The sequence below is a fragment of the Xaviernesmea oryzae genome, assembly GCF_900109605.1.
GTDB classification, from domain to species: Bacteria; Pseudomonadota; Alphaproteobacteria; order Rhizobiales; family Rhizobiaceae; genus Xaviernesmea; species Xaviernesmea oryzae.
Map to the genome: position 1 here is coordinate 112,452 of NZ_FOAM01000011.1, position 94,056 is coordinate 206,507.

79 protein-coding genes and 1 pseudogene (1 of these 80 cut by a window edge) are annotated in these 94,056 nt (G+C 63.5%); 39 read left to right on the forward strand and 41 right to left on the reverse strand.

The features are described from left to right. On the forward strand, nt 1–834 hold the 3' portion of the coding sequence (locus BMX61_RS14975) for an OmpA family protein (protein ID WP_075626469.1). Its footprint begins 1,638 nt before the window's first position; 834 of the gene's 2,472 nt are visible here — the last part of the coding sequence; its start codon lies off the left edge, out of view; it ends in the stop codon at nt 832–834. Between the two features lie 243 nt (nt 835–1,077). On the opposite strand, the gene BMX61_RS14980 is transcribed toward BMX61_RS14975, so the two are convergent. Then, a complete protein-coding gene (locus tag BMX61_RS14980) occupies nt 1,078–2,157 on the reverse strand; it encodes an alpha/beta hydrolase family protein (protein ID WP_092742799.1) in 1,080 nt (359 codons plus the stop codon). A gap of 180 nt (nt 2,158–2,337) precedes the next feature. Next, nucleotides 2,338–2,850, reverse strand: coding sequence for a GNAT family N-acetyltransferase (locus BMX61_RS14985; protein ID WP_075626468.1), 513 nt, complete (start codon nt 2,848–2,850; stop codon nt 2,338–2,340). A 268-nt stretch (nt 2,851–3,118) separates the two neighbouring features. Here BMX61_RS14985 and BMX61_RS14990 point away from each other — a divergent pair, with 268 nt between their 5' ends. Further along, complete coding sequence (locus BMX61_RS14990) at nt 3,119–3,880, forward strand: polysaccharide deacetylase family protein (protein ID WP_083639329.1); 762 nt, start codon at nt 3,119–3,121, stop codon at nt 3,878–3,880. 315 nt (nt 3,881–4,195) lie between these two features. Next, nucleotides 4,196–5,128: an alpha/beta hydrolase family protein gene (locus BMX61_RS14995; RefSeq protein ID WP_075626467.1), complete on the forward strand. Its 933-nt coding sequence runs from the start codon at nt 4,196–4,198 to the stop codon at nt 5,126–5,128. A gap of 102 nt (nt 5,129–5,230) precedes the next feature. Here the strand turns inward: BMX61_RS14995 and mobB are convergent, their stop codons facing one another. The 3 genes and pseudogenes from mobB to moaA form a co-directional block, all read right to left on the reverse strand. Beyond that, entirely contained in the window at nt 5,231–5,758 is a 528-nt protein-coding gene (gene mobB, locus BMX61_RS25080) for a molybdopterin-guanine dinucleotide biosynthesis protein B (protein WP_075626572.1), read from the reverse strand. Between the two features lie 432 nt (nt 5,759–6,190). After that, a pseudogene (gene mobA, locus BMX61_RS25085) lies at nt 6,191–6,874 on the reverse strand (molybdenum cofactor guanylyltransferase MobA); the annotation flags it as partial. Between the two features lie 3 nt (nt 6,875–6,877). After that, nucleotides 6,878–7,927, reverse strand: a complete 1,050-nt coding sequence (gene moaA / locus BMX61_RS15005; RefSeq protein ID WP_075626466.1) for a GTP 3',8-cyclase MoaA — start codon at nt 7,925–7,927, stop codon at nt 6,878–6,880. Nucleotides 7,928–8,176: 249 nt separating this feature from the next. Here moaA and BMX61_RS15010 point away from each other — a divergent pair, with 249 nt between their 5' ends. Together BMX61_RS15010 and BMX61_RS15015 are read left to right on the forward strand one after the other, a co-directional pair. After that, complete coding sequence (locus BMX61_RS15010) at nt 8,177–8,584, forward strand: gamma-butyrobetaine hydroxylase family protein (RefSeq protein ID WP_075626465.1); 408 nt, start codon at nt 8,177–8,179, stop codon at nt 8,582–8,584. Next, nucleotides 8,581–9,777, forward strand: coding sequence for a low temperature requirement protein A (locus BMX61_RS15015; protein ID WP_075626464.1), 1,197 nt, complete (start codon nt 8,581–8,583; stop codon nt 9,775–9,777). The genes BMX61_RS15010 and BMX61_RS15015 overlap by 4 nt, the downstream gene beginning before the upstream one ends. 75 nt (nt 9,778–9,852) lie before the next feature. Here the strand turns inward: BMX61_RS15015 and BMX61_RS15020 are convergent, their stop codons facing one another. Together BMX61_RS15020 and fumC are read right to left on the reverse strand one after the other, a co-directional pair. Next, a complete protein-coding gene (locus BMX61_RS15020) occupies nt 9,853–10,923 on the reverse strand; it encodes a GGDEF domain-containing protein (RefSeq protein WP_075626463.1) in 1,071 nt (356 codons plus the stop codon). A gap of 165 nt (nt 10,924–11,088) precedes the next feature. After that, nucleotides 11,089–12,480, reverse strand: a complete 1,392-nt coding sequence (gene fumC / locus BMX61_RS15025; RefSeq protein ID WP_075626462.1) for a class II fumarate hydratase — start codon at nt 12,478–12,480, stop codon at nt 11,089–11,091. A 466-nt stretch (nt 12,481–12,946) separates the two neighbouring features. On the opposite strand from fumC, the gene BMX61_RS15030 reads away from it, so the two are divergent. Continuing rightward, complete coding sequence (locus BMX61_RS15030) at nt 12,947–14,839, forward strand: L,D-transpeptidase family protein (protein WP_075626461.1); 1,893 nt, start codon at nt 12,947–12,949, stop codon at nt 14,837–14,839. A gap of 93 nt (nt 14,840–14,932) precedes the next feature. Here the strand turns inward: BMX61_RS15030 and BMX61_RS15035 are convergent, their stop codons facing one another. Beyond that, the gene (locus BMX61_RS15035; protein ID WP_075626460.1) at nt 14,933–15,457 is read right to left on the reverse strand and encodes a DinB family protein; all 525 of its coding nucleotides are present in this window, start codon (nt 15,455–15,457) and stop codon (nt 14,933–14,935) included. Between the two features lie 62 nt (nt 15,458–15,519). On the opposite strand from BMX61_RS15035, the gene BMX61_RS15040 reads away from it, so the two are divergent. After that, nucleotides 15,520–16,242, forward strand: a complete 723-nt coding sequence (locus tag BMX61_RS15040; RefSeq protein ID WP_075626459.1) for a TetR/AcrR family transcriptional regulator — start codon at nt 15,520–15,522, stop codon at nt 16,240–16,242. A gap of 85 nt (nt 16,243–16,327) precedes the next feature. Next, nucleotides 16,328–17,650, forward strand: a complete 1,323-nt coding sequence (locus BMX61_RS15045; RefSeq protein ID WP_075626458.1) for a S41 family peptidase — start codon at nt 16,328–16,330, stop codon at nt 17,648–17,650. A 258-nt stretch (nt 17,651–17,908) separates the two neighbouring features. Here BMX61_RS15045 and BMX61_RS15050 read toward each other — a convergent pair whose 3' ends face one another. Beyond that, entirely contained in the window at nt 17,909–19,624 is a 1,716-nt protein-coding gene (locus BMX61_RS15050) for an ABC transporter ATP-binding protein (protein WP_075626571.1), read from the reverse strand. Nucleotides 19,625–19,893: 269 nt separating this feature from the next. Beyond that, a complete protein-coding gene (locus BMX61_RS15055; protein ID WP_075626457.1) occupies nt 19,894–20,625 on the reverse strand; it encodes an HAD family hydrolase in 732 nt (243 codons plus the stop codon). 357 nt (nt 20,626–20,982) lie between these two features. Here BMX61_RS15055 and rpiA point away from each other — a divergent pair, with 357 nt between their 5' ends. The 3 genes from rpiA (at nt 20,983) to gor (ending at nt 23,996) form a co-directional block, all read left to right on the forward strand. Beyond that, nucleotides 20,983–21,675 (forward strand): ribose-5-phosphate isomerase RpiA, encoded by a 693-nt coding sequence (gene rpiA / locus BMX61_RS15060; protein WP_075626456.1) that lies wholly within the window; start codon nt 20,983–20,985, stop codon nt 21,673–21,675. Nucleotides 21,676–21,835: 160 nt separating this feature from the next. Then, on the forward strand, nt 21,836–22,360 hold the full coding sequence (locus tag BMX61_RS15065) for a DUF2059 domain-containing protein (RefSeq protein ID WP_075626455.1): 525 nt from the start codon (nt 21,836–21,838) through the stop codon (nt 22,358–22,360). Nucleotides 22,361–22,607: 247 nt separating this feature from the next. Continuing rightward, nucleotides 22,608–23,996, forward strand: coding sequence for a glutathione-disulfide reductase (gene gor / locus BMX61_RS15070; RefSeq protein ID WP_075626454.1), 1,389 nt, complete (start codon nt 22,608–22,610; stop codon nt 23,994–23,996). Here gor and BMX61_RS15075 read toward each other — a convergent pair. Beyond that, on the reverse strand, nt 23,966–24,208 hold the full coding sequence (locus BMX61_RS15075; protein ID WP_139198940.1) for a hypothetical protein: 243 nt from the start codon (nt 24,206–24,208) through the stop codon (nt 23,966–23,968). The genes gor and BMX61_RS15075 overlap by 31 nt on opposite strands. 161 nt (nt 24,209–24,369) lie before the next feature. On the opposite strand from BMX61_RS15075, the gene BMX61_RS15080 reads away from it, so the two are divergent. From BMX61_RS15080 to BMX61_RS15090, 3 genes are all read left to right on the forward strand, one after another. After that, the gene (locus BMX61_RS15080) at nt 24,370–25,401 is read left to right on the forward strand and encodes a LysR family transcriptional regulator (RefSeq protein WP_075626452.1); all 1,032 of its coding nucleotides are present in this window, start codon (nt 24,370–24,372) and stop codon (nt 25,399–25,401) included. Nucleotides 25,402–25,671: 270 nt separating this feature from the next. Then, complete coding sequence (locus tag BMX61_RS15085) at nt 25,672–27,045, forward strand: class II 3-deoxy-7-phosphoheptulonate synthase (protein ID WP_075626451.1); 1,374 nt, start codon at nt 25,672–25,674, stop codon at nt 27,043–27,045. A 312-nt stretch (nt 27,046–27,357) separates the two neighbouring features. Next, nucleotides 27,358–27,822: a tRNA (cytidine(34)-2'-O)-methyltransferase gene (locus BMX61_RS15090; RefSeq protein ID WP_075626450.1), complete on the forward strand. Its 465-nt coding sequence runs from the start codon at nt 27,358–27,360 to the stop codon at nt 27,820–27,822. A gap of 57 nt (nt 27,823–27,879) precedes the next feature. Here the strand turns inward: BMX61_RS15090 and BMX61_RS15095 are convergent, their stop codons facing one another. Continuing rightward, on the reverse strand, nt 27,880–28,461 hold the full coding sequence (locus BMX61_RS15095; protein ID WP_170854951.1) for a DUF930 domain-containing protein: 582 nt from the start codon (nt 28,459–28,461) through the stop codon (nt 27,880–27,882). Nucleotides 28,462–28,844: 383 nt separating this feature from the next. Continuing rightward, a complete protein-coding gene (locus BMX61_RS15100; RefSeq protein WP_075626448.1) occupies nt 28,845–29,135 on the reverse strand; it encodes a hypothetical protein in 291 nt (96 codons plus the stop codon). A 275-nt stretch (nt 29,136–29,410) separates the two neighbouring features. Between BMX61_RS15100 and hemF the strand changes: the two genes are divergently transcribed. Beyond that, complete coding sequence (gene hemF, locus BMX61_RS15105; RefSeq protein ID WP_075626569.1) at nt 29,411–30,316, forward strand: oxygen-dependent coproporphyrinogen oxidase; 906 nt, start codon at nt 29,411–29,413, stop codon at nt 30,314–30,316. A gap of 274 nt (nt 30,317–30,590) precedes the next feature. On the opposite strand, the gene BMX61_RS15110 is transcribed toward hemF, so the two are convergent. After that, nucleotides 30,591–32,927 carry an NADP-dependent malic enzyme gene (locus tag BMX61_RS15110; protein ID WP_075626447.1) on the reverse strand — a complete coding sequence of 779 codons (2,337 nt, stop codon included), beginning with the start codon at nt 32,925–32,927 and terminating at the stop codon, nt 30,591–30,593. A 171-nt stretch (nt 32,928–33,098) separates the two neighbouring features. Here BMX61_RS15110 and BMX61_RS15115 point away from each other — a divergent pair, with 171 nt between their 5' ends. Next, a complete protein-coding gene (locus tag BMX61_RS15115) occupies nt 33,099–33,977 on the forward strand; it encodes a UDP-2,3-diacylglucosamine diphosphatase (protein WP_075626446.1) in 879 nt (292 codons plus the stop codon). A gap of 95 nt (nt 33,978–34,072) precedes the next feature. On the opposite strand, the gene BMX61_RS15120 is transcribed toward BMX61_RS15115, so the two are convergent. Continuing rightward, nucleotides 34,073–34,531, reverse strand: coding sequence for a MarR family winged helix-turn-helix transcriptional regulator (locus BMX61_RS15120; protein ID WP_092742804.1), 459 nt, complete (start codon nt 34,529–34,531; stop codon nt 34,073–34,075). 83 nt (nt 34,532–34,614) lie between these two features. Between BMX61_RS15120 and BMX61_RS15125 the strand changes: the two genes are divergently transcribed. Beyond that, complete coding sequence (locus tag BMX61_RS15125; protein ID WP_075626444.1) at nt 34,615–35,298, forward strand: glutathione S-transferase family protein; 684 nt, start codon at nt 34,615–34,617, stop codon at nt 35,296–35,298. Nucleotides 35,299–35,391: 93 nt separating this feature from the next. On the opposite strand, the gene BMX61_RS15130 is transcribed toward BMX61_RS15125, so the two are convergent. Then, complete coding sequence (locus tag BMX61_RS15130) at nt 35,392–37,248, reverse strand: ABC transporter ATP-binding protein (protein ID WP_075626568.1); 1,857 nt, start codon at nt 37,246–37,248, stop codon at nt 35,392–35,394. 384 nt (nt 37,249–37,632) lie between these two features. Then, on the reverse strand, nt 37,633–38,457 hold the full coding sequence (locus BMX61_RS15135) for a TolB family protein (protein WP_075626443.1): 825 nt from the start codon (nt 38,455–38,457) through the stop codon (nt 37,633–37,635). Between the two features lie 458 nt (nt 38,458–38,915). Here BMX61_RS15135 and BMX61_RS15140 point away from each other — a divergent pair, with 458 nt between their 5' ends. The 3 genes from BMX61_RS15140 (at nt 38,916) to BMX61_RS15150 (ending at nt 42,363) form a co-directional block, all read left to right on the forward strand. After that, nucleotides 38,916–40,874, forward strand: a complete 1,959-nt coding sequence (locus tag BMX61_RS15140; RefSeq protein WP_083639313.1) for an LTA synthase family protein — start codon at nt 38,916–38,918, stop codon at nt 40,872–40,874. 80 nt (nt 40,875–40,954) lie between these two features. Beyond that, nucleotides 40,955–41,518 carry a DUF1003 domain-containing protein gene (locus BMX61_RS15145; RefSeq protein WP_075626442.1) on the forward strand — a complete coding sequence of 188 codons (564 nt, stop codon included), beginning with the start codon at nt 40,955–40,957 and terminating at the stop codon, nt 41,516–41,518. Nucleotides 41,519–41,769: 251 nt separating this feature from the next. Next, a complete protein-coding gene (locus BMX61_RS15150; protein ID WP_234794702.1) occupies nt 41,770–42,363 on the forward strand; it encodes an ABC-type transport auxiliary lipoprotein family protein in 594 nt (197 codons plus the stop codon). Between the two features lie 231 nt (nt 42,364–42,594). On the opposite strand, the gene BMX61_RS15155 is transcribed toward BMX61_RS15150, so the two are convergent. Both BMX61_RS15155 and BMX61_RS15160 read right to left on the reverse strand, forming a co-directional pair. After that, nucleotides 42,595–42,873 carry a BON domain-containing protein gene (locus BMX61_RS15155; protein ID WP_075626566.1) on the reverse strand — a complete coding sequence of 93 codons (279 nt, stop codon included), beginning with the start codon at nt 42,871–42,873 and terminating at the stop codon, nt 42,595–42,597. A 391-nt stretch (nt 42,874–43,264) separates the two neighbouring features. Next, a complete protein-coding gene (locus BMX61_RS15160; RefSeq protein WP_075626440.1) occupies nt 43,265–51,898 on the reverse strand; it encodes an apolipoprotein A-IV repeat region-like domain-containing protein in 8,634 nt (2,877 codons plus the stop codon). A gap of 537 nt (nt 51,899–52,435) precedes the next feature. Here BMX61_RS15160 and BMX61_RS15165 point away from each other — a divergent pair. Together BMX61_RS15165 and BMX61_RS15170 are read left to right on the forward strand one after the other, a co-directional pair. Then, entirely contained in the window at nt 52,436–52,810 is a 375-nt protein-coding gene (locus BMX61_RS15165; RefSeq protein ID WP_075626439.1) for an Hpt domain-containing protein, read from the forward strand. Nucleotides 52,811–53,079: 269 nt separating this feature from the next. Then, complete coding sequence (locus BMX61_RS15170; protein ID WP_075626565.1) at nt 53,080–53,400, forward strand: 2Fe-2S iron-sulfur cluster-binding protein; 321 nt, start codon at nt 53,080–53,082, stop codon at nt 53,398–53,400. Nucleotides 53,401–53,427: 27 nt separating this feature from the next. Here BMX61_RS15170 and BMX61_RS24330 read toward each other — a convergent pair whose 3' ends face one another. Next, a complete protein-coding gene (locus BMX61_RS24330) occupies nt 53,428–53,763 on the reverse strand; it encodes an outer membrane protein assembly factor BamD (RefSeq protein WP_139198941.1) in 336 nt (111 codons plus the stop codon). A 263-nt stretch (nt 53,764–54,026) separates the two neighbouring features. Between BMX61_RS24330 and BMX61_RS15175 the strand changes: the two genes are divergently transcribed. After that, nucleotides 54,027–55,739 carry a M10 family metallopeptidase C-terminal domain-containing protein gene (locus tag BMX61_RS15175; protein ID WP_083639326.1) on the forward strand — a complete coding sequence of 571 codons (1,713 nt, stop codon included), beginning with the start codon at nt 54,027–54,029 and terminating at the stop codon, nt 55,737–55,739. A 33-nt stretch (nt 55,740–55,772) separates the two neighbouring features. Here the strand turns inward: BMX61_RS15175 and mazG are convergent, their stop codons facing one another. After that, a complete protein-coding gene (gene mazG / locus BMX61_RS15180) occupies nt 55,773–56,594 on the reverse strand; it encodes a nucleoside triphosphate pyrophosphohydrolase (RefSeq protein WP_075626564.1) in 822 nt (273 codons plus the stop codon). 53 nt (nt 56,595–56,647) lie between these two features. Further along, nucleotides 56,648–57,235, reverse strand: coding sequence for a nucleoside deaminase (locus BMX61_RS15185; RefSeq protein ID WP_075626437.1), 588 nt, complete (start codon nt 57,233–57,235; stop codon nt 56,648–56,650). Between the two features lie 194 nt (nt 57,236–57,429). Here BMX61_RS15185 and cysG point away from each other — a divergent pair, with 194 nt between their 5' ends. The 5 genes from cysG to BMX61_RS15210 all read left to right on the forward strand — a co-directional run bounded on the left by cysG (nt 57,430) and on the right by BMX61_RS15210 (nt 62,509). After that, the gene (gene cysG, locus BMX61_RS15190; protein ID WP_075626436.1) at nt 57,430–58,890 is read left to right on the forward strand and encodes a siroheme synthase CysG; all 1,461 of its coding nucleotides are present in this window, start codon (nt 57,430–57,432) and stop codon (nt 58,888–58,890) included. 1 nt (nt 58,891) lies between these two features. Further along, nucleotides 58,892–59,206: a DUF2849 domain-containing protein gene (locus BMX61_RS15195; protein ID WP_075626435.1), complete on the forward strand. Its 315-nt coding sequence runs from the start codon at nt 58,892–58,894 to the stop codon at nt 59,204–59,206. Nucleotides 59,207–59,224: 18 nt separating this feature from the next. Continuing rightward, nucleotides 59,225–60,895, forward strand: coding sequence for a nitrite/sulfite reductase (locus tag BMX61_RS15200; RefSeq protein ID WP_075626434.1), 1,671 nt, complete (start codon nt 59,225–59,227; stop codon nt 60,893–60,895). An 11-nt stretch (nt 60,896–60,906) separates the two neighbouring features. Further along, on the forward strand, nt 60,907–61,413 hold the full coding sequence (locus tag BMX61_RS15205) for a DUF934 domain-containing protein (protein ID WP_075626563.1): 507 nt from the start codon (nt 60,907–60,909) through the stop codon (nt 61,411–61,413). A gap of 283 nt (nt 61,414–61,696) precedes the next feature. Next, nucleotides 61,697–62,509, forward strand: a complete 813-nt coding sequence (locus tag BMX61_RS15210; RefSeq protein WP_075626433.1) for a ferredoxin--NADP reductase — start codon at nt 61,697–61,699, stop codon at nt 62,507–62,509. 763 nt (nt 62,510–63,272) lie between these two features. On the opposite strand, the gene dksA is transcribed toward BMX61_RS15210, so the two are convergent. Continuing rightward, nucleotides 63,273–63,692: an RNA polymerase-binding protein DksA gene (gene dksA, locus BMX61_RS15220; protein WP_075626562.1), complete on the reverse strand. Its 420-nt coding sequence runs from the start codon at nt 63,690–63,692 to the stop codon at nt 63,273–63,275. 380 nt (nt 63,693–64,072) lie between these two features. On the opposite strand from dksA, the gene BMX61_RS15225 reads away from it, so the two are divergent. The 4 genes from BMX61_RS15225 (at nt 64,073) to BMX61_RS15240 (ending at nt 68,042) form a co-directional block, all read left to right on the forward strand. After that, entirely contained in the window at nt 64,073–64,603 is a 531-nt protein-coding gene (locus BMX61_RS15225) for a SixA phosphatase family protein (RefSeq protein ID WP_170854952.1), read from the forward strand. Between the two features lie 132 nt (nt 64,604–64,735). Further along, complete coding sequence (locus BMX61_RS15230) at nt 64,736–66,205, forward strand: YcjX family GTP-binding protein (protein ID WP_075626431.1); 1,470 nt, start codon at nt 64,736–64,738, stop codon at nt 66,203–66,205. Beyond that, nucleotides 66,202–67,260, forward strand: a complete 1,059-nt coding sequence (locus BMX61_RS15235; RefSeq protein ID WP_075626430.1) for a YcjF family protein — start codon at nt 66,202–66,204, stop codon at nt 67,258–67,260. The genes BMX61_RS15230 and BMX61_RS15235 overlap by 4 nt, the downstream gene beginning before the upstream one ends. Before the next feature lie 227 nt (nt 67,261–67,487). Then, nucleotides 67,488–68,042, forward strand: coding sequence for a hypothetical protein (locus BMX61_RS15240; RefSeq protein ID WP_075626429.1), 555 nt, complete (start codon nt 67,488–67,490; stop codon nt 68,040–68,042). A 132-nt stretch (nt 68,043–68,174) separates the two neighbouring features. Here the strand turns inward: BMX61_RS15240 and folK are convergent, their stop codons facing one another. The 3 genes from folK to folP form a co-directional block, all read right to left on the reverse strand. Continuing rightward, a complete protein-coding gene (gene folK / locus BMX61_RS15245; RefSeq protein WP_075626428.1) occupies nt 68,175–68,675 on the reverse strand; it encodes a 2-amino-4-hydroxy-6-hydroxymethyldihydropteridine diphosphokinase in 501 nt (166 codons plus the stop codon). Continuing rightward, nucleotides 68,672–69,064 (reverse strand): dihydroneopterin aldolase, encoded by a 393-nt coding sequence (gene folB, locus BMX61_RS15250; protein WP_075626427.1) that lies wholly within the window; start codon nt 69,062–69,064, stop codon nt 68,672–68,674. The genes folK and folB overlap by 4 nt, the downstream gene beginning before the upstream one ends. Before the next feature lie 165 nt (nt 69,065–69,229). Beyond that, a complete protein-coding gene (gene folP / locus BMX61_RS15255) occupies nt 69,230–70,096 on the reverse strand; it encodes a dihydropteroate synthase (RefSeq protein ID WP_075626426.1) in 867 nt (288 codons plus the stop codon). Between the two features lie 165 nt (nt 70,097–70,261). Here folP and BMX61_RS15260 point away from each other — a divergent pair, with 165 nt between their 5' ends. Both BMX61_RS15260 and BMX61_RS15265 read left to right on the forward strand, forming a co-directional pair. Continuing rightward, nucleotides 70,262–70,927, forward strand: a complete 666-nt coding sequence (locus tag BMX61_RS15260) for a DUF922 domain-containing Zn-dependent protease (protein WP_075626425.1) — start codon at nt 70,262–70,264, stop codon at nt 70,925–70,927. 937 nt (nt 70,928–71,864) lie between these two features. Continuing rightward, complete coding sequence (locus BMX61_RS15265; protein ID WP_083639309.1) at nt 71,865–73,772, forward strand: DUF3857 domain-containing protein; 1,908 nt, start codon at nt 71,865–71,867, stop codon at nt 73,770–73,772. Nucleotides 73,773–74,006: 234 nt separating this feature from the next. Here the strand turns inward: BMX61_RS15265 and BMX61_RS15270 are convergent, their stop codons facing one another. Then, a complete protein-coding gene (locus BMX61_RS15270) occupies nt 74,007–74,633 on the reverse strand; it encodes a PadR family transcriptional regulator (protein WP_083639308.1) in 627 nt (208 codons plus the stop codon). Nucleotides 74,634–75,231: 598 nt separating this feature from the next. Further along, a complete protein-coding gene (locus BMX61_RS15275; protein ID WP_075626423.1) occupies nt 75,232–78,021 on the reverse strand; it encodes a flagellar biosynthetic protein FliO in 2,790 nt (929 codons plus the stop codon). Between the two features lie 790 nt (nt 78,022–78,811). Here BMX61_RS15275 and cckA point away from each other — a divergent pair. Both cckA and BMX61_RS15285 read left to right on the forward strand, forming a co-directional pair. Further along, the gene (gene cckA / locus BMX61_RS15280; RefSeq protein WP_075626422.1) at nt 78,812–81,442 is read left to right on the forward strand and encodes a cell cycle histidine kinase CckA; all 2,631 of its coding nucleotides are present in this window, start codon (nt 78,812–78,814) and stop codon (nt 81,440–81,442) included. 38 nt (nt 81,443–81,480) lie between these two features. Further along, nucleotides 81,481–82,032 carry a DUF924 family protein gene (locus tag BMX61_RS15285; RefSeq protein WP_075626421.1) on the forward strand — a complete coding sequence of 184 codons (552 nt, stop codon included), beginning with the start codon at nt 81,481–81,483 and terminating at the stop codon, nt 82,030–82,032. 42 nt (nt 82,033–82,074) lie between these two features. Here the strand turns inward: BMX61_RS15285 and BMX61_RS15290 are convergent, their stop codons facing one another. Continuing rightward, a complete protein-coding gene (locus BMX61_RS15290; RefSeq protein WP_075626420.1) occupies nt 82,075–83,493 on the reverse strand; it encodes an aminotransferase-like domain-containing protein in 1,419 nt (472 codons plus the stop codon). Between the two features lie 129 nt (nt 83,494–83,622). Here BMX61_RS15290 and BMX61_RS15295 point away from each other — a divergent pair, with 129 nt between their 5' ends. Further along, the gene (locus tag BMX61_RS15295; RefSeq protein ID WP_234794699.1) at nt 83,623–83,895 is read left to right on the forward strand and encodes a DUF1127 domain-containing protein; all 273 of its coding nucleotides are present in this window, start codon (nt 83,623–83,625) and stop codon (nt 83,893–83,895) included. A gap of 369 nt (nt 83,896–84,264) precedes the next feature. On the opposite strand, the gene BMX61_RS15300 is transcribed toward BMX61_RS15295, so the two are convergent. The 5 genes from BMX61_RS15300 to purC form a co-directional block, all read right to left on the reverse strand. Continuing rightward, complete coding sequence (locus BMX61_RS15300; RefSeq protein WP_075626418.1) at nt 84,265–84,663, reverse strand: hypothetical protein; 399 nt, start codon at nt 84,661–84,663, stop codon at nt 84,265–84,267. Nucleotides 84,664–84,665: 2 nt separating this feature from the next. Beyond that, on the reverse strand, nt 84,666–85,343 hold the full coding sequence (gene purQ, locus BMX61_RS15305; protein ID WP_075626417.1) for a phosphoribosylformylglycinamidine synthase subunit PurQ: 678 nt from the start codon (nt 85,341–85,343) through the stop codon (nt 84,666–84,668). After that, nucleotides 85,340–85,597 (reverse strand): hypothetical protein, encoded by a 258-nt coding sequence (locus tag BMX61_RS15310; RefSeq protein WP_075626416.1) that lies wholly within the window; start codon nt 85,595–85,597, stop codon nt 85,340–85,342. Before BMX61_RS15310 ends, purQ begins: the two co-directional genes overlap by 4 nt. 144 nt (nt 85,598–85,741) lie before the next feature. Then, entirely contained in the window at nt 85,742–85,984 is a 243-nt protein-coding gene (purS, locus tag BMX61_RS15315) for a phosphoribosylformylglycinamidine synthase subunit PurS (RefSeq protein ID WP_075626415.1), read from the reverse strand. A gap of 11 nt (nt 85,985–85,995) precedes the next feature. Continuing rightward, nucleotides 85,996–86,760: a phosphoribosylaminoimidazolesuccinocarboxamide synthase gene (gene purC, locus BMX61_RS15320; RefSeq protein ID WP_075626559.1), complete on the reverse strand. Its 765-nt coding sequence runs from the start codon at nt 86,758–86,760 to the stop codon at nt 85,996–85,998. A 269-nt stretch (nt 86,761–87,029) separates the two neighbouring features. Here purC and BMX61_RS15325 point away from each other — a divergent pair, with 269 nt between their 5' ends. Next, nucleotides 87,030–87,344 carry a DUF1476 domain-containing protein gene (locus BMX61_RS15325; protein ID WP_075626414.1) on the forward strand — a complete coding sequence of 105 codons (315 nt, stop codon included), beginning with the start codon at nt 87,030–87,032 and terminating at the stop codon, nt 87,342–87,344. 41 nt (nt 87,345–87,385) lie between these two features. Here BMX61_RS15325 and BMX61_RS15330 read toward each other — a convergent pair whose 3' ends face one another. The 7 genes from BMX61_RS15330 to BMX61_RS15360 form a co-directional block, all read right to left on the reverse strand. After that, nucleotides 87,386–87,961, reverse strand: a complete 576-nt coding sequence (locus tag BMX61_RS15330; RefSeq protein WP_075626413.1) for an RBBP9/YdeN family alpha/beta hydrolase — start codon at nt 87,959–87,961, stop codon at nt 87,386–87,388. 89 nt (nt 87,962–88,050) lie between these two features. Continuing rightward, the gene (locus BMX61_RS15335) at nt 88,051–88,356 is read right to left on the reverse strand and encodes a PilZ domain-containing protein (RefSeq protein WP_075626412.1); all 306 of its coding nucleotides are present in this window, start codon (nt 88,354–88,356) and stop codon (nt 88,051–88,053) included. Between the two features lie 204 nt (nt 88,357–88,560). Beyond that, nucleotides 88,561–88,866, reverse strand: a complete 306-nt coding sequence (locus BMX61_RS15340) for a PilZ domain-containing protein (RefSeq protein WP_170854953.1) — start codon at nt 88,864–88,866, stop codon at nt 88,561–88,563. A gap of 116 nt (nt 88,867–88,982) precedes the next feature. Beyond that, a complete protein-coding gene (purB, locus tag BMX61_RS15345) occupies nt 88,983–90,284 on the reverse strand; it encodes an adenylosuccinate lyase (protein WP_075626410.1) in 1,302 nt (433 codons plus the stop codon). Between the two features lie 175 nt (nt 90,285–90,459). Continuing rightward, nucleotides 90,460–91,143: a ribulose-phosphate 3-epimerase gene (gene rpe / locus BMX61_RS15350; protein ID WP_075626409.1), complete on the reverse strand. Its 684-nt coding sequence runs from the start codon at nt 91,141–91,143 to the stop codon at nt 90,460–90,462. A gap of 319 nt (nt 91,144–91,462) precedes the next feature. Continuing rightward, nucleotides 91,463–92,458: a P1 family peptidase gene (locus BMX61_RS15355; RefSeq protein WP_092742807.1), complete on the reverse strand. Its 996-nt coding sequence runs from the start codon at nt 92,456–92,458 to the stop codon at nt 91,463–91,465. 24 nt (nt 92,459–92,482) lie between these two features. Then, nucleotides 92,483–93,577, reverse strand: a complete 1,095-nt coding sequence (locus BMX61_RS15360; RefSeq protein ID WP_075626407.1) for a branched-chain amino acid ABC transporter substrate-binding protein — start codon at nt 93,575–93,577, stop codon at nt 92,483–92,485. 203 nt (nt 93,578–93,780) lie between these two features. Here BMX61_RS15360 and BMX61_RS15365 point away from each other — a divergent pair. Further along, the coding region (locus BMX61_RS15365; RefSeq protein WP_139198942.1) for a transposase at nt 93,781–94,056 on the forward strand (276 nt) is incomplete at its 3' end.

Below are 94,056 nucleotides of genomic sequence, written 5' to 3' on the forward strand. Positions count from 1 at the left end.
AACAATCGCACGGTCATCGATTTCGGCGACGAAATCATCGTGCGTGGCGACGACCGGGCCCGCCTTCGCCGTGACTCGCAGGACACCTATTACGAAGAGCTGCCGCGCGGTCGCTCACGCGAGGTTATCGAACGGCCGAACGGCACGCGCATCATCACCATCTATAATTCTTATGGCGATGTGGTCCAGCGCACCCGCGTGGACCGCGACGGGCGGGAATATCTGATGGTTTATGCCGATGATGCGGATGACGACCGTCCGCGTCCGCCGATCTACGACGCGGGCGAAGACCTGCCGCCGATGCGCCTGCGCGTTCCGCTCGACGACTATATCGTCGACACCTCCTCGCAGCCTGACCGGGATTACTACAGCTTCCTGGCCGAGCCGCCGGTCGAGCGCGTCGAGCGCACCTATTCGATCGACGAGGTGCGCAACTCCGCCCGCATTCGCGACAAGGTGCGCCGCATCGACCTGGATACGATCACCTTTGCCACCGGCAGCTCTGAGGTGCCGATGTCGCAGGCCAAGACGCTGCGCAGCGTTGCTGACGCGATGCTGGAGGTGATCAAGAAGGATCCGGGCGAGACCTTCCTGATCGAAGGCCATACCGATGCGGTGGGTTCGGATGAATCCAACCTCGTTCTGTCCGACGAGCGCGCCGAATCCGTCGCCTCGCTGCTGACCGAGGTCTACAACATCCCGCCGGAAAACCTGGTGACTCAGGGCTATGGCGAACGCTACCTGAAGGTGCTCACCAACGGCCCCTCCCAGGAAAACCGTCGCGTCACCATCCGCCGCGTCACCCCGCTGGTGCGCCCAGTGGCTCAGCGCTAAGCAACCTCGACGCCTATTTTTCAAGGGCCCGGCTTCGGCCGGGCCCAAGATCATGCAGGTGTGGATCTATGGCGAACCGTGATGCTCAAGTCTGTCCGACGATCCGCATCGGTTTTCGTCGCAGACAGCGAATCTAGATGACAAGTACGAGGTTGATGCCGGACTTTGCATGGTATCCCTTTGATGCGTCCGGCATATCTGGATACCAGGGTGACGTTGGTCCTCCTGGCTGGTTGTCTTCCTTTACTGGGAGTTGCTCCCCAGTCCCTGCTTGAAGGCCTTGGCTACCATCTCCACCAGCTCCGCATGAATCGCCGTGCGCGCCCTTCCGCCGCCATCCGCGCAGATCGGTTCGTCGATCTCCTGGGCCTTTGCCTGTTCGGCGGCGCCAGCCTTGCAGGTGGGAAACAGGCTGAAATGGCTGGCATCGTCGATGGTCGCATAGCTTGAGCCGGCGATGGCGGCGGCGATTCCGTCCGCGCGGACGGTCTCCTGCAGAGCGTCAGGCCGGCCGAGATTGACAAGGACCACAGGCACATCGATTGCCTTGAAGCTTGCGGGGTCGAAGACATCGACGGGTGCCGGATCGATTGCCATGACGAAACCGATGCGTCGGTTGCGATTGTCCCGTGCCGCCTGGCTCAGATCCATGCGATGGAGATCGACACCACTCATCCTCATCCACTGGCAGAGCGAAGCATTGCGCGTGTCGTCGTCGCAATAGCCCGCGAGCCTTTCGGAATCGAGCCGCGCGCCGGCGATGGCCAGCGCCGTATTGCCGCCCATCGACAGGCCGAGCAGGCCGATTGTGCCGGGTGCAAGATGACCGGCGAAGGCCGGCGTCGCCTGGACGGCCTCAAGGGCCGCGCCGACATCGCCAGGCCGCAGCCAGAGCTTGATCGTCTGTTCTGCCGAGCGATGGGCGCCGCCATTGCCGGGATGGGTTGGCGCGGCGACGATGAAGCCCTGATCGGCAAGCGCAGCCGCCATCCAGCTCATTGCATCAGGCGTGCCGCCGAGGCCTGCCCCATGCGACAGCAGGATCAGCGGATATGGCCCGGCGGCGACCGGCGCGTCCTTCCAAGCCGGCGTCCCATCGAAGAAGGCGTTGTCACCAGAGAGCACAGGCGTGCCGCCCGGTTCGGCCGGATACCAGACCGTGACAGACAAGGGCTGGCCGCGTTCGCGGGACGGCGCCTCGATCTTGCTGACGCCGACTTGATGTCGCTCGGCGGACGGTCCGGCGGCAGCTGACGCGGGCAGGGCGAAGCCCGCGAGGAGGGCCAGAAACGTCGCGGTCAATATGGTCTTGTCGATGGTCATGGGGCGGCCTCGCGTTGATTGCGGATCCGGCGAAGGGCATCGACCTGTGTCTTGCCTGCCGGAGGCTCAACGCTTGGATCAGCACTGCCGTGCCGTCGTCCTCGAACAGGATGCTGCGCGTCCTCGATCCTGCTTGAGGACGTCTGAGGCGCTGGCAGGCAGGAGCCGTCGCGCGGCCGATCAGACCTGTGTGTCCGGACCAACCGCAAAGGCCTCGTGGAAATCGACCTGGCCCGCTGGCATCTGTCCGTCGAAGGCCAAAGCGAGGAAGTATTCCGCAGGGGCGTCCTCGTAGAACAGCCCGTCGACCGCTCGAAATCCGAAGCGTCCGTAATAGGCGGGATCGCCCAGCAAAACGCAGCCTTGGGCGCCCAACTGTTGCAGCTGCTTCAACCCCGTACGGATCAGGGCGCCGCCCAAGCCCTGCCCCTGCCGGTCCGGCCGCACGGAAATCGGGCCGAGTCCGACCCAGCCTTCGTCGCGGCCATCAAGCCGGACCGGCGAGAACGCGACATGGCCAAGGATAGTGCCTGCATCCTCGGCAACCAGCGAGAGCGAGAGGGCGTCGGCGGCACGTAGCGTGGCGATGATCTCCGCCTCCGTACCGCTGCTGTAAGCCACCTTCGCAAAGGCCATCTTGGTCAGGGCGCGAATGGCGGACACATCCTCTGCCGTCTCAGGGCGGATTAGCATGACGGTCTCCTTGCGCCGCGCGCTGGAAGGTCTGTTGCCCGTGCCGCACATGGCCTCGCCGGCGCGACGCGGGCGGGCGCATGCTCCCGCCGGCACACAGCGGCTGTGCACATTGGCAACACGCGCCGGTCTCTTCGAAAGCACGTGCGATTTTCATCGTCTCTTGCCCTGATTTTGCGCTAATCCAGCGACACTGCATAGGGGCCGCATCGAGATCGGCCTGATCGATATAGACCCATTCGACATGGGTCGCCTGGAGACATTGTTCATGCGCCGCCGTCCTCTGCCTCTGATCTGCCTGGTCGGCGTCCTGTCTGCTGCCGGTGCGCTGGTTTCCGCACCCGCCTTTGCCGGCAAAGACGGGCTTTTGGAACCGAGCCTGAAGCTGGCCGGACGTGGCACAGGCGCGCCGAGGGTGGCGCTGACCTTCGATGCTTGCATGGGCGCGGCAGACCAACGCATTCTTTCGACGCTGATCGACAACCGCATTCCCGCGACGATCTTCGTCACCGCGCGCTGGTTGAAGCGCAATGGGGACGTGCTGGCCGTGCTGCGCGCGCATCCGGATCTGTTCGAACTCGAAAATCACGGGGCGATGCATGTGCCGGCGGTGGACAAGCCCGTGGCGATCTATGGCATTCCCGCTGCCGGCTCGCCCGAGGCCGTGGCGGCCGAGGTCAATGGCGGCGGCGGGGCGATCCTTGCCGCCGGCGCGCCGGCGCCGCATTGGTTTCGTGGGGCGACAGCCAAATACACCGCCTCCTCGATCGCCCAGATCCGCAGCCTCGGCTATGAGGTCGCAGGCTATTCTCTGAACGGGGATGACGGCTCCCTGCTCGGTGCACGCGCCGCCGCCCACCGTATTTCCGCCGCGCGGGACGGCGATGTGATCATCGCCCATATCAATCAGCCGAGCCATGCAGCCGGCGAGGGCGTGGCCGAGGGAATCCTGGCCTTGAAGGCACGTGGGTTCACCTTCCTGCGGCTGGATGAAGCCCGCGAACAAGGCAGCCATGCCACGGTGAACTGAGGGCGGACTGTGGCTGGTGCATGGATGTGATTCATCCAACGCGTCTAAACCCATGTAAAGACTGATTTGTTGGACAGCCTTTAGCCGGGGCGGGAGCCCTGGCGCTAAGCATTTGCTGCCTGCCCGTCATTTTGGGCCATCCGAGCCCGATGGCAGGATCAGGGCAAAGGCCTGCGCCATGTTCACGCGGTTTTCCTCTGCCTCCAGCCTTGTATCAAAATCCTGTACCGCCTTGTCCGCAGTCTGCTCCAAGTCTCTGTTTCGACACAAAGACGAGGAGAAATCGCCTGGCTAGACGATGAGGATAGAGCGGTCATGAGCGAGACAAACGAGACGGACGGGCGGGATAAAATCAGGCTGGCCGGGCTCTCACGTCGACAGATGCTGGCAGGTGCAGGTGCCATTGGCATGATGCCGCTTGCGCTTTCGGCAGAGGCTGCCGAAGAACCGCCTCTCATCCACGAGGATTATGGCACGGCCCGGCGCGGCTTCCGCACGCGGCTTCTCAAGAAAGGGCCGGCGCCGGATCAGGGCGATCCCCTGACGCCACCTCCGGAAGCGGATGCCATCGGCTATGGCTCAGACGGGCTGTCGCTCACCGCCTGGGTGTCGAAGGGCCATGCCGATCCCGGCAGGAAAAAGCCCGGTGTGCTCGTCCTCCATGGCGGCAATGCCATCTGGCACGGCCATTGGGATCTCACATCCGCCTATCGCAAGGCCGGCTATGTCGCGCTGATGCCGGTGCTGCGCGCGGAAAATGGCCAGGACGGTTTCTTTTCCGGCTTTTACGACGAGGTGGATGATGTCCTTGCGGCCGCCCAACGCCTGCGGGGTCTGCCCTCAGTCGATCCGGACAGGCTCTACCTTGCCGGCCACAGCGTCGGCGGCACGTTGACCCTGCTTACCGCGCAGGCGACACCGCTCTTTCGCGCGGCCTCCGCCTTCTCGCCCAATCCCGACGCCCGCGCCTTCTTCCGGCATTTCGCCGAGGATATTCGCTTCGATACGACGAACCCACGCGAATTCGACCTGCGCTCGCCGGTCTGCTTCGCGGAAAGCTTCAAGTGCCCGGTGCAGATGCTGCATGGCAGCGCCGAGACGCGCACCGACGCCGTCATCCGCTTAACCGCGGCGCGCGCCAAGGCCAAGGGTCTGGACCTGCGCCATGGTATCGTCGAGGGCACACATATGTCGGCGCTCGACGGGGAGATCGCCGAAAGCCTGGCGTTCCTCAAGGGGTTTGCCTGAGAGCGGCACGCTCGGCATGAATGCGGCTGGTGCGCACCCTTCGCTCTGGCTTGTCGGCGGATCTTCATGGCCACCCAACGGCGCTGAAGGGCGCGCCGGCATCTACCCGGCGCTTAGCCCCAGCCGCTCGGCCGCCAGGTCGGCAATGGCCTCGGTGTCGTCGAGGTCAAGCACCGGCACGGCTGCATCCTCGGCCGGATGATCGGCAGCGATGGCAAAGATGGTCGGGTCCGTGGGCGCGAGCGGCTCCTGGGAGCGCGCGTCCCGCCGGCGGGCTTCGATCTTGGGGATCGGCTCGCGCTTGTAGCCTTCGACGATCACCAGATCGACGGGCGCCATGCGGGCGAGAATGGCGATCAGGTCGGGCTCGGCTGCGCCCGCGAGCTCGTGCATGATGGCAAAGCGCGCATTGGAGACGACGGCCACTTCGCGCGCGCCTGCCTGGCGATGGCGATGGCTGTCTGCGCCGGGTCGGTCGATGTCGAAATCATGATGAGCGTGCTTGATGGTCGAGACCGTCAGCCCTCGCCGGATGAATTCGCCGACGAGCCGTTCGACCAGCGTTGTCTTGCCGGAATTCTTCCAGCCGGTGACGCCGAGCACCCGCTGCGGCCGGCGTTGCGGCTCGATCTCCGCCTGATCCTCCCCATCGCCTGCGGCGGGCAGATCGACCGCCTTCATCGAGGAGCTTCGCGAACCCCTATCGTCGACCTTACGGGCTGCGCCGGGCTGCTCGCGGTGGGCATGTCCTTTTGACTTGAGGGTCGGCCGCTCGGCCTCGATCCACGCCGCATCTGTCTTCTCCTCAGCCTCGCCGGCTGCTGCTCGGCCCGCCGCCGACTCGCCTCCAGCCGGATGAACCACCGCCACACGGCGCGGACCTGGGCTGGTCAACTGGGGCAGAGGCTCCTGAATCCGCGTCCAGTCCTCCGGCAGCTCATGCTCGCCAGTCTTCTGGCGTGTCTCTATGCCCTTGGGCTGCCGCATCGTCGCGGTGGCAACATGCAGGATGGGCTCGTCTCGGGTCGCCGCCAGCCGCGCCCCGGCGCGGGCGAGATCGTCGGGTGTGTTGAGATTGTCGAAGGGGTCGCGTCCGTCCTGGCGTTCGAACGTAACGACGACATGCGGATGGCGCTCGATGAAGCCGCGCACCCGGCGCTTGGGGTCGGTGAGGATAAAGCTGCGCAAAGCGTCAGCAAGCCCGATAGGCCAAAGCGCCACGATCGGATGCCAGACATCATCCGTCGCCGCCACGGCAATGGCTTCGCGCCCCTGTACTGCCGCCGCCAGCCGGGCGATCAAGTCTCCGGGCAGGAAGGGCGTGTCTACCGGCACGGTCGCCACATGGCGGGCATCGGGCGCCGCCTGTCGGGCAAAGCGCATGGCGGCAAGCACACCGGCAAGCGGGCCCGGGCGACCGGGCAGGGGATCGGCCACCACCGGAAGCCCCTCTGCCTCTTCGGGTGCAAAGAGCCCATCGGCCAGAATGTCATCCGGCCCGTTGAGCGCGACAGGCCCGGCCTGTGGCCGCAGCCTTTCGAGCAGATGCGCAATCATCGGCCGCCCGGCAAGCGTGACAAAGGCTTTGTCCTGCCCCATGCGGCGCGACAGGCCGCCGGCCAGGATGACCAGAGGCAGAGCGCTGGCAGGAGGATTGGCGGCTGGCTTTGCGCGCACAGCCTTTGGATCTGGGATGGATGCCGTCAGCGGCGAAGGGGCTGGGTCGAAGGCGTTCGGCGCGCTCATCGCTCAGCCGCCGGTCACGCTCATATGGCGGGCAACGGACGGCCTCTGCGTGCGGTCGATGATGAAATCATGACCTTTCGGCTTGCGCAGGATCGCTGCGTCGATTGCCGCATGCAGGGCTGCGTCATCCGGCGTGGCACGCAGCACAGCGCGCAGATCCGCCGCATCCTCCTGGCCCAGACACATATAGAGCGTTCCCGTGCAGGTCAGCCGGACACGGTTGCAGCTCTCGCAGAAATTATGGGTCATGGGGGTGATCAGGCCCAGACGTCCGCCCGTCTCTGCCACGCGCAGATAGCGCGCCGGGCCGCCTGTGCGGTGCGTGTCCTCGATCAGCGTGAAGCGCTCGGCCAGACGCGCGCGCATCTCCGACAGCGGCATGTAATGCTCGGTCCGATCCTCGCCGGTCTCGCCCAGCGGCATGGTCTCGATCAGCGTCAGATCCATGCCCTCGCCATGCGCCCAGCGCAGCATCTCGGGGATTTCCTGGTCGTTGATGCCCTTGAGCGCCACGGCATTGATCTTGATGCGGATGCCGGCGGCCTGCGCGGCCTGGATGCCTTCGAGCACAGGCCCGAGGTCGCCGCGCCGGGTGATGGTGCGGAAGAGGTCGGGCTTCAACGTGTCCAGCGAGACGTTGATGCGGCGCACGCCGCAATCGGCCAGCTCAGTGGCAAAGCGCGACAGCTGCGAGCCATTGGTGGTCAGCGTCAACTCTTCCAGCCGGCCGGCATGGACATGGGCGCCCAAGGCCCGCACCAGCATCATGACATTGCGCCGCATCAAGGGCTCGCCGCCGGTCAGCCTCAGCTTGCGCACGCCGCGTGCCACGAAGGCCGAACAGAGCCGCTCCAGCTCTTCCAGCGTCAAAAGCTCCTTGCGCGGCAGAAACGTCATCTGCTCGGCCATGCAATAGGTGCAGCGAAAGTCGCAGCGGTCGGTTACGGAGACGCGCAGATAGGTAATCGACCGTCCGAAGGGATCCACCATCGGCGGGGGTGCCGAGGCCGGCAGGGGCACATGCCCGCGTCTGTCGATGATGAGCGTCGTCATGAATTCTCCTTAAACCCACCGCGGCCACGGCGCAAATGCTGGCGCCGCCGCGTCGGGCAAATCCCCTGGCAGTCCTGGTCTTCGCCCCTTCGGGCCACCGGCAGGACTTCTCGAAACCGCTCAGATCGCATGTCGGTCCGCCAAGCCTGGCTTTCAAGCGTCAAGCACGGACTTTGATGGCGAAGTTTGGCGCTGTCACCTCGGGGAAACTGCGCTAAATCAAGGGAAATTCAAGGAGAGTTAGACGCGATGAGCGAGATTTGGCCCACGGAGTTGAGCGTGTCCCCGGATCGCCGGACACTGAGCGTTACCTTTACCGACGGCGCCCGCTTCGCCCTGCCGGCCGAGCGCATGCGCGTGCTCTCGCCCTCGGCGGAAGTGCAAGGGCATGGGCCGGGGCAGAAGATCACCGTGCCGGGCAAGCGCGATGTCGCCATTCGCGCCGTGCAACCCACGGGCAATTATGCCGTGCGTATCGCCTTCGATGACGGGCACGATACCGGCATCTTCACCTGGACCTATCTGCGCCAGCTCGGCGAGGAGGGCGAGGCGCTGTTTGCCGCTTACGAGGCGGAGCTTGCCGAAAAAGGGTTGAGCCGCGATCCCGGGAGCCCAGGCGACTTCGGCTTTCCCTTGTCTCCGGGCAGCTGCCGATGAGCGAGCCCCGCAACAGCTGGCTTCGCGAGCGGCGCGACGAGGATCAGAACAAGGTGCTCTTTCCCGAGCTGTTCTTCGATCTCGTCTTCGTTATCTGCATTCTCCAGGTTTCCCACCGCCTGGCGACCCACTACGACATGCTCGGCTTCCTGGAGACGCTTGTGATCATGCTGGCGCTCTGGTGGGTGTGGATCTTCACCACCTGGGTGACGAACTGGCTCGATGCGGACAAGGTGCCGGTGCGCATCATGCTCTTCGCGCTGACCTTCTGCGGCCTGCTTTTGGCCTCAGCGGTTGCACAGGCCTTTGACGAGAAAGCGCTTCTGTTTGCCGGCGCCTATGTCGCCATGCAGGTCGGCCGCTCGCTTTTCGCGCTCTATGCCTTTCGCGGTCACAGCCCCGACGAGTATGCCCATTTTCGTCGCGTCACGCTCTGGCTCTCTGCATCGGCTGTTCTCTGGATCGCTGGTGCGCTCCTTGGCGGCAATGCGCAACTTGTTCTCTGGGTCGCAGCCATCCTCCTGGAATATGTCGCGCCGGCTGCCGGTTTCCGCGTGCCAGGCCTTGGCCGCTCGGAAGGTGAGGATTGGGATGTGCTGGGCGCGCACATGGCCGAGCGCTGCGCGCTCTTCGTCATCATCTGTCTGGGCGAAACCATCCTGGTGACCGGGCGTACCCTCAGCGGCATGCCCGTGGAGCCCTTGACCTTTGCTCTGGCGGCTACCGCCTTTCTCACCACGGCGCTGATGTGGTGGATCTATTTCCACTTCGGCCATGATTGCGCCGCCGAGGAGATCGAGACCACGCACGAGCCGGGCGAGGCGGCCCGCATGATCTTCACCTATGCCCATATCCCGATCGTCGTGGCGATCATCCTCTCGGCCGTCGGAGAGGAATTCGTCCTCAGCCACCCCACGGGCAAGACGGAGCTGAAGACCGCCAGCGCCCTGATCGGTGCGCCGGCCGTCTTCCTCATGGGCAATATCTGGATCAAGCGCGCATCGACAGGCCGCATGCCGCCTTCGCATCTCATCGGCCTGGCGCTGCTCGCGCTTGCCGCGCCGCTCTATCTGGTGCTTCCGCCCTATGGCTTCTTTGCTCTCACCATGGCGGTTCTGGCGGTCACGGCTTTCAGCGAAATGGCGTTGCTCGCCAGGGCACGGTCGATGGTGGCAGGGCGGGGAGAGGGATAACTCTCAGCCAAGCATGGACAGCGTCAGACCTTACTATAGTCGCCGGCACCGCATGGTCTGTTTAGGGCCTTGCGCCTACTTCCGATAGATCAGCCAGCCGCGTCGGCCGTCCTTTTTCATCCCGTCCTCGAAGATCGTGGTGCGGTTGCGCCCGGTATTCTTCGCACAATAGAGCGCGATGTCGGCCTTGTTGTAGAGATCGACGGAATCTTCGGCAGCCGAAGCCTGGCAGAGGCCGATCGACAGGGTGATCGGCCCGTAATTGGCGCCGGTCTTGGAGTTCTTGAAGGGGGTAGCGGCCAATGCGCTGCGGATGCGCTCGGCCACCTGAAAGCTCTCGTCCGGCGAGGCATCGGTGAGGATGACCGCGAACTCCTCGCCGCCGGTGCGGGCCACGAAGGTGTCGCGCCTCAGGGTCGAGCGGATGACATTGCCAACGGTCGCCAGGATCTTGTCGCCGATCGGATGGCCGAAGCTGTCATTGATCTTCTTGAAGTGGTCGATATCGGCGATCAGCAGGCTGGTGAAGGAGCGCAGCTGCTCGGAGTTATACACCGCTGCCAGACGCTCGTCGAAGGCGCGGCGATTGGCGAGCCGGGTGAGCGAGTCCGTATTGGCGATGCGCTTGTACTCGTCCAGCTCCTGGCGGATCGCTTCCATCTCGACCGATTTCTGGGAGACGTTTTCGGCGCGCTCACGCCCCTCGCTAATCGTCTCGCTGGTGGCAGACGAAAGGATCGCCACGGCCTGGCGCAGGATCTCGACGCCGGCCTGGCCCTTGTTGTTGATCTTGGCGCTCGTCTCGTCCAGGAGCTTGGTATAGTTCTCGAGCGCGAACTGCTCCTGCTTCATCATCGCCACCAGCTCGTTGAGGTGCTTGGCAAGATGGGCATGAACCCGCTCGACCCCGGCCGGATAGTGGATATGGCCGAAATGGCGCGCGCCGATCAGGTCCAGCTCTTCCTGAGTCGCCTTGCTGCCGAGCGCGGCGAGCTCCTGCGTCAGCTTCGGATTGGAGCCGAGATAGGCCTCGTAATAGAGCTCGTAGTTTCGCGGGATGGGGGAGACACCCATGACGCGCATGGCAAAGGTCACCTGCGCTGCGATGTCAGGTGCCTGGCTTCGGCCCGTCTTGGCTTGTGCCATCGAGAAATCCCCTCTCACGATTTATCTCTATTTAGTTACTCCCTCAAATATTGGAGAATATTTAATCACTTTTGGCTTTTCGAAAAAAAATCGCCCCGAAATGCGATTTCGGGGCGATTTTCGATCAAACACGGTGATAGCTAGCGGCTTTCAGTGGAAAAACCGTTACGCAGGGCCGATCATCGTCTCGGGGCGAACGACCTCGTCGAATTCGGCATCGGTCACATAACCACCACCGACAGCCTCTTCGCGCAGGGTCGTGCCGTTCTTATGCGCCGTCTTGGCGATCTTGGCGGCATTGTCGTAGCCGATCTTCGGCGCAAGCGCGGTGACCAACATCAGCGAGCGGTCGAGCGCGGCCTTGATATTGTCCTCACGCGCCTCGATGCCGACCACGCAATTGTCTGTGAAGGACACGGCGGCATCGGCCAGAAGCTGCACCGACTGCAGGAAATTATAGGCCATCAGCGGATTGAAGACATTGAGCTCGAAATGGCCTTGGCTGCCGGCAAAGGTCAGCGCGGCATGATTGCCGAAGACCTGGACGCAAACCTGGGTCAGCGCCTCGCACTGGGTCGGGTTAACCTTGCCCGGCATGATCGACGAACCCGGCTCGTTTTCCGGCAGCGACAGTTCGCCAAGGCCAGACCGCGGGCCGGAGCCGAGGAAACGAATGTCGTTGGCGATCTTGAACAGGGCGGCAGCAGTGGAATTGATGGCGCCATGGGTGAAGACCATGGAGTCATGGGCCGCCAGCGCCTCGAACTTGTTCGGTGCAGAGGTGAAGCCGATGCCGGTGATGGCGGCGATCTCTTCTGCCACCTTTTCGGCAAAACCGATCGGAGCATTCAGTCCGGTGCCGACGGCGGTGCCGCCCTGGGCAAGTTCGCACAGGCCCGGCAGCGTCATTTCGATGCGCTTGATCGAGGAGGCGACCTGCGCGGCATAGCCTGAAAACTCCTGGCCCAGCGTCAGCGGCGTGGCGTCCTGCGTATGGGTGCGGCCGATCTTGATGATATGGTCGAAGGCCTTGACCTTGTCCTCCAGCGCGGCATGCAGATGCTTGAGGGCCGGCAGAAGGTCATGGACGATCCGCTCGGCGCAGGCGATGTGCATGGCGGTCGGATAGGTGTCGTTGGACGACTGGCTCATATTGACGTGGTCGTTCGGGTGCACCGGCTTCTTGGAGCCCATGACGCCGCCGAGCATCTCGATCGCCCGGTTGGAAATCACCTCATTGGCGTTCATGTTGGACTGGGTGCCCGAGCCCGTCTGCCAGACGACGAGGGGGAAATGATCGTTGAGCTTGCCGTCGATCACCTCTTGGGCGGCGGCGATGATGGCATTGCCCACCGTCTGGTCCAGCCGGCCGAGTGCCATGTTGGTGCGGGCCGCAGCCTGCTTGACGATGCCGAGCGCGCGCACGATGGCCAAGGGCTGCTTTTCCCAGCCGATCTTGAAATTGCCGAGCGAGCGCTGTGCCTGGGCGCCCCAGTAGCGGTCGCTTGCGACGTCGATCGGGCCGAACGTATCGGTTTCGGTGCGGGTGGCTGTCATCGGTTCCTGTCCCTCCAAGAGCACGCCGCGACCGCTGTCTCACACTGCGCCGGGCGTCGCGAATGCCGCTGGTTTGGCCTATCGGGCAGGGGCTTGTAAAGGGGGCGGACGGGGCAGGCGCCGGACTCGCCGCTCCAATCGTTTCGATGGCGCCGAGGCTGCGGCGCACCGCGCCAGCGGCGTGGCAGTTTCGTCACATCCATGCTGCTTCTCACCGTAAGTCAACAATGACGTGGACGTGAAGGCGCAAAGTTCTCAACGTAGACGGCGGGCGATTAGGCAATCTTTTGAAGAACATGCTCAAGAAGCTGGCCGCGTGCTGGCGTGCCGTGTCCATGCTTGGTGGGCTTGGCGTTTCCTTTTCATTCACCATCCTTTTCTATAGCTCTAGAGGCTCGGTGAGAGGATCGACCGAATCGAGCGCGAAACGCCACCATTGGGCCTTTGCGAGACAGGACTGCAGCTGATGACATTGAAGAAGACCGCCACTCTCGTCGCGCTTGCGGCCGGCTGTGGACTTTCCGCGCTCGGCGCGCCGCAGGCCCACGCCATGACCTTGATGGATCTCTTCCGCAAGCGCAGCGAGCCCGCGCAGCAGGAGGTCACAGTGCCGGGCGTCTATGCGCCGGGGCAGGGCGGCCTCTCCGCGCCGCCCGCCGAAAAGCGCGTGGCCGAACCGCTGCCGAAGGTTACTGCACCCCGTTATTATACCTATAAGGCCGATGCGCCTCGCCGGATCGATGCCGCACGCCTGCTGGATCCGGTCGTCACCGGCTCGATCGGCCAGGGTGTCGATCTGGCCGATCCGGCATCGCAGGGCGCAACGCTGCGCGCCGTTCTGCCGCAGGTGTCTGTTTCTGCCACCGGCGACATCGCCAAGGCCGTCGAGGCGTTTTATGCCGAGTCGGGCCATTTCCTTTGGATCGATGATCATGGCGTCACCGAAAAGGGCCGCGCGGCGCGCGACATGCTCGCCAAGGCTGACGAGGTCGGACTGGATGCCCGTGACTACGCGGTTGCCCTGCCCGAGGACAGCGCCGATCCGGCAGCGCGCGAAAAGGCGCTTGCTACCTTTGAACTGAAGCTGACCGTGGCGGCGCTGACCTTCGTGCAGGACACGATCCGCGGCCGCATCGATCCCAACCGGATCTCCGGCTATCACGACTTCAAGCGCAAGGATGTGAACCTTGCCGGCAAGCTCAAGGTCATGGCCGCATCCGGCGATATCGCCGCCTATCTCGAAAGCCAGAACCCCGAGGGACCGCAGTTCCAGGCGCTGCGCGCCGAGCTGAAGCGGCTGACGACGGAAAACGGCGGCGGCGCCGAGCCGATCCGTATTGCGCCGGGCACCCTGATCAAGCCGGGCGAAAGCAATGCCGAGCTTCCCAACGTCATCGCGGCGATGAAGCAGCGCGGCTCCGAGCCGTTCAAGGCCCGCCATGGCGACCTTTTCGCTCGCTATTCCGGCTCGCCGGACTATACGCCTGATCTCGTCGATCTTGTCGAGGATTTCCAGGCTGAGCATGGACTGGCGCGCGACGGCATTATTGGCCGTGGCTCCATCCGCTTTCTGACCGGCGGCGATGGCGGCTCTGCCCGCATCGACAAGCTGCAGATCGCCATGGAAGAAGCCCGCTGGCTGCCTGACGATCTCGGCAGCCGCTATGTCTTCGTCAATCAGCCCGCCTTCCAGGTCTATTATCACGACAATGGGCAGGAGCAGTTCTCCATGCGCGTCGTGGTCGGGGCCAAGGCGCACCAGACCTTCTTCTTCGAAGACGAGATTCAGACGGTGGAGTTCAACCCGTATTGGGGCGTGCCGCAGTCGATCATCATCAATGAAATGCTGCCGAAGCTGCGCAGCGATCCGAACTATCTCGACCGGCTGGGCTACCAAGTGGAGGTGGGCGGCCGCGCCGTCGCATCCTCCTCGGTCGACTGGTACGGCTCGACCAACAATGTGTCCGTCCGCCAGCCGCCGTCGAGCGACAATGCGCTGGGCGAATTGAAGATCCTCTTCCCCAACGCCCATGCGATCTACATGCATGACACGCCGTCGAAGAGCTTCTTCAAGCGCGACCAGCGGGCGCTCAGCCATGGATGCATCCGCCTTGCCGATCCGCGCAAGATGGCCGCCGCCGTGCTGAACACCAGCGTCGATGACGTTGCCAAGCAGATTGCTGCCGGGAAGAACAAGGGCGTGTCGGTCCCGAGCCGCATTCCGATCTATGTCGCCTACTTCACCGCTTGGCCGAACAAGGACGGACAGATCGAATATTTCGACGATGTCTATGACCGCGATCTCTACATGAACAAGGCGTTCGAAGCGACGCGCCAGGTCCGCCAGTCACGCGGCTGAACCGTGGCGGCGCTTGCGCGCCCGCTTAGTGCGACAATGCCAAAGCCCGCCTGGAGTCATGCCAGGCGGGCTTTGGCTTTTAAAAGGAGCCGCCTAACCCGCTCCGGCAAGCGGGATGCTTAGTCGCCGCGCTGGCTCGTTCTGATGCAGATGAACCGCGAACGTGTCCCGGGGAGGGGTCAGTCTCGCGGACCAGAAGAGACGGGCAATCTCGCCGCGATGGACGGCGGCGTGCATCACCACATGGATCAGCATCTCGCCCCTGTCCATGCAGCCTCTGTCGCCGTCGGTGAAGGTGAAGGCGATTGTCTCGCGAAGGTCCGTAGTGTCGATCTGGCGCAGGAACGTCAGATACCAGCTATCGCAGGTCTGGAGTGCGGCGCGCAGATCATCCGGTTCCGGTATGTCTTCCACCGTATCAGATGTGTAGCCATGGGCCCGACGGGTCAGGTGCGCGGCGAAGATTTGGCCGACGATTTCGATATGGCGCATTAGTTTCAGCCCGGTCGTGCGCACCTCGTCATGGCCGCTCTGGGGCAATACAATCAGGGCATCGAGGAGGGCCTTGTTGGCCCAGCTGTGGTAGCGGTAGAGACGTTCGAGGAAGGCGATGGTCATGGTCGGGCTCCGGCTGCCGAACGAGCGATGAACACGTCAAGAAATCCCGCCGGAGGCGCCTGATGTCCACTCGCATTGCCAAGGGGCAGGTCACCATGCGCAAGGTCCCACGCCAGGCCCGTTCGCGCGCGACAGTCGATGTGATTCTCGAGGCCGGTGCTCGTATTTTAAGCCTGGAGGGATGGACGGGTTTCACCACCAATCGTGTCGCCGAGCTGGCCGGGGTGAGCATCGGCTCGCTTTACCAATATTTTCCGGACAAGCTGTCGCTGGTGGATGCGATCCGCCGCCAACACCTTGAGGACTGCATGGCGGCACTGCAACTGGCGGGAAGCGATGGCGTGGCGCCGGATGAATTCGCTGCGCGTCTGGCGCAGGACATGATCGCCGCCCATCTCAAGTATCCCGGCCTGCACAAGGTATTGCTCGACGAGGCGCCGGTATCAGAGGACTTGCGCGATCCGGAAAGCACTTTCGAGCGCGCTTATCTCGCCGGCTTCGAGGCCATGTTGGTCCGCTACCGCGGTACGTCCGATCGCACGGCCGCCCTCGCCCTCTCCGATGCGCTGGATGGGGTGATCCACAATGCGGCGCGGCGAGGAACGCTGGCAGATTCCGGCGTGGCACGCGCGCTCGTGGGCATGATCGGCTGGTTTCTGACCCGGCAGTGCGACGAGATGGCGCAAAGCGCCGTGCGTCCTGAAATCGGCGAGGTTGCAGACAAAGCAGCTGCGCCCATGATAGAAGACCCCCGCGGTGATCCGGATGGTAGAGTCCGTCCTTGACCGCACGCTGCCAGGCTTGACCGAGACGCCTGCCTGGCGTCGCGCCAATTTCAGACGGCTGATTTTTAGGCCGGGGATGTGCTGCATGAGACGTGTGATTTCTCCTCTCGTCGCCGGCGCCGTCATCGGCGCGACGGCGGTTGCGTTGTTTTCGTCCGTCATGGCGCCGGCAAAAGCCGCCAGCAGCGCCACGTACAAGGAGCTTTCCGTCTTTGGCGACGTTCTGGAGCAGGTCGAGCGCAATTATGTCACGCCGCAGAAAGAGGGCGATCTGATCGAGAAAGCCATCAATGGCATGCTCTCCTCGCTCGATCCGCATTCCTCCTACATGAATGCGCATGACGCCGAGGAGGCGATGAGCCAGATCCACGGCGAGTTCGGTGGCCTGGGGCTGCAGGTCGCGACGGAAGGCAAGCTCATCAAGGTCGTCTCCCCCATCGACGACACGCCGGGCGCGAAAGCGGGCGTGCTGGCCGGCGACGTGATTTCGGAAATCGACGGGCATTCCGTGCGCGGTCTGGCGCTTGAGGATGCCGTGGCCAAGATGCGCGGACCCGTCAACACGCCGGTCAGGCTGACGCTGATCCGCAAGGGTGCCGACAAGCCGATCAAGCTGACGATCGTGCGCGATACGATCAGCGTGCAAGCGGTAAAATCACGGGTCGAGGGCGATGTCGGCTATATCAGAATCATCTCATTCACCGAGAAGACCTATGACGGCCTGGAGCGCGCCATCGCCAAGATCAGAAACGAAGTGCCGGCCGACAGGCTGAAGGGCTACGTGCTCGACCTGCGCCTCAACCCAGGCGGGTTGGTGGCTCAGGCGGTCAGCGTCTCCGACGCCTTTCTCGATCGCGGCGAGATCGTGTCGCTACGCGGCCGAAACAAGGATGAAGCGCGACGCTACAACGCGACATCAGGCGACCTGACGGACCACAAGCCGGTGATCGTGCTGGTCAATGGCGGTTCGGCCTCGGCGGCCGAAATCGTCGCCGGCGCGCTGCAGGATCTCAAGCGCGCGACGATCCTGGGTACGCGCTCCTTCGGCAAGGGGTCCGTCCAGACGATCCTTCCCATGGGCAAGGCGGGCACCCTGCGTCTGACGACGGCGCTTTATTACACTCCGTCGGGCACGTCGATCCAGGGCACGGGAATCGCGCCCGACATCACCGTCGAGCAGCCGCTTCCGCCGGAACTGCAGGGCCGTGTCGAAGCGCAGAGCGAATCCCGCCTGCGCGGCCATATCCAGGGCCAGAGCGAAACCGAGTCCGGCTCCGGCTCGTCCGCCTATGTGCCGCCAGAGGCCAAGGACGACGTGCAGCTGCAATCCGCCCTGCAATTGCTGCGCGGTGAGAAGACCGATCCGGCCTTTCCCCCCAGCCAGGAGAAGGCGGCCGCGCTGCAGTGATCGAAAGACGGAGCGTCGTCCGCCCAAGGCAGCCAGCGCGTCCAATTGCAAATGCGCATATCTTTGAACGCGAGTCGCTTCAGCGGCTTATGAACGAAGGCGAAAGCGCTTTCGCATCTCTGTGCGATGGGTGAGGCTGGCGGACATATGCGCCCGCCAGCCTCGGCTTTGTTTCGGTCGGTGATGTCAGCGATCACGTAAGACTGAGGACAAGCGCGAGCCCGACCCTGTCGGTCAGCCTTCCCACAATCGTGCGCTTCATGCTTCCGCACCGCTGCCGTGCAGCTTGGCATAGGCGCCGCTCGCCGCCATCAGCCTGTCGTGCGTACCGTCTTCGACAAGGCCGTCCTCGGTCAGCACGAGGATCCGGTCGGCGCGCCGGATCGTTGACAGACGATGAGCGATGACGAGGGTGGTGCGGCCTTTCGAAAGCGCCATGAGCGCATCCTGCACTGCCCGCTCGCTGTCATTGTCGAGTGCGCTCGTCGCCTCGTCGAAAATGAGGATCGGCGGGTTTTTCAGGAAGAGCCGGGCGATCGCCAGTCGCTGGCGCTGGCCCCCGGACAAGGTGACGCCACGCGGGCCGACTTCAGTTTCATAGCCGCGCGGCAGGGCATGGATGAACCCTTCAGCCTGCGCGGCGCGCGCGGCCGCTTCAATCTCCGCCATGCTTGCATTGGGCCGGCCATAGCGCAGGTTTTCGGCAATCGTTCCAGCGAAGAGATAGGTGTCCTGCTGAACGAAGCCGACCGCTTCCCGCAGTGAGGCCAGCGTGACGGTGCTGATATCCGTTCCGTCGATGCGGATCGTGCCGGAGCGAAGATCGTAGAACCGGGCGATCAGCGCGCAGAGCGTGCTTTTTCCGACCCCTGAGGCCCCGACCAGCGCAACGAAATCACCACCCTCGAGAGCGAAGGATAGGCCGCCTATGATATCGCTTTTGCCCTCATAGCCGAAGCGCACGCGATCGAAGGTAATCTCGCCCTTCGTCACGGACAGCGGCAGGGCATGCGCGCGCTCCTGAAGGTCCGGAACGATCTCCAGGATCTCCATGGCCCTAACGAAACCGGTATAGCCCTCCTGCCAAAGGCGGATCACATTGGCGAGGCGTTTGACCGGATCGACCAGGATACCCACGGTCAGGACGAGGGTCAGCAGGTCTGCCGCCGTCAGGCGCTCCGAGAGAATGTGAAGCGTGCCGATAAGCAGCACGAGCGCGGTGATGAGCTGCGCCAATCCATCCATGCAGAGAGAGAACCAGGCTTCGCTGCGATAGCTGTCGGCCCGGCTGGCAAGGAAGCGGAGGTTAAGCGCCTCGAAGCGCTGTCGCTCGCGCTGTTCCTGCGCGAAAGCCTGCACCACGCGAATGCCGGAGAGCGTGTCTTCGATTCTGTCGTTGATGGCGCCGATCTCCTGCTTGCTGCGGGCGATCGCGCGGTTCATGGCGCGGTTGAAATGCAGAGCGGAGGCAATGGCGAAGGGTGTGATCGCCAGCACACTCCAGGCGATGACCGGATCGAGCAGGAACAGCACCGTGATGGCACCGCCATATTTCAAGGCGCCGATAAACAGGTCTTCGGGGCCATGATGGAAGAGTTCGCCGAGCCAGAGCGGGTCGCTGGTCATCCGGCTCATCAACTGGCCTGTTCGGGTGCGATCATGAAAGCTGAACGGCAGTTGCTGGCAATGATCGAACACATGGCGGCGCACATCGGCTTCGATCCGTGCGCCCATGACATGGCCCCAGTGATCGACGAAGAACTGGGCTGCCAATTGCAGGCCGAGCGCCGCCAGGAGTATGGCTGCAGGCGCGATCAGCCGCTCATGAGCCTCCGGCCCGGCGCCGATCTCATGCACGAGGTGGCTGATCCCAAGAGGGACGTAGATGGTGCAGGCGGCAAGCAGACCAGCCGCCGCCAGATCGGCCGCCAGAAGCGGGATGTGCGGTCGGTAATAGCCGAGCAACCGGCGCAGGCGCGCGTTGCGCGCCCCCGCATCGCTGAAACGCCTGGTATGACTATGAGATTTATGAGGCGGCGGATCCTTCCGCGCCTGAAAGGAGGCATGAGCCATGAAGAGCGATATCCTGATGCGTGATCGGGTGGGTGACGTCGATCAGGGTCGTTTTCATCATGGCTCTCCCAAGCTTCTTCCGCATGGAGCTTAGTCTGAATGCGCGAAGCCTTCAAGCGCGCGGTCCAAGCAGCCGCTGGTTGGAAGATCAGCCGCGCAAAGTCAGAAGCTTAGTTCCCGATCAGCCCGTCGACCATGTCGCCTGTCAGCCGGTCATAGCTCTTGATGATCACATCGGGTTTCAGCGTTTCGATCGGCACGTCGGAATAGCCGAACGGGACGGCGATGACGGGGATCTTGGCGTTGCGGGCAGCGAGGATGTCGTTCAGGCTGTCGCCCACCATGATGGCGCGCGCCGGATCGCCGCCGGCCAGCCGGATCGTGCCAAGCAGATGTTCGGCATGGGGCTTGCGCACGTCGAAGGTATCGCCGCCGGTAATCGCCTTGAAGCGATGGTCGAGCTTCAGCGTCGAAAGCAATGTCCTGGCGAGCTTTTCCATCTTGTTGGTGCAGACGGCAAAGGCATAGCCCTCGGTCTCCAGCCGGTCCAGCGCCTCGATCAGCCCGTCATAAGGCTTGGAGGCGCCGGGCATGTTGGCGTGGTAGTGGGCTACGAATTCCGCCATCTGCCAGGCGAGATCCTCGTCCGAGAGCGGGCGCTCCCGCAAGGCGAAGGTGCGCTCGATCATGGCTTTCGCGCCGCTGCCCACGAGGAAGGTCAGGTCCTCGTAGCTGACGGGTTCGAGACCGGCCTGGGTGACCGCATGGTTGAGACTGTCGACCAGATCGTGCGCCGTGTCGATCAGCGTGCCATCGAGATCGAAGACGACGAGCGCGGGGGCACGCGGATCAGTGCCGGTGGCGGTGTTGCTGGGCGCGGCGGAGGCGGTTTCGGCGGGCATCGGCGGGCTCCTGGAACGAAGAGGCGGCGGCACGCGCCGGCTGTTGCCACGGCTGTAGGAGATCGGGAGCCGGCTGGCAATGGCGATACGCGCGGGGGATTGGCCGCAACCGCCGCGCCGCCCATCGCCGAGGCGGGCGAGGGCGGCGATTGGCTCTTTCGCTTGGGCAAGCCGCCGTGTAAACCTTCAGCCCGGCTCAGCCTGTCGGCTTGTGGCAAGGCGACGGGTTTTGGTTCAAGAGGTGGATGATTTCCGCCCTCGGGCTTGCCAGGCTTCGTATCTGTGTTTTATCGCATGTTCGCGAGGCTAGGGGGCAGACGACCCTGAGCGGCATGTTGTTAAGGGAGAAGACGGCGCATGGACGCCCGTCAGATGAAGATCAAAGCGGCCGAAGCCGCTCTGGCCCATGTCGAAGATGGCATGCGCCTTGGAATCGGGACAGGCTCGACGGCTGAGGAATTCGTCCGGCTCCTGGCGGAGAAGGTCGAGGCGGGGCTATCCGTGCTCGGCGTTCCCACTTCCGAGCGGACGGCAAGGCTCTGCGTCGAACTCGGCATTCCCCTGCGCTCGCTCGATGAGCTGCCGGAACTGGACCTGACCATCGACGGGGCTGACGAGCTGGATGCTCGCCTTCGGCTGATCAAGGGCGGCGGCGGCGCGCTTCTGCGCGAGAAGATCGTCGCCACCGCCTCCGCGCGCATGATCGTGATTGCCGACGAGAGCAAGGTCGTCGATACGCTCGGTGCCTTCAAGCTGCCGATCGAGGTCAATCTCTTTGGGCTCACGGCAACGCGGATCGCCATCGAGAAGGCCGCCGCGCGCTGCGGTCTTTCAGGGGAGATCGCCTTGCGGTCCACCGGCGACGGTGCCTATACCACCGATGGCGGACATCTCATTCTCGACGCATCTTTTGGCCGTATTCCTGATGCAGAGGCGCTATCCGACGCGCTGTATCGCATTCCGGGCGTGGTCGAGCACGGGCTTTTCATCGGTATCGCTTCGCTGGCCGTCATTGCGGGTCCGGACGGGGCGCGGGTGATGACGCCTTAGCGGGCGCGGTTCCGGCATAGCGTGTCTGACGGCCCGCGTTTCGACGCCAAGGCCGCGTGACGCTGGGCCGAGGATCCGGTCGAGAACCACATCTATCAAGACAGGAGCGGCCAGGGCGCATGATGAACCGGCCACTCGTCAACAGACAGGAGTTCCATTCATGATTTCCTTCGCACGCCACGGCCGCGTTCTGGCTGCCGCGCTCGTTCTGACCACCGCGCTCAGCGCCGGCGCCCGTGCCCAGGACGTGACGGATGAGCAGCTGAAGGCTGCCCGCGCCGCGATCGCAGCCATCGGCGCGACCAATAATTTTGACAATATCCTGCCCAATCTCGCCGAACGGCTGAAGACCAGCCTGATCCAGTCCTCGCCGAACTACGAATCGCTGATCAACAAGACCGTCGATGAGAAGGCGATCGCGCTGGCTGCCCGCCGCGCCGATCTTGAGCGCGAAGCCGCGACCATCTATGCCAAGACCTTCAGCGTCGACGAGCTGAACGCCATTGCCACCTTCTACAATTCCGCTGCCGGCAAGAAGCTGTTGAACGACGGCCCGATCGCCACCCGCGAAATGCTGAAGGCTGCCGACATCTGGGCTGCCGGCGTCTCGCGCGACCTGCAGACAGAGACGAGCAAGGCGCTGGACAAGACGCTGACGCCGCCGGCTGCCGCCGCCAAGCCCTGATCGCCTGACTGGCCTTACGGCACCGAATTTCTACAAAGCCCGGCCTCTTTGGAGGATGCCGGGCTTTTCTTTTGGCGCCAAGGCAACCACATCTTCTTCCTGACGCTGGCCGGACGAGATGAAATTTGTCGGGCAGTCCGCCGAATCGATTTCGGGCGCACGTGACTTCGTCTAAGACCGTCCCAGTGCTGCAGGCCGGCTTCTTGCCGGCTGTCCCTATTCTTTAGACCCCATCCGGGAGCTTTCCATGCCATCCTACGACTATGATCTCTTCGTCATCGGCGGCGGTTCCGGCGGCGTGCGCAGCGCGCGGCTCGCCGCATCGCTTGGCAAGAAGGTGGCCATCGCGGAAGAGTTCCGCTTCGGCGGCACCTGTGTGATCCGCGGCTGCGTGCCGAAGAAGCTCTATGTCTACGCCTCGCAATTCTCCAAGGACTTCGAGGACGCGGCGGGCTTTGGCTGGAGCGTCGGGGAGATCGGCTTTGACTGGACCAAGCTCGTGGCGGCCAAGGAGGCCGAAATCACCCGGCTGGAGGGGCTCTACCAGAAGGGGCTGACCAATGCCGGTGCCGAGCTGATCGCCAGCCGCGCCGAACTCGTCGGCCCCAACACGATCAAGCTGCTCTCCGATGGCCGCACGGTGACGGCCGAGCGCATCGTCATTGCCGTCGGCGGCCATCCGACCCCGCATGGCGATTTGCCCGGCCATGAGCTCTGCATCACCTCCAACGAGGTGTTCGACCTGCCGGCTCTGCCGAAATCGGTGCTGATCGAGGGCGGTGGCTATATTGCGGTGGAGTTCGCCAATATTCTCCAGGGGCTCGGCGTGGCGGTTACGCTGATCTATCGTGGACGCGAGATCCTGTCGCGCTTCGACCAGGACATGCGTCAGGGCCTGCATCGGGAGATGGAAGCCAAGGGCATCCGCATCCTCTGCGGCGACGTGATCACGGCCGTAGCACGCGGCGCGGGCGACCTTTTGAAGGTCGAGACGCGCAACAACGGCACGCTGCAGGTGGAGCAGGTGTTGGAAGCGATTGGCCGCGTGCCCAACACAAAGGGGCTTGGTCTGGAGGCCGCCGGTGTGAAGGTGGACGAGAAAGGCGCCATCATCGTCGATGCCTTCTCGCGCACCAGCGCGCCGGGTGTCTACGCGTTGGGCGACGTTACCAACCGCGTGCAGCTGACGCCGGTCGCGATCCACGAGGCCATGTGCTTCATCGAGACCGAGTACAAGAACAACCCGACCTCGCCCGATCATGACCTGATCGCCACCGCCGTCTTCTCCCAGCCGGAGATCGGCACCGTGGGCCTGACGGAAGAGGAGGCCGGCCAGTGCTTCGAGGATGTGGAGGTCTATCGCGCCGAATTCCGGCCGATGCGGGCAACATTGTCGGGTCGCACCGAGAAGATGATCATGAAGCTCTTGGTCAACGCCGCCGACAACAAGGTGGTGGGCGCCCATGTGCTCGGCCATGCGGCCGGCGAGATGGCCCAGCTCCTCGGCATCTCGCTGAAAGCCGGTGTCACCAAGGCCGATTTCGACCGCACCATGGCCGTGCATCCAACGGCGGCGGAAGAGCTGGTGACCATGTATAGCCCGAGCTACCGGCTGAAGAACGGCGCGCGGGTATAGGACGCTCGGCTCCCGCGCCCGTCGGGCGTTTCGCCCCGGCGCGCGCGGGCTGACTGCCAGGCCTTCAGCCGCAACGGCAGCTCGATCAGCCAAAGCAGGCCTTGCCACGCCTCGCGATCGAGCGGGTCGCGCAGGTCAGGACGTGTCAGGGTGTGGCCGGGCAGGGGAAGACTAAGGGGAATCTGGTCACGCATGGCGGTGTCCTCGTTCAATGCCTGATCTCCTAGCTAAGCCCTTGGCGCGCTCAGGCGTAGACCAGCCGATGAAAGCCCCCTTTCATCCGTGAAGCACTGCCAAGCTCTCGAAACCGGTTATAATGCTCGTGAGGTTCGGCGGCTTTGCCACCGCTGTTTGGGGTCGGATGACGGGCGCGATGAGCGACAAGAGGGGCATGCAGATGGGAGGGCCGGGGGAGACCCCAACAGGCGACCCTGCCTTCGGGCATCGCGGTGAGCGCGAGCCGGCCGGCTGGGACGATTTCCGCCTGTTTCTGGCGGTGGCCCGCGAGGGCGCCCTGTCGCTTGCCGCGCAGCGCACGGGACTGAGCGCGCCCACGATCGGCCGGCGAATGCTGGCTCTGGAGCGGGCTCTGGGCCGGACGCTCTTTCAGCGCAGCCAGCAGGGATATCGGCTGGCGCCGGATGGCGAGGCGCTTCTCTCCCACGTTGCCGCCATGCAGGCGGCGGCCGAGCGCATTGAGAGCTGGCGGCAGGAGGCGTTTTCCACGCCGATCGTGACGCTTGCCGCCGATGGCTGGCTGGCGCGCTTCATGGCTGACCATGTCGAGACCTTGCGTGGTGCGACTGAAGAATTTCGCCTGTGCTGTCGCTCCGCCCATGAGGGCATCGATCTCGCCTATCGCGCCATCGACATCACGCTTCTGCCTGCGCCACCCGTTGCGGGCAATGTGGCGGTGCGCCGGCTGGGGCTGATGCGTTATGCGCTCTATGGTCGCCATGACCGGGATCGTAATGGGCCTTCACGCTTCGTCTCGATCGGCACGGAAGCGGCGCGCACGCCCGCTGACAGCTGGGTCTTTCGCCACCATGAAGGCCAGATCTTCACCTGGACGACGACGCCCGACATGCTCTGCCGGCTGATCCGCGCGGGCGCCGGAATCGGTGTTCTACCGGTCTTCCTGGGCGATGGCCTGCCGGATTTGGAGCGGATCGGCGAGCCGATCCACGATCTGGATCACGCCGTTCATCTCGTCGCCCATGATGACGAACGCCGCCGGCCGGAGGTGCGCCTGGTTCTGGAGCGGCTGGCAGGTCTCTTCCGAGCGCAGGCGCATCGTTTCGAGGGTTTGCGAGTCGAAGGCCTTGGCGAAGAGGCCGGTGCCAATGCGGCCGGCGCGCAAAGCCAGCGTCACGAGAATGCAGGCAGGGATGCCAGGTTCGTCTGATCGAAATTCGACATATTCGATCTGCGCTCCGGACGGATGATCTCGATTCCACAGGCTTCGCTTCAACGGGCTTTTCCCGGCCTCCTCTCTGCGATCCTCGGCTGCGACGCCGATCAGCCGACGCCCACTTCACAGGAGAGATCGGCCCCTGAGCTTGGGGGTTGATCAGGCGCCTGTGCGCTCTAGGCAAAAGCGCCGTTAAGGTTTATAAGCCGCCCACTTGAAAACGACCGGGATCGCCGCACGATCCCCGAACGAATGGTTAGAGCAATGGCACAGACCTGGACCCCGACAAGCTGGCGTAACAAGCCGATCCAGCAGGTTCCGGACTTTCCGGACGCTGCCGCTTTGGAGGCGACTGAGGCTCAGCTGGCAAGCTTCCCGCCGCTCGTCTTTGCCGGCGAGGCACGCCGCCTGAAAAAGGCGCTGGCCCAGGTGTCCGAGGGCCATGGTTTCCTGCTGCAGGGCGGCGATTGCGCCGAAAGCTTCGCCGAACATGGCGCCGATACGATCCGCGATTTCTTCCGCGCCTTCCTGCAAATGGCCGTGGTGCTGACCTTCGGCGCCCAGCAGCCTGTGGTTAAGGTCGGCCGCATTGCCGGCCAGTTCGCCAAGCCGCGCTCGTCCAATATCGAGCGGCAGGGCGATATCGAGCTTCCCAGCTATCGCGGCGACATCATCAATGGCATCGAGTTCACGCCTGAGGCCCGGATTGCCAATCCGGAGCGCCAGCTGATGGCCTATCGCCAGTCGGCTGCAACGCTGAACCTGTTGCGCGCTTTCGCCATGGGCGGCTATGCCAATCTGGAGAACGTGCATCAGTGGATGCTCGGCTTCGTCAAGGATAGCCCGCAGGCCGAGCGCTACCGCAAGCTGGCCGACCGGATTTCCGAAACCATGGACTTCATGAAGGCCATCGGCATCACCTCGGACAACAATTCGAGCCTACGCGAAACCGATTTCTTCACCAGCCATGAGGCGCTGCTGCTCGGCTATGAGCAGGCGCTGACGCGTGTGGATTCGACCTCGGGCGACTGGTACGCCACCTCGGGCCACATGATCTGGATCGGCGACCGCACCCGCCAGGCCGATCACGCCCACGTGGAATATTGCCGCGGGATCAAGAACCCGATCGGCCTGAAATGCGGCCCTTCGCTGACCGCCGACGGCCTGCTGGAGCTGATCGACCTTCTGAACCCGACCAACGAGGCTGGTCGGCTTACGCTGATCTGCCGCTTCGGCCATGACAAGGTGGCCGACCATCTGCCGCGCCTGATCCGCGCGGTCGAGCGGGAAGGCAAGAAGGTCGTCTGGTCCTGCGATCCGATGCACGGCAACACGATCACGCTGAACAGCTACAAGACGCGCCCCTTCGAGCGGATCCTGAACGAAGTCGAAAGCTTCTTCCAGATCCATCGCTCGGAAGGCACGCATCCCGGCGGCATTCATATCGAGATGACCGGCAAGGACGTGACCGAATGCACCGGCGGCGCCCGCGCGCTCTCCGGAGCCGATCTCGCCGACCGCTACCACACCCATTGCGACCCGCGTCTGAACGCTGACCAGGCGCTCGAACTGGCCTTCCTGCTCGCCGAGCGGATGAAGGGCGGCCGCGATGAAAAGCGACTTGTCGTCAACGGCTGAGTGACCTTCGGGCCGATATACGTGTCGGCCCGCAGGATGTCTGGGTAAGGCCGTGTTTGGCCAGTTTGGAAAGGGGCGGCCGCCTCAAGTAAAGCCGCCTCCCGTTGCCGCGGCATCTGGTGTGCCGAGACCAGTATGGCTACAAATGCGCTCAACGTATCGATGAGGCACGGATGAGCGGCGGCGTCGGCTCGCCGGTGGTGATGTACGTGGATCCACTTGCTTTTGCGTAGCGCGGCGATCTGATCGTCTGCTGATGCTTTCCATCAGTCGTCTGCCCGAACACATTGACAGAAGCTGCCTTTCCCATTCATGACCCGTCTGCGCATCGCCCTCTACCAGCCCGACATCGCCGGCAATACCGGCACGATTCTGCGGCTGGCAGCCTGTCTCGGCCTGTCCGTCGATATCATCGAGCCAGCCGGTTTCGATACCTCCGATCGCAACCTCAAGCGTGCGGGCCTTGACTATATTGCCGCCGCGACGCTGACGCGCCATGTCACCTTTGCGCATTTCGAGGATTGGCGGCGCTCCGAAGGCCGGCGGCTGGTGCTGGCGTCCACCAAGGCGGCCGTGCCCTATACGCGCTTTGCCTTTCGCGATGGCGACATCCTGCTCTTCGGCCGGGAAAGCGCCGGCGTGCCTGAGGCCGTGCATGAGGGTGCCGATGCACGCATTCTCATTCCCATGCAGCCGGGCCAGCGCTCGCTCAATGTTGCGGTTTCCGCCGCCATGATCGCCGGCGAAGCAATGCGGCAGGTCGTCTGGCGCGATTGATGCCTTGCCCGGCAGGAGTGTTCGAACAAGACGTGCGGTGGCCCGGCTGTCATGCCGTCAATCCGAGGCGCCGTCCTCCGTCGGCAGGGAATAGCTGCTCCACTGATCGGCAGCGATATCCTCGCCGATGGCGAAGGCGAACTGGGTGACCTTGGCATGGTCCGGCGAGACGCCGCAGCGATAGCGCATGCGGACCCAGTGCTTGCGATCATGAAAGGCCGCGCCATCGGCGGTGAAAACCGCGCCCGACAGCGCCGGCGGCTTGATTGCATAGGCGATGATGAAGTCGGGCCGCCGACTTGGCCGGAGCCGATGGATCTGCTCCATGGCCTCGATGTTGCAGAGCTGTTCGATCCGGTCGTCCGGTGCCAGGGCGCGCAGGGCTTTCACCGCACCATGGCTGCGCGGATCCTTGAGGATCGTTTCGGAAAACAGCCGCTTTGCCGGCGGGAGATCAGGCAGCTTGCTGCCGGCTTGATCCTCGCCAGCCGGCACAGGCGGCGGGCTGGCGGATGTTGGAGCGGGTGCTTGAGGAGAAGGCGGCGGTGGGGCTGCGTCTGGCACTTCCCCGTTTTTCGACGTCGCGTCTTGTGCTTCGCGCACGCGCATCTCGATCCCGGCGCTCTCAGTCCCGCTCACGGTTGTCTGTGTGTCGGAAGGCGGCATGGAGCTTGGTTGCGGCGGGCGCTCGGGCAGCGTCACCACGTCGACAGAGAGGCCTTCATCGGCTGGGGCTGGCGGCTTCGGCAAAGGCCGGAGCAGGATTGGCAGAAAAAGCAGATGGAGCGCGAGCGAAACCAGGACAAACGCAGTGAGCCATGCGTTTCCATTCCGGCTCGGCAGGGGGCGACGGGGACGCTGTGGCTGCAGGGATCCTAAAGGCCCCAGCGACCATGGCCCGGCTGTCGACACGTCTTTCGACATACCGCCTGCCTTCCGTTCGTTTCCTCACAACGGGGTCAGCTTATTTCAGCGGCTTTGAAACTGCAACGGTGCGACGATCGATCGAGCCGAGCCGACGCTCAATCGGCCGTTGGCAGACGACGCATGGTGAACTCGATCTGGTCGCCATCCAGCATGCGCCAGCTTTCCACTTCGGTCCAATAGGCGGCCTTGGGCCACGTCTCGAACCACTCCCGCGCCTTTTCCCGCGCAGCCTCGCGCCGCAGCAGGAAGGTCTCGCGAATGAAGCTGTCGACCTTGCGGCGCGCCGGCGCATCACCCGTGCCTGTCTCGGCACGGCCGCGCGCGATCTGCCGCTTCAGCCCGTCCAGCGGCGGGCGGCCTGTGGACAGTCTCGCCTTGTCCTTCATCGAGAGCTCTCTCGTGCCGATCCAGCCCGTACGGGCCTTCGCTTTTGAAATGGTCGCTTTCATCGACAGAAGATAGGGATTTAGATGACGTTTGGCGAGTCCAGTGCGGTGATTTCAGGAAAAAATACCTGTCATTACGGACTATGACACCGAAAGGCCTCTTGCAAAAGGGCTTCGCAGGCGAGGGAAGGCAGGGTAAGGACAAGGCCGAGAACAAGCCTTCAGAAGCTGACGACCCAGTGCAGGCAATGCCGGTGGCGCATGAGGAGACGAGCATGGACCGACCGAACCTGCCGCAAGGCCTGCCCGCCGATATCGAAGAGAAGAAGGCGGCTGCCGAAGCGTGGTTCCAGACCTTGCGCGACCGCATCTGCGCCGATTTCGAAGCCTTGGAAGAGGCGCATCACGCCGGCACTGACGCGCCCGGCCGCTTCGTGCGGACGCCCTGGGCACGCGACGGCGGCGCGGGTGGTGGCGGCGTGATGTCGATGCTGTCAGGCCGGGTCTTCGAGAAGGTCGGCGTGCACACCTCGACCGTCCACGGCGAGTTTTCACCGGAATTTCGGGCGCAGATCCCCGGTGCCTCGGAAAATCCGGCCTTCTGGGCCTCAGGCATCTCGCTGATTGCCCACCCCGTCAATCCTAACGTGCCCGCCGTGCACATGAACACGCGCATGGTGGTGACCACCAGCCGGTGGTTCGGCGGCGGCGCTGATCTGACGCCCGTTCTCGATCGTCGGCGCAGACAGGACGACATCGACACGCAACGCTTTCACGCGGCGCTGAAGGCGGCCTGCGATGCCCATGCCGTGGCCGATCACATGCGCTTCAAGGAATGGTGCGACGACTATTTCTTCCTCAAGCACCGCAACGAGCCGCGCGGCACCGGCGGCATCTTCTATGACTGGCTGCATTCGTCTGAAGAGGTTGGCGGTTGGGCGGCGGATTTCGCCTTTACCCGCGCCGTCGGCGAGAGCTTCCGCGCGATCTATTGCGATCTGGTGCGTGCCAATGTCGAGACGCCTTGGACGGATGGTGACCGCGAGGAGCAATTGATCCGCCGCGGCCGCTATGTCGAATTCAACCTGCTCTATGACCGTGGCACGATCTTCGGGCTGAAGACCGGCGGCAATGTCGACAGCATTCTGTCCTCCATGCCGCCTCTTGTGCGCTGGCCGTAAATCGCGCTTTCAGAAGGATATCGGGCAGATGCAGGAGAAGCTTAATGTCTGGAGCCTGCGCGTGCGCGCCGGCTTTTCACAGACCAAGACCGGTTTTCAGATGCGGCGGCTGGAACGGCAGGGCTGACGCAAAGGTCTGCTTTCCGCCACATTATCGTCGTCCTCGGGTGTGTCCCTAGGATCGCCTGTATTTGATTAAATCGCCCATTTGCAGATGCTCCGGACAAGCCCGAGCCGGACGCGCGGCAGCGACGCCACCGCGCGGCGGTTCCCGTTAAACCGGATGCGTCGCTTCGACGACGGCCAGCGCTGCCATGTTGACCACGCCGCGCGAGGTCACGGACGGCGAGAGAATATGGGCAGGCTGGGCCGAACCCAGCAGCATCGGCCCGACATGCAGGCCGTCCATCATGCTCTTCACCACGCCGAGTGTGATGTTGGCGGCGTCGAGGTTCGGGAAGACCAGCAAGTTGGCTTCGCCCGTCAGCGTGCTGTCGGGCATGACACGTCGGCGCAAAACTTCCGAAATCGCCGAGTCGCCGTGCATTTCGCCATCCACTTCGAGATCGGGCGCGATCTCGCGCAGGATTTCGAGCGCCCTGCGCATCTTCGAGGCGCTCTCGGATTCGCGCGAGCCGAAATTCGAATGCGAGACGAGTGCTGCACGCGGGGTGATGCCGAAGCGGCGGATGGCCTGGGCCGCCATCACCGTCTTCTGCGCGATTTCTTCAGAGCTTGGATTGAAGGTGACGAAGGTGTCGGTGAGGAAGATCGCGCCGCGCTGCAGGATCAGCAGGCTGAGGGCGGAGAAGTCCAGGACGCCGTCGCGCTTGCCGATGATCTGCGAGACATCGCGCAGGTGCTTGTTGTAGCGGCCTTCGACACCGCAGATCAGCGCATCGGCCTCGCCGCGCTTGACCGAGAGCGCGCCGATGACGGTCTGGTTCGTGCGCACGATCGTCCGCGCGGCTTCCGGGATGACGCCGAGGCGACCGACGAGCGCGAAATAATCGTCGACATAGTCACGGAAGCGGCTGTCGCTTTCCGGGTTGATCACTTCGAAATCGGTCTCCGGACGAATGCGCAGGCCGTAGCGCTTCAGCCGGTTCTCGATGATCTGCGGACGGCCGATCAGGATTGGACGCGCCGTGCCTTCTTCCAGCAGGACCTGCGCCGCGCGCAGCACGCGCTCATCCTCGCCTTCTGCGAAGATCACGCGATTCTTTGGCGCATCCTTTGCCTCGGTGAAGATCGGCTTCATGATGAAGCCGGAGCGGAAGACGAAGCGGTTGAGCTGGTCGAGATAGGCGTCGAAATCGGCGATGGGCCGCGTGGCGACGCCGCTTTCGGCAGCGGCGCGGGCGACCGCCGGCGCGATGCGCAGGATCAGGCGCTGGTCGAAAGGCGAGGGGATCAGGTAGTCCGGTCCAAAGATCGGCGTTTCCCCGCTATAGGCACGGGCAGCGACATCGGACGGCTCTTCGCGCGCCAGGCCTGCGATCGCCCGGACCGCCGCCATCTTCATTTCTTCATTGATGGTCGAGGCGCCGCAATCCAGCGCGCCGCGGAAGATATAGGGGAAGCAAAGGACGTTGTTGACCTGGTTGGGGAAGTCCGACCGGCCCGTGCAGATCATCGCGTCCGGGCGCGCGGCGCGCGCCAGCTCCGGCATGATCTCCGGCGTCGGATTGGCAAGCGCCATGATCAGCGGCCGCTCGGCCATCTGCACCAGAAGCTCCGGCTTCAGCACGCCGGCGGCCGAAAGCCCAAGGAAGACATCGGCGCCGCCAATGGAATCGGCCAGCGTGCGCTTGTCGCTCTTCTGCTCATAGACCGACTTCCAAGGATCCATCAGCACTTCGCGGCCTTCATAAACCAGGCCTTCGAGGTCGTGCACCCAGATGTTCTCGCGCTTGACCCCGAGATTGACCAGGAGGTTGAGGCAGGCAAGCGCGGCTGCGCCCGCGCCTGACGTGACGATCTTCGCGTCTTCGATCTTCTTGCCCGCCAGCTCCAGCCCATTGAGCACGGCGGCGGCAACGATGATCGCGGTGCCATGCTGATCGTCGTGGAAGACCGGGATGTTCATCGTCTCGCGCAGGCGGCGCTCGACCTCGAAACATTCGGGCGCTTTGATATCCTCGAGATTGATGCCGCCGAAGGTCGGCTCCAGCGCCGAGACGACATCGACCATGCGCTCGATCTCCGGCGCGTCGATCTCGATGTCGAAGACATCGATGCCGGCGAATTTCTTGAAGAGCACGGCCTTGCCCTCCATCACCGGCTTGGAGGCGAGGGGCCCGATATTGCCGAGCCCGAGCACGGCCGAGCCATTCGACACCACCGCGACCAGATTGGCGCGGGCCGTGTAATCGGCCGCCGTGCGCGGATCGTCGCGGATGGCGAGACAGGGGGCTGCGACGCCCGGCGAATAGGCCAGCGCTAGATCGCGCTGGTTGCCCAGCGGCTTGGTCGGCTGGATCTCCAACTTGCCCGGATGCGGATAGCGGTGGAAGAACAGCGCCTGTGCGTCGAGATCGCCGCTGGTGGGCGAAGGCTTGGCTGTGCGGACATGCTTGTCGCCAGGAATGGTCTTGTCGCCGCTGCTCATGCTCTCTCACCCTTCTGATCGTCTGGTAGGGCCGCGTTTTGGCATGATTAGCGTGGATCGTACAGGTCGTTTTCATGGCTGCATGGCTGCGTTGCGCTGCGTGTCATGCTCCTGAAACACGAGTCTGGTTTTCAAGCTTGCAAGGGGTGTAGCCAGAACGAGGTGCAGACCATGGCCGAGGCCGAAACCAACCGCGCAATCGACAAACCGGCCATCCACAAGCCGTCCGAGGAGCGCCGCTTTCGCACGCTGTTCATCTCGGATGTGCATCTGGGCTCCAAGGCCGCCCGCACCGATTATCTTCTGGACTTCCTGCGCCATCATGACGCCGAGACGATCATTCTCGTCGGCGATATCGTCGATGGCTGGCGTCTCAAGCGCAGCTGGTACTGGCCGCAATCCTGCAATGACGTGGTGCAGAAGCTTCTGCGCAAGGCGCGCAAGGGCACGCGGATTATCTATATTCCGGGCAATCACGACGAGTTCCTGCGCGACTTCCCCGGCGTGCACTTCGGCGGCATCGAGGTGGCGACCCGGCATATGCACGAGGCGGCCGATGGCAAGCGCTATCTGGTGCTGCATGGCGACGAGTTCGACGTCGTCGTGCGCAATGCGCGCATCCTCGCCTATCTCGGCGACTGGGCCTATGATGCGGCCATCGTCATCAATATCGGCCTTTCGGCCGTGCGCCGCCGGCTGGGCCTGCCCTACTGGTCCTTCTCGGCCTGGGCCAAGCTGCAAGTCAAGCATGCCGTCAATTTCATCGGCGCCTTCCAGAAGGCCGTTGCCGACGACGCGCGCCGCGCCGGCGCCGACGGCGTGATCTGCGGCCATATCCACCACGCGCTGATCGAGGATATCGAAGGTGTGCGCTACATCAACACGGGCGACTGGGTGGAAAGCTGTACCGCCGTGGCCGAGCATTTCGACGGCCGGATGGAGCTGATGACCTGGCACGCGGTGCAAAAGCGTCCTGTCCTGGCTGAACCGGAAGACGGCGATGAAGCCCAGGCCGTGTTGGCGCAGCTGATGGCGCGGCATGCGGCGTGAGGCGCGGAAAGCGCAAAACTCGTGAGTGCAAGCTGACAATATTCATATTGATGCGAAACGACGGGTGCTACGTAAGCGACGCCGTGAACTCGTCTTCACAGCCCGCGCGTGAGCCGAGACATCAAGTCTGAGAGCTGGCTCGCCTGTTCGTCATCAATCTTCTCGCCCACATGCCGCTGTAACGCCGCAGCATAAACGCGCCACATGGCCGCCTGCATCGCACGTCCCTTGGCTGTCAGGATCACCCACCGGCCGCGCGCATCCTCAGCATGAACCGCTCGCTCAACCAGCTCCGCCTTCTCCATTCTGTCGAGCAGTCTAGAGAGATTGTGCTGAGCCATCAACGTCCTCTCCTCGATCTCGAAAGGTCGTAGCCGTCCACTCTCGGCGCGTGAAAGTTCCAGCATCACATCATACCAGCCGAGCGGCGGCAGATTTTCTGCTTTGAGGGCACGTTCCATCGCGGCGAGCAGGAGTTGCTGCGTGCGCATGATCGAAATCCAGGCGTTCGTTACGGCAGGCGAGGGTTTCATTTTCGCGTCTCGTCGGTCCATCGATATAAATGCAGATACATCTATATTGACTGCCTGGGCAAGCCATCAAATAGATGCACTTGCATCTAATTGGGAGCCCGATTATGTCTGACGAGAAATTGACCCTGATCAGCCATCACCTTTGCCCTTATGTCCAAAGAGTGGCGATAGCGCTTTTGGAAAAAGGCATCCCGTTTGAGCGGCAATATGTCGATCTCTCGGCCAAGCCGGACTGGTTCCTTTCTCTGTCGCCCTTGGGCAAGGTGCCGCTCTTGCTTGTGCAGCGCGATTTGGATGAGCAGACGGTGCTGTTCGAAAGCAATGTCATTTGTGAATATGTGGAGGATATGCCGTTCGGCCCGCCGCTCCACCCGGACGATTGTCTGATACGCGCGCGTCACAGAGCGTGGATGGAGTTTGGTTCGTCTGTGCTCTCGGATCTATGGGGATTCGAAACGGCGAAAGACGCCCAGACCTATGCCGCGAAGCGCCATCATTTGATTGAAAAATTTCGGAGGGTCGAGGCAGAGTTGGGTCACGGGCCGTATTTTGATGGCGAGCGGTTCAGCCTTGTCGATGCGGTCTTCGCGCCGATCTTTCGATACTTCGACGTTTTTGACAGGATCTCGCCGACCGGGATCTTCGAAGGCATGCCGCGTGTCGCTGGTTGGCGTGCCGCTCTGTCGGCCCGGCCCAGTGTTCGTTCAGCGGTCACTCAGGATTATGACGACCATCTGCTCGTCTTCTTGAAAAATCATGATGCCTGGCTGCTGAAAGCTGCTGCATGACACCATGCCGGCCATGCGTATGGCAGGGATTGGACATTCGCCAGGCCGAACAAGAACCTCCCCCGCGCTTTCCCACGGGGGAGGTCTCTTCTCTCACTGCGCCGCCTCGGCCGTCCCGTCGTCTTCCGTCAGGAAGCCGCCGGATTGGCGGGACCAGAGGTCGGCATAAAGGCCGGCCTGGCGGACCAGGGCGTCGTGGGTGCCGGTCTCGACGATCCGGCCGTGGTCGAGGACGATCAGCCGGTCCATCTCGGTCAGCGTCGACAGGCGGTGGGCGATCGCGATCACCGTCTTGCCCTGCATCAGGGCGAAGAGGTTTTCCTGGATCGCGGCTTCCACTTCCGAGTCGAGCGCCGAAGTGGCTTCGTCCAGGATCAGGATCGGCGCGTCCTTCAGGAAGACGCGGGCGATCGCCACACGCTGGCGCTGGCCGCCGGACAGTTTCACCCCGCGCTCGCCGACATGCGCGTCGAGCCCGTTGCGGCCCTGCAGGTCGGTCAGGCCCTCGATGAAGTCCCAGGCATTGGCCCGCTTGGCCGCATCGATGATCTCCGCGTCGCTCGCCTCCGGACGGCCATAGGCGATGTTGTCGCGGATCGAGCGGTGCAGAAGCGCCGTATCCTGGGTCACCACGCCGATGGCCTGACGCAGGCTGTCCTGCGTCACCTTGGCGATATCCTGGCCGTCGACCGTGATGCGCCCGCCTTCCAGATCGTAGAAGCGCAGAAGCAGGTTCATCAGCGTCGTCTTGCCGGCGCCGGAGCGCCCGACCAGTCCGATCTTCTCGCCGGCGGCAATGTCGAGCGCCAAGCCTTCGATCAGCCCTTTGCCCGCCTTGCCATAGTGGAAACGGATGTCGTCGAAGCGAATGGCGCCGCGCGTCGCCACGAGCGGCTTGGCGTCCTCGGCATCCACGACCTCATGGGACCGCGTCATCATCGACATGCCATCATAAACGGTGCCGATCGCCTCGAACAGCGCCGCGACTTCCCACATGATCCACTGCGACATGCCGTTGATGCGCATGGCCAGACCGATGGCAACCGCCACCGAACCAACCGACACCGAGCCGCTCAGCCAGAAGCCGATGCCGCAGGCGCCGACGGCAAAGAGCGCGAGCGCGTTGTTGATGTCCACCCAGATGTTGAGCAGGGTAATTTGCCGCATCTGCCGGTGCACCGTGTCGAGAAATCCGTTCATGCCGGCTTGGGCATAGGCTTCCTCGCGACCTGCATGGGAGAAGAGCTTCACCGTGCCGATATTGGTGTAGCTGTCGGTGATCCGTCCGGTCATCAGCGAGCGCGCGTCGGCCTGCTCGCTGGAGAGCTTGCGCAGGCGCGGAATGAACAGGCTGAGAATGACGATGTAGATCACGATCCACGCGACCAGCGGCAGCACCAGCCGCCAATCCACCGCGATGACCAGCACCAGCATGGAGACGAAGAAGCTCGACGCATAGACGAAGACGTCGATGATCTTGATCACCGCTTCGCGGATCGACAGCGAGGTCTGCATGACCTTGGTGGCGACCCGGCCGGCGAACTCGTTGGCGAAGAAGCTCATCGAGTGGCGCAGTAGAAAGCGATGCATCTGCCAGCGGGCGATCATCGGGAAGTTGCCGGCCAGGACCTGATGCATGGTCAGGCTATGGATGGCGCCAATGATCGGCAGGGCGATCAGCACCAGGCCCGACATCAGCATCAGGCGCAGCCCTTCGCTCGACAGGAAGGTCTGCGGATCGGCGTGGCTCAGCCAGTCCACGATATTGCCAAGGAACTGGTAGAGCAGCACTTCGCCCAGCGCGATCAGCATCGAGCAGAGGCCGAGCACCAGCAGCCAGGGCCAGGCCGGCCGGGTATAGTGCCAGCAAAAGGCGAAAAGCCCCTTCGGCGGCTGCTTCGGCGCTGTCTCAGGATAGGGGTTGAGCCGGCGCTCGAACCAGGAAAACAGCGAGGTCATGGACATGAGAGAGCGAGCTCCCGAAAAGACGGCGACCATGCCGGCGGCCAAACGCATGAGTGCGTCTTGAGCGGGCAGGGGCCAAACATCGATGAGGCGCGGCCGGACCGGCCGCGAAACGGAACGAAAGGGAAAGATCAGAAAGACGCGCGGAGATCGGCGTGAAAAGGCCCTAAGCCAGACGCGGGGCCGGAGTCACGGTGACTCCGGCAGGGAGGCCGATACGCCATGCATTGTCCATGATGCGCCTCCTTGTTTGGCTTGAGCAACAGATATGCTTTTACCCGCCCATGTCGTATTTGACCAGTCAGCATGCTCTAAAAAGCGGCACGCGGAAAAATATGTTGCTATTCCGCAACAGCATCGCTTTGCCGGTCAGGCTGGCTCATATCGTACGAAGGCGAAGCTTTTCCCATCAGGTGCCCAGTTGGGCACATTGATCGTTCCTTGGCCGCCGAAGAGCGAAAAGAGCTCCCGCGCTTCGCTGCCATCGGGCCGCATCAGCCGGAGCCGGACATCCAGATCGCGTGGATGATCGAAAACCTCGCCATCGTAGGAGAGCACGAGCAGATGGCGCCCGTCGGGCGAGGGATGAGGGAACCAGTCGCCATAGGGGCTGTCGGTAATCCGCTCGACATTGCTGCCATCGGCGCGCACACGCCAAATCTGCATGCGTCCGCTGCGGCTGGAATTGAAATAGATCCAGGCGCCGTCATGGCCATAGTCCGGCCCGTCATTGCGGCCCTCGCCGTGGGTCAGGCGCAGCTCGTCGCCGCCATCGATGTCGATCGTGTAAATGTCGAAGACCTGATCGCGGATGCCGCAATACGCAAGCCGGGTTCCATCCGGCGACCAGCCATGCCAGTAGGAGGGCAGGTTGGTGGTCACCTGGCGCGGCGTGCCGCCGTCGGCCGGGAGAATATAGATACAGGATTTGCCGTGCTCGACCTTGTCGCTAATCGCCAGAAGACGGCCGTCGGGGGAAAGCCCGTGATCATTGTTGCAGGCGGTGGCAAAGCCGGTGTCGATGACCTCAAGCGCGCCCCCTGAGAGCGGCAGGCGATAAAGGCGGCCATCGCCATTGACGATCAGATGATGCCCGTCGCGCGAAAAATTGGGCGCTTCGATCAACTGGTCCGTCTGGAAGATCACGCGCGTTTCGCCGCTGTCCACCGTGTAAATCTCAACGGAACTGCGCATCGTCCCTCCCAGACACCGCTCTTTCGGCTGTCACGCATGTGATATCGCTCGTTTGGCTGCCACGGATGTGTCGCGGCCAGCGACATCGTCAAGTCAGGGCCTGGAGCTGTCAAGAAAGCAGCGCGCTTGTTGCGAGTATTTGGTTTTGGATAGGCCAGAAATCGGGCTTTGCCTCCCGTTCATCCTATGTTCAAGATGACAATCTTATGACAGTTTTATGAAATCCGCTGCGAACTCCAGAGGTTCGCGCGCTGTTCGACCCGTAGGGATTGTCATGTCTGCCGAACGGAGCATCGCTTTGCGATTCTGCGTCCGCGCCTGGCTGCGTCCGATCTGCCCGAAGGCGCAGAGGGCGGAGGCGAAGTGGATTTGCCGGCGGTCCTGACCGTCGATTTTTGAGTTCGATCGGCATGATCGGCTGCCGGTGGCGCCCATTATTCCGATTCGCAAGGACGGAGATGGCATTGGCCAGCAGCGACACCGCGACCTCCCTGCCTGTCGGCCCCTTGAGCGAGACCGCCGATCTGCCTTGGCACGGCCGTCTTGGTCGCCTGCTGCCGCAGGGGCGGGCCGGTCTGTCCAGTCTGCTCCTGGTTCTGCTCCTGGTCGGAGCTGTCGAATGGATCACCCGTCGTTCCGGCACGGAAGCGCTCGCCTTTCTGCTCGATCCGCTGCGCCCAGGCCTGGCCACAGCCGGTCTGGTGATTCTGCTGGCGCTCAGCGTAGATGCATTGGCCGGGCGGCGCTATCTCGGTCTGCTGGTGCTTCTGCCGCTGGCATTGCTGCCCGCTTTCATCAGCCGGCAGAAACAGCTCTTTCTCTCCGATCCGCTCTATCCAGCCGATCTGCTTTTCGGTCGTCAGGTCATGGCGCTGATGCCGGTGCTGGTGCGCGACCGGCCGCTAATGGCCGCAGCCGTCGTCTTTGGTCTTCTGGCGCTTCTCGTTGGCCTTGCGCTGACGCTGCGGCTCTGTTGGCGGCGCTTTCCGGTGCTTTCCCTTCGCCAGCGGCTGAAACGGCTGGCCGTGGTACTGCCGATCATGGTCGCGCTTGTGCCCTTTCTCGATTATCACAATTATTTCTGGCTACGTGACCGGCTGCGCATCGTGCCGATCATGTGGGATCAGACAGAGAACTATCGGCACAATGGCTTCCTGATGGCTTTCGCGCTCAATGCGCCGATGGCCCGCGTCAGCGCGCCATCAGGCTATAGCGCCGAGGCGATCCACCGCATGGATCCGGGCCCGGTGCCCTTCGGCACCACCCACCGCACCAGCCCCGATGTGATCATGGTGATGAGCGAATCGCTCTTCGATCCCACGCGGCTGCCCAGGCTCCAGCTGAGCCCGGACCCTATGCCGACCATGCGGGCGCTGCAGTCGGGCCATGTCTTCTCGCCTGAATTTGGCGGCATGACCGCCAATGTCGAGTTCGAGGCGCTGACCGGCTTTTCCAATGCTTTCCTGCCTTACGGCAGCATTCCCTATCAGCAATATGTACGCGAGAGCCTGCCGTCGCTTGCCGCCTTTTTCCGCGCGGAAGGCTATGTGGCGCGCGCCATCCATCCTTTCCAGCGCTGGTTCTGGAACCGCGAGACCGTCTATTCGGCTTTTGGCTTCGAGGAATTTCGCTCCGAAGAGCGGCTGCCGCCGCTCGACAAGCGTGGCCAGTTCGCTTCCGACGACGCGCTGATGGGCGAAATCATGCGCCAGGCCGATCTGCTGGACCGGCCCTTCTTCTTCTTCGCCGTCACGCTGCAGGGCCATGGCCCTTACGAGGCCGGACGCTATCCGACCGAGACCGTCACCGTTACGGGCGATCTGCCGGACGCCGAGCGCGCGGCGCTGTCGACCTATGCGCAAGGCGTTCAGGAGGCGGACAAGGCATTGGCGCGGCTGATCGACTGGGCCGAACAGCGCGATCGCGAGACGATCATCCTGCTCTTTGGCGACCATCTGCCGCCGCTCAACGCCGTCTATCCCGAAAGCGGCTTCATGCCCGATGTGACGGCGGCGCGCAAAGGCAAGCCGGCCGACATGGCGCTTCAGCACGAGACGCCGCTGATCCTCTGGTCGAACCGCACGGGCCCCGTGCGCGATCTCGGCACCATAAGCCCTGCTTTGCTGCCCTACCATCTTTTGAAGGCCGGCGGGTTCGAACATCCCTTCTATACTGAGTTCCTCGGCAAGGTGGCAGCACGCTATAGTGTGCTCGACCGACATCTGCTTCTCAACGCGCAGGGCAAAGCCGCACCCGACTGGCTGCAGGCGCGCAAGCTCGATCCGCTGCTGGCGGACTACCGCATGCTTCAGCATGACATGCTGTTCGGCCGCCGCCATGGCTCGGATCCCTTCTTCCGGGGCGACGACCGGCTATTGGCCAACGAGGGACAGCATCCGGGGCGCTTTGGCGGCTGAGGGGAACGAGCCATCTTGCCAAATGGCGGCATCAGGCGGAAAAGCAGGGCCGTTCCTGGAAGAAGAAGGTCCCGCAACCGATGGTGCATCTCGACGAAACCGCCAAGCGTCTGTTTGGCAAGCCATTGGAGGCACTCGGCAATGCCGAGCGCCGGGTGCTGCACAAGGCCAAGACCCGCCAGCCGGTTTCCGAGGATCTCAATGTCACATTCGAAGCCCAGCAATCGTTCGGCGACCAGCTGGCCGACAGCATTGCCCGGATCGGTGGCTCTTGGACTTTCATCATCAGCTTCCTCTTGTTCCTGGCGGTCTGGGCCTTTGCCAACACGGTGCTTTTGACGCGCGACGCCTTCGATCCCTACCCCTTCATCTTTCTCAACCTGGTCCTCTCCATGGTGGCCGCGATCCAGGCGCCGATCATCATGATGTCACAGAACCGGCAGGCAACGCGCGACCGGCTGGATGCGAGCAAGGATTATGAGGTGAACCTGCGCTCGGAGATCGAGCTCATCTCCCTGCACAACAAGGTCGATACGATCCTGATCGCTGAAATCGCCAAGCTCCAGAACGAAGTCGCGCGCCTGCACGCGCGGCTCGACCGGGCGGGCGAGGCCGAGCCTGAAACGAGCGCGTCCGAAACCTGACCGCGCCGTCGACCCGGAGTTGGCGAAGCGATGCCGTGGCGCAAATGCACAAAGTTTAAAAAAAGCTTACCGAATGCGGGGCTTCGGCGCTTTCCGCCTTGTGTTGGCGGGCGGGCTTGCTACCGGTGGAAGAAGAGAAGATTCGGCCGCGGACGCGGCGGCAGACGCGGACCTTTCCGTTTCGGCCACGCGTCCTATGTTGCAGGCGATCGAACAGGGTTTGGAAGCGAATGACGGTTCTGCGTGGGCGGATGACGAAGCGGATGCGGCTGGCAAGAACCGGCATGCTGGCGGCCATAGGGCTGGCCTTGGTGGGTTGCGGCACACAGGCGAAGAACGATACGTTCAGCCTCTCCTCAATGCCCAGGATCGAAGGACCGGCCTCGACCCATCGGCAGATCCTCGTGCCGGAGCCGACCGCAATCAAGGCGATCGACAGCGAGAATATCGTTGTCCGGCTCAAGGACTCCGAACTGCAATATCTCGCCCAGTCACAATGGAGCGACCGCCTGCCGCGCCTTGTTCAGGCCAAGCTGGTGCAGGCTTTCGAGAATACCGGAAAGGTCGGCGGCGTCGGCAAGCCGGGCGAGGGGCTGGCGATCGATTATCAGGTCGTGACCGAAATTCGCAGTTTCGAGGTCAATACCGTCAGCGGCGACAGCGCGACGGTCGAAATCTTCGCCAAGATCGTCAATGACCGCAACGGCACGGTGCGCGCGCAAAAATCCTTCCGCGCTGTCATGCCCGCCCGTGGCAGCGGCCGCCCCGCGCTCATCGGGGCGCTCGACGCCGCCTTCGCCAAGGTCGCTGCCGATATTGTCAGCTGGACCTTGGTCTCGATCTGATCGAACAGGCTTGTCCTGGTTATTCGGTGTGGCGTGAGGGCTGCACCGACAGGCGAGCCCGAAGGTCGGTCATGCCCGACCGCATTCCGCCCTAGCAATTTAACCGCTTCGGTCCCAGAACTGGCCCGTACCCACGCGAGCGCAGGTGCGGACCAAAAATCTTTTGCGCCTTGTATTCCCCTAAGGCTGCCTATGGCGGACCGCCGGCCTCGGAAGGCCGGTGATGCCGCGTCAATGCGTGCCGGTCTGTGTCAGCGCAATCTGGTTGACCACCTCATCCACGCCCTCGACCCGCCGCGCGATTTCCTCGGCTTGGGCGATCTCTTTCTGGCTGCCGGCAAGCCCGCCGAGCGTCACGCCGTTGCCATGGGAAATCACGCTGATGCCCGTTGCATCAAGCGCATGATCAGCAGCCAGCGCATCCGCCACACGGCTTTCCAGCGCCGCCACACCATTGGCTGCCTGTTCTTTCGCCGGGGCCTCGTGGAACATTCTTTCCTTATAGACCATCGCTTCATCCTCCTGCATCGTCGCGCGCGGCTCGTTAATTGCCGGCTTTCTATCCTCTTGATAATGCTGAAAGGGGCGCTTTGGTTCAGGCCAAGCGGTGTTGCTTTCCCCAATTTCCCTGCAAGCCGGCCAAACCGGGTGCTGTACAGAGGCGCGTCAGATCATCGACGTGACAAGCGCGAATGATCAGGGACAACCGTCCTTGCCTTGAAACAGAATGCGGGAAATCACCACGCGCCCATCGGCAGCAAACCTCCGTGATCCGCAGATGTTACCGCCGACGGTCAGCAATCCGCTGCCACGATTTCTCCCCATAAAAGAGCCCGCGCCGGTTTCCCGACGCGGGCTCTTTTGATCGTCAGTGCTGCCGAGCGGCGCCCGTGGGCGGGCCTTAGCTGAAGCGGCCGGCGGCGTGGGCAAGCATGGTGTAGACCTTGCCGGTATCCGACGTCAAATAGGTCTGCGTCATCGTCCGGTCGCGGTCGTTGCGGGCCACGTCGGAGAGCAGGCGCTCGAAATCGGCGATATAGCGATCGACGGCCGTGCGGAATTCCGGCTCGCGGTCATATTTGCGCTTGATCTCGTCAAAGGTCTGCTGGCCCTTCAGCGTGTAGAGACGGCGGGTAAAGACGTCCCGCTCTCCCCGCTGATAACGGCGCCACAGATCGATCGATGCTTCATGGTCGATTGCGCGGGCAATATCGACCGAGAGCGAGTTCAGCGACTCCATGACATGGCGTGGATTGCGGCTTTCCGGCTGGGCCCGCTGCGGTTCGGCCATGCGCGGCGCCTGGCTATCCTGGCCTGCATCCTCGCGAGAGGCGGCACGCAGGAGGTCACGCATCCAGCCGCTGCCAACCTGCGAAGGCTCGTCCACCGGGGCGGACTGGCGGGAATCAAGACCCAGGCTGCCCCGCAGGAAGTCGGGGTCGACGCTGTCGCGACGCGGCGCCGGGGCGGGCTGCTGCGCACGGCCGGCCGGCTGTGCAGTGGTTGCCTGGCGCTGGCTGCCGCGTGGGTCGACCTGTCGTTGTGCAGGCTCAGAGGCGACGGTGCTGGTGCGACGGGCCGGTTCGGCCGGCGGCTCTGCGCGGGTGCGCGCCTCCGGCGCCGGGCTTGCCGCCCGCTGTTGCGGCGGCGCGACCGAATAGGCCGGCGACGGCGCATAGGCTTGCGGTGCCTGTGGCGCATAGGCCTGCTGGGCCTGTGGTGCCGGTGCCGCGATCTGCTGGGCTGCAGGGCGTAGCGCAGCCTGAAGCGCGGCCGAGGCGGACGAGGCCGCGCCACGCGGCAGGCCGACTTCGAGCTGTGCAGAGGAGCGGCCGATGATATCGGACAGTTCCTGCAGCGCCTTGATCTGCTCGCTGACGGCACGGCGCATGGCGCTGGCGCTTTCCTTGGCCTCTTCCGGAAGGTCGAAGGCCCCGCGGCGCAGCTCGTCGCGCGTGGCATCGAGCTCGTGACGGATGTCTGCGGCCGACCGGCGCAGCTCGTCGGACGCATCGGCGAAGCGGCCGACCGCCTCTTCCATCGCATGGCGCAGCGCATCGGTGGAGGCAAGCGCATGGCGCTCGGCGTCGGTCAACGTGCCGCGCACCTGATCATAGGCCTGGCTGACGGCGCCGGTGAGATGGCCGGCAAACTGCGTCGCACGGCCTTCGGCCCGGGCGAAGAGATCCTCGACCGAAGAGCCGGCTTCCGCACCGGCCTGGGCCATCTGCTGGCGCAGCGTGTCGGCGGCATGGGTGGCGCGCTGTTCGGTTTCCGAAAGCATGCGTCCGACATCGCCGAAGGCGGTGTGGATGCCGTCCCGCAGGTTCTGCGCAACTTCGCCCGAGCGCTGTTCTGCCCGTTCGAAAGCGCCGTTCACGAAGCCTTCGACCGCACGCATGGTCGTCTGGATCTCGTCCGACCGGTTCACAAGCCCCTCGGACAGGGTGCGCAAGGCATCCTGGCGTTCGTTGAGCGTGCTGGCGAGATTGGACTGCGCAGCGCCGAGCAGTTCGGAGGCCTGCGAGAGAACCTGCGCCTGCTGGTCGAATTGCTGGGCGATGCCGCCAAAGCGCGACAGTGCCCCGGTCGAGACATCGGCGAGGCGGCCGATCTTGTCGTCTACCAGATGAATGGCGGCGGAGAGAACCCCGGCCGTCCGCTCGGTGGTGGCCGCGACGTTTTCACGCGTCGCGCCGAGCTTCTCGTCGATTTCGGCAAGACGGGCGGTCGATTGTTCGAGCACGGAGCCGATCGCCGCATTGTTGGCCGACAGGCGCTCGATGAGGCCTGCGGCGGCGGTCTGCAGCCGGCCTTCCATATTGCGCAGCGATTCCGCCGTGCCTTCGGCGCGGCCAACAAGCGCATTGATCGTCTCGTCGGTGCGCGTGGTGATGGCATCGACCATGGCTACGCTTTCGCTGCGCAGCCGCTGGGCCGATTGCTCGGCGGCGGCGGCAAGCTGCTCGGCGGCTTCGCGGCCTGTCGCGGCATAGCGCTCGACCATGGGCGCAGCCTGCTGTTCGATCAGACGCGCCAGCTCGGCCGTACGGCCCGACAGCAGGGAGTTGATGTCGCGGGTGCGTTCGTCCAGCGTCGTGCGGATCGTGTCGCCCCGTGCGGCCAGCGCCTTTTCGGCCTCGGTCATCGAGCGTTCGAACTGCGTGCTCTGGTCGGCCAGCTGGTTCTGGGCGGCGGCGGCACGGCGCATCGCGCTGTCGGTGGCTTCCGCCACCGAGCGGGCGAGCTCGGCGCTGCGGATTGCCGCCGAAGCCGCGGTGTTGTCGAGCCCCTGCTGGAACTCGGCCTGGCGTGCCGCCAGTGCTGCGGCGAAATCCTCGCCGGTACGGGCCAGCTGCTCGGCCGAGCGCTGCGTTTCGTCGTCAAGCTGGCGGGAGACATCGCCCACGGCGCCGCGCAGGCTGCCGACGAACTCCGAGGCCTTGCCCTCGATGGTGCGGCTGACCGCGTCGAGGCCGACATGGAGCGCGCGATCCATCGTTTCCAGCCGCTCGTCGATGCGCGCGGTCTGTGCTTCGGCAACCGACGCGATGCGATCGGCGGCTTCGGCGCTGGCGCGGTCGATCCGCTCGCCATGAAGCGCCATGGCATCGCTGACGCGGCCGGTCGCCAGATCGCCCATCCGGCCGAGTTCGGTCGAATGCTGTGCCAGACTGTCGGAGATCCGGTTGACGACGGTCTCGCTGGTGCGATCCACCGTTTCCATTCCCCCCTGCAGCGTTTCCACCACACGACCTGCGGCCTGCTGGCCAGCGAGGTCGAGCGCGTCGATCGATCCGGCGACGGTGTCGCTAATGTCTCGACCGGCGCGGTCCAGCAGACCGGCGACGCCGGTGACGCTGTCATGAATGCGGCTTTCGAGACCAGACAGGGTCGTTTCGACACGCTGCCCGGTTTCATCCAGACGGGTGTTGATGCCGGCTGCAGAGGCGTCCATGCGGGCGCTGAGCAGTTCCGTGGCGCGGCCGATCTCGCCGGCCGTCTCGCCCAGCCGCTGTGCGACTTGGCCGACGCTCGAGCGCAGGCGCTCGTCCAGCGCCTCGGCGCTCGTCTCGATCACCTCGCGCAGCTGGTCCTGGCGCTGTTCGAGCGACATGTCCAGCATGCTGCCGCTTGCGGCCAGCGTCGTGGCCATGGAGGTCGTCTGTTCCTCGAAATTCTCCGACAGGCGGCTGGTGCTTTCCGCCACCACGGCCTCGAAGGCGCGCACGCCGCTGTCGAAGGCGCCGCGAATGCGTTCATCGGCCCCATCGAGACGCGCGACGACATCGTTCGAGCGCGCCGTCAGCGTCTGGCCGATCTCGGCCGAGCGGCTGGCGAGCGCCATCGTCAGCTCGTTGGTCTGGCTTGCAAGCGCGGACACGGCGTCGCCGGAGGCATCGGACAGGCTGCGGGCCGTGTCCTCGATCTGCCGGCTCATCTGCGACGCGATGCCCGATGTCCGGTTCTCCATATCGGAGGCGATGGTCGATACGCGGCTCGTCATGTCCTGGGCAATGCCGGAAACACGTTCGCTCAGCGTCCGGTCGATTTCGCCGACATGATCGGTGAGGGTTTCGGCGATGGTCGCCGCGCGCAGCGACATCGTATCCGCCAGTTCCTCGCCAGTGCTTGCCAGCCTTTCGACCATATCGCCGGCCCGCGCGGTGATGGTGCCGCTGATCTCGGCCGTATGGTGCGCGAGAACGCCGTTGAGAACGGCGGCCTGGCTGGCCACGGTGTCGCGCAACACGCGGCCGCCGGCGGTCATGCTCTGCTCCAGCCGCTCGGCGCTGCCGTTGACGGCCTGCTCGAGATCGGCGGTCGAGCGCGCCAGGGCGCCGGTGATGGCGTCCGTCCGCGTAGTCAGCAGGCTATCGAGACGCTCGCTCTGCTCGCCAAAGCTGCGCTCCAGGCTTTCGGCCTTGCCGGCAAAGACGCCATCGAGCGTTTCAGCGGACTGGCCGACAGCGGAGGACAGCGCCTGCGTGCGGCTGGCAAGCACGGCGTCGATCTGCCGGCTGTTGTGATCGAGCAGGGTGCCGGTGTCGTTGATGAGGCCAGCCAGGCGCATGGCTCGCTGGTCCAGGGCACCTTCGACGCGCGCGGCCGATTCCGCCAGGCTGTCATGGTGACGGTTGAACAGCGCGTCGATGCGGCCGGCGCCACCTTCCAGCGCTTCTTCCATCTGCTGCGTCGAGAGAGCCAGCACGCCAGAGAGCGAGCCGGTCTGCTCCTCGAGCACCTTGCCAAGACGTTCGAAGCGATCTGCGCCGGCTTCGATCGTCTGGTCGATCTGGTCGGCCGAGAGCGCCAGCATGCCCGAAAGCGTGCCGGTGCGGTCTTCAAGAACCTCCGCCAGCTGATCGCCGGCCGCGCGCAGGCTCGTTTCGACGGTCTGGGTGGCGTTGGACAGCGTTTCCGCATGGCGCGAGAGCATGCCGTCGAGCCGCTCGGTGTTGCCGGACAGCGTGGCGTCGATGGATGCGACGGAGCCGTCGAGGATACCGGAGAGCGCCTGGGTGCGGGCCTCCAGCGTGCCATCCAGCCGTGCTGCCGTATCGCCCAAGGCGCCTTCGATCGTCTGGGTGGTGTCGGAAAGCATCTGTGCATGCCGGTTGACGAGCCCGCCCAGGCGTTCGCCATGGCTTTCCAGCGTGTCTTCCACCTGCTGCGCCGAGAGCGCCAGCACGCCCGACAGCGTGCCGGTGCGATCTTCCATCATCTGGCCGAGCTGGTCGGCGCTCTCGCGCAGGCTGCCTTCGATGGTGGCGGTGGCATCGGCCAGCGTTTCGCCGTGGCGGTTGAGCAGCGTGTCGAGTGCGGCTGTGCGATCGTCGATCGTGCTTTCAAGCGACTGGGTGGACAGCGCCAGCACCCCGGAGAGCGTACCGGTGCGTTCTTCCAGAAGAGCGGCCAGGCGATCGACTTCGCTGGTGAGGCTGGTCTCGATCGTCTGCGTGCCGCTGGTCAGAAGGGTCTCGTGGCGGCCGACCAGGCTGCCCAGGCGCTCGGCATGGTCGTCGAGTGTCTGCTCGATCGATGCGGTGGACAGGGCCATGACGCCCGAAAGCGCACCGGTGCGGTCTTCGATCAGGCGCCCGAGATCGTCGGCGGACTGGCGCAGGCTGCCCTCGATAGTCTCGGTCGCGCTGGCGGCAAGCCGCTCGTGGCGCTCGACGGCTTCGCTCAGGCGCGCGGCATGGCCGTCGAGCGTTTCCTCGATATGCTGGGCGGAGAGCGCCAGCACGCCGGAGACCGCGCCCGTGCGGTCCTCCATCATCTGGCCGAGCTCGGTCGCGGTGTCGCGCAAGCTTCCTTCGATCGCGTCCGTCGCGCCGGAGAGCGAGGTGCCGATCCGTTCGGAGTGGGTTGCCATGATCGCGTCGAGGCGGTTCGCGCCTTCTGCGATCGAGCTGTCGATGGCCTGGCTGCGCTCGTCCAGCAGGCTGGACAGCGTGCCCGTGTGGCGGCCAAGCAGGCCGTCGAATTCGCCGGTGGCCGATGTCAGGCGTTCGTCGAGCGCGCGTGTGCCAGCCGAGAGCGACCCATCGACAACGGCACCGGCTGCGGCAATCGCGTCCCGGGCGGCTTCGGCGGAGCGGGCAACACGGTCTTCGAAGCTCGCTTCGGTCGCGGTCAACATCTCGCCATGGCGTGCGAACAGGCTGTCCAGCCGCTCGGCATTGCCATCCAGCGTCTGCTCGATCGATGCGGCGGACAGTGCCAGCATGCCGGAGAGGGCGCCCGTGCGATCTTCCACCAGACGGCCAAGCTCCGCGCTGCTCGTCTGCAGCGTGCTTTCGAAGGCCTGGCGACCCGTCGACAGCGTCGTGCCGATCTTTTCGCCATGGGAGGCCAGAAGGCCGTCAAACCGCTCGGCGCTGCTTTCCAGCGTTTCCTCGAGCGAGGCTGCCTGCAGCGCCAGCGTGCCCGAGAGCGCGCCGGTCTGGTCTTCGAGCATCTGATTGAGATTTTCGCCGGTCGCCTGCAGCGTGTTGCCCAGCGCGGTCGTGTTGCGCGTCAGCGTGGCGTCGATCTTTTCCGAATGGCTGGCGAGCAGCCCGTCGAGCCGACCGGTATTCTCCTCCAGCGTCTGTTCCATTGCCGATGTCGACAGGGCCAGCATGGTCGAAAGCGAGCCCGTGCGGTCTTCCAGCATGGTGCCGAGTGCCGTGGCATTGTCCCTCAGGGCGCCTTCGATGGTCGTTGTTGTCGTCGAGAGAACCGCGTTCAGCTCGTCGCCGTGTCCGCCAAGCAGGCTTCCCAGCCGCTCGGTCCCGCTCGACAGCGTGGTGTTCATGGCCTGCGCGCGGCTTTCCATCATTGCCGACAGGGCCGTCTGATGGTCTGCGAAAGCGGCGTCGACGCGGTCTGCCACCGTGGACAGGCGCATCTCTGCCTGGCCGACGCTGTCGACCATGGCGTTGGACAGGCGCTCGCTGGCGCTTGCCACCGTCTGTTCGACCAGATCGGCCGACTGGCCGAGCGTGCCCGAAAGGGCCTCGGCGCGGCGCGCCAGCAGCCCATCCAGGCGCTCGGCGCCCTGCTGCAGGGTGCTGTCGATCGAATCGGCATTGGCGGCCAGAAGGCCGGCCATGCCCATGGTGCGCTCGCTGAGCACGTTGTCGAGGCGTGACTGCGCGCCATCGAGACCTTCGATGATCGCGCCCGTGCTTCTGTCGAGCGTCTCGCTCATCCGGCGCTCGGATTGGGTGAGCACGGTCTCGATCGCGACCGTGCGTTCGCCGATGCTGGCTTCCACACGGCTCTGCGCGGCCGAAAGCGCGCCGATCAACGAGCCGGAGCCCGAAGTCAGAGCGGCCTCGATTCGGTCCGGCACGGTGGACACGGCTTGCGAAAGGGCCTCGGTGCGCGCACGCAGGGTGCCGTCCAGCCGTTCGCCGGCCGTGTCGATCAACTCCGCCAGCGCAAGCTCGCGCTCGGAAACGGCTGTCTGGATATGATCGACGGAGCGGTCGATGAGGGTGCCGAGAACGATCGACCCTTCGCCGACCGTCTTCTCCATGCGGCTGAGGCCGTCCTGGATCTTCGCATCGAGCAGGCTGGCGCGCCGGTCGAAGGCATTGGCGAAATCCTCGAAGCGCGAGTCGAACTCGGTCGAGAGCTGGCCGATAGTGCCCTCCAGCTTTTCGCTGAAGAAGCCGGAGCGCAGATCGAGATCGACAATGGCGTCGTCGCTCGCGCTTTTCAGGGTCTGGCGGAAGCTCGCACCCTTTTCGTCCAGCGTGTTGTTCAGCGAGTGGATCAGATCTTCCAGGCCGGTATTGATCGCCTCATGGCCGATGCTCAGGCTTTCATTGAGATCGCGGGTGCGTGCCAGAAGGGTTTCGTTGAGCTGGCGGGCGCGCTCGTTCAGCGCGGTGTTGAGCTTCTCGGTGCTGGCATCGAGCGCCGAGGCGCGGGTCTCGAACTGGCTGAGCAGCTGCTCGCCGCGCCGCGTGACCGTGTCCAGGCGCTGGTCGAATTCCTCGTTGAGCGAAATCGTGGCTGCCGACAGATGCGTCATCATCGAATTGGTGCGGTCGGCCAGCATGGAATCGAGCGCCTTGGAGGCGATGCCGGCGCGATCCGTCAGGGTCGCCGCGCGTGTCTCGATCAGCGAGGCAAAGGCCTCGCCGGTCACCGCGATGCGCTGGGAGAAATCCTCGCTGGCGATGGCGAGCTCGGTGGTCAGCTGGCTGTGGACGCCGGAGATCGAGGTGCGCAACCGTTCGGCATGGCCGACGATCGATTCGCGCTCCAAGCTGAGCTCCTGCAGCAGCGTGCGGACACGAAGCTCGTTCTCGCTATAGCTGCGCTCGAGCGCGTTGACTTCCGTATGAACAAGCGATTCGAGCTCGGTGGCGCGCGCAATCGTGCGCTCGATGCCCTCGTTCATGGCCGAAACTTCGCGGCGCACGGCCTGGCCGACGGACATGATGCGATCGGTGGCGGCGGTTTCCGGCTCGGCAAGGCGCATGGCCACCTCGGCCATGGAGCGGGCGGCGCTGCGCATTTCCTGGGCGCGCGCCATCATCGCGCCGAAGCCGAAGAATACGAAGATGGGCAGGATCAAACAGACGGCCGCGCCGATCAGGCCCGGATTGGCGGCCAGATCGGTCAACGTGCGGATGGCAGCCAGCCGATCGCCATAGATCATGTAGGTGATGGCGAGGCCACCGACGAACCAGACGAGCGACAGGAGGAAGGCGGCACGCATGGTGGAGCGGCCGGCGCGCAGGTCAGTTCCGCGCAAGTCGGAGCCTTTACGACGGGCATCGTCATTGGCGGGCTTGAAGGGCTGGCTGCGGCTTGCCGCTTCGCTCTGGCGCGGCTGTTCCTCGCGGCGCGTGGATGAGGCCGGACGCTGCTGGCTGCTGGCGCGCGACCGCTGCGCCTGGGCTGCTCGCTTCGGCTCTGCCGAGCCGTCGTCGAGAGCCGATTTCAGCTCGTCGAAATCGATCTTCAACGCGTCCTCCAAGGCCTGGAACGCCTTGTCGTCCATCGATTCACTGGGCTTCTTGGTCGCCATGCGGGTACGCCTCGTTACCGAACCAAAAGATCCGCTGCCTGTCTTTCGCACTTCGGGCATCCTCTGGAGGATCTGCCTTTGGACCGCGTTTGAAACGGCTTCGGATCCGCCGGAAGGTTGGGTGCGCGCCGCCACGACGCGCCCTGCCGACCGGCTGAAAATGTTACTCTTTCGACCCAACGGCAAAGTGCCGACACGACCGTTAGAGCGTATCGTAGTGACACATCCTAGAAGGTCTTACAATTAAGCCCCCTAGCCATTCGTTAAAATCCTAACAATTTCTTAACGGACCAGCCTCCGGCACACCTTGAAAACCAAGGCTTTGCAGCTGGTTGCCGGGCATTAACCATAGCGAGCGATACCGCCGTTTTTGCGCCGCGTTTTAAAGCGATAGGCACTGCGCTCAAGCTATTGTCATCGCTCGGTCGCCGGAATGCGGCATCGGGCTTTTCGGGAATCACATCAACAACATGGCTCGCATACGCCGGGAACCGTCCGATCCGGCGCCGGCCGTGCCGAAACCTTGAGGAATGACCCATGGCCCTGCCGGCCTCCCTGTCCGCCTTCGATGCGCCCCAACCCGACCGCGCGCTGCACCCCACCGCGACGCGGCCGATCGATCTCGATCATCTGACACGCCAGACGATGGGCGACAAGTCGCTGGAACTGGAGGTGCTTCAGCTTTTTGCGCGCCAGGCACGCCAGGTCCTGAAAGAACTGGAAAGCGCTGCCGTCGATCAGTACGCGCCGCTCGCCCATCGGCTGAAGGGGGCCGCGCTCGCCATCGGCGCCACGGAGGTGACGGCAGCTGCGCATGCGGTGGAAAACGGACAGACGGGCGCCGAACATCTCGCCACCCTCAATGCGCGCGTGCTGGATTGCGAGCTCTTCATTCTCAAGCTTTGCCGGTAGGCTCGCCCTTTCCGGGTGCCGGCGTCTTCAGGGCCTCTTTGATGCGGCGCGTCGGGAAGAACACGGACCAAGGTGCCCGTCTCCGCCGGAGGCGGGTCGAAGCCGCCATGCTGTGCACTTACGGACAGAGGAGCCATGGCGTTTCCAGCCGGAGCGATTGGCCCTGCGCGGTTGACGGACTGGCTGATTTGGTGAAGAAAAACGGCTCGCGCCGCCTCTTCGATCCGTTAAAGCGGCATCCGACATTCATCAGCCTCAAGAGCCGCTTCATGCCCAAGCTTTCAATCATCTCCTTCGATGGTACGCGCTACGATTTCGATGTGGCCAATGCCACGACCGTGATGGAAAATGCAGTGCGCAACGCGGTGCCCGGCATCGAGGCCGAATGCGGTGGGGCCTGTGCCTGCGCCACCTGTCATGTCTATATCGACGAGGCCTGGACGGCCGCCGTGGGCGGGCCGGAGGCAATGGAAGAGGACATGCTGGATTTCGCCTATGATGTCCGCCCTACCTCGCGCCTCTCCTGTCAGATCAAGATGACCGATGCACTAGATGGCCTGATCGTCCACGTGCCGGAACGCCAGGCCTGAACCTCGCCGCCGATGCCGGTCCTGGGCTCAGTCCGGCGCGAGGGTCCTCAGCCGTCGGCGCGCTTCCTCTGCCAAGGGGTGGCGTGGATGCCGGCGGATGAAGCGTTCATAGGCTTCAACCGTTCCGCGCCGTTCGATCAGCGAAAACTCGCGCTGAACGGCCTCGTCCGGATCACCCGCCGGGTTCATCGCCATAAGAGTGGCCGGGCCGGTGCTGCCTCTGTCGTGACTCGGTTCCGGCCCCGCGCTGCACGATGTCGTCGAGAGGCTTGCGCCGAGCGATGCCAGGGCAAGACCGCCAGCCCATCGCTGCCACGACAACCGCTCTTGACACACGCCAGTCAGCTTTTTCTTTTCCGTCATAAGCATTCAATCATTGCACGATGAGGTGATACAGGCTGCTTGTGTCGGCCGTGTTCCTGTGATTCCTGTATTGGCAAACCGCGTTGAGCAGCCGGCGCATGCCATCCGCTATAGTTGTCTTTTGCTAACCAAGTTGGTAGTAGACTGCAGCTCTGCCGAGCCTGTCAACATGCGCTTCCGCCAGTGCCAAGCAAATGAAGAAGGCCGATGTTCCAGCGCCCCTGCCGCCTGCATCGATGTCGAACGATCCTGGGGAGGATGCCATGGCTAGCTTGACCACCTCTATTTCGCCCACCGGCGATCCGATGATCGACGGTGTGCTGGCGGGCGTCGCCTGGGCCGGGCCAAAGGTCACCTATGCCTTCCCGACAAGCCTGTCGAGCTATAGCTATGCCAGCTCGATCCGCTCGCACTTTGCCCCCATTTCCGCGTCACAGAAGAAGGAGGCGCTGTTCTTCCTGGAGAAATCCAGCGGAACCACGGGTGACGACGGCTTCTCGGTCGAAGGCTTCACCCGTCTGTCGCTGTCGCTTGGGACGCCGGCCACGGCCGATATCCGCTTTGCGCAATCGTCCAATCACAATAAGACGGCCTATGCCTATTATCCGAGCGGATCGGATGAAGGCGGCGATATCTTCTTCGGCACGACCTATCTCAACAAGTCCGGCGACTACCGCAAGCCGATTGCTGGCAACTATGCCTGGCAGACCCTGGTGCACGAGCTTGGCCACGCGCTCGGGCTTTCGCACGGGCATGAGACCGATCCCTATGGCGCGCTGCCGGATGACCACGACTCCGTCGAATATTCGGTAATGACCTATCGCTCCTTCATTGGCGCCGCCGGCACGTCCTCCGAATATGAAGAATTTGGCGCGCCGCAGAGTTTCATGATGGCCGATATCGCCGCGCTCCAGGCGATGTACGGCGCCAATTTTTCCACCAATAGCGGCGATACCGTCTATCGCTGGACGCCTGACAGCGGCGCGACGATCATCAACGGGAAGGCGGCGATTATGCCGGGCGCCAACCGCATCTTCGCCACGATCTGGGATGGCGGCGGCGTCGATACCTTCGATCTCAGTGCCTACAAGACGAAGCTCGTCATCGATCTTCGCCCGGGCGCCTCCTCCACCTTCAGCGCCGACCAGCTCGCCTTTCTCGGCGGCGGGCCGCATGACGGCTATGCCAGCGGTAACATTTACAACGCGCTTCTCTATCACGGCGACGAGCGATCTCTGATCGAGAATGTCGAAGGCGGCAGCGGCAATGATCTGATCATTGGCAACCAGGCAGCCAACCAGCTGGCCGGCGGCGCTGGCAACGACACGCTCTTCGGAGCGGATGGCGATGATGTGCTGATCGGCGGCGCGGGTGCAGACAAGCTCGACGGTGGCGCCGGAAACGACACCGCCTCCTATGCCCGCGCCAAGGCCGGCCTGCGTGTCGACCTCGCACATCCCGGTATCAACACCGGCGAAGCAGCCGGGGATAGCTTCGTCTCGATCGAGAACCTGACCGGCTCGCGTTTCGCCGACCGGCTTTCTGGCGACGACGGCAACAATGTCCTCGATGGCGGCGCCGGCAAGGACGTGATCCTGGGCGGGGCAGGAGACGACTGGCTGATCGGCGGCCTCGGCGCGGATGTGCTGACCGGAGGCAGCGGCGCCGACCATTTCGTCTTTCGCGCCATGGCCGACAGCACGCCCAAGGCCTTCGACCGCATTACCGATTTCACACCCGCCGAGGGCGACCGGATCGATCTCAGCGCCATCGATGCGATGACCAAGGTGGCCGGCCACCAGGCGTTCACCTTCATCGGCACGGCCGGGTTCTCCAAGACGGGTGGCGAGCTGCGCTATGAGAAGACGTCGAGCGAGACGATCCTCTATGCCGACGTGAACGGCGACAGGAAGGCGGACTTCGTGCTGCATCTCGACCAGCCGATGACGCTGGACAAGACGATGTTCCTGGTGTGACGGCGGATCACGGCAAGGGGCGTTAGCTGCGGTTCAGTCGCGCGTTTTGGCTGCCTGCCAGAGCGCTTCCATACGATCGAGTGACGCCGCCTCCAGTGTTTCGCCTGAGGCCGCCAGCCCTTCTTCGATGGCGCGAAAGCGCTTGCGGAACTTTCGATTCGTGCCGCGCAGGGCCTCTTCGGGATCGGCATCCACATGACGGCCGAGATTGACCAGAGCGAAGATCAGGTCTCCGAATTCGTCTTCGACCCTATCGCGCCGCCCGGCCGCAAGCGCCTCGCGCAGCTCGCCGATCTCCTCCTCGATCTTATCGAGGATCGGTGCGGCCTCCGCCCAGTCGAAACCGACCGTGGCCGCGCGCTTCTGCAGCTCCAGCGCTTCAAGGAGCGCTGGTCCGTGGGTCTTGACGCTGGACAGGTGGCTTTTCGGCGGCCCGGCCGGCAGGCCGCGCGCGCTGCGCCTTGCGGCCCGCTCCGCTTTCTCTTCCTGCTTGATCGCTTCCCACTGCTGCTTGACGCCATCAGGCGTGTCGGCCGGGCTGCGGTCAAACACATGCGGGTGGCGGCGGATCATCTTGGCGGTAATCGCCTCGACCACATCGCCGAAGGCGAATGCACCTTGTTCCTCTGCCATGCGCGCATGGAAAACCACCTGGAGCAGAAGATCGCCCAGCTCCTCGCGCAGATCCTCCAGATCGTCCCGGTCGATCGCATCGGCCACCTCGTAAGCTTCCTCGATCGTATAGGGTTTGATCGAGGCGAAGGTCTGGACGATGTCCCAGGGGCAGCCCGTCTGCGGATCGCGCAGCGCGCGCATGATCTCGATCAGCCGGGCGATATCCTGGGAGGGCACCATCGCCGCACCGCTTTCCGGCCTGTTGCTCTCCGGCTTGTCGCTCATGGTTGGTCTCAATTCAGGGGAATGTCATTGTCGGCCTTGCCGGCCTGATATTGGTTGGAAAGAGCCGCATAGTCGGCGCGGATGCGCGACGTCTGGGCTTCGAGGGCTGCCCTGACGGGCTCATCTGCCGCGGCCACCATGTCACCGAGATAGGCGGACCGCCAGAACGCATTGCGGCGGTTATAGCCACCGGGCTCCAGTGTGAAGACCTCCTTCAGGATCTTCAGGTCATGGGGGATGGCAAAACTGTCACGCGAATCTTCATGGCTGAAAAAATAGTAGAAATTGTCGAAGCCGGCCCAGGTGATGGCCGAAAGGCACATGGAGCAGGGCTCGTGCGTCGACAGGAAGATCAGGTCTTTGGTGTCGCGGCTCTCGGCCTGCTCGTAAAAGCGCTTGAGCGTATGCACCTCGCCATGCCAGAGCGGATTTTCCAGCTCGTTGTTGGTCTCGGCAACCACCAGCGACAGGTCGGATTTGCGCAGGATCGCCGCGCCGAAAACCTTGTTTCCAGCTGCTACGCCACGCCGCGTCAGCGGCAAAATATCGGCCTCGATGACGGTGAGAAGGCGTGCGGCAAGCGCTTGGTCGGACATGGGCGAACTCTTGAGACACGAGGGGAGGCGAGGGCTGCGAAAAACCCTGCACGAGGGTGACATTTGCTCCATAATCCATAAAGCCGAGCAAAAGAATACGCACGGGCAAAATGCGGCGAACAACTGTTCCTTCAAAGCGCCTGTGCTTTGCGGCATATTGCGAAAAAAAATCATACCCGGAGTCTCTCTCGATCATGTCTCAAGCCCTGACCGTTTTCCCGGCCTTCTTCCGTGTCGCACGGAAGCCTGTTGCCGTGTTCGGAAACGGCGACGAGGCCTACGCCAAGATCCGCCTGCTTTTGAACACCGAGGCGCGACTGATCGCTTATTCGGATGCGCCCGAGGCCGATTATGCTGCCTTTCTCGCGGAGCGCGGGATCGAGCGGGTGCCTGAGCGTTTCGCGCCGCATCAGGTGGAGGGTATGACACTGGTTTTCGCCGCAACCGGCGATGCAGGTCTCGATCAGGCGATCGTCGCTGCCGCGCGCGCGGCCAAGGTCCCGGCCAATGCGGTGGACCAACCCGACTGGTGCGATTTCATCACGCCCGCGCTGGTCAATCGCGCGCCGGTGGCCGTGGCCATCGGCACGGAAGGGGCGGGGCCTGTGCTGGCGCAGATGATCCGCGCACGCATCGACCAGATGCTGCCGCCGTCTCTCGGCGCCCTCGCCAGCTTGGCGGCAGCCTATCGCCATGCGGTCGACCGTCTCTTGCCACGCGGGAGCGCCCGGCGCATCTACTGGCGCAATTTCTTCTCGGGCCCAGTTGCCGATGCCGTGGCTGGTGGCGATCTCTCGGCCGCGCGCCGCACCGCGACGCGGCTTTTGAAAAGCCCGGAAGCGGCTGAGGGGCGTGTCTGGCTGGTGGGGGCGGGCCCTGGCGCGGAAGATCTGCTGACGCTGCGTGCCCAGCGCGTGATGATGGAGGCCGATGTGCTCGTCTATGATGCGCTGGTGCCGCAAGCTATCGTCGATATGGGCCGGCGCGATGCCGAGCGGATAGCTGTCGGCAAGCGCAAGGGCTGTCATTCCAAGTCCCAGAGCGCGATCAACCAGCTTCTGGTTCGCCTGGGCCGTGAGGGCAAGCGGGTCGTGCGGCTGAAATCCGGTGATCCGTTGGTCTATGGCCGCGCGGGCGAGGAAATGGCCGCCTTGCGCGAGGCGGGCATCGGCTACGAGATCGTGCCCGGCATCACCTCGGCTTTGGCTGCGGCCGCCGATTTCGAACTGCCGCTCACCTTGCGCGGCGTGGCCTCCTCGCTTGTCTTTACGACCGGTCATGACCTGACCGGCGCGGTGCTGCCGGACTGGGCGCGGCTGGCGGTGTCCGGCGCGTCCGTGGCCGTTTATATGGGCCGGACGGTGGCCGCATCCGTCGCCGCTCGCCTGGCCGAGGCCGGCCTGCCGCGCGAGACGCCGGTGGCGGTCGTGGAAAATGCCAGCCGGGAAAATCGCCGGCTCCTGCATGGAACGCTTGCCGATCTGCCGGACCTGGCCTATCGCGAAGAACTGAGCTGGCCGGTGATGGTCATCATCGGCGAAGCCGTGGCCGGCGCGAATTTCGACCAGTCGGAGCCTTTGGCGCGCGCCAAGATCGCCAAGTCCGCGCCTCAGGCTGATGCGGCCAACCAGACGAACGAACGTGTGAGGGCATGAGATGAGCGACAAGGTCTTGACCGCGAACCGCCTTTCGGACGGCATTTCCGTCTGGCTCGATGCCTCCGGGCAATGGGTGGAAGATCTCCAGAGCGCTTTCGTCGCCCGCCATGCCGAGGCCGTTTCTGCGCTGGAAGCGACCGGCACAGCTGCTTTTGCCGACAATAAGGTGGTTGACGTCAACGTCATCGAGATCGAAGAAAAGGACGGCCTGCTGCGCCCTCTGCGCCTGCGCGAGCGCATCCGCGCCGAGGGGCCGACGATCGACTATGCGCCGGGCTATCGCGGGCTTCTGGGTCCGTTCGAAGCCGCCTGAGGAAGAGAAGACAGTTTCATGTACCGTTACGATGAATTCGATCATGCCTTCGTTTCCGAACGCGTCGCGCAGTTCCGCGATCAGGTCGGTCGCCGCCTCTCCGGCGAGCTGGCGGAGGATGCTTTCAAGCCTTTGCGTTTGATGAACGGCGTCTATCTGCAGCTGCATGCCTATATGCTGCGCGTGGCCATTCCTTATGGAACGCTGAACAGCCGTCAGCTGCGCATGCTTGCCCATATCGCCCGCAAATATGACCGCGGCTACGGCCACTTCACCACGCGCCAGAACATCCAGTACAATTGGCCGCGCTTGGCCGATACACCTGATATTCTCGCCGAACTTGCCACCGTCGAAATGCATGCTTTGCAGACCTCGGGCAATTGCATTCGCAACGTTACGGCCGATCACTTCGCCGGCGCTGCCGCCGACGAAGTGGCCGACCCGCGGCCCTATGCCGAAATCCTGCGGCAATGGTCCTCCGTCCATCCGGAGTTTTCCTTCCTGCCGCGCAAGTTCAAGATCGCGGTGACGGGCGCCGAGCGGGACCGCGCAGCGATCCAGGTTCACGATATCGGTTTGCATCTGAAGAAGAACGAGGACGGCCGCATCGGCTTTGCCGTCTATGTCGGTGGGGGGCAGGGGCGCACGCCCATGATCGCCAAGAAGATCCGCGATTTCCTGCCGGAAGAGGATCTGCTCTCCTACACCACCGCGATCATGCGCGTGTATAACCTGCATGGTCGGCGCGACAACAAGTACAAGGCGCGCATCAAGATCCTCGTGCATGAGACCGGCGCGGAGGAATTGGCAGGTCAGGTGGAGCAAGAATTCCTGCAGCTGAAAGATACCGAGCTGAAGCTGCCCGAGGCGGATATCGCCGCCATCACCGCCTATTTCGCCCCACCGGAGCTGAAGAGCCGGCCGGAAGGCTGGGAATCGCTGGCGCGCTGGAAGAAGGCAGATGCCGGCTTTGCCCGCTGGGTGGAGCAGAATGTCGCCCCGCACAAGCACCCCGATTGTGGTATGGTGACCATTTCGCTGAAGCCGATCGGCGGCATTCCTGGTGACGCCAGCGACAAGCAGATGGAGGCCGTGGCGGATCTGGCCGAGGAATTCGCGTTCGACGAGATCCGTGTCAGCCATGAGCAGAACCTGATCCTGCCACATGTGGCGCTGGCCGATCTGGAACCCCTTTATCGCGGGCTGGTGGCCCAGGGTCTTGCCACCGCCAATGCCGGCCTGATCACCGACATCATCGCCTGTCCGGGTCTCGATTATTGCGCGCTCGCCAATGCGCGCTCGATCCCGCTGGCGCAGGAGCTCTCGACCCGCTTCGGCGCTGCCGAACGGCAGGCTGAAATCGGCGAGCTGAAGATCAAGATATCCGGCTGCATCAATGCCTGCGGCCATCATCACGTCGGCCATATCGGCCTTTTGGGTGTGGAGAAGAAGGGGGCGGAGCTCTATCAGATCACGCTCGGCGGCTCTGGCGACGAGAACAGCTCGATCGGCGAAATTATCGGCCGTGGCTTCGAGCCTGAGAAGGTGACGGATGCGGTGGAGACGATCGTCGACACCTATCTCGGTCTGCGGCGCGATAAGGCGGAAACCTTCTTGGAAGCCTATCGCCGCGTGGGCCCGCAGCCCTTCAAGGATGCGCTCTACGGCGCGACGCAGGCTGCAGCGTGACGGAATCGACCATGAGCAAGACGCCAAAGATCTGGAACGAGACCGGCTTCGTCAGCGACGATCCCTGGGTGATCGAGACCGAGGAAACGAGAGCCGGAACCAATGAGCGGTCTCTGCTGCCGCTCGCGGCTTTCCTGGAAAAGGCCAAGGCCGGCGAAAGCGAACTCGGTGTGTTGATTGCGCCTGCCGACGACGTGTCCGAGCTTCAGCCCTTTCTCGATCGGATCGCCTTGGTCGCTCTGTCCTTCCCGGCGTTCAATGACGGGCGCGGCTTCAGCCATGCGTCGCTGCTGCGCAGCCGGCTTGGCTATTCCGGCGAACTACGTGCGGTCGGCGATGTGCTGATCGACCAGATACCCCTGATGCTGCGTTGCGGCATTACCAGTGTTGCTGTGACCAATGCGACCGCGATCCGACGGCTTGAGGAAAACTGTCTGCCCGGCATCGCGCATCACTATCAGCCGACTGCCAAGCCAGCTGCCAGGAGTGGAGGCTATAGCTGGCGACGCGTGTCCTGATCGGTGCTTGGCCGGATCGCTTCATGCGGTTTGGCAGGGTTTCGCGAGGCAGGATGTGGATGAGGGCTGGAAGGGAACGTGTCGCGCGACAGGCTATTTTCACGGCCTGACCATGCTTTCGCTGTTGCGAAGCGGGTTGGCGCGGCCATATTGACGTAAAGCTCAGCGCGTCGGCGCCAGGGCGCAGCCAAGGCTTGCTCAAGAGGAGAAACCTCCTCGAGCGGGCAGGCGGCGGACCGGGCGGCGAAAGGCCGGAGCGAACCACTGAAGGATCGACATCGACATGAATGCTCCGGCCAAGACCGAAGACTTCGCCGCCAACATTCCGGCTGGCGTGTTTGCCGAAACCGTCACCGAGGTGCAGCACTATACCGACCGGCTGTTCCGCTTCCGCATGACCCGGCCGGAAAGCTTCCGCTTCCGGTCTGGCGAATTCGCCATGATCGGCCTGATGGTCGAGGGGAAGCCGATCTATCGCGCCTATTCCATTGCCAGCCCGGCCTGGGACGAGGAGCTTGAATTCTTTTCGATCAAGGTGCCGGATGGGCCGCTCACCTCGCATCTCCAGGCGATCAAGCCCGGCGATACGGTTCTGATGCGCAAGAAGCCGACCGGGACGCTAGTGCTCGACGCGCTGACCCCCGGCCGTCGCCTGTTCATGTTCTCCACCGGGACCGGCGTTGCGCCCTTCGCCAGCCTGATCCGCGAGCCGGAAACCTTCGAAAAATTCGAGGAGATCATCCTCACGCACACCACGCGCGAAGTGGCCGAACTCACCTATGGTCTCGATCTCGTCGAGGAGATCCGCAACCATGAATTCCTGGCGGAACTGGTCGGCGACAAGCTGCGCTATTATCCCACTGTGACGCGCGAAGCCTTTGAGAAGACGGGCCGAATCACGGATCTCATCCGCACTGGTGCGTTTTTCGCCGATCTCGGACTTGAGGGCTTCGACCCCGCCGTTGATCGGGCGATGATCTGCGGCTCGTCCGAAATGCTGAAGGAAACAAAAGAACTGCTCGAAGCAGCCGGCCTGACGGAAGGTGCCAACAACAAGCCCGGCGAATTCGTGATCGAGCGCGCCTTCGTCGGCTAGCGCCTCGCATAAGAAAGTGGGGAAGAGGTTCGGGAAAAATCCGATGCAAGAACAACGACTCCAGAGCATCGGATCAATGACGATCACAGGACACGCCGCAAGTGGTTTGCTGGCGATGTCCTCGCTGATTTTAGGTTGCAAGGTTCTCTTCTGCACAATTTTTCGGTGAGCTTAAACTCTCCTCGACGTCATCCTCGGGCTTGTCCCGAGGATCTGCTGACCTCCATAAAGTCAAGCCGTTGTAGATGCTCGGGACAAGCCATAAGCATGACCATCAGAGAGGTTTGGCCCTCTTTGGCGGATCTCTTCATTACACGCTTTATCATTTTGAGAAGTGGCCCCGCGGTCGGGTCCGCTTCTTTCAGCTTGATGATGCAATGCGCCGTGTCTTATGCGCCGTCCTTGGGTTGATGCAGGGACAGGCGGCAAAGAAAGCCAATTTGACGGCAAAGCGTTCTGAGGCAATCCTTGAGAACGGATGAAGAGCGCGTCATCAACTGTGTTTGAATGCAAGCGAAACGCTTCACCGTCTTGTCTCAAGAGATTTCGTTGAGACAAGGCGGTGCGTCATTTTATGCGATGTGCTTTGAAAATTAGCCGCAACAAGGCATATGCCTCTCTGCACTCGCTTATAGTCGCAGTGCCAGCTGGCTCAAGGCTTCGGCCATAGAGACCCGATCCGCACCGGGTCCGCATCGTTCACCTTTCGAATAACCACGATGATCGGCGTCATCCCGGTCCGCACGGACTTGACGTGCCGGCGTCACTCGTCGCGATAAACCTTTTCACGCCGCTCGTGACGCTCCTGCGCCTCGATCGACAGCGTGGCGATCGGGCGGGCGTCGAGGCGCTTGAGGCCGATCGGCTCGCCTGTTTCCTCGCAATAGCCATATGTGCCTTCGTCCAGGCGCTGCAGGGCCGCGTCGATCTTGGAGATCAGCTTGCGCTGGCGGTCCCGGGCGCGCAGTTCGATAGCGCGGTCGGTTTCAGACGAAGCCCGGTCTGCAAGATCAGGGTGGTTGGCGCTTTCTTCAGCCAGATGGCCCAGCGTCTCGCGCGCCTCACGCAGGATGTCATTCTTCCAGGCATTCAGTTTGGCTCGGAAATAGGCCCGCTGATTGCCATTCATGAATTCATCGTCTTCTGACAGCACGTAGGAACTAAGATCGATCTTCTCACTCAACGCGATTCTCCCGAAGAACATCTCATGTGCGCGGTGTATAGACCCACAACCGAAGCGATTCAAGCCTCGCAAGCAACCGCTGGAACAAGCAGGGCTTTGCCAAAAACTCAGGCTAAGGAGCTAATATTTCATCAAAATTAAGGTTTAGTGACAGTAAGGCCATCCAGACGCCCTAGCGAAACGCAAGGAGAACATGGTCAATCCCTAGAATCTGCTGGCGTCGCGCGGCCCGATGGATCGATGGCCTGTCAAGGGCCTGCCTAAAATTCAGCCGGAATAAACTTGTGTGAGGCTGTATTTGGCGTTTTCCCGGCCTTGCTCTTGATATCCAGATCAAGGCGGCGGAACCTGTGCAGGTCGCCGCTTTCCCGAGGATCGTCTTGTCTCTGCCTTCCGCTGCCGCTCCTGCCTTTCGCCTGTTCCTGCTTCGTCATGCCCGCGCCGCGCCTGCCCAGCCCGGCCAGCGCGATCGCGAACGGCCACTCGATGCCGTCGGAAAAGTCGATGCGGCCAATCTGGCGCTTCGGCTCGGCGGCCTCGGCGTCCTGCCCAAAATCATCCTGACGTCGCCAGCCCGGCGCTGCCGCCAGACGGTCATTCCTCTCCAAGGCTCTGCCGAGGAGGATCTGCCTGTTCATGTCGTCGAGGGCTTTTACTCAGGCGGGGCGGAGGTTTATATCCATGCGACCGCGGCCCAGAATGTCGATGCCGTGCTCCTGTGCGGGCACAATCCGGTGATGGAAGAGCTGTTTCGCAGCCTTGCCGGGCAGGGCCTGCCGCCGGGCTCTTATGATCACGGCTATCCGCCGGCCGGGCTTGCCGTGTTCGAGTTCGACCAGCCGCCGGTCCCGGGGCAAACCGGGCGGCTTGTCCATTGGCTCGATCCGCATGGCGAACCGCCTATCGCCTGAGCATCCGTGCCCTGCCTGCACAGGCCGGCGCCGCTCCCCCTTCCATGGCGGGATGGCCATGCCTATATCGCTTTTCGATGAAATCCTCCGAGCATCCCGTTGCGGAGGCTCTGATATCGGAGAGCGTGCCGCTTGTCGTCCTTCCTGTCCCGTTTCGCAGACGACGCGCTGATTGCGCTCGACACGTTTTCAGACCGAACCGCCGGCCTGATGCATCCCAGTCTCAGGCTCGGGGTGACCGGTCTTTCGCGCGCGGGCAAGACCGTTTTCATCTCGTCGCTCGTCCATAATCTTTTGAATGGCGGGCGCCTGCCGGTGTTCGAAGCTGTTCGATCGGGACGTGTCTCGAAGATCCGCCTGGCACCGCAGCCGGACGATGCCGTGCCACGGTTTCAATATGAGGACCATATCGCCGCGCTGGTGCGCGATCGCATCTGGCCGGATTCCACCCGGGCGATCTCGCAGATCCGCCTGACGCTGGATTATGAGAGCGCCAGCGGCTGGGGGCGGATGTTTTCGCGCGGCGAGCTGTCGATCGATATCGTCGATTATCCCGGCGAATGGCTTCTCGATCTGCCGCTCCTGTCGCAGGATTTTCGCGCTTTCAGCGCCCAGACCTGGGAGCGGGCGGAAAAAGGCGTGCGGGCCGAATTGTCTCGCGACTGGCGGGATCGGGCAAAAGCCGCTGCTCTGTCGGGCCCGGCGGAGGAACTGACAGCCAGGGCCTTGGCTGAAAGCTTCACCACCTATCTCCGGGCCTGCCGCAGCGATGAGCGCGCGCTCTCCATTCTGCCGCCCGGCCGCTTCCTCATGCCGGGCGATCTCGAGGGCTCGCCGGCGCTGACCTTCTCGCCTCTGCCGTTGCCGCCGGAAGGACGGGCGGAGCCGGGCTCGCTCTGGGCGATGATGGAGCGCCGCTATGAGGCCTATAAGACCCATGTGGTCAAACCCTTCTTCCGCGAGCATTTTGCCCGGATCGACCGGCAGATCGTGTTGATCGATGCCCTGACCGCGATCAATCGCGGGGCGGAAGCGGTTGCCGACCTGGAAGAGGCGCTGGCCGAGGTTCTGGCCTGCTTCCGGCCGGGGCTGAATTCCTTTCTGTCGTCCTTCCTGACACGGCGGATCGACAAGGTGCTGATCGCCGCCACCAAGGCGGACCATCTGCATCATGAATCGCACGATCGGTTGGAGCGGATCACCGCGCGGCTGGTGCAGCGCGCGGCCGATCGCATTGGCATGGCTGGCGCGGGGCTCGAGGTGATGGCGCTGGCCGCCGTGCGGGCAACGCGCGAGGCGACAGTGGAGGAGGGCGGCGCCAAGCTGCCTGTCATCGTCGGCGTTCCCATGTCAGGGGAAACAATCGACGGTCAGGTTTTCGATGGCAAGCGCCGCACGGCGATCTTTCCAGGCGACCTGCCTGCCAATCCGGATCTGCTGTTTATGCCCGTTGATGCCGGTCGGCCCGCTGAGCTACCCCTCAATTTCGTGCGCTTTCGCCCGCCCGAGATCGAGGAGACCGGCGGCGGGCTGAAGCTGTCCGTTCCCCATATCCGCCTCGACCGTGCCATGCAGTTCCTGTTCGGAGATCGTCTCGCATGACAAGCGAACCGCCCCGCCGCCCCGCTGCCTTCTCGCTGGAGCCGGATGCTTCCAGACCCGAAACGCCGCCCGCCGCCGCCCGCCGCCCCGCCGCCTTCGATGAAGGCGTCCAGCTGACCTTGCCGGCCGAGGACCCATTTGCGGAGACGACGCTGCCGCTGGAGCCGATCGAGGTGGCAGAGGCGCGCGTGCTGCCGCGCCGCCGCCGCTTTTCTTTCATCGGCCTGGCATCGGGTGCGCTCGGTGTGCTCGTCTCGCTGGCGCTCGGTCTGTGGATCGACCAGCTGGTGCGTGATCTGTTCGCGCGCTCGGATGCGCTGGGCATGATCGCCATTGCCGCCGTCGTGCTGTTGGTGATCGGCGTGCTGACGGTTGCCGGACGCGAGCTCGCCGGCATCTTCCGGCTCGCCAATGTCCAGACGTTGAAGGCGGACGCTCTTGCCGCCGCCACCCAGCCAACCGCCGCGCCGGCGCGCAAGGTGGTGGATGCGCTGACAGGGCTTCTCAAAAGCCGCGCGCAGACGGCCGCCGGCCGGGCGGCGCTGAAGGCAACCGAGGACGAGATCATCGATGGTCCGCAGCTTCTCGACCTTGCAGAGCGCGAATTGCTGACGGCGCTCGACCGTGATGCGCGGGTGCTGATTCTTGGCGCAGCCAAGCGTGTGTCGCTTGTGACCGCCGTCAGCCCCCGTGCGCTGGTCGATCTTGGCTATGTCGTTTATGAATCCGCACGGCTGATCCGCGCGGTCGCTGAACTTTATGGTGCCCGGCCAGGCACGCTCGGCTCTGTCCGCCTGATCCGCGACGTGCTTGCCCACCTCGCCGTCACCGGCTCGATTGCGGCAGGCGATAGCCTCGTGCAGCAAGTGCTCGGTCACGGGCTTGCGTCACGGCTTTCGGCGCGCCTGGGCGAGGGGGTGATCAACGGGCTGATGACCGCGCGAATCGGCATCGCTGCAATGGATGTCTGCCGGCCCATGCCGTTTCGCGCGCTTCGGCGGCCGGGAATCGGCGACTTCCTCGGGGATCTCACGCCCGGCGAGCGCAAAGTCTGAAGGCTTTGGCAGCGGCAATCGTGGTGCTGCGCGAGCCCCAATCGGCTTGAGCGACGTCAAAATCCTGAATGTTTTAAGCGGGATAGGGCTCGGATCTTGTTCTGTCTTCTGCCGGACTAAAGGTTAGGCGGCAGGCTGTGGCGGGCGCTGTCGAAACCAAGCATTAACCATTTAAGTGCCATTGTCTCCAGCAGATTTCGAGTTTTATCCTTTCCAAGGAAACGCTGATGCTTCCGCGCCTTTCGACCATCGCGCCCGCCCTGGCCGGCCTTGCGGCCCTTGCCGGCCTTTCCCTTGCTTCGACGGCCGCAGCGGCGCCTTCGGACCGGGCTTTCTTCCAGTCCGTCAATGGCCAGTGGTCCGGCCCGGGCGAGATCGTCGCCGGCAAATATAAGGGCACGAAATTCAGCTGCGACCTGACCGGCACGCCGACCGAGGGCAAGGATGCGGGCATCAAGCTCGACGGCTTTTGCCGCGTCGGCGTCTTCAAGCAGCCGATGTCGGCCACCATCAGCCAGAAGGGCAACAGTTATGGCGGCCGCTTCCTCGATGGCGCCGAGGGCAAGGGGCTGGACATCGTCTCGGGCGTCGTCACCAAGGATAAGGTCGTCGTCGGCATCAACCGGAAAAAGCTCAATGGTGCGCTGATCGCCCGCCTGCAGGACCCCTCGAGCCTGAACGTCACCATTTCCGTGAAGGTGGATGATGCGATGATCCCGGTCATCGGCCTCAGCCTCACCCGCCAGGTCGACAATCTCGCCGTCGGTTCGATCAAGCCCTGACAGGGAGATCTTCTGTAAGGCCGTATGGCGGTCTCGCCATGCCGACGGCATCCGCTGAACCGTTCAAAGCGCGTCAAGGCCGTAAGGTCGCGACGCGCTTTTGGCCGTTTGAAGCGCTTTTGGCTCTCTGTGTCAGTGCCACCAGTCGCCACTGTCGGTGATGGGCTCGATGCCAGCCGTCTGCGACAGGCTCGCCCAGTGCGCGACGCTGTGGCCGGCAATCATGAGGTCCGGCGCGATATCTTTCAGCGGCAGCAGCACGAAGGCGCGCTCGGTCATGCGCGGATGTGGCAGGCTTAGCGTCTGGCTGGCGCGCTGCTCCTCTCCACAGGTCAGAAGATCGATATCGACGGTCCGTGGCCCCCATCGCTGAATACGTTCGCGCTTCATCGCACGCTCCACGGACAGGCAGGCTTCCAGCAAGGCTTCCGGCGTCAGCGTCGTCTGCACGGCAGCACAGGCATTGTTGAACCAGGCCTGGTCGGTCACGCCCCAAGGCGGTGTGCGATAAAGCCGCGAGACCGCAACGATGCGACAGCCATCCAGCGCATCGAGACGGCGCAGCGCGTCAGCAAGCTGCGCTTTGACCTCGCCAATGTTGCCGCCGAGGCCGAGCATAGCCTGCGCGCTCATCGCACCAGTTCCACCGTCACCTGCGCATGGTCGAGAATACCGGCAATCGGCACGCTCGGCTTGCGCAAGGTAATTCGCGCGCGGCGCACCTGTTGAAAGTCGCTCAGAAGCCTGCGTGCGACATCATGCGCCAGCGTTTCGATCAGATTGCGCCTCGTGCCGGTGACCACCGCCTCGATGGCTTCGAAGACCAAACCGTAATGCACGGTTCCTTCGATCCGGTCGTCCGTCAGCGCCGTTCCTGCCTCCACCTCCAGTTCACAATCGACGAAGAAGCGCTGACCGAGACGGGTCTCTTCGGCCAGCACGCCATGACGGGCGAAGAAGGCGCAATTGGCAAGCGTAATCACATAGGTCCTGGGTGTCTCAGGCGTGGTTGTGTCGGACATGGATGGGGCAGGATCCAAAGAGGGGTCAAAAGTGGAGGCCGGCGTTACGCGCAAGCACAACGTGACAGAGGGGTAGGCGGGACGCCATGCCGCGTCCAGCCGAAAACGCCGGGGGGATGCTGGTCTTTCAGCCTTCCCGATACCTCTGAAGGCAGAATAGGCCGATCATGCCGGCTGCAGAATGCCGCGCGCCGCCAGAAGGGCATCCGCGACCTTGAGCGCATCGACATTTGGCGCCACCGCATGCACACGGAAAATCGCCGCGCCGGCCAGGCGCAGGATCGTGCTGGTCGCGACCGTGGCGGCATCGCGTTCCGCCGCCTCGCGCCCTGTGAGCGTGCCGAGGAAGCGCTTGCGTGACGTGCCGACAAGAAGTGGAAAGCCGAGCGGGAAAAGTTCGCCGAGACGTGCCATCAGCTCCAGATTGATTGCCGCCGTTTCCTTGGCAAAGCCGAATCCGGGATCGAGCACCAGGGTATCGTCCGCCAGACCGGCGGCGCGGGCGATGCCAAGCGAATGGTCGAAGAAGGTGCGCTGATCCTCGATCACATCCGCCTGGCGCTGGCGCTCTCGCCCGGTATGCATGATGCAGAGCCCCGCGCCGTTGCGCGCTGCCACCTCCGCCAAAGCGGGTTCGCGCCAGAGACCATGCACGTCATTGACCAGGTGTGCGCCGGCAGCCAGTGCGCGCGCGGCCGTCTCCGCCCGGTAGGTGTCGACGGAGAGGATCGCATCCGTCTCCGCCGCCAGTCTGGCGATCACCGGCAGGATGCGCGCCTGCTCGTCCTCGGCCGTCACGGGCGCGGCGCCGGGCCGCGTGGATTCGCCGCCAATGTCGAGAATCGCTGCGCCGGCAGCGTGGCAGGCCTTGGCATGGGCAACGGCCGCTGCCGGATCGAGATGCGCTCCGCCATCGGAGAAGCTGTCCGGCGTGACATTGACGATGGCCATGATCTGCGCGCGCGGGCCGAGCGTGAGTGATCTTCCATGGGCAAGACGCCAGACAAACGGCGCGAAGGGATCAATCGTCATGGCGCGTCCTGCCTTTTCTCGGGTTTTCGGGTGGAAGGGATCCACGTGCGCCGCTTGGCCCGGCGCTGCTTGGCCATGCCGCATCCGCACGGCGTGCTTTCTTCTTGCATGCGGGCAGGCTATGCCCGAAGCTCGCCGTTCATTCAATTGCCCGGACCATCGCTCATGTTTTTCGTTTCGTCCCGCGCCCGTCTTGGCCGCTCTGTTTCGCGTCTTGCCGGTGGCGCACTGGCGGCCATGCTGATCGCCCTGCCGGGCGCATCGCTTCGCGCGGAAACGCAGATGGTCAAGACCATTACCTATTTTCCGATCCGTGGCACGACGGCGGAAGATCTGGACAAGGCGCTTTCCGCCCATGGGCCGCTGATGACGGCCACGGGGGCCCGCCATCCCGGCGCGACGCGGATCAAGTTCGGCGGCTCGGTCAGCTATGTTCGCCAGGGTGAGCGCTGCCTCGTCGGAACCGCGAAAGTCACGCTGTCGACCAAGCTGATCCTGCCGCGCTGGACGCAGCGCCACCGTGCTGACCGGGATATGGGCCTGGTCTGGGACACGCTCTCTTCGGATATCAAGCGCCATGAAGAGCGTCACGCCGAAATCGCCCGCAACTATGCCCGCGATCTTGAAAAGGCGCTGCTCGCTTTACCCGCAAAGGCGGATTGCGAGACCCTGCAGGCCGATGCGTCGCGCGTGACGGCGGAGATGGTGGCCGCGCATGACAAGGCCCAGATTGCCTTCGACCGGCGCGAGGCGATCAATTTCGACCGGCGAATGGTCCGCCTGCTGCAATACAGGCTGGAACGGCTGCGCGACGCCGAGCGCGGGAAATAACGGGCTAACGCATAATCCGCTTCGCCTGCACTGCCTGATGACGAGTGGTCATGCCGGGCGGCCGCTTGATCGCGGCGCGGGCAGGCGGGCCTCCATTTCTGCTGAGGGGAAGGGCGCGTTATCCTGTTTCAAGATGCGCGTCAGCGATCGCAGCGCTTGTCTCCAAGCCTCCCGTCATCGCCAAAGCTGCGCTTGCCGATCATGAGGGAACGATAAGCGCCCGGGCGACCATACCAGCACGAACACGCACCGCGTGCATGCGCGTCAAACCTCGGTCTGTCGCCGGAACGGCAAGTCTTGCCTCATCGCGCTCCACCAGATTTCTAACCATGCACTTAAGAAGCTGCTGGATCACCCCAGCAAATCACCAGTGACTTCTCGCGATAGAAGAAACGATTGCTTTACAGTATTGTTGGATCATGAACACAGCGGAGAGACAAAGACGTTCCCGCTGAGCTTGGCTCCATGGTGGTTCGCGCACATGATGAGCATGTGGCCGCGTGGCATTACTTGAGATCACTGGCGCAACGTTCGGGGGAACGGGCGCCGCCTAGGGTGATCGAGCAACGGCCTGTTCGGCGCTGCCGAAAGCTTGTTCCAGATGTTTCCAGTGCCGGGAGAGGAGCTGTTGCAACTCTCCATGGCGAAGACGCGACCGCGCGGGTGTTCTCGCGGGCAGGGCGCGGCTGACTTCAGGTTCTCCTGGCGTATCTTCAAGCGTGTGGATGGTCCCTCCCTCATCCGCATCGCGATGCGCCCTCCTCGCCCCGCCCGTCGGCAACGACTGGCGGGGCTTTTTTTGTCCGCGCGTCAGCGCGGCATAGGCTGAGCAGCTTGCGCGCGCATCAGGATCTTGTCATATTCATATATGACGATCGAGTGGATCGCTCCCCATCAACGAGGCAATGAATCGCGCGGCCGCGCATTCGGAGGCTGAATGATTACGATGATGTGGCCGCATCTGCGCCGCCTGATCCTGCCCATCCTTTCGACCGTCATCCTGCTGGCCACGCATCAGCCGATGCATGCCGACGATGATGATAACGATAGTTCCGATGACGATCGTCTTCGGCATGTGCTCTTGGAGTACAAGGTCAATGCCGACCTGACGATGGAAAGCTGGAGCACGATCGACTCGATGCCGATTCGCAGCGGGCACCGCGCGGAAAATACGCGCCGCTGGCAAACCTATTCGCCTGCGACGGAAATGCTCGAGGTAGCCGAAGCCTGGGTGACCAGCCCCGATGGGGTTCGCCACACCGTTCCATCAGAGGATATTTTCACCCGTTCCGCGCCGCAGCCGTCCAATATGCCGGGTTTCAATGCGGATCAGAAGATCACCGTTGTGTTTCCCCAGGTAGGACCGGGATCGAAGGTTCATGTGAAGTGGCATCGGCTGCGCAAAACGCCGCAGCTTTTCGGGGTGAATATTCTGGAGACAGCGCGCTACGATCAAAAGGTCGAGGATACGACGATTATCCTTGATGTGCCGTCGACGATCGATCTGCAATGGTATGCCGATCCGGGCGTGGAGACCGAGGAGCATATAGCCGATAACAGACGCATTATCCGCGCCCATATGACCAACATTCCGAAGCTGCGTCTAACCTATCCCACGGTGTCGGAGGACCAGTTTCGTCCGCGCTTCATGGCAACGACGCTGAAGCGGCTGGAAGACGAGGGCGATCGGATCCTGGCGCAAGTGCAGGACGATCTCGATCCAGCCACGGCAGACCGCATCGCGAAATTAGCCAGATCCATTGTCGGAGACAGGCAGGGCCTTGAAGCGGCAGCTGCGATCCACGACTGGATCCGTCAGAACATTGCTTACACGGCGGTCTATCTCAACCCGAATGACGGATGGGTCGAGCATCCCATCGGCAAGATTCTGGACAACGGGTTTGGTGACTGCAAGGACCAGACCGCGCTGATGCGCGCGCTTCTGGGCGCCGTCGGCATCCGTGCCGAGCGCGCTGTCGTTCAGTGGGGCACGCTCTACGATCCGCTGCCGCTGCCGGTTGCGTGGCAGTTCAATCACGCCATGGTTTATCTTCCCGATTTCAACCTGTTCGACAATCCCACGGACAAGCGCGCGCCCTTTGCCGCGCTGGACGAACAGCTCATCAACAAACAGGCCCTGATCGTCAGCAGGCCCAGCCGTGTGATCAGGCTGCCGGATGCCAGCCCCGATCTGTTTCGGATTTCCAACCGCTCCGAACTGGTGCTCGGTCCGGACGGCACCGTGACCGGTCAGGCGATGGTGCATGTGTCGCCTTGGCTGGTCGCGCAATATCAGCAAGATATCGATTCCAACGGTCCTGCCGCGCTTTTGACCCGTAAGCTTGCGATCAATGGCCAGGATGGTCAGGGGCGCTTGTCGGTCATCCAGCCCAAAACATGGCGAGACGATCTGCTGCTGAAGGCCAACTGGATGTCTGCGCAGGTAGTCGACCTCGTGCAGAAGACGATCGTGCTGCCGCTGCAGACAGGTTTCGACACCGAGCCTCTCGTCAGCAATGCGCCTCTCCTGCACGACGACGTCACCGTCGCGCCATTTCGGCTGATGACGGGAACGCTGGATTGGAGCGTTGCGATCAAGCTGCCTCTAAGGCTGAAAGTGCAGTCCGTTCCGCCTCCCGTCCATATCGATACGGAGGCGGGGCTGTTCGACTCCCGCGTCGAGGAGAAGGATGGCACGCTGCTGATCACCCGTCGCCTGATCAACCGGCGGCTCGTCACCAAGCCAGACGATTATCTCGTGCTGAAGACCCTGCTGCGCGCCGTGGTCCGGGCAGGCCGCAGCTATGCCATTCTGACGCGGGAGACCGAGCCGCAGCACGGTTGAGAGCTTGCAGTCCAGCCGGCTGGCTATGGGCCTCGCTGTCACGGGTCACGCGTGCGATTGCGCCGGTTTCGATGCCATGGACCGAAGGGGAATGCCGGTTTCCTTGGAAATCCGATGGAGAAACAACAAGTCTGGAGCATCGGCCGCTTACGATCTTTGGTCTGATGCTCCATGTGCATGAGCATCGTGCGTCTTTATCAAACGCACGATGCTGCCGGTGCGTGATCATCCCGATCAGGCGTCGCGGCGATCCGACTCCAGCTCTTCGGCTGTCTGAAGAATCACCCGCATCAGTGTCCCGGCATGCTTTTCATCTTCGGCAACCTTGCGGGCCACCACGTCGCGAAGATGCAGCATTGCGGCATCGAGGCCGGGAGGTAGGGGCGCGCCGTGCTGGGGGCGCGCCTCCGGCTTGTGCCGGCGCTCGCGATGCTCGCCTGCTGCCGTTAGCCGTTCCAAGATCTCCTCGGCGCGTTCGCGGTGTGCATCGAGATAGGCCTTGCCGTCCTCGGTGATGGCGAAGCGCTTCTTGTTGCCGTCCATTTCAGCGTTGGCATGTCCCGCCTCTTCCAGAAAGGTGAGCGTGGGATAGACGACACCCGGGCTCGGGGCATAGGCGCCGCCTGTCATGGTCTCGATCTGGCGAATGATTTCGTAGCCATGGCAGGGCTCCTTTTCCATCATCAGCAAAACGAGCAGGCGCAGATCGCCCTGGCCGAGAAGCCGGGCAAAACGCCCGCCGCCGTCATCGCCGAAACCGCGTCCGCCACGCCCTTCATGCCGCCCATGACGCCTGCCCTCGGCATGGCGCCCGTCCCGATCGTGATTACCACGTCCGCCAAAAAATCCAAAATCCAACATATCGAACTCCTTTTCGATTGATCTTTCGATATATCTTATGCGCTCTGTTCGCGGCGCCGTCAAGACGATATATCGAAATAGATCGAAAGCGCTGTTTGTGAGTTTGGAGCGTCGGCTGCATTCCGCGTGTTCAAGGTATCAGCACACATTTCCGTAACAGAGGTCGAGGTCGCTCATGATCGGCGCGATGCCTGAAGAATTGACGATGAGCATGCCAAAAAAATAGATTTCGATATATCAAAAAAATCGAAAGAACGCGGGTCGAAGATGAGCTTGCGTCAGGAAGACGCGATCAATCTGCTGGCCGTCTTAAGGGAGGCTATAAAAGACGAGGTATGCGAAGGTGCTACGCGACGATGCAAGGAGACATGGCATCCATCTGGCCAAGCGGGCAGGGCCAGGCCAGCGCTGAGGCACCGGCGGCATTCTTGGCTTCACTGGCTCAGCCACCTTCGAGCAGATGCGTTCGAACAGCGCTCTGATCAGGACGAGGAGCATTTGGTCGTCATGGTCAGCCAGACTTCGACGATATTGGACGGGGGACAGCCGATCAAAGATGGCGTCGCGCTCTGTGATCGACCAAAGAGGGCGGCGATTCCTATCGACGTCTTTCCTCGCCGATATCCTGCAGCATCCGGTCGAAATCGTCCCGGTTGACCGGCGCCGGTCGAGGTGGAGCAGGGATGGCGCGCGGTGCGGCCTGGGCTACACTTTGTGCCGGTCCGGTCTGTGTTGGTCCGGGGGCCGCAAGCTGCGGCGTCTTGGCGGATTCGGAGCCGCGCCCGGCCGCGAGAATGCCAGCGAAGCTGTTGGGATTGACCGCTTCCGGCTCCGGCTGCCGTGCCGTCTGCGCTGAAGCAGCGAGTGCGCGCGCAGGGGGAGGCGGTGCAAGCACACGGCTGCGCGCAGCCTCCAGAATGTCTTCGGCCGTAAGAGCAGGCTTTGGGTTTTCTGCCGCTGCTCTGTCCATTCCGGAGGCCGTCACGATCGCAGGCTGTGCATCAGGTCTGGCCGCTATAGGCGGGCGTGGCGGCAAGCGCGCCGGGGCGGCTGGAGGCGGCGTATCGGCTTCCTCTGCGCGATAGAGAACCTGCCCCATGCCGGAGACTGGCGGTGGTGCCGGACGCTGTGGCTGATGCTCTGACTGTCGCTGGGCCGCTGCGCGGGCCAGCCGCTGATCGAACGGCATGCGGCGCTCGTCAGCGGGCCCGGTGGCGCCATGTGCCGCCGCGCTCGGTTGGACCTGCGCACTGCGCTCGACGGCTCTTGGCGCCTCGGTCGGCCTGCCGCTCGGCACCGGCTGGGCTGTTGCGCGCATGTCGTCTGGCCTCGGATTTGCAGCCACGTTAAGCCTATCTGGCATCGGCTGCCTTGCGTCCGGTCGGCGGTCCGGCGCACTCATCTCAGTCTCGGCTGCTCGTGCAGGACGCACGACCGGTGCTGGTACGTTTTGTGTGGCTGCGCCCGATGTCTCCGAGGGCGCACTTCGAAAGGCCGGCTCCGTTGCGACCTCTGGCCCAACCATCTCCGGCCGAACGCTTGCAGGATCATCCTGGCTCAAGGCGCTGTCTGATCGATCGCCCGGTGCCGCGAACAGGCGCCGGTCTCGAACGGGTGCCTGCGCCTGTGTCGACAGTGCTTTCGCAACGCCCCGCTCGGTCGACATCGCTCTCACGTCCGGCCCGCGCATCGCGCCGGCGTCCAACGCCCGCCGGCTCTCGGCAGGCGATGCGGGAGGACGCGATGCGCCGAATGGTGAGGCTTCTTCTCCGCCTGTGATCGACGAAGCGCGCGCCTGCATCGTCGCCTCGTCAGTTCGCAGGCTCGGTTGACGCAGCATGCTCCCGCTTTCGCGCGCGGCCTGCCCAACAGACGAGTCGCTTGCCGAAGGGGCGAGCGCTGGGGCGGGCTGTGATGGCGAGGCGAGCCTGTTGGCGGCGCTGCGTAGGGCTGAGGGTGGCGGCGTGCCGTCTTGGCCGCGGGCAGCGCTCTGGGCCGCATGGCGCGCGGCGGCCGCGCGCAACGTCCATCGTTCGGTGCCCGACGTGTCGGCCGCATGCGCTGCCGCGCCTTCGTCTCCCATGGCGCTGGTGTTGGATGGTGCGGATGATGGTGTGAAGCCCGTCGCTGCCGGCGCGGACACGGCTTGGTCCGCAAGGGACGCACGGTGTAGCGGCCGACGCTCTTCAGGTTGCGAGGTCGCTCCGCCGGTGCCTTGCGCCGTGGCGTTTGGTTGGACCTCGGGCGCGAAATCCGGCTGTCGGGGTTCGCTAAACTGCCGCTCAGCATGCGGATCGACACCGGCGTCGTCCTCAGGCCAAAGAGAGTCCAGACCATCGGAGCCGGCCCAAGGGTCGGCTGGCAGGTCGTCTTGCCTTTGCTGTTTCTCCCGCCATGCGCCGCCATCCTGCTGCGCTCCGGTCCATCCGCTCTCAGCTGCGATGGACTCGTGATGGAAATCAGCGCCTGCACTGCGCGCCGGCGCCTCTTCCCGGAGCGCTGGAGCGCGCGGCGGGGCGGCAGACGAAGATGCCTGCCTCTGTTCGGGATGGCCGGACATGTGCGCGCTCACGGCGGTGCCGAAAAGCTGCTCCTCGGCCATTTGCAGCTCAATGTCGCGCGGTGTCATCGCATCCGCCGGAGAGAAGACACGATCAGGCCCTTGGTCCGTCCTGTCGTTGATCCGCGCAGGTTCCTGCCCGCCATAGGCCGGGTCCAGATCCTCCCATCCCGCCTCGACTTCGCGGCGATGGGCGACAGGCGCGGGAAGATGGTCATCTTCGGGCGGGAAAAGCACATCGAGTGGGTCGTCCTGCGGCACCTGCGCGAAAAAATCTCGGGGAGCGGGGATGACTGGCTCCGTGGCGGGAGCGCGTGGTGCCGGATCAGCTGCTGCGGCACGAGGCACTGCGTGACCGAGGCCATGGTCGGTCGCAGATCCAGACCTACTGCCCTGTTCAAGCTGGGCAACCCGGCCGATTGCCGCATGCTCTTCGGCCACGGGTGCGCGCTGCGCAAACAGCGCTGCCAAGCGCGCGTCGGTCTCCTCGGCCGGGGGAGCCTGTTCGTCCATCGCCGGCGAAGACTGGCGGTCTGTCTCAAGACCGATTCGCGTCTCCACCACGAGATCGGCGGGCCCGCCGATCAGCAGCAGATGCTCGACATCATCGCGCCGAACCAGCACCAGCCTGCGCTTCGCATCGATGACGGTTGAATCGAGAACCGTCAGACGCTGGGTCCGCAGGCGCGTCGGGCGAAGGAGAAGGCCGCCGGCGGTGCGGTTCTTCAGGAGCCAGAGTACGCCGACGAGCGCCCCAAGCGCCAGGCCGACCATGGCGATGGCGAAGATAAACCGGCTTCCATTGGTGGCGATCAGGTCTTCCATCATGTCCTTTCCACGCCCGGCGGTTTCTCAGCACCACCCAGGCACAGGAGCCATGCCGCAGAGAGCATTTACTCTTGGCGCGTGTGCCGGTCGCGACGGCCATCATGGCCTTTCGCAGATCCTTAACCCATCCCGACCGAAACCGGAATCGAACAGGCGTTGATAGTCGCCAAGATCCCGCGCTTTCACCCAGGCAAATGCGTGGTTGCAGCATCTTCGGGCTGATTTTTTTACATGCGCAATAGAAGACAGGGCCGATGGGCGGGGGCATCGCGCAGTTCGGTCCTGTGCGGCCATTCCCTGATTCTCACAGTCGGGATGACGAAGTGACCAGCGTTGGGCATGCGCGAATCAAGGGGCCGTGCGCGGTATTTTCATTAAACTAGGCGGCGGAGGCGCAAAACCTGCACTTTGAACAGGTCTGGCAGCATGATGCGGCAGACAGGCGCAAGCTCGCGCAGGCATGAGAGCTTACAGCGTAAGGCATTCCTGCCCTTATCGCGCGGTCGTGCCCTGCGCTGGCAAGATCGCCCGCAGCGGCAGGACGCGTTAAGAAGGGTGCGCCTGCCGCTGGGCGAATCGCTTCGCCTGTGTGACCGGCGGCGCGTGGAAGGAATGAGGCAAGGTGATGCCACCCGGCGATAAAGGCGCAGATCGCCAGCCGCATTTGCAAAATTCCGCTGGAGACAATTGGTTGCTCGTGGTCTGAGAGATTTCGGCAGGCAGCCACGCTGCAAAAGGGTCGCAAGACCGAAATCGGACCATTCGGACGGAAAGACGAAAGAGAAGCTCGATGACGAAACTGCGCCAGGCCGGCGATTACCAGATGCCGATCGTCGACCGGAGCACGCGGCCGGGCACGGTGCTGCGGATCATCCTGCTCGCGCTGGTGCTCACGGCTTCGGCGGCGCTCTTCATCATTTTCAAGAACCAGCTCGACAGCGAGATCGTCCTGGGCGTTCTCGGCGTGCTGGCCATGGTCGGCATTTTCTTCCTGGTGTCGTCCGTCATCGGCTTCATCGAAGTCATGCCGCAGTCGCGGCCCGACGATCTCGCCCGCGCCTTTCTCGACGGGCATCCGGATGGCACCGTCGTCACCGACCGCAAAGGCCGCATCGTCTACGCCAACGCCGCCTATGGCGCGATCACCGGTGCGGCCAGGGCCAGCGAGATCCAGTCGCTCGAAACGATCCTGTCGCGCGCGCGCGAGGCTTCGGAAGCGCTCTATCGCCTGACCAACGGCTTGCGCGAAGGGCAGGCGGGGCATGAGGAGTTTCGCCTCCTGCGACCGTTGAAGCCCCAGGCCGGGCCGGCCGCTGGTGGCCACTGGTTTCGCCTGAAGGCCCGCGTGCTGCCGCTGCAGGATGGCGAGCGCAACGGCCTGTATCTCTGGCAGATTTCCGATATCACCAGCGAGCGAGAGCAGCAGGAGCGCTTCTTCAAGGAGCTGCAGAACGCCATCGATTATCTCGACCATGCGCCGGCCGGCTTCTTCTCCGCCGGGCACAAGGGCGAGGTCGTCTATGTCAACGCCACGCTTGCCGAATGGCTGGGCCTGGACCTCACCCGCTTCCAGCCGGGGTCGATGACCATCGGCGACCTGACCGCCGGTGACGGGCTGGCGCTGATCCAGTCCGTGCAGGCCGAGCCCGGCCTCCTGAAGACGCGCGCGCTCGATCTCGATCTCCGCCGCGTTGATGGGCGCAGCGTGCCCGTGCGCCTCATCCACCGCGTCTCGACCACGCGCGATGGCGCCCCGGGAGAAAGCCGCACCATCGTTCTGGCGCGCACGCCCGGCGAGGAAACGGAAGCCTCCGCCTCGGCCGCCGCCATGCGCTTCACCCGCTTCTTCAACAATACACCGATGGCGATTGCCTCCATCGACAGCCAGGGCAGGATCCTGCGCACCAATGCCCCGTTCCTGAAACTCTTCGCCGATGTCGTCTCCCAGGCCGATATGGAACGCGGCGCGCTGTTCGATGCGCTGGTCCATCCGCAGGATCTGTCGCGCATGCATGAGGCGCTGGCTGCCGCACGCGATGGGCAGAGCGATATCGCGCCGATCGACTCGCGCCATCCCGGCAGCGAGTCACGCCACGTGCGCTTCTACGTGAAAGCCGTGGTAGAGGCGGGCGACGAGGCGCCGGACGAGGCGGCGATTGTCTACGCGCTCGATATTACCGAGCAGAAGGCGCTCGAAACCCAGATGGCCCAGACGCAGAAGATGAATGCGGTAGGCACGCTGGCTGGTGGCATCGCGCATGATTTCAACAACGTGCTGACCGCGATCCTGCTCTCGTCCGATCACCTGCTGCTGTCGGCGCGCCCCTCCGATCCAAGCTTTGCCGATCTGATGGAGATCAAGCGCAACGCCAACCGCGCCGCCGTGCTGGTGCGCCAGCTGCTGGCCTTCTCGCGCAAGCAGACCATGCGTCCCACCGTGCTCAACATGACCGACGTGATCGGCGACCTGCGCATGCTGGTCGACCGCATGACTGGCATGAATGTCAAGGTAGCGATCGATTATGGCCGCGACCTTTGGCCCGTGCGCACCGATCTCGGCCAGTTCGAGCAGGTGGTGCTCAATCTCGCCGTCAATGCCCGCGACGCCATGCCGGATGGCGGCACGCTGACGCTGCGCACCCGCAATTTCCCCGCCAGCGAAGCGGCCGCGCTGAACCGGCGCGAGCTGCCAGCGGAAGACTATGTGCTTGTCGAGGCCGAAGACGAGGGAACCGGCATCGCACCTGAGATCCTCGACAAGATCTTCGAGCCCTTCTTCACCACCAAGGAAGTCGGCAAGGGCACTGGCCTCGGCCTGTCCATGGTCTACGGCATCGTTAAGCAGTCCGGCGGCTTCATCTATGCGGATTCGGAGGTTGGCCGGGGCACCACCTTCCGCATCCTGCTGCCACGCTTCATCGAGGAGGCCGAGCCCGTCGCATCGGCGTCGGCAGCTCTGCCAGGCCCTGACGGAGAAAAGGCCGAAATCGTCGCGCAGCCTGTTGCCCAGCCGGTGCCCGCCGCTCCCGCAGAACCCACCGACCTCACAGGCGACTCCGCGGTTGTTCTCCTGGTTGAGGACGAAGAGGCCGTGCGGCGTGGCGGTAAGCGCATGCTCGAGACACGCGGCTACACGGTCTATGAGGCCGGCTCCGGCGTCGAGGCGCTGGAGGTCATGGACGAACTGAATGGTGCCGTGGATATCGTCGTGTCCGACGTCGTCATGCCGGAAATGGATGGGCCGACGCTGCTTAGTGAATTGCGCAAGAAATATCCGGATCTGAAGTTCATCTTCGTCTCCGGCTATGCCGAGGACGCCTTTGCCCGTAACCTCCCGGCCGAGGCGAAATTCGGCTTCCTGCCGAAGCCCTTCTCGCTGAAGCAGCTGGCCATCGCTGTGCGCGAGATGCTGGACAGCTGAGCCTGTCGCTCAAGCCGCCCGACAGAAAGGCAGATGCCGTGACATCAGCGATCGATCCAGGCGCCATTTTGGATTTCTGGTTCTCCGACCATGCGCGTGCCCATTGGTTCCAGTCCACCCCGGCGTTCGACCAGGAGGTGGAAGAACGCTTCTTGGGCGATTACCAGCGGGTGCGGGCAGGGGAGGCGGACGCTCTGGCAGAGACGGCGGATGGCTGTCTCGTGCTGATCCTGTTTTGCGACCAGTTCCCCCGCAACATGTTTCGCGGCACGGCGCGCGCTTTCGAGAGCGACGCCAAAGCGCTGGAGTTGGCCGAAGGCGCGCTCGAACGTGGCTATCCGGAGGGCGCGGACGCCGACCGGCAGATGTTCTTCTATCTGCCTTTCATGCATAGCGAGGACGCCGCCCATCAAAGCCGCTGCGTCGCGCTGTTCAGCAATCGGCCTGAGCATGAGAATTCGCTCGACTTCGCCCGCCAACATGCCGCGATCATTAATCGCTTCGGCCGCTTCCCGCATCGCAATGCCGCTCTCGGGCGCGACACGTCGCAGGAGGAAGCCGCTTTTCTCCAGGATCATGCGGGGTTCTGACCGCCTTGGTGACGGCTGGAAAGACCGCCTTCGGATCTCCCCTCAAATGCCGCCCTCATAGCCTGAAAGTCCCCCATCCAGCAGGCCTCGCAAAATGGCGATGCCGCGGCGGATGTCTTCGCGCCGGTGGTTGGAAAAACCGACGCGCGCCTTGTGCAGAACCCTGTCCGAACGCCCGGCCTTGAACTCGTCTTCGTCGTCCACCAGCACGCCGGCGGCGAAGGCGGCGGCCTTGAAGGTACCGGACAGCCAGGGATCGGGCAGATCGATCCAGAAAAACGGAATGTGCGGCGCCGCGCGGAAGACATGACCGGCCAGCCCCTCATGAACGATCGCGTGGCGGGCAGCGAGCTCTGCCGACACTTTCAGCCGGATTGCGTCGGCCTCGCCTGAGAGCACCAGCCGCGCGCTGCTTTCGGCCAGCACGAAGGCGAGCCCGCCGGTCAGCATCTTCTGCGCGACACGAACCCGCGCCGCCATGTTCGGCGGACAGGCCACCCAGCCGCCGCGTATGCCGGCCGCGACCGCCTTGGCCAAGCCGGAAACGACGAAGGTGCGCTCCGGCGCAAGCGTGGCCAGCATCGGGATTTCCGGCCGGGCAAGCACGCCGTAAATATCGTCCTCGATCAGGAAGACATTATGCCGCCGCGCGATTTCGGCGATCTGGCGGCGGCGGGCAAGGCTCATCACCGCCAGCGTGGGATTCTGCGCCGATGGCATCAGGAAAGCCATGGCGGGATGCTGCTGCTGGCAGACCCGCTCGAACTCCTCGGGCACCAGTCCTTCCTCATCGATCTCGCTGGTGATCACCCGGCGCCCGGCTAGCCCGAGCGCGCGAGCAATATGGGTATAGGTCACGCTTTCGAAGAGGACCTTGTCGCCCGGCGCGGTGACCGCTGTAACGACGGCCATGATCGCGGCATGCGCGCCCTGGGTGGTGACGACATCCTCCGGCTCGGGCGAAAAGCCGTCCCGCGCCAGCCAGAGCGTGCCGGCTTCCTGCCAATGCGCAGGCGTGTTGCGGGCATAGCTGGCAACTTCTGCAGGGTGGTCGGCAACCGTGCCGGCAATGACGCGCTCAAGGATCTCCGACTGGCCGATATCAGGCGCACCGGTCGAGTCGAACCGGAGCTTTCCATCGGGCGGATCCATGCTGCGGCTGCTGCCGAGTTCATGAGCGAGGGGGGAGGTCGCCGTGGGCGGTGCGCCCGTCGCGCCGCGCTCGCGCACATAGGTGCCGCGCCCGACTTCGCCCGCCACCAGGCCGCGTTCATGCACCAACCCATAGGCGCGGCTGACCGTGCCCAGTGTCACGCCGATATCGAAGGCGAGGTTGCGCTGCGGCGGCAATTTGTCCCCCGGCGATAAAGCGCCGGCGTCGATGGCGGTTTCAATCGCATCGGCAAGCCGCAGATAGAGCGGGCCGCTGCCCTCGGAGAGATTGGGGAGCCATGTTGTCATGGTGACAATAATTGCATTGTTGTGAGACAATGTCAAATGTATCGATTGATGACCACATACGGGAACAATTTGTTTCCCGGTCGTGGCTTTGCACAATCCTGCCTATCGACGGCGGAAAGGATGGACGTTATGTACCTCGATACAAATGATACACTTTATCCCGATGGCTATCAGCGCGAACGGATCTTTGCGTCGGCCGGCGACATGGTGTCCCCCAAGCCTCGATCGAGCACGGTCGCATCTGGTTTCTGGTCGCTGCTCTTCGAACGCTTGGCCAACTGGCGGATGAAGCGAGCCGGACGTTTGGTTCTACGCGACCTCACCGACGAACAGCTCCACGATATCGGCATCAGTCGGGCCGAAGCGGAAGCAGAAGTGTGCAAGTCGATCTTCATCGACTGACCCTGGATCAGGTAGCGATGTGAGCAATCGGTACAATCAATATTGTCTTAATGTCTTTGCGCTCGATTGACGTTAATGAGGACATCGCGTTCTTGTTTCGTCTGCCTTATTGGAAGCGTTTGGCATTGCAAAGCAAGGTCTTCCGCCTGCGTTCGGGCGGAGGATAAGCTTCATGGGAGCAGAAGACGACGGCGCCTGATGCGGGCGAGCTTAGCCAGACGGCTATGCGTCGCTGTGCTCCCGACTATCATTTTGCCCGGGCGACGCAAGAGCAGCTGCAATGATCGGATCCATGCCACATGTCGCCCTCGCGATGAAGAGCGAGGGCGGAGTTGAACGGTTTCGATACTTATAGCGCTGGAAAGGGCTTCAGCAGCCCGCTTCGCCTGTCGCCCAGCGGCGGATATCGCCGGTCATGCGCGGGCCGATCGGCTCAGCGAAAAGCGGCCCGAAGGCCTGCATGCGGGCCGGCTGCCCTTCAGCCTGAACAACTGCCAGCGGCCTTGCCTCAGGGGCGTTGCGACGCACCAGCAGGATGCGTGGGCGCCCGGAGAAAGAATTGAGCTCCGGCGCCAGGCGATAGGCCTTAAAGGCGGGATCGTTCGACTTGAACCAGCAACGATTGGCCGCCAGAGCCACCCGTTCCATGGTCGGCAGGGCCGCCATATTGACGGTCGACATCTTCGGCGCAGGCGCCGAGGCCTGGCACGCGGGCAGAATGACGGCGGCGAGCGCCAGAAGCGCGCTGAGGCGGAACAAGGGCTGCATGATCAGGCGGCAGCCGCAATAACGTCAAGCGCGGAGGCGAAGAGGCCGCGGCCATCGGACCCGCCATGAGCGGCCTCGATGAGATTTTCCGGATGCGGCATCATGCCAAGCACATTGCCGGCGCGGTTGGTCACGGCGGCAATGTCGTTGATCGATCCATTCGGATTGGTGCCGGCGGCGTAACGGAACACCACCTGTCCTTCGCCCTCGATGGTCTTCAGCGTCTCCGTATCGGCAAAATAATTGCCGTCGTGGTGGGCGACGGGGCAGCGGATGATTTGACCCTTGTCGTAGGCGCGGGTGAAGCTCGTCTCGGCATTGACCACTTCAAGCTTCACTTCCTTGCAGACGAAGCGTAGCGAGGCGTTGCGCATCAGCGCGCCAGGCAGCATGCCGGCTTCCAGCAAAATCTGAAAACCGTTGCAGACGCCGAGAACCTTGACGCCGGCCTCGGCCTTCTCGCGGATCGCCTGCATCACCGGCATGCGCGCAGCAATGGCGCCGCAACGCAGATAGTCTCCATAGGAAAAGCCGCCGGGAATGACGATGAGATCCACATCGGGGATCTGCGTATCGGTTTGCCAGACGGTCACCGGCGCCTTGCCGGAGATCAGCGTCAGCGCCGCGATCATGTCGCGGTCACGGTTGAGGCCGGGAAGTTGGACGACGGCGGATTTCATGGCTGATGTTCAAACCTTGCCTGGGCCTCGGCGAGTTCACGTAGTTCGAGGCGGTTTTCGATGCGGTCGAGACGGTGCTCGATATGCGCGAACGTGGAATGCAGGTTGTTTATATCGCCCTGCATATTGTGAAGCTGGCTGCGGATCACAAGGCCGTCGCTTCTCAATTCGGAGATGCTGTGATCGAGCTTGTCGAAGCGAGCATGCGTGCGGCGCAGAAGCTCATGAAGTAGCTCTTGTGTCACATCCGTCATTTGGCGCTCCCTTGCACCGATTATCGCCGCGTTGCTATCGTTACATCCGAGAAGTCGATAACATTCGCCTTGTCACTCTGTTGCGTCTCTCCGGAGGGAGAGACGCTTGCGGTTGAAACCAGAGGCTTCAAGTGAGCATGGCCCTCAAGCCAGCGCGATGGAATAGTTCTCGATCACCGTATTGGCGAGCAGCTTCTCGCACATGGCCTTGATGTCGGCCTCGGCCTTTGCGCGGTCGGCGGTATCCACGGCGAGATCGAAGACCTTGCCCTGGCGAACCTGGCCGATACCCTCGAAGCCGAGCGCACCGAGCGCGCCTTCGATGGCCTTGCCCTGCGGGTCGAGAACGCCGTTTTTCAGTGTCACGGTGACGCGTGCCTTGATCATGATGGCGCTCCTTACTTGACCAGAACCGGCCCGGAACCGCGTGGCGGTTCGTTTTCATTCATGATTCCGAGACGGCGGGCGACCTCCTGATAGGCCTCCACCAGCCCGCCGAGATCGCGGCGGAAGCGGTCCTTGTCCATCTTCTCGCGTGTCTCGATATCCCAGAGACGGCAGCTGTCCGGCGAGATCTCGTCGGCCAGGATGATGCGCATCATGTCGCCTTCGAACAGGCGGCCGCATTCGATCTTGAAATCGACCAGCTGGATGCCGACGCCGAGGAACAGGCCGGACAGGAAGTCGTTGATGCGGATCGAGAGCGCCATGATGTCGTCGAGTTCCTGCGGGCTCGCCCAGCCGAAGGCGGTGATGTGCTCTTCGGAGACCATGGGGTCATCGAGCGCATCGGCCTTGTAGTAGAACTCGATGATCGAGCGAGGCAGAACCGTCCCTTCCTCGATCCCCAGCCGCGTCGCCAACGATCCGGCGGCCACGTTGCGCACCACGATCTCCAGCGGAATGATCTCCACTTCCTTGATCAGTTGCTCGCGCATATTCAGCCGGCGGATGAAATGCGTGGGAATGCCGATCTTGTTCAGATGGGTGAAGATATATTCGGAAATGCGATTGTTGATGACGCCCTTGCCGTCGATGACATCGTGCTTCTTCTTATTGAATGCGGTGGCATCGTCCTTGAAGAACTGGATCAGCGTACCCGGCTCCGGCCCTTCGTAAAGGATCTTGGCCTTGCCTTCGTAAATACGGCGGCGACGGTTCATGAAAGTGGTCTCTATCGTTACAGGAACGCCGGCCTTCGAAAAGACCGGCGTTGTCGGAAGGTGTTCAAGCCGGTCCATAGCCCAAATGAACGTCTTTCACAATCGGCGTGCGCCGCGGGTCAGCGCTTTTGCAAAAGCGTATCATGAAACAGGCGGAGGCGTAAAAGCCCGGCTTGCGCTTTGTCCGGCCATTTGATTTGCTTGGCATCGCGGCCAGCCGGGACGGGAAATTCAGTCGCCGGGGGCGGTCAACGGCCAGGGGGACGACCATGACCAGCATGCATGACCGTGAACGTGCCTTCGAAAACAAGTTTGCCCATGATGAAGAGCTTCGCTTCAAGGCGGAGGCGCGGCGCAACAAGCTGATCGGCCTATGGGCCGCCGGCCTCACAGGCCATCCCAATCCCGATCTCTATGCCCGCGAAGTCGCCATCGCCGATTTCGAGGAAGTCGGGCACGAGGATGTGGTGCGCAAGCTGAAAGCCGATCTCGACGCCGCTGGCATTGCCACGGGGGAAGCGGAAATCCGCGCCAAGATGGACGATTTCCTGCACGAGGCGATCAGCGAAGTCGAAGAGTTTTAAGTCGATAACGCCACACGAATCGTTTGGCTTCGCGCCGTCCGTTACGGCGCGAAGCCAGCGGGCTTTTCGAGCTGGCTAATGAACTTGGCGAAGACCATGCTGCCCTCGGGCCAGGGCCCATGACCTGACTCGCTGTTGAGGTGGCCGGACTCGCCGGCATCGACCAACAGCGCGCCCCAGTCCGCCGCAATGGCTTCAGCCTGTTCGAACGCGCCGAAAGGATCGTTGCGGCTTGCCACCACCAGCGAGGGGAAAGGCAGAGGCGTGCGGGGATAGGGCCCGAAACTCATCAGATGCTTCGGTCGGATCTGGGGATTGGCTACATCGGGCGGCGCCACCAGGAAGGCGCCGGCGATTTTGCCGTGATCGGCCTCGGCGATCGCGTGAATGGCGGCCGCCACGCCCAGCGAATGCGCGACCAGGACCACCGGCTTTTCAGCGGCGGCGATTTCCTCGACCACGCGGCGTACCCAGTCCTCGCGCACCGGCTTGGACCACTCGGCCTGTTCGACCCGTCGTGCGGAAGACAGCTTGCCCTCCCAGCGGCTTTGCCAGTGGTCCGGCCCGGAATTGGTGTAGCCGGGGATGATGAGAATGTCTGCTTCTGACGCTTTCATGACAAGGCCATGTGCGGCTGACCCGCGGCGAAGTCAAGAGCGCCGAGGCGCGGGGAGCCGCATCTGCAAATTGCTCAAGCCCTTTAGCATCAGCGTCTGAACAGGCGGAAGTAGGAGTTCACCTTGGCCGCGGCATTGCTGGAGCGATCAAAGCGAATACCGACCTGGTCTCCGCGCGTCCATTGGACCACCCCGGTCAGGAGGCCCAGTTCCGCAGAATCGACCGTAACGGAAACGCCCTGCGTCACGCCGATATTGGCGCGCAGCTGAACGCAAACGCCTGTGTCCGAAAGATTGAGCATCGCGCAGCGCGTCTTGTTCTCGCGATAGCGAAGCTGACCTTCGATCCGCACGTTCGAACGGGGATCCAGACGCCTGTTGTCCTGCAATCGCATGCTCATCTTCCCTTGAGAGGTTTCCGATGCGCGAGGACTAGCACGAGATAAGTTTAAACTGACTTTATAAGATCTATCGAATCAAGAGAGTCCTGATGTTTCCCTTTCAATCCGCATCAAGCCAGCATGACGCTGCGCTCAATGCCTGGAGATCTACATCCCGCGCGTCGCTCACGCGACACCTTGAGCCATCGGGCGCGATGATCAGCGCCGAAACAGCCGGAAATAAGAGCTGATCTTGGCGGTTGCGTTGCTGGAGCGATCGAAGCGAAGACCAGCCAGATCGCCGCGCGTCCATTGGACGATGCCCTCCAGCACGCCCACGGCCTCGGTGTCCACGGTCACACTCGCGCCTTGGGACGCGCCGATATTGGCCCGCAGACGAACGCAGACGCCGCTGTCCGACAGGTTGAGCAGGGTGCAGCGCGTCTTGTCCTGACGCGTGCGCAGCTGTCCTTCGATGTTGACGCCCGAACGTGGCGCCAGCCGGCGATTATGCAGTGAACGCATGGTCATCTCCCCTCATCATCAAGTCGGTTGTTTCTTACAGGATGATGATTGACAGGGGATTGGCCGCAAACCGCGCTTTTTAGATAAGACGCGGTTTGCGGTTTGTTTGCGGACAATCAGCCAAAGACGCGGGCGAAGATCGTATCGACATGCTTGGTGTGATAGCCGAGATCGAACTTTTCCCGGAGCTGCTCTTCGCTCAGGCGTGCGCGCACTTCGTCATCGGCCAGCAGTTCGGTCAGGAAGTCCTTACCCTGTTCCCACACCTTCATCGCATTGCGCTGGACGAGGCGGTAGCTGTCCTCGCGCGATGCGCCGGCCTGGGTCAGCGCCAGGAGAACGCGCTGCGAATGCACGAGACCGCGGAACTTGTTCATGTTGTTCAGCATGTTCTCGGGGTAGATCACCAGCTTCTCGATCACGCCCGCCAGACGGTTCAGCGCGAAATCGAGCGTGATGGTCGTATCGGGACCGATCGCGCGCTCGACGCTCGAATGGCTGATATCGCGCTCATGCCAGAGCGCCACGTTCTCCAGGGCCGGGGTTACCGACATGCGCACGAGGCGGGCGAGACCGGTGAGGTTTTCAGTCAGCACCGGATTGCGCTTATGCGGCATGGCAGAAGAGCCCTTCTGGCCGGGCGAGAAAAATTCCTCCGCTTCCAGAACTTCGGTGCGCTGCATGTGGCGGATTTCGATCGCGACATTCTCGATCGACGAGGCGATGACGCCAAGCGTGGCGAAAAACATGGCGTGCCGGTCGCGCGGGATCACCTGGGTGGAGATCGGCTCGGCGATCAGGCCGAGCTTCTCGCAGACATGCTCTTCCACGCGCGGATCGATATTGGCGAAGGTGCCGACCGCACCCGAGATCGCGCCTGTCGCCACTTCCGCGCGGGCATTGACGAGGCGGGTCCGGTTGCGCGCCATTTCCGCATAGAAGCGGGCGAAGGTCAGGCCCATGGTCGTCGGCTCGGCATGGATGCCGTGGCTGCGGCCGATGCGCACCGTGTCCTTGTGCTCGAAGGCACGCGCCTTCAGCGCGGCCAAAACGCGGTCCATGTCGGCCAGGAGAATATCCGCAGCCCGCACCAGCTGGATGTTCAGCGTCGTGTCGAGAACATCGGAGGAGGTCATGCCCTGGTGGATGAAGCGGGAATCAGGACCGACGAATTCCGCCAGATGGGTGAGGAAGGCAATCACGTCGTGCTTGGTGACGGCTTCGATCTCATCGATGCGGTCGACATTGAAGGTGGCGGCCCCGCCCTTTTCCCAGATGGTGCGCGCAGCCTCCTTCGGGATCACGCCGAGATCGGCCAGCGCGTCACAGGCATGCGCCTCGATCTCGAACCAGATGCGAAACTTGGTTTCGGGCGACCAGATGGCGACCATTTCCGGTCGGGAATAGCGAGGGATCATGGCAATGCCGCTTTCTTGGACTGTCGGAGCTGCGGATGGCGGGACAGGCGGCAGACTGGCGGCCGGCCTTTGCCCGTCCTGATGGCGCGATCCTGTAGACCATCGCCGCAGGATTCACAATCATCGCGGATCCGCGCGGGTTCGAGCCCGCCAAGTCCACGGGATGTCGTTTCCGTCAGAGGCGCGCGGCCTCTGCGGCGGAGCGCAACGCGGCGATTTCGCGGGCATAGCCGCCCGGCTCCTTCGCGCTGAAGATCGCCGAGCCGGCCACGAAGACATTGGCGCCGGCCGCTGCCGCCCGGCCTATCGTGTCGCGGGCTATGCCGCCATCGACTTGGATCTCGATCGGCCGGTCGCCGATCATCGCCTTGACGCGCGCCACCTTCTCCAAGGTCGCCTCGATCAGCTTTTGCCCGCCGAAGCCGGGATTGACGGTCATGACCAGAACGAGGTCGATGGTGTCGAGCAGATATTCGACCAGCTGTTCCGGCGTCGCGGGATTGATGGCGACGCCTGCCTTCTTGCCGAGCCCGCGAATGGTCTGCAACGAGCGGTGCAGATGCGGCCCGGCCTCCGCATGCACGGTGATCTGGTCGCAGCCCGCCTTGGCGAAGGCTTCGATGAAGGGATCGGCGGGCGTGATCATCAGATGCGCGTCGAAGAAGGCGTCCGTCAACGGCCGCAGTGCCTTGATGACATCGGGGCCGAAGGTGATGTTCGGCACGAAGTGACCGTCCATCACGTCGAGATGCACCCAGTCCGCGCCGGCAGCCACCGCATCCTGCACCTCCTGGCCGAGCCGCGCGAAGTCGGCGGCAAGGATCGACGGGGCGATGCGGATCGGCTGGGGCAGGGACATGCGGCATTCTCCTGGGGCGGGTTTCGCAAAACCTCGTCACGGCTCTACGATAAGGATTGCGTCAGAGCAAAGACTGAAAGCGCGGGATACGACTGAGTTCGATCGCCCGACGCTTCGGGACGGGTGACCCGCAGGCCTGGTTAGGTTGCCAGCAGGCGGGATGTGGTTGGAAACGAGATAGCATCTGGCCCGCGCACCGGCAATTGTCGCTGTGCACTCACCATATCGGGGAGGAGACCGGTTCGGGCGCGATCATGGCCAAGGCGCGTGCTTCGGTTCGCCATATCGACCCGCCGGGGTCGCGTCTTGGCGCCATCGCCTACAGGCTGGACCAGCAGGGCATGACATCGCCATCTGCCGGCGTTGCATCGTGAACACCACGGGCAATCGCGCGGGCCATCACCGTGCCGGCAAAAGCCGCAAGGTCCATCATGGCGTCGAGATCCGCCCCACGGCCGGCTGCCCCGGTGGCCAGCGAGAAGATGAGATCGCCATCCATCGGCGTATGCGCGGGCCAGAGCGCACGGGCAAAGCCATCATGGGCGGCGACCGCCAGACGCTTGGCCTCCGCCTTGCTCAGCGCGGCATCGGTTGCAAGAATCGCAATGGTGGTGTTCGTTCCCGGCTGCAGCGGCCGGCCCTTCAGCCGCAGCGCTGAGACCCGCTCGGGCAAGGGCGCCGGCCAGCCGAGGCCGCCGAATTCCGCGCCCTGTTCGAAAGGAGCCGCCCAGAAATGGCGGCTGTCGGCCAGCGTTGCGGAACCCAGCGCATTGACCGCGACGATGGCACCCAGCGTGAAGCCGCAATCCAGCTTCATCGAGGCAGTGCCGAGCCCGCCCTTGAGGCCAGCGGTCAGGGCTCCAGTCCCCGCGCCGACACTGCCGGTGCGCACCGTGCGGCCGGCATTCTGCGCTGCCTGATAGCCCAGTTCGCGATAGGGCGGGTAGCGGCCCCAATCCTTGTCACCGCCATTCAGCAGATCGAAGAGAATCGCACCCGGCACGATCGGCACGCGCGCAGGGCCGACCGCAAAGCCACGCCCCATTTCGCGCAGCGCCGCCTGGACCCCGGAGGCAGCATCGAGCCCGAAGGCCGAGCCGCCGGCAAGCACCAGCCCGTCCACCCGCTCCACGGTATTTTCCGGCAGAAGCAGTTCGGTGTCGCGCGTGCCCGGTGCACCGCCCATGACATGGACGGCAGCGACGCAAGGCGCATCGCAGAGAAGCGCGGTGACGCCGGATTTCAGCCGGTGGTCTTCCGCCTGCCCGATGGTGAGGCCCTGAACGTCCGTGATGCTGTTTTGCCATTCGCTCATGTCACCGTCCTGCACCACTTTCGCCTATTCCATCACAGGAGAGGCGAGGCCGAAGCGGCCGTCGCGCCATTCCAGCAGCCGATAGCGCGGCTTGGCCAGCTCATGGTTCGCCTCGAAATGCACGGGTCCGATTACCGTCGGAAAAGGATCCTTGAGGAGAGCGTCGACCAGCGAGGTCTTGTCGCTCGCCCCCCGGTCCTTGGCGGTTTCGAGCAGGGTGACCGCGGCATAGGCCGGCAGCACATAGCCCTCCGGCACGAGATTGGCCGCGCGCATGGCGTCGACGACAGGCGCGGCATCCGCCCGCTCCGCCGGGTCCGGTACACCGATGGCAAGCGTGCCTTCGGCCAGCGGCACAGCGCCATCGGCAGCCTGCAGCGCTTCGCCGCCCATCAGCGTCAGGCCCGCCTTTTCGCCGGCCGCATCGCGGGCGATAATGGCGATGTCGCTGCGGTCGCCACCGATGAAGACATGGGTGGCACCGCTGCGCACGAGCCGGCGCACGAGGGCGATCTGCTGCTCCTGGCCGGGGCGGAAGGTGTCGGTGAAGGCCGGCGTCAAGCCGACCTCCTCAAGCTTTGCCCGCACGGCTGCCACAAGTTCGCGGCCATGGATGGTCCCGTCGTCGATCAGGCCGATCGGCTGATCGCGCCAGCGCGCAAGGATTGCCTGAGCCGCCGTGTCGCCCTCCGTCTTGCCGGACGGCGCCAGGCGAAAGAGCGGCCAGCGGTTCTTCAGCGCGTCTTCCATCAGAATGTCGGACCGGACGCTGAGGGTGATCGCGGGAATTCCCGCCTCGGCAAGCGCGGGCAGGGTCGCCGTCAGGCTCTCGGTGCAGAGAAAACCGATGGCCGCTTCGGCGCGGGCATCGGAAAGCGAGCTCTTCAAAGCGTCCTCGCCGCCTTCCTCACAGCGTTCAGGCACGACGACGATAGTCGAGCCACGCTTTTCGGCCTCGAACCGCGCGCCGGCAATGATCTGCTGGCCGAGAATCGCAAATGCTCCCTCGGTTGGCGCCACAACGGCGATCCGCAGCCCGGCCGCCTGCGCGGGGCCGGCGATGGCAAGAGAGAGGAGGCCTGCGGCGAGGAAGAGGCCGCCCAGGAGATGCTTCGGCATGGCAATGTCCAGAAATGCGTGACCACCATTTTGCGCGAGGACGGCCCGCCCGTCAAAGAGAAAGCGGTGGATTGTTGGTCTGTCTGGATAGGGCCAGCCCCACAAGGAGAAGAACTATTTTCTAAACTTAGGCTCAGGACCTATTAAATTGCTTGCTAACGGCCCGATCGGTTGATTCACTGGCGGCGCGAGGAGGCGCTGCCATGAGTGATTTGATTTGGTTATCGGAGGCGCAGATGCGCCGGATCGAGCCACATTTCCCGCTGTCGCACGGGGTGCCCCGGGTTGATGACCGCCGGATTATCAGCGGCATCATCTTCGTGATCCGCAATGGTTTGCGATGGCGCGATGCGCCTGCTGAGTACGGGCCGCCGAAGACGATCTACAACCGGTTCATCCGCTGGAGCCGTATGGGCGTGTTCAACAGGATTTTCGCGGCACTGTCGGCCAAGGGTGGCAAGCCGGATCAGTTGATGATC

Coding starts and splice junctions, on each gene's coding strand:
- BMX61_RS15290 (WP_075626420.1), bottom strand. CDS start 83,493: ATGACAACATGGCTCCCCAATCTCTCCGAGGGCAGCGGCCCGCTCTAT.
- BMX61_RS15090 (WP_075626450.1), top strand. CDS start 27,358: ATGACCCGTCTGCGCATCGCCCTCTACCAGCCCGACATCGCCGGCAAT.
- hemF (WP_075626569.1), top strand. CDS start 29,411: ATGGACCGACCGAACCTGCCGCAAGGCCTGCCCGCCGATATCGAAGAG.
- BMX61_RS15030 (WP_075626461.1), top strand. CDS start 12,947: ATGACATTGAAGAAGACCGCCACTCTCGTCGCGCTTGCGGCCGGCTGT.
- BMX61_RS15140 (WP_083639313.1), top strand. CDS start 38,916: ATGGCATTGGCCAGCAGCGACACCGCGACCTCCCTGCCTGTCGGCCCC.
- BMX61_RS15310 (WP_075626416.1), bottom strand. CDS start 85,597: ATGACGGATGTGACACAAGAGCTACTTCATGAGCTTCTGCGCCGCACG.
- BMX61_RS15150 (WP_234794702.1), top strand. CDS start 41,770: ATGACGAAGCGGATGCGGCTGGCAAGAACCGGCATGCTGGCGGCCATA.
- purS (WP_075626415.1), bottom strand. CDS start 85,984: ATGATCAAGGCACGCGTCACCGTGACACTGAAAAACGGCGTTCTCGAC.
- BMX61_RS15360 (WP_075626407.1), bottom strand. CDS start 93,577: ATGCCGAAGCATCTCCTGGGCGGCCTCTTCCTCGCCGCAGGCCTCCTC.
- BMX61_RS15325 (WP_075626414.1), top strand. CDS start 87,030: ATGACCAGCATGCATGACCGTGAACGTGCCTTCGAAAACAAGTTTGCC.
- moaA (WP_075626466.1), bottom strand. CDS start 7,927: ATGACGACGCTCATCATCGACAGACGCGGGCATGTGCCCCTGCCGGCC.
- folP (WP_075626426.1), bottom strand. CDS start 70,096: ATGACGATTGATCCCTTCGCGCCGTTTGTCTGGCGTCTTGCCCATGGA.
- fumC (WP_075626462.1), bottom strand. CDS start 12,480: ATGACAGCCACCCGCACCGAAACCGATACGTTCGGCCCGATCGACGTC.
- BMX61_RS15100 (WP_075626448.1), bottom strand. CDS start 29,135: ATGAAGGACAAGGCGAGACTGTCCACAGGCCGCCCGCCGCTGGACGGG.
- purQ (WP_075626417.1), bottom strand. CDS start 85,343: ATGAAATCCGCCGTCGTCCAACTTCCCGGCCTCAACCGTGACCGCGAC.
- BMX61_RS15065 (WP_075626455.1), top strand. CDS start 21,836: ATGATTTCCTTCGCACGCCACGGCCGCGTTCTGGCTGCCGCGCTCGTT.
- BMX61_RS15080 (WP_075626452.1), top strand. CDS start 24,370: ATGAGCGACAAGAGGGGCATGCAGATGGGAGGGCCGGGGGAGACCCCA.
- BMX61_RS15205 (WP_075626563.1), top strand. CDS start 60,907: ATGAGCAAGACGCCAAAGATCTGGAACGAGACCGGCTTCGTCAGCGAC.
- BMX61_RS15340 (WP_170854953.1), bottom strand. CDS start 88,866: ATGCGTTCACTGCATAATCGCCGGCTGGCGCCACGTTCGGGCGTCAAC.
- BMX61_RS15210 (WP_075626433.1), top strand. CDS start 61,697: ATGAATGCTCCGGCCAAGACCGAAGACTTCGCCGCCAACATTCCGGCT.
- purC (WP_075626559.1), bottom strand. CDS start 86,760: ATGAACCGTCGCCGCCGTATTTACGAAGGCAAGGCCAAGATCCTTTAC.
- BMX61_RS14980 (WP_092742799.1), bottom strand. CDS start 2,157: ATGACCATCGACAAGACCATATTGACCGCGACGTTTCTGGCCCTCCTC.
- cysG (WP_075626436.1), top strand. CDS start 57,430: ATGTCTCAAGCCCTGACCGTTTTCCCGGCCTTCTTCCGTGTCGCACGG.
- BMX61_RS15055 (WP_075626457.1), bottom strand. CDS start 20,625: ATGCCCGCCGAAACCGCCTCCGCCGCGCCCAGCAACACCGCCACCGGC.
- BMX61_RS15045 (WP_075626458.1), top strand. CDS start 16,328: ATGAGACGTGTGATTTCTCCTCTCGTCGCCGGCGCCGTCATCGGCGCG.
- BMX61_RS15240 (WP_075626429.1), top strand. CDS start 67,488: ATGCTTCCGCGCCTTTCGACCATCGCGCCCGCCCTGGCCGGCCTTGCG.
- BMX61_RS15155 (WP_075626566.1), bottom strand. CDS start 42,873: ATGGTCTATAAGGAAAGAATGTTCCACGAGGCCCCGGCGAAAGAACAG.
- rpiA (WP_075626456.1), top strand. CDS start 20,983: ATGGACGCCCGTCAGATGAAGATCAAAGCGGCCGAAGCCGCTCTGGCC.
- BMX61_RS15010 (WP_075626465.1), top strand. CDS start 8,177: ATGAGCGAGATTTGGCCCACGGAGTTGAGCGTGTCCCCGGATCGCCGG.
- BMX61_RS15235 (WP_075626430.1), top strand. CDS start 66,202: ATGACAAGCGAACCGCCCCGCCGCCCCGCTGCCTTCTCGCTGGAGCCG.
- BMX61_RS15145 (WP_075626442.1), top strand. CDS start 40,955: ATGGTGCATCTCGACGAAACCGCCAAGCGTCTGTTTGGCAAGCCATTG.
- folB (WP_075626427.1), bottom strand. CDS start 69,064: ATGTCCGACACAACCACGCCTGAGACACCCAGGACCTATGTGATTACG.
- BMX61_RS15295 (WP_234794699.1), top strand. CDS start 83,623: ATGTACCTCGATACAAATGATACACTTTATCCCGATGGCTATCAGCGC.
- BMX61_RS15125 (WP_075626444.1), top strand. CDS start 34,615: ATGTCTGACGAGAAATTGACCCTGATCAGCCATCACCTTTGCCCTTAT.
- BMX61_RS15020 (WP_075626463.1), bottom strand. CDS start 10,923: ATGGCACAAGCCAAGACGGGCCGAAGCCAGGCACCTGACATCGCAGCG.
- BMX61_RS15200 (WP_075626434.1), top strand. CDS start 59,225: ATGTACCGTTACGATGAATTCGATCATGCCTTCGTTTCCGAACGCGTC.
- gor (WP_075626454.1), top strand. CDS start 22,608: ATGCCATCCTACGACTATGATCTCTTCGTCATCGGCGGCGGTTCCGGC.
- BMX61_RS15335 (WP_075626412.1), bottom strand. CDS start 88,356: ATGCGATTGCAGGACAACAGGCGTCTGGATCCCCGTTCGAACGTGCGG.
- mazG (WP_075626564.1), bottom strand. CDS start 56,594: ATGGTGCCCTCCCAGGATATCGCCCGGCTGATCGAGATCATGCGCGCG.
- BMX61_RS24330 (WP_139198941.1), bottom strand. CDS start 53,763: ATGACGGAAAAGAAAAAGCTGACTGGCGTGTGTCAAGAGCGGTTGTCG.
- cckA (WP_075626422.1), top strand. CDS start 78,812: ATGACGAAACTGCGCCAGGCCGGCGATTACCAGATGCCGATCGTCGAC.
- rpe (WP_075626409.1), bottom strand. CDS start 91,143: ATGTCCCTGCCCCAGCCGATCCGCATCGCCCCGTCGATCCTTGCCGCC.
- BMX61_RS15275 (WP_075626423.1), bottom strand. CDS start 78,021: ATGATGGAAGACCTGATCGCCACCAATGGAAGCCGGTTTATCTTCGCC.
- BMX61_RS15170 (WP_075626565.1), top strand. CDS start 53,080: ATGCCCAAGCTTTCAATCATCTCCTTCGATGGTACGCGCTACGATTTC.
- BMX61_RS15265 (WP_083639309.1), top strand. CDS start 71,865: ATGATTACGATGATGTGGCCGCATCTGCGCCGCCTGATCCTGCCCATC.
- BMX61_RS15040 (WP_075626459.1), top strand. CDS start 15,520: ATGTCCACTCGCATTGCCAAGGGGCAGGTCACCATGCGCAAGGTCCCA.
- BMX61_RS15120 (WP_092742804.1), bottom strand. CDS start 34,531: ATGGACCGACGAGACGCGAAAATGAAACCCTCGCCTGCCGTAACGAAC.
- BMX61_RS15260 (WP_075626425.1), top strand. CDS start 70,262: ATGTTTTTCGTTTCGTCCCGCGCCCGTCTTGGCCGCTCTGTTTCGCGT.
- BMX61_RS14985 (WP_075626468.1), bottom strand. CDS start 2,850: ATGCTAATCCGCCCTGAGACGGCAGAGGATGTGTCCGCCATTCGCGCC.
- BMX61_RS15355 (WP_092742807.1), bottom strand. CDS start 92,458: ATGAGCGAATGGCAAAACAGCATCACGGACGTTCAGGGCCTCACCATC.
- BMX61_RS15085 (WP_075626451.1), top strand. CDS start 25,672: ATGGCACAGACCTGGACCCCGACAAGCTGGCGTAACAAGCCGATCCAG.
- BMX61_RS15135 (WP_075626443.1), bottom strand. CDS start 38,457: ATGCGCAGTTCCGTTGAGATTTACACGGTGGACAGCGGCGAAACGCGC.
- BMX61_RS15185 (WP_075626437.1), bottom strand. CDS start 57,235: ATGTCCGACCAAGCGCTTGCCGCACGCCTTCTCACCGTCATCGAGGCC.
- BMX61_RS15015 (WP_075626464.1), top strand. CDS start 8,581: ATGAGCGAGCCCCGCAACAGCTGGCTTCGCGAGCGGCGCGACGAGGAT.
- BMX61_RS15035 (WP_075626460.1), bottom strand. CDS start 15,457: ATGACCATCGCCTTCCTCGAACGTCTCTACCGCTACCACAGCTGGGCC.
- BMX61_RS14990 (WP_083639329.1), top strand. CDS start 3,119: ATGCGCCGCCGTCCTCTGCCTCTGATCTGCCTGGTCGGCGTCCTGTCT.
- BMX61_RS15195 (WP_075626435.1), top strand. CDS start 58,892: ATGAGCGACAAGGTCTTGACCGCGAACCGCCTTTCGGACGGCATTTCC.
- folK (WP_075626428.1), bottom strand. CDS start 68,675: ATGAGCGCGCAGGCTATGCTCGGCCTCGGCGGCAACATTGGCGAGGTC.
- BMX61_RS15330 (WP_075626413.1), bottom strand. CDS start 87,961: ATGAAAGCGTCAGAAGCAGACATTCTCATCATCCCCGGCTACACCAAT.
- BMX61_RS15165 (WP_075626439.1), top strand. CDS start 52,436: ATGGCCCTGCCGGCCTCCCTGTCCGCCTTCGATGCGCCCCAACCCGAC.
- BMX61_RS15300 (WP_075626418.1), bottom strand. CDS start 84,663: ATGCAGCCCTTGTTCCGCCTCAGCGCGCTTCTGGCGCTCGCCGCCGTC.
- BMX61_RS14995 (WP_075626467.1), top strand. CDS start 4,196: ATGAGCGAGACAAACGAGACGGACGGGCGGGATAAAATCAGGCTGGCC.
- purB (WP_075626410.1), bottom strand. CDS start 90,284: ATGATCCCTCGCTATTCCCGACCGGAAATGGTCGCCATCTGGTCGCCC.
- BMX61_RS15110 (WP_075626447.1), bottom strand. CDS start 32,927: ATGAGCAGCGGCGACAAGACCATTCCTGGCGACAAGCATGTCCGCACA.
- BMX61_RS15270 (WP_083639308.1), bottom strand. CDS start 74,633: ATGTTGGATTTTGGATTTTTTGGCGGACGTGGTAATCACGATCGGGAC.
- BMX61_RS15115 (WP_075626446.1), top strand. CDS start 33,099: ATGGCCGAGGCCGAAACCAACCGCGCAATCGACAAACCGGCCATCCAC.
- BMX61_RS15175 (WP_083639326.1), top strand. CDS start 54,027: ATGGCTAGCTTGACCACCTCTATTTCGCCCACCGGCGATCCGATGATC.
- BMX61_RS15160 (WP_075626440.1), bottom strand. CDS start 51,898: ATGGCGACCAAGAAGCCCAGTGAATCGATGGACGACAAGGCGTTCCAG.